This is a genomic window from Mesorhizobium sp. M0011, assembly GCF_040324155.1.
Taxonomy (GTDB): domain Bacteria; phylum Pseudomonadota; class Alphaproteobacteria; order Rhizobiales; family Rhizobiaceae; genus Mesorhizobium.
Genome location: NZ_JAMYVQ010000004.1, coordinates 57,672 through 170,246, shown reverse-complemented (window position 1 = coordinate 170,246; position 112,575 = coordinate 57,672). Strand labels below are relative to the sequence as shown.

Here is a 112,575-nt window from a genome sequence, read left to right as displayed (position 1 = left end):
AGAGCACCGAGGCTCCCACCACGCCACCCCCGATGACGACTGCGCGGTAGTGCGACTTCAAGGCTTCCCCTCCACGGTTGGTCCGAAGGCCGGACTATATACGCACTAGACATAAGTGTCCAGTACCAGCGCGCGCGGCCTTTTTTGCCGGTCTGAGACTGACGGAATGATCTTCCGCCAGGCGCACGTTTCTATCGGCACGTGAAGAAGACCGCCGGCATGCACTGCGCGCTGTCACGCAAGCATCATGTTCGCGCCGTAGACCGCGTTTCGGGGAGGCCTGCGCGGCATCATCGATGTCGCGCCTCTTTCAGTTTTTTCGTCCCGCGGCACATCCGGCACAAGAGGATTATCCATGAAACACCTGTATCGAACCGCGTCGCTCGGCGTCGCGCTGGCCTTGTTCACCGCCTTGACGCCGGCCCTCGCCGACAGCACCGCGACCGTCGGCGGCACGAGCTTTGTCAACAAAGGGCTGGTCGGCGTCGGTCGCATCCCGGCCGCTCAGCGCGACAAGTTCGGCGAGACGTTTGGTTCGGGCTCCGGCATGTCGATCGACACATCAGGCTGGACGCATAAGGCCGCTGGCTACAAAGGTTCGCTCTGGCTGCTGCCGGATCGCGGCTACAATGTCGTCGGTACCACCGACTACCGGCCGCGCCTCAACACCATCGGCATCGAGTTTACCCCGGTGGCACCAGATGCGGCACCTGCTGCCGGCCAGCGGCAGACCGGCGTCAAGGCAACGCTCGCCGACACCATGCTTCTTACCGACGACAAGGGGGCTGATGCCACAGGCCTCGATCCGCTCAACGGCGTGCGCGCGGCAAGCGGCGACATGCCGATCCTGCCGCAAGCCGACAATGGCAAGCTGGCGCTCGACAACGAGGCGATCGTGCGGCTGCCCGATGGTTCGATGTTCATCTCCGACGAATACGGCCCGAACATCTATCGGTTTTCCGCCGACGGGCATCTGCTGTCGGCAACCCAGCCACCGGCCGCCCTCGTGCCGATGCGCCACGGCACGCCGAACTTCGCCTCGGACAATCCGGGACCCGGTGCCGCCGAGCCCGATCCGAAGGATCCCGAAACCGGCCGCCAGAACAACCAAGGCCTCGAAGGCATGGCAATGACGCCAGACGGCAAGTTCCTGATCGCCGTGCTGCAGTCGGCGCCCCGGCAGGACGGCGGCGATTCGCCCGCCACGCGCCAGAACACCCGCGCCCTCGTCTACGACGCATCCGACCTCGGCCATCAAGCTGGCGCATGAGTATGTCGTGCCGCTGCCGGTGTTCAAGGATGCCAAGGGCAAGACCAAGGTCGCCGCGCAGAGCGAGATCGTGGCACTGTCGGATCAGACTTTCCTGATGCTGGCGCGCGACAGCGGCAACGGCCAGGGGCTGAAGGGCGACACCTCGCTTGTGCGCCAGATCTTCGTCGTCGACGTCTCGGCCGCGACCGACATCGCCGGCGGCGCCTTCGACGCCGCTGACAAGCCGGTCGCCCCCAAGGGCGTCGTCGACCCATCGGTGACACCGGCCAAGCTGACGCCATTCATCGACATCAACGACAGTGCCGAGCTCGGCCGCTTCGGCCTGCACAATGGCGCGCCCAACGACCAGGATAACCTGTCCGAGAAGTGGGAGGCGATGTCAGTGGTCAGCGTTCTGGATCCGAAGCTGCCCGACGACTACTTCCTGTTCGTCGCCAACGACAACGACTTCCTCGCCCAGGACGGTTTTCAGGTCGGCGCGCCCTACAAGGCCGAAGACGGCGCCAATGTCGACACCATGTTCCTGGTCTATCAGGTCACGCTGCCGGGTCTGACCAAGAAGTAACCACCACTGCCCGGGCGGGCGCGCTTGGCGCGTCCGCTGGGGCTCGCGGCTGGGCATGAACGGGGCAGCGGCCTTTCAACCGTGCGGCGCGTTCGCAAGGGTGCATCTCGGTACCGCCTGCGATATCATCGTGGACTGGATCCAAATCACCATCCGCCGAGCTGCCCGCCATGGACGAAAAAATGCCCGCGCGCCGGCGCACCGGCGACCTGACCAGCGGCCCGATCCCGCGCACGCTTCTGCTGTTCGCCCTGCCGGTGCTCGGCTCCAACGTGCTGCAGTCGCTCAACGGTTCGATCAACGCCGTCTGGGTCGGCCGTTTCCTCGGCGAATCGGCGCTGACCGCCACCTCCAACGCCAACCTCGTCCTGTTCCTGATCCTCGGCACTGTGTTCGGCATCGGCATGGCGGCCACCATTCTGGTGGCCCAGTCGGTCGGTGCCCGCGACCTGCCCGAGGCGCGCCGCATCGTCGGCACCAGCGCGACGTTCTTCTTCCTCGTCTCGGTTGTCTTCGCGGTCTGCGGCTGGATCTGGGTCGACGCCATTCTCAACACGCTCGGCACACCGGCCGATGCCTTGCCGCTGGCGCGCTCCTATCTGCGCATCATCTTCGTCGCCGTGCCGATGATGAACCTTCTGTCCTTCGTCATGACCGTGCTGCGCGGTGCCGGCGATTCACGCACGCCCTTCTTCTTCATGGCGCTGGCCGTCGTCCTCGACATCGTGCTCAACCCATTGCTCATCCGCGGCATCGGGCCGTTTCCCGAGCTCGGCATCGCGGGCTCCGCCACGTCCACGCTGATCGGCCAGACGGTAAGCGTGATCGCCATCCTGATCGTGCTCTATGTACGCAGGCATCCGCTGCGGCTGGCCGGCGCCAACCTCGCTCTGCTGCGGCCCGATCCCACCTTGCTTCGCATCGTCGTCTTCAAGGGCGTACCGATGGGTCTGCAGATGATTGTCATCTCCGCGGCTGCATTGACAGTGATGGGCATGGTCAACTCCAACGGCTCACAGGTCGCCGCCGCTTACGGCATCGCCGCCCAACTGTGGACCTACATCCAGATGCCGGCGCTCGCCATCGGCGCCGCGGTGTCCTCGATGGCGGCACAAAATGTCGGCGCCGGGCGCTGGGACCGGATCGGCCGCATCGCCGCCTCCGGCGTCGGCTTCAACCTGGTCCTGACCGGCGCGCTGGTTGCCGTGCTGTCGGTTTTCGACCGTTCGGTGCTGAGCCTGTTCCTGAGCAGCGACAGCGCGGCGATCGACATCGCCGTCCACATCAACAATGTCGCCTCGTGGTCGTTCATCCTGTTCGGCATAACCATCGTGCTGTTTGCCACCGTACGAGCCACGGGTGCCGTGATGCCGCCGCTGATCATCCTGGTCATTTCGGTGCTGATCGTGCGCACCGGCTTTGCCTATTTCATGCGTGGCGTGATCGGCGAGGAAGCGCTGTGGTGGAGTTTCCCGGTGGGTTCGATCAGCTCGCTTGTACTGGCCTCTGCCTACTACCGTTTCGGCCGCTGGCGCACCACGCACATGATCGAGAACAGACCGGCAGCCGGCGAGCCGCCGGACACCGGTCTTGGCGTGCCACGCGGACGCGCGCATCTTTCGCCTGAAACACCGAACGGCTGAAGCTAACCCGGTTCCGCTGGACAGCTCCAGGGCTCAACGCCCGTGTTGTTTCAGCTCAAAAGCCAGTGCCACCAACGCAAACGCCACGATCACGCCGGCGAATGCCAGGCTGGCGGCGATGGGACTGGCATAGGTCGAAACGATGCCAATGCCGATGACGGGCAAGGCGTTGCCGACAAAGCAGCAGATGAAGAAGCTGGACACCACTTCGGCGCGACGAGCCTTCGGCGCGATCTCGTTCACTACTTGCAGCCCGCCACGGTAACCAAGCGCCGCCGCAACGCCGCAACAGGCCGTCGCAGCAACCATCAGTGCCATCGAGGCCAGTATCTGCGCCGCCACCACCAACGAGACGCTTGGGATCATCAATGCCAGCGCAGCCAGCATCGCTTTGTTGCTCTTCATGTGCATCAGAACGACAATGCTGATCGCGGTGACGATCGCCAGTTCGAAGAACAGCGCGCCGGCGACGGCGTGGTTGGTCACATGCAGTTGCTGCGCCAGGATGCTCGGCGCCAACGCGGCGTAGAACCCGACCAGCGCCATCGCGCCGAAGCCGGTCACCGCCGGCGCGACGAAGCGCGCACGGATTTCCTCCGGGACGGAAAGTTGCGGCCGCAAGGAAAGCCGCCGCAGGCCGCCCGGCTTCGCCATCGTTTCGCGAGTGCGCCAGACCAGGACCGTTACCACCAAAAGTGCTGCCAGATAGACGATGAAGATCAGCCGCAACGGCCATGGCTCATATTCAGCCAGAAGTCCCGAAATCAGTGCGCCGAAGCCGAGGCCGAGGAAATTGGTGCTGGTGGCGATCACACTGGCGCGCGACTTGTCCGCGCCGGGAAGAAGCTCGGCAATCCACGCGGTTCCGGTCCCCGCGCCGACGCCGATGCCAAGCCCGCTCAGGATGCGAGCGACGTCGAGCGAGACGACGTTTCCGGCAAACAGGAAGACAAGCGCACTGACGATGGCGACAAGCATCGCCGCCAGGCTCGCGGGCCGGCGCCCGACGACATCGGACACCCCGCCGAACATCACCAATGCCGCCAGATTGCCGACGACATACACGGCGTAGATCAGCGTCAGGGTGATTTGTGAAAAGCCGAATTGCTGCTTGTACACGATATAGAGCGGCGTCAGCACCGTGCTGCCGGCAAACAGCACCGCAATCATCGCGGCGACGGTGGGGATTGCAAGAGCCTCGCCACCTGCTCCTTCGTGCGTATGCGCAAAATTGCGAATGGCCATGGCCAACCTCGTCACCAATTTCGGGGATCGAGGACTTAACGCGGTTTCATCCACGACGTTCCAGCCGACAGGGAGGCTCCTGACAGCACCGTGGACATTGCTTGAGCGGGATATCCGCCGGCTGAACAGGCTCTGATCGGGGCCAGCGGCTCCGATCCGTCATCTATCGCTCAACCGGTCGGCCTCACCTGCAGGGGAAGCCGGGCGCGATCTTGCACTTGCCGGGGCGCGGCTTGTGCGGCGGGCGATGGTGCGGAGGACGGTGCGGCCTGTGCTGCCAGTGCGGCCGATGCGGCGGGCGCACGATGATGATCGGCGGGCGAACGATTTGGGAGCGTTCGAGATAACCGGCGCTGGCCCAGCCGCTCACGCCGCCGCCGTGGATTCTACACCAGCCCGGCTGGCAGCCGGTGACATTGACCCTGAAGCCGGCGGGCAGCGTTCCCACCCTGGCGTATCCCGCTCCCGGCCCGCTGCGGACGTTGAGGTTGGTCGAGGTGTGGGCGCTGTAGGCGAAGGCCGCGGCCGACGTCCCGAAGACCGCGGCCAGGATGGTCGCGACCACAAGCAGAAAACGAAATCTCATCAGTCCCCTCCATTCGAATCTCAGCCGTACATCTGCTTCGGCCAAGACTGCCCTGCAAGAGGAGCGGCCAAGCCAAGAAAAGTCAACGGTGGGCGGCCGTAATCGTCCTGACCAGCGGGACTGATGCCGGATTTTCCTTGGACATGGTTGAGGAATTCCCCGGTTGCCATTTATTGGCTCCCCAACATCCGCTAGCGTTTACTCTCTCTTTCGACAATTCATCGCGGGCAAAGGTGGGATCCATGGGCAAAGGCAGGGTCGAGGCATTCACCGATGGTGTCGTGGCCATTATCATCACCATCATGGTGCTTGAGTTGAAAGTGCCGCACGGCGAGGACTTCTCCGCCCTGGTGCCGTTGTGGCCGATCTTCTTCTGCTACGTGCTGTCCTTCATCAATGTCGGCATCTACTGGAACAACCTGCACAACATGTTCCACGCCGTGCAGCGGGTCGACGGGCGCGTGCTGTGGGCCAACCTCAATCTGCTGTTCTGGCTGTCGCTGATGCCGGTGACCACAGCCTTCATGGGCGAGAACCACTTTGCGCCGGTGCCGGTCGCGGTCTATGGCACCGACCTCGCGCTATGCGCCATCGCCTACACCATACTCGCCGCCGCGCTGCATCGCCTGCACGGCAATGATACCGCCTTTGCCAAGGCGCTGGGTACTGACCGCAAGGGGAAGCTCTCGCTGGCTGTCTACATCGCAGCCGTCGTGCTGACCTTCGTCAGCCAGTGGATCGGCGTCGCGCTCTATGTGCTGGTCGCGATGATTTGGCTCGTGCCGGATACGCGCTTTGCGCGGGTGATTGAAAAGTAGCTGTCTTCACGCATTTTCAAGGCAAAGCGCTGCACGTCGTTCCCAGAGTTGCGCTACTTGCGCATCGCTTTCAGTTTTTCCGCCACCGATGCGGCGAGGTCTGCATAGCGCTCCTCCAGCCGTTCCGCGGCCTTGATGATCGAGAAATCATGGCCGAACTTTTCCAGCGCCATGCGCAGCTTCTCGACGAACTCGGCTTGTTTCTCCAGGGCGGAAAAGAGCGTCTTCACCTGCGTTTCGCTGATGTCGGGATTGGCCAGCATCTGCGGCACCTCGCGGCCCATCTGGTCGCCAATGGCGGTCTGTTCCTTCAGGATTGCAACCCAGTCCGTCAATCAGGAAATCTCCGTTTGTCCCCAGGGCTAAAGTTTGTTTTGTCCCCAGGGCAAAATCTCTTTTGCGGAGGCAAAGGGCAACATGCGCAGCCTCGACCGAACTGGTCAACCCGACAAGGCGAGCAGAGGCTTGCACCGACCGGTTCCGGCGCTAAGTTCGGCGCATCGAACAAGGAACCCATCGCCCATGATCACCGACGCCGAGATCCAGACCGCCCTGCCCGCGCTTGCCCCAGGCAATGCCGCCGTGATCACCGGCGCCGCCAGCGGCATCGGTCTGGCGGCCGCCAAGCGGCTTGCACTGATGGGCATGAAGATCGTGCTGGCCGACATTGGCGGCGCGCGGCTTGACGACGCCTCGCGCGCCGTTTCTGCGATTGCCGGCGACGATGCCGTGCTTGCCGTCGCCGCCGACGTTTCGAAGGCGGATGAGGTGGACCGCCTCGCCGAGAGGGCGTTCGGCGCCTTCGACGGCGTGTCGCTGCTGATGAACAATGCCGGCGTCGGCGACAATCCCGGAAAGCCATGGGAAAACCGCGACGCCTGGAAACGGCTGCTGGACATCAACTTCTGGGGCGTCGTGCATGGCGTGGAGGCCTTCGCGCCGCGAATGCTGGCCTCGGCCGGGCCGGGTTTGATCGTCAACACCGGCTCCAAGCAAGGCATCACCACGCCGCCCGGCAACCTTGCCTACAATGTCTCCAAGGCAGGGGTGAAAACCTTCACCGAGGGCCTGGCGCATGCGTTACGCAACGAACCCGGCGCCCATGTCGCTGCCCATCTGCTGATCCCCGGCTTCACCTTTACCAGCCTGACCGAGGGCGCGACGGAAAAACCGGCCGGCGCCTGGACCGGCGAACAGGTTGTGGATTTCATGCTGGAATCCCTGACCAGAGGCGATTTCTACATGCTGTGCCCGGACAATGAGGCGGCCCGCCCGCTGGATGAAAAGCGCATGGCCTGGGCGATCGGCGACATCATCGAAAACCGCCCAGCCCTGTCGCGCTGGCACCCGGACCACAAGGACAGTTTCGCGGCGTTCATGAAAGGCTGATTTTCAGGCCGCCTGCTTTTTCGACCCTCGCTTCCTCGCCACAACCTTCTTCGCCGCCGTGTCGGCGATCTGTTCGTCATGCCGCTTTGCCGCACGCTCGCATTTGGCGCGGATTTCCTCGACTTCGGATTCGGTCAGATGCTCGATGCCTATGAAGTGGTTGTGGCCCTTGCCGACCCGGATCAGTTCGTCGAGCTTGGCCTGGATCGCCGCGCCGTCGCGGTTCTGAGTGTTCTGGATCAGGAAGACCATCAGGAAGGTGATGATGGTCGTGCCCGTGTTGATGACGAGCTGCCAGGTGTCCGAAAAGCCGAAGAACGGACCGCTCACCGCCCAGACGATGACGATCAGGCAACAGAGGGCGAATGTCGGCGGCAGGCCGGCTATGCGGGCGACCCAGTTGGCGACCTTGGTGAAATGCTTTTCCATCTATCGAAATCCTCAACGCTGCGGCGCGATGAGAACAATCAGCGACCGTTTCAGGTTCCCGATGCAAGCAAATACCTCAGGTACAATTGCCTACACGCATAGGGAGAATAGCCTGGAAAACACGCCTTATGGGTTCAATGTCACAATGACCCTGCAGGCGAGAGTGCCTGTTCCTTCCGCTTCACAGCGGTTTAACTCCAGCCCCTTCCGCTGCGCCACCCCCGCATGGCGGAAGGGGTTTCAGTCCGGCGGGCCTTGAAGCGCGTCGCCCGACTCCGTCTCAACGCTACGCACTTGAGCTGGTCAGACGGCGTCGTTTTCCCAGCGATCGAGGAACGCTTCGATCGGCATTGCCTGCATGTCGGGAACCGCTCTGGCCAGCTTTTCGACCGGCCAGTCCCACCAGGCGAGAGCTTCGATCCGCGCCGCGATATCCGGAGCGAAGCGTGGCCGGAGAGCCTTCGTCGGCACGCCGGCGACGATCGCATAGGACGGCACGTCACGCGTCACCACGGCGTTGGCGCCGATGACGGCACCGTTGCCGACGGCGACCCCAGGCATGATCACCGCGCCGTGGCCGATCCAGACATCATGGCCGATGGTCACCACTTTCGCCTGCCGCCGCTCGCGGAAGGCGGCATCGACGCCCAGCCAACGAAAATACTCGTTCGGCCGGTAGCTGAGCTTGTGCTGGGTCAGCCGCTCTATGGGATGCTCCAGCGCATTGATGCGGCTGTTGGCGGCGATAGAGCAGAATTTGCCGATCGTCGTGTAGATCGCTTCGCAGTGGCGTTCAAAATAGGAGAAGTCGCCGACATTCACCTCGCGCAGCACCACCCGCTCGCCGATCGAGGCATAGCGGCCGAGCTTGCACGCCTTCAGTTCCGCGGTCGGATGAATGCGCGGCTCGGAATCCTTCGGCACAAGACTTTCAGTACGGTCCATGCCGGCGGCTTTACCCCCGAGCGATTGGTCCCGCAAGCGGGACCAATCGTCCGAAGGTCGGCAGCCTGTTACGGCTTGCCTTTGCTCCACACCACGTTCTGACCGTAGAGCGGCACGGTGGTGACCGACATTTTGGCCGAGCCGTTCTGCACCTGGCGCGAATGCGAGAGATAGATCAGCGTCTCGTTGGCCTTGTCGTAGATGCGGTTCACCACCTGTTTCTTCCAGATCAGGCTGATGCCTTGCTTGAACACTTCCTCGCCGCCCTCGCTCATGTCGATGTCACCGATGGTGATCGGACCGGTCTGGCGGCAGGAGATCGAGGAATCGGACGGATCCTCGAACCAGTTGCCCTTGTGCAGGCGATCGATGATGCCGCGATCGAAATAGGAGACATGGCAGGTCACGCCCTCCACTTTCGGATCCTTGATCGCCTCGACGATGATGTCGTTGCCGAGCCAGTCGACGCCGACCTTGCCGACTTCCTCGGCGACCGCGGCACCGGCGCCAAGGACAACGCAGGCGGCCAAGGCGCCGCCGATCAGTTTCCGCCCAATCAGTCCGTGCCCAATCAGTCGTCGCCCAACCAGTCGTCGCAAAGTAGCCTCCTGCGGTTCGAGTTGCCGGTCACAGGTGGGGCGAGCAGCCCGGCTTTGCAAGCAGATAGGTCGACACCGCCGCGGTTGCGGCAACGCGGCACTTTGCCTGTGCGAGGCCGAACCGCTAAGACTGTCGCACAGGCGCGGCATTGAGCCGGCGCGGCGATTTCTGCAGACGGACTTTTGATGATGATGCGTTCTATCCTGGTCGGCATTCTCGTCCTGATGGCGGCCGGCATCGGCTGGCTGACCTTCGACTGGTACCGCGGCCACTATGGCGGCGAACCGTTCGGGGCCGCCTTCACCCTGGTCGACCAGAAAGGCACGCCGATCACCGAAGCCGCCTTCAGGGGGCAGCCCAGCGTCGTCTTCTTCGGCTTCACCCATTGCCCCGAGGTCTGCCCGACCACGCTGTTCGAACTGGCCCGCTGGCTGAAGACGCTCGGCGACGACGGCAAGAACCTGCACGCCTATTTCGTCTCGGTCGATCCCGAGCGCGACACGCCGGAAGTGATGAACGCCTATGTCAGCAATTTCTCCGACCGTATCGTCGGCATCACGGGCGCTCCGGACAAGGTCCATGCCATGGCCAAGTCGTTCGGCATCTACTGGAAGAAGGTCGACACCGGCGACGGCGACTACACGATGGACCACACCGCCTCGGTGCTGCTGCTCAACGCCAATGGCGACTTTGCCGGCACCATCGCCTACGGCGAAAGCGCCGATACGGCCATCGCCAAGCTGAAGCGGCTGGCGGCGAAAGGCTGATTACCTTTTCATGACCCAGACGCGCCTTTACTTCACCACCGGAAAGATCGAGTCCGTCAGCATTTTCGCGGCGCTTGAGGCAGCCTTCGAGGAAGAGGGGCTGCCGATCGCCGTCCTGGAGGTCGACGAGGACAAGGACATCCACGAAGTGTCGCTCTATGCCGATGGCGACGTCGATGCGGTCGAGACCCGCTTGAACGAGATCCTTGCCGGCCTTTCCCTATCGAAGCCGATCAAGCGCGAGGCCCTGCCCGACATCGACTGGGTGGCGCATTCGCTGGAAGAGCTGAAGCCGGTGCGTGCCGGCCGTTTCTTCGTCCACGGCGCGCATGACCGCCGCAAGCGCCACAGCGGTGAACTGGCCATCGAGATCGAGGCCGGCCTCGCCTTCGGCACCGGTCACCACGGCACCACAGCCGGCTGCCTGGAAATGCTGGAGAAAGTGGTGCGGCGCGAGCATCCGCGCAATGCGCTCGACCTCGGCACCGGCAGCGCGGTGCTGGCGATCGCCGTCGCCAAGCTGGCGCATATTCCTGTGCTGGCCACCGACATCGATCCGGTGGCGGTGCGGGTGGCTGCCGCCAATGCGCGGCTCAACCACGTCAAGGCACTGGTGGAAACAGCAACAGCACCAGGCTTTCACCATCCGATCTTCGGCAAGCGCGCGCCCTTCGATCTGATCGTCGCCAACATATTGGCGCGGCCGCTGATGCGGCTGGCGCCGCAAATGGCCGATCACATCGCACTTGGCGGCTCGATCGTGCTGTCGGGTATCCTCGAGCGCCAGCGGGACGCCGTCATCTCGGCCTATGTCGGCCAGAATTTTCGCCACGTGCGCACCTTGCACCGCGAAGGCTGGGTGACGATCCATCTGAAGCATTGAGGCATGCAGGCCGGCAACGACCGAGCTTGGACCAAGTTCCGCCGATTGTCAGCCAAGCGATGCTGTAGCAGGTTGCGCGCAGCCGGAATCGATTCCGATTTCCGCGACCGTACGCTACGGTTGCGCTGACCGCAGGAGGCCCACAATGTTCCAGACCTTCGATTCCGCCGGCGACCCGGCCGTCGGCAAACCGCGTGTGGCGTTGCTGCGCCAATGGCTTGAAGCCAACGAGCTGGACGGCTTCATCGTGCCGCGTGCCGACGAGCATCAGGGCGAATATGTCGCCGACCGCTCGGCGCGGCTGAAATGGCTGACTGGCTTCAGCGGCTCGGCCGGTGTCGCCATCGTCCTGCGCGACCGCGCCTTCGTCTTTGTCGACGGGCGCTACACGCTGCAGGTGCGCAGCGAGGTCGATCTCGACGTCTTTTCGATCGAAAGCCTGGTCGACAATCCCCCGGCCGTCTGGCTGAAAGACAATCTTGGCAAGGGCGCACGGCTCGGCTTTGATCCATGGCTGCACACGATCAGCGAGGTCAAGGCGCTGCAGGCTTCGGCCGACAGATCGGGCGCTGTGCTGGTGCCGCTCGACAAGAACCCGATCGACATTATCTGGAAGGATCAGCCCGAGGCGCCGGTGGCTCCCGTCGAGCTTCACCCGATCGGCTTTGCCGGCGAGCTTGCCAAGGACAAGCTGGCGCGGCTGGCGGCGGCGATCGCCAAGGATGGTGCCACCCATGCGGTGCTGACCGACCCCTCCTCCATCGCCTGGGCCTTCAACATCCGTGGCGGCGACGTGCCGCACACGCCGCTGGCGCTCGGCTTCGCCATCCTCGCCGCCGATGGGTCGCACCAGCTTTTCATGGATAAGCGCAAGTTCTCGCGCCAGGTCGCGGCCTACCTCACCCAGCTCGCCGAGCCGCATGAGCCCGGCGAATTCGAAGCGGCGATTGCGGCACTTGCCAAGAGTGGCGCGAAAATCGCGCTCGATCCGGTGCTGGCGGCCGACAGGCTGCGCATGCTGGTCGAGGCCAATGGCGGCGTCGTCGTTGCAGCAGCAGACCCCGCCCGCATCCCGCGCGCCACCAAGAACCAGGCCGAAATCAACGGCTCGCGCGCCGCGCATCGGCGTGACGGTGCCGCCGTGGCGAAGCTTCTGTGCTGGCTGGAGCGGCAAAAACCCGGATCGCTCGACGAGATATCGGTGGTCACCCGGCTGGAGGAACAGCGCCGGCAGACCGGCGAGGAAACGCAGATGCCGCTGCGCGATGTCTCCTTCGACACCATTTCGGGCGCCGGCCCGAACGGCGCCATCATGCATTATCGCGTATCTCGCGCCACCAGCCGCAAGCTGCAAGCCGGCGAGCTGTTCCTGCTCGATTCCGGCGCGCAGTATCAGGACGGCACCACCGACATCACCCGCACCGTGCCGATCGGCCATCCGACGCAGGAGATGCGCGAACGCTTCACCCTGGTGCTGAAAGGCATGATCGGCATTTCCACCTTGCGCTTTCCCGCCGGCACGCGCGGCTCCGAGATCGATGCCGTCGCGCGCATGGCGCTGTGGAAGCACGGTTGCGACTTCGCCCACGGCACCGGCCATGGCGTCGGCTCGTATCTGGCCGTGCATGAAGGGCCGCAGCGTATCGCCCGCACCGGCACCGAAAAGCTGCTCGAAGGCATGATGCTGTCCAACGAGCCGGGCTACTACAAGGAAGGCGCCTACGGCATCCGCATCGAGAACCTGATCCTGGTGACGTCGGCGCAAGAGATCGAGGGCGGCGATATCGCCATGCACGGCTTCGAGACGCTGACGCTGGCGCCGATCGACACAAGACTGGTGCAGTCGGACCTCCTGACGCGCGACGAGTTGCACTGGCTGGACACGTACCATGCGCGCGTGCTGACCGAGATCGGCCCGATGCTCGACGGCGAAACGCTGGCCTGGCTGGAAAAAGCCACCGCGCCGCTGCCGCACGACGCGAAGATTTGAGGTGAGCTTCTTTCTCCCGTTTACGGCAGGACTATCGCGTATGGAATTCTTGAGATGGCTGCCCGGCACGGACCCCCACCCCTAACCCCTCCCCACAAGGGGGAGGGAGACTTCCGTTGGCGCTGACCCAGGAGAATCGCCTGTCTTTTCGGCGCCAAGAAGAATTAAAGGCACGCGGCAGCGTTCCCTCCCCCTTGTGGGGAGGGTTAGGGTGGGGGTTCTTCTTCGCAAGAATCCATACGTGACAGCCCGGCCGTTTACGGGGAGAAGTGCCCGGCAGGGCAATAAAGGCGGCGCTAACGTCCAAACCGATTCGCTCTTAGAATTTTACCCCACGAACTGCCGCGCCAAAATCAGAACGGCCGCGCCCGCCAGAAACATCGCCATCAGCCCACCGCGCAGCGAAACCACGGCGGTGACCACCAGTGCGGCCCACTCCGCCGGCCCGGCATTCAACAGTTCCGGCGCCACCAGCGTCGTCAGCACCGCCGCCGGCACGGCATTGAGGCCGGCCTCGACGCGCGGATGGATGATGTCGAAGCGGGAGATGACCAGATGCCCACCGATGCGCGTCAGATAGGTCGCGATTGCGCCGGCGATGATGATCCAGAAGGTCGTGCTCATGGCCGTGCCTTTACGCCGCTGTGATGGGGAGGCAGGATGACCGCCAGCAGCACACCGGCAACAGCGCCAATCGAGACATGCCAAGGCGAGCCGACCGTCTTGTAGGCGATGATCGAGGCGGCGGCGCTGGCGACGACCACCGGCAGCCACAGCGGCCGCTTGCGAAAGCCCAGCACGAGACCGAGGAAATAGATCGGCAGCAGGAAATCGATGCCGAGCGCATGCGTGTCGGGGATCAGCTTGCCGAACAGCGCGCCAAGCGCGCTTTCGACGATCCAGAACAGATAGACCGGCAGGCCAAGTCCCAGATACCAGGCAAAGCCGACCGTCTGGCCCGATTGCGCCCGCGCTTCGGCTACCGCGAATTGCGGATCGGTGAGGATGAAATAACCAAGTGCCTGCTGGATGACAGGCCAGTGCGCGATGCGCCGGCCGATGCCTGCGGAATAGAGCACGTGGCGGAAATTGACGGCGAAGATCGACAGCACGACCAGCCACGGCGCCACATGCTGGCCGAACAGCTGGATGCCGACCATCTGGCTGGCGCCGCCATAGACCAGCGCGCTCATCAGGAAGGCTTCCAGGACCGAGAAGCCGTTGTCGACAGCGAGCGCGCCGAACAGCACTGCGAACGGCGCCGACGCCACCACGACCGGCATCGACAGCCGCACGCCCTGCCAGAAATTGCTTCTTTCGCTGCTCTCCGAAATTGCGTCCGTCGCCATCAACCACTCCTGATGCATGTCGCCCAAAAGTGCGTAGCAGGGATAACGACATGCACAACAACAAGGGAAGCGCGGTATGTAGGTGGCGCGCCTCGCCGTGTCACACGAATTCGCTTGAGCCAAACGATCAGCGGAAATGATCGCTGGATCGGCTGAGTTAGACGCTTATTCCTTCGGGATCTTGCCCTCGATCGCCCTGCCCCAGTCGAGCAGCGGCTTGGCGCGCAAGGTGAAATCGACGAGTTCATCGACCAGATCAGCCGTATGGATTCCGGCCGGATCGATGACATGCTGGACATAGAAATGCCGGTGGCGGATGGCGGCGACCAGATCGGGATCGCTGATTTCCTCGAAGCCGCGTGGCGTACGCTTCATACGGCCTTCGGTCTCGAGTTCAAGCCGGTTCTTCTTCAACGCCGCCACCAGGGCGCGAAACTTGTCCGGCTTCGTCGCGACGGCTTTGCGCATCGCCAGCAGCAGCGCAGGCTCCGGCTGCCACCAGGCGATGTCGGCAAAGCAGCGCTCAAGCCCGATATGCACGTAGAACACGCCCTGCTCCATCTTGGTGCCGTCGGGCGACAGGATGGCCGACAAATGCCTGTTGTAGGGCCGCTTATCCCTGGCGAAACGCACGTCGCGATTGATCCGGAACAGCGACTTCTTGCGGTCGCCGCGCAGGCCGAGACCTGCCTCCGCGAAGCGCTCGGTCAGCGTCTCGACGAGATCACTGAGTGGATCGCGCAACTCCTGTTCGAAGAGATCGCGATTCTCCAGGAACCACTCGCGGCTCTGGTGGAAATCCAGCGCCTTGAGGAACGGAATGGCTTTGGGGCCGAAGCCGCTGAACGGTCCGGTCATGCCTTGCCGATCCGCACCAGCCAGGCATCCTCGTCGATCACCTCGATGCCGAGTTCGCTGGCGAGCTTCAGCTTGGAGCCGGCACCTGGCCCGGCCACGACAAGATCGGTCTTCGCCGAAACCGAGCCCGCGACCTTGGCGCCGAGGCGCTCCGCCATCGCCTTGGCTTCGGAGCGTGTCATCTTCTCCAGCGAGCCCGTGAACACGACCGTCTTGCCGGCGACCTCGCTGTCGGCCGAGACGTTGACGATATACGGCTTCGGCTTGACTTGGCGGAGCAACGCGTCAAGCACGTCGTCATTGCGCTCATTGCCGAAGAAGTCGCGCAAAGCATCGATCACGGTATCGCCGATGCCGTTGACCGAGGGGAAAACCGTATGTGGATTCTCCGCTGCCGCTGTCTCCTTACCGACGCGGATCAGCTCCTCGATGGTCGAGAAGGTGCGGGCAAGCACGGCGGCCGTCGTTTCACCGATATGGCGGATGCCGAGCGCGAAGATGAAGCGGTCCAGCTCCGGCTCGCGGCGCGAATCGATGGCGGCGAACAGCTTGTCGAGGCCCTCATAGTTGCGATCCTCGACGCTGCGCACATTCTTGCGTGTCTTGCCCGATGCGGCCTCGCGCTGCCTTGCCTGCTCCTCACGGCGCTCGGCCAGCGCCCTGGTGACAGCCGGACGGCGGTCCCTGAGCGTGAAGATATCGGCGGCGGTCTTGATCAATCCCGCATTGAAGAACGTGTCTATGTTTTCCGCGCCGAGCCCTTCGATGTCCAGGGCACCGCGTGACACGAAGTGGCGCAATCCCTCCACCGCCTGCGCCGGGCAGATCAGTTCGCCGGTGCAGCGCCGGCGGGAATCTTCCTTGCCGGTCTTTTCGTTGATCTCGCGCGTCGCCGGCGAGCCGCAGATCGGGCAAGTGTGAGGGAACTCGTAAGGCACCGCATCAGCAGGCCGCTTGTCGATGACGACGCTGACGATCTGCGGAATGACATCGCCTGCCCGCTGGATCACGACCGTATCGCCGATGCGCACATCGATGCCATCTCGGATCGGCTCGCCGGTACTGTCCAGGCCCTTGATGTAGTCCTCATTGTGCAGCGTGACGTTCTCGACCACGACGCCGCCGACAGTGACCGGCGCCAGCCGCGCAACCGGCGCCAGCGTACCGGTACGACCGACCTGGATGTCGATCTTCTGCACGGTCGTCATCGCCTGTTCGGCCGGGAATTTGTGCGCGACCGCCCAGCGCGGTTCGCCCGTGACGAAGCCCCATCGGCGTTGCAATTCCAGCTGGTCGACCTTGTAGACGACACCGTCGATATCGTAGCCGAGCGCCGAGCGCTGCTCCTCGATCCGATGATAATGCGCGATCAACTCCTCGGCCGATTTCGCCCGCACCATCAGCGGACTGATCTTGAACCCCCACTCGGCGAATTTCTGTACCGAATCATATTGGGTCGGAGCGGGATCCGCCGAGGTGTAGCCCCAGGCATAGGCGAAGAATTTGAGGTTGCGGCTGGCGGTGACGGACGGATCCTTCTGGCGCAGCGACCCGGCCGCCGTATTGCGCGGATTGACATAGTCCTGGCCGCCGGCCGCTGCCGAGCGTTGCTTCAGCGCCTCGAATTCCGCATAGCTCATATAAACCTCGCCGCGGATCTCGATGGTTTCGGGCCAGCCCGAGCCTTTCAACTTCGCAGGGATGTCGGCGATAGTCTTCAAATTGGCGGTGATGTCTTCGCCGACGGCGCCGTTGCCACGCGTCGCGCCCTGCACGAACACACCGTTCTCGTAGCGCAGCGAAGCCGACAGCCCGTCGATCTTCGGTTCGGCGGTGAAGGCGATGTCGAGCTCCTTGTCGCGATCGAAGAACCGCCGCCCGCGTTCGATGAAATCCGTGACGTCATCGTCGGTATAGGCTTTGGCAAGGCTGAGCATCGGCACGGCGTGGCGCACCTTGGTAAAGCCTTCCGCGGGTGCTGCACCAACCCTCAGCGATGGCGAGTCCTCGCGAACCAGCGCTGGAAAGCGCTCCTCGATGGCAAGGTTGCGCCGTGCCAGCGCATCATATTCTGCATCGGTGATAACTGGCGCGTCTTCGGTATGGTAGCGCCGATCGTGCTCGGCGATCTCTTCCGCGAGGCGCTTCAGCTCAGCTTCGGCCTCGCTTTCGGTCAGGGCATCGACTGGTTTTTCGGACATGGTTTTGCACCTGGCTGCTGTTGGCCCGGGACAATAGATCAGGATTCGGATGGAAGGGAGCTGAATTCTGACAAAACCACGCCGAAACAGCAGGATGGAGCCATATGCTGACTCTGTTCGTGTGTCGAATTTCACCAGTTAGAGGCACCCCCGATCGGGAAGCAGCGCCATCAGGAAACGGCGGTATTCTCACGCAGCAACCGCTCCGCGGCGGCGCGCGCCTCGTCGGTGATGGTGGCGCCGGCCAGCATGCGTGCGATCTCTTCCTGCCGCGCCGGCCGATCCATTTCGGCAATGCCTGTGGCGACACGGTCGGTGGTGCCGGATTTGGAGATCAGGAAATGCGTCGCCGCGCGCGCCGCCACCTGTGGTGCGTGCGTCACCGACAGCACCTGGACCCGCTTCGACAGCCGCGCCAGCCGCTGGCCGATAGCGTCGGCGACAGCGCCGCCCACACCGGTGTCGATTTCGTCGAACACCAGCGTCGGCGCCGAGCCGCGATCAGCCAGCGCCACCTTCAGCGCCAGAAGGAAGCGCGAAAGCTCCCCGCCGGAGGCCACTTTCATCATCGGCCCGGGCCGCGTGCCTGGATTGGTCCGCACCCAGAATTCGATCTGATCGATCCCCTCTTCCATGCGGCTTTCGACCTCGCTCTTCATTTCCACGATAAAGGCGGCGCGTTCGAGCTTCAGAGCCGGCAATTCCGCCATCACCGCCTTGGTCAGGCCGACCGCCGCCGCATGGCGAAGCGAGGACAGCTGCGCGGCGGCAATGTCATAGGTCTCGCGCGCGGCGGTGGCCTGCTTTTCCAACCCGTGCAGGCGCTCCTCGCCGGCATCGAGATCGGCGAGATCGGCCGACATCGTGTCGCGCAGCTGCGCCAAATCGTCGACGGCGACGCTGTGTTTGCGCGAGGCCGCGCGCAGCGAAAACAGCCGCTCCTCCGCTTTCTCCAGCCGCTGCGGATCATATTCGGTGGCGCGCAATGCTGCCTCGACGCCCGATTGCGCTGCGTCGAGCGACAGCATCGCCTCATCGAGCGATTTGACGACATCGTCGAGCAGGCCGGGCGCCTCCGTCACCTTGCGCTGCAGCCGCCGCAGCAGGCTGGCCAGTTGCGGCAAGGGCGAGGACGGGCCGGATAGCACATCCTGCGCATCATGGATTTCGGAAGCGATCTTCTCCGCTCGCATCATCGACGCCCGCAGTTCGGCGAGATCAGTCTCCTCGCCCGGCTGCGGATCGAGCTTGGTCAGTTCCGCCACCGCAGCGCGCAAATAATCAGCCTCGCGCGCCGCCGCCGCCACCTTGGCGCGGTGTCGCGACAGCTCCTGCTCGCAGGCGCGCCAGTGCCGCCATGCCTCGCCGGTCGAGCGGACGGCGCCGAGATGGCCACCGAAAGCGTCGAGCACCTCGCGGTGCGCTCCGGGATCGACCAGCGCGCGCTCGTCATGCTGGCCGTGGATCTCGACCAGCGCGCGCCCGACATCGCGCATCAGGGTGACGCTTGAAGGCTGATCGTTGACGAAGACGCGGGTGCGGCCGTCCGCCGTCTGCAGGCGGCGCAGGATGATGTCGCCGTCATCCTCGATCGCATTGTCGGCAAGCAGCGTACGCGCCGGATGGTTACGCGGCACGTCGAAGACGGCGATGACCTGCCCCTGCGCCGCGCCATGGCGCACCAGCGAAGCATCGCCGCGCGCTCCGAGCGCCAGCGACAAGGCATCGAGCAGGATGGATTTTCCGGCACCGGTTTCGCCGGTCAGCACCGAAAGACCCGGCTGGAAGTCGATATCCAGCTTCTCGATCAGGACGATATCGCGGATCGACAGTCTGGAAAGCATCAGAACCCAAATCTAGAACGGCACGCGACGGTTTGGAGTCGCAGCGCCGCACTATCTTTTTGTTTGAGCACCGGATCAATCCGAAAAAGCGCACGCTTCGATCCGAGTGCTCCAGGCAGGTTCCACAAAAGTGTCGTGCGGTTTTGCGGCTAGAACCCGCGACAAGCAACAAAACCAGGCAGACGGCGCGTTGGTGAAGCCTGCAACGTCTGCTTGGGATCAGGCGCCGGTGATCATCTTTCCGGCCTTGGATATCCACGACCCGGCATTTTCGCGCGGTGCAAGCCCATTGCTCTGCAAGAGCTTGTATGAATCCTTGTACCATGAACTGTCAGGGTAATTGGTGCCGAGCACGGCGGCGGCGGTCTGCGCCTCCGAAGTCAGGCCCATCGCGTAATAGCTTTCGGTCAGGCGGGCGAGCGCCTCCTCGACATGGCGGGTGTTGGAATAGTTCTCGACCACGGTGCGGAAGCGCTTCACGGCAGCGATGTATTCACGCCGCTCAAGATAGTAGCGGCCGATCTGCATTTCCTTGCCGGCCAACTGGTCGTTGGCGAAGCGGATCTTTTCCTTGGCGTCGTCGACATATTCCGATGTCGGCCAGCGCGTGACCAGATCCTGCATCGTCTGGACGGTCTGACGCGCTTCCTTCTGGTCCTGCGTCACGTCCTTGATCTGACGGTAGTAGCTCAAGCCGATGATGTACTGCGCATAGGCGGCGTCATCGGTCGACGGGTAAAGCGTGAGATAGCGCTTGGCCGAGCCGATCGCCTCATCGTAATTGCCCTGGCGATAGTCGGCGAAAGCGCCCATCACCATCGATTTGCGGGCCCATTCTGAATAGGGATGCTGGCGGTCGACGGCGTCGAACTTCTTGCTCGCCTCCTGCAGGCGCCCGGCATTGAGATTGGCAAGGCCCTGATTGTAGAGAACATCGGCCGGCTCGGTCTGGTCGACATAGGTCGACAGGTCGATATCTTTCTCCGACGACATGCAGGCCGACAGAAAGAGCGATGGAACAACTACTGAAAGCGCCAGGAAAACAGCCCTCTGCGGTGCTTTCAATTGACCAACTCGCTTGAAGAACATGATTGGATCTCGCCCTTTCGGCGCCATTTCAATGCCAGTTGCATGCCATTGTTTCAAAACTGGTCCCCACTTTTGAACGACATGCATTAATCGACGGCAGCAGCCATAAACCATAACCGCCTTGCCCGACAACGCTATCTCCGGCCAATCGCACATTTTTGTGGCGGCCGGACGCAGCTTGGACGTCAATGCAATTTCACTGGCGAGTGGTGCATTCCTGCCACATGCGCTATCGCCCATGGAACCCGAAAAACCCGGGAAATCAGATCATCCAGGGCGCGTAGAGTGGCGCATTGACGGCGTTCATCTCGGCGCTGCGGCCACGCTCGCGGCGTGTCGTCTCGACGATTTCGAATGCCGTGCGGTCCGAGAGCAGACGGCGCAGGGCCGCGGCATTCATCCTGTGGCCGCCGCGATAGGAGCGGAAGCAGCCGATGAAGCGGGCGCCGGCCAGCGCCAGGTCGCCCATGGCGTCCAGCGTTTTATGGCGCACGAATTCGTTGGGATAGCGCAGGCCGCCCATATTGATGACGCGGTTGTCGTCGCCGATGACCAGCGAGTTCTCCAGCGAGGAGCCGAGCGCATAGCCTGCAGCCCACAGCCGCTCGACATCCTTCATGAAGCCGAAGGTGCGGGCGCGCGCGATGTCGCGACGGAAAATATCGGCATTGAGGTCGGAGGCAAACAGCTGACGGCCGATCGCCGGACTTTCGAAGTCGATCTCGATCTCGAAACGGGTCCCGTCATAGGGGCGAAACTCCGCCCACGAGGCGCCGTTCTCGATACGGACCGGCTTGATGACCCTGATATAGCGCCGCTTGACCGAGAGCGTCTCGATACCCGCCCGGTCGATGGCTTCGACGAACGCCATGGCGCTGCCATCGAAGATAGGAACCTCGGAACCATCGATCTCGACAGCGACATTATCGATGCCGAGCCCAAACAGCGCCGCCATGATGTGCTCGACCGTGGCGATATGCTCGCCGGCAGGATCACCAAGCATGGTGCACAGGTCGGTAGCGCCGACTTCCGAAACCAGGGCACGAAACTCGCGGCCCTGCTCCGCACCGTTGAAAAGCTGGAAAACGATGCCGGTGTCGGCATCCACGGGCACGAAGCTGATGGACACTTCCTTGCCGCTGTGGACGCCGGTGCCGGTAAGCGACGCGCGCGTCTTCAATGTCGTCTGATAGTCGTGCAAGACAATCCCCATAAGCCCGTAATGCCTAGGTCCGCTTCTCCAGCCCGAGGGCGCGGCTCTTGTGTGAATCGGCTGGCAGGGTGACTTCCCCCGAAATCCCGGCAAACCGATGATGGTAGGCAGCGAAGATAATGTCCCGTCAGGGAGACTCCAAATCACGGTTTCTTACTCTGTGTAACCGCGAAATGGAATGAACACGAATTGTTAAGTCGTTGAAATCCCATCATTTAAAACGTTAACAGGCAAGCGATTCCTCGCTTGCCTGTTAACAAATGTTACAGTCCGTTTACCAATCAGTTGGCCTGGCGGCGCAGGAACGCCGGAATCTCCAGCTGATCGTCTTCCTGAGTCGTCCTCACCTGCGGCGTCAGACGGCCCTGATCATCGAGCTGGCCACGGCGCGGCGCATACAGCTGCGCATCCTGACTGGCAAGACGGCGTACTTCGGGCGCTGCCTGGCGTAGCTTGGGCTCGCGCGGCTGCGCCGGCTGCAGTCGTGCGGGTTCTTCCTCGCGGCGGGTCAGACCATTGGTCAGGCGCTTCAGCAGGCCCATCGGTCCGCTGTTGTTCTCGTGATCGACCGGGCGGCTCTTGGCATCCACCTCGGCCTTGACGACCGGCGGAAAGTCCTCGACGCGCGGCATACGCTGCGGCGCCATGGCAACCGGCTGCGGCGCTTCGCGCTGCAGCATCTCGCGCGGCTGCGGGGCCGGCTGCATCTGCTGGACCACCGGCTGCGGCATCGGCTGGGCGGGCGGTGCCTGGAAGATCTTGCTCTGCGGGCGGAAATCTTCAGCGTGGGCGACCGGGGCCGGGCGCGCCTGCGCCATGGCCGCGGCATTAGCTTCGGCCAGATGGATGGCTTCCGCGACCGGGTCGACAGCGCGTGGCTCGTATGCCGCCTGCTGGACAGGCGCCGGACGAACCTCCGCGATCTGAGCCGCCGGGCGGTTGGCCGGCTTCGGAGGCGCCGTGCGGATCGAGATCGGCGCGGCGGCGATTTCAGCCGCCGACTTGTCGATGCCGGTGGCAACTACCGAGACGCGAATGACGCCTTCGAGTTCCTCGTCGAAGGTGGCGCCCAGGATGATGTTGGCGTCCTGGTCGACTTCCTCGCGGATACGGGTCGCGGCTTCGTCGACTTCGAACAGCGTCAGGTCGCGGCCGCCGGTGATCGAGATCAGCAGGCCCTTGGCCCCCTTCATCGAGGTCTCGTCGAGCAGCGGGTTGGCGATCGCCGCTTCGGCGGCGGCCATCGCGCGGCCCTCGCCGGAAGCCTCGCCGGTGCCCATCATCGCTTTGCCCATCTCGCGCATGACGGAACGGACGTCGGCGAAGTCGAGATTGATCAGGCCTTCCTTGACCATCAGGTCGGTGATGCAGGCGACACCGGAATAGAGCACCTGGTCGGCCATGGCGAAGGCATCGGCGAAGGTGGTCTTGTCATTGGCCAGCCGGAACAGGTTCTGGTTGGGGATGACGATCAGCGTATCGACGCATTTCTGCAATTCCTCGATGCCGAAATCCGCGGTCTTCATGCGGCGCTGGCCTTCGAAGTGGAACGGCTTGGTGACGACGCCGACGGTGAGGATGCCCTTTTCGCGCGCCGCGCGGGCAACGACGGGAGCAGCACCGGTGCCGGTGCCGCCGCCCATGCCGGCGGTGACGAAGCACATATGGGTGTTGGTCAGGTGATCGAGAATCTCGTCGATGCACTCTTCCGCCGCCGCACGGCCGACTTCCGGCTGCGAGCCGGCGCCGAGGCCCTCGGTGACATGCGCGCCGAGCTGGATCAGGCGGCCGGCCTTCGACATGGTCAGCGCCTGCGCGTCGGTGTTGGCCACCACGAACTCGACACCGCGCAGACCGGCGGTGATCATGTTGTTGACGGCATTGCCGCCGCCGCCGCCGACACCGAACACGGTGATGCGCGGCTTAAGCTCGGTGATGTCCGGCTTCTGCAGATTGATGGTCATTGTCTCCGTCCTTTGCCTTTCACGCCGCTTCGCCGCCGCGGCCGCCTATGGGGCTGTCCCCGTCAATTTTAGAAACTGTCTCTCAACCACTGACTCATGCGATGCAGTTTTCCGCCCGTTCCGGTCATTTTGAGACCGGAAATTCCTTTCGCAGGATGGCTCTCGAAGCTCGCCATCTGCGGATAGATCAGAAGCCCCACCGCGGCCGAGAAGGCCGGCCCCTTCGCCGCTTCCGGCAGGCCGGCCACGCCGAGCGGTCGGCCGATGCGCACATTGCGTCCCAGGATGCGGCGCGCCGCCTCCGGCAGGCCGGCAAGCTGGCTGGCACCGCCGGTAAGAACCACACGCTTGCCCACCGCATTGCCGTAGCCGGACCTGTTGAGCCGGTCGCGCAGCAGTTCGAGCGTCTCGTCGATACGGGCACGCACGATGCGCGTCATCACCGAGCGCGGGATCTGCAAGGGCACGTCGCCATCGTCGCCGATCGGCTGGATCGAGACCAGGTCGCGGTCGTCTGCGCTGCCCGGCAGCGCCGAGCCATGCATCACCTTCAGCCGTTCCGCGGCATCGAGCGAGGTCGACAGCCCCTTGGCCATGTCCAGCGTGACGTGGTTGCCGCCGATGGCGATGGCGTCGCCATGGACGAACTTGCCTTCCGAAAACACCGAAATCGTTGTCGTGCCGCCGCCCATGTCGATGCAGGCCGCACCCATTTCCAGCTCGTCGTCGACCAGGGCCGCCAAACCGCTGGCATAGGGCGTCGCCACCATGCGCTCGACCGACAGATGCGAGCGGTTGATAGAAAGCTCCAGATTGCGCATCGGCGCGGCGTCGCCGGTCAGCACATGCATGTCGACGCCGAGTGCGTCACCGACCATGCCGCGCGGATCGCGCACGCCGCGTTCGGCATCCAGCGAGAAGCCGACGGGAAGCGAATGGATCACCTCGCGCTCGGCCTTCAGCGCCTGCTTGGCGCCAGCACCGAGAACGCGCTTGATGTCGGCCTCGTCGGCCTCATGGCCGCCAAGATTGATGGTGGCGGAGAAGGCTTCGCTCTTGAGCCGGCCGGCCGTCATGTTGACGATCAGAGAATCGACCGTCAGCCCGGCCATGCGCTCGGCCGCGTCGACGGAAAGGCGGATGGCGTGCTCGGCGCGGTCGAGATCGACGATGACACCCGACTTCACGCCTTGCGACTTCTGGTGACCGATGCCGATCACCTGGATCCGGTGCGAGCGGCCGCGCAGCAGCTTGCCGTCATCGCACGGCTTCAGCTTGGCCACCATGCAGCAGACCTTGCTCGAACCGACATCCAGCACCGTCAGGGTGCCGGACCGGCGCGACGCGGCATCGCCAGGACCGCCAAGCCAGTTCATATCTTCGTCTCCGGCTTGCGCTTCAGGCTCTTGGGTTTCTCGTTGAGGGCGGCTTCGCGCTGCGTCGCCGCTTCCGCCGTCAACTGCACGACCAGCCGGTCCGTCAGGCGCATGTCGACGGCGGCGATGTCACGCGACAGCAAGCCGCTGTCATGATCCATCTTCACGAGTTCGGCGAGCGCCTGATCCTCGTCGTCCTCGGGAAGCTTGACGGTGATGCCATTGTCCAGCTTCAGGTCCCAGCGCCGCTCGCCGACGCGGATATAACCTTTGATCCGGCTCGCGAGCTCGGGATATTTTTCGACCTTGGCCAGGAAATCGGGCGCGCTCGCCGGCGCGCCGGTGCCGATCAGCAGCGGCAGAAGCACCTGCTTGCCACCCGAGAACGGCGCGATCATGGCACCATTCCTCTCGATGACCGAAAGCTCGTCGCCCTGCTGCCAGAGCGCGAAAGCCTCGCGCTCCTCGACACGTACTTCCAGCGTGTGCGGGTAGACCTTGCGCACCGCCGCAACCTCGATCCACGGCAGGCCGGAGATCCGTTCGCGCGCTGCCTCGGCATTAAAGCCGATCAGCGACGTCCAGCCATCAAGTTCAAGCCTGTCGAGTATATCGATTTCCGAGGTCTGGCGATTGCCGACCACCTTGACCTGATCGACGGCAAAGCCGGTACGGGCGGTGATGCTCTGCACGATACCGTCGACATGACCACCGAGATAGGCGCCATAGGCACTGCTCGAGAAAATCAGCACGGCCGACATCATGGCCGCGGAAAAGCGCGGCGCCTGGAATTCCCCAACGCCCAGGCGCGCCAGAATGCGCACCGGGCGGCGAAGCATGCGCGGCAGTACGAAATGGTCCAACGACAATGACAGGCCGAACAGCGCCGGCCCGGCCGCGCCCCTCTCCCTACCCTGTCCCCATTTCAACGCAGACACGAAGCGTCCTCCACCATCCAACTTAACAAATCGCCAAACGAGTGCCCGGCATGGGCGGCGATTTCAGGTACCAAAGACGTCGGCGTCATACCCGGCTGGGTGTTGACCTCGAGCCAGACAATCTCGCCGTTTTCGGAATGACGATCGTCATAACGGAAGTCCGAACGGGAAACGCCTCGACAGCCGATCGCTTGGTGAGCCTTGAGCGCCAGTGTTTGTATTTTTTGGTAAATATTCGGTGAAACTTTTGCGGGGCATTCGTGCTTTGATCCCCCGGCGACATATTTTGAATCATAGTCGTAGAAGGAATGGCCGGTCGGGATGATCTCGCAGACCCCCAGCGCCACATCGCCCATCACCGCGCAGGTCAGCTCCCTGCCGTGGATGTAGCGCTCGACCATGACGGTATCGCCATATTTCCACTCCGACGAGCCAAGAACCTGCGGCGGATGCGACTGGCCTTCATGCACGATGACGACACCGAAGCTCGAACCCTCATTGACCGGCTTGACCACATAAGGCGGCTTCATTGGATGCTTGTTCTGGATGGCGAAGCGGCTGGCGACCTTCGATTCGGCGACCACGATGCCGACCGACTTGGCAACCCGCTTGGCCTGCTCCTTGTTCATGGCCAAGGCCGAGGCGAGCACGCCGGAATGGGTGTAGGGAATGCCGAGATACTCAAGGATGCCCTGAATGGTGCCGTCTTCGCCAAAAGGGCCATGCAGCGCATTGAAGGCGACATCGGGCTTGAGCCCAGCAAGCACGGAGCCGACATCGCGCCCGACATCGACACGGGTGACCTGGTAGCCTTCCTTCTCGAGTTCATCGGCACAAGCCTTTCCCGACGAAAGAGACACGGGCCGCTCGGACGAAAAACCACCCAGCAGGACGGCCACATGCTTGTTTTTCATTCCCCGGCATCCCCTCTCTCACGGCGGACCAAAACCAGATTTTCCGCAACATTGAGTCAGAGTCTCCCGGCAGGTTGCCCCCCCCCAGACGGAAAACGCTGAAAACGCGTCGAACGACTCAAATCAGGAAACGCTTTCGAGCAGAGAATCAGAGAGTTGATTCACTGGCAAGTGCTTACGATTCCGAGAGATTCACTTTCTGAGAAAATGGATGCGAAAAGCGTGTCGTTGAGTCTTTGCGGCAACGGTCGCGGACCGTTTCGGCCTCGTTGAAGTTCATGCATCACATGAACTTCAACGCGCGCAAAGGTGCACCTTAAAGGAGCTGCCCGAGAAACTCCTGCACGGCATGCCCCGGCCGGAAATTGCCGATTCGCTTGATTTCCCATTGCAGCCGGATACCGGAATTCTCCAGCACCCGCGTGCGCACCGTCTCGCCGAGATATTCCAGGTCGTAGCCGGTCGCGGTTCCCGTGTTGATCATGAAATTGCAATGCATCGGCGACATCTGGGCGCCGCCGATCATCAGGCCGCGGCAGCCCGCTCTGTCGATCTCCTTCCAGGCCGACGTGCCTTCCGGATTCTTGAAGGTCGAGCCACCGGTCTTCTCGCGGATCGGCTGCACGGTCTCGCGATGGTTCTGCACGGCCTCCATCGCCGCCTTGATCGCCGTTTTGTCCTCGGCAAAGCCTTCGAACACGGCCGAGGTGAAGATCAGCCCTGAGGGCGCCGCCGAATGGCGATAGGCGTATCCCATATCGGCATTGCTCAGCGTCTGCACATTGCCCTTGCGGTCGAGCGCCCGCACTTCGACGACGCGCTCGCGCGTCTCGACACCATTGGCGCCGGCATTCATCCGCAGCGCACCGCCGATTGCACCCGGAATGCCGTGGTAGAAATGAAAGCCGCCAATGCCGGCCTCGAGCGCCACCGCTGCGACGCGCTTGTCGGGGGTCGCAGCTCCCGCCTTGATCCTGATCGGCGAAATCACCTCGGCCTCGCCGAAGCCCTTGGCCGAAAGGCGGATGACAAAGCCCTCGATGCCGCCGTCGCGGACCAAAAGGTTCGAGCCGACGCCAACGACGGTAAGAGGTATTTCTTCAGGAACGGCTTTGAGGAACACCGCAAGATCCTCCTCATCAGCCGGCTGAAACAACGCTTCAGCCAGGCCCCCGGCACGGAACCAGGTGATCTTGTCCATCTCGGCGTTCGGCGTGAGGCGGCCGCGCAGGCCGGCAAGCCGGTCGCCAAGTCTGTCGATCAGGGCCTGGCCGTGCATCATGAGACGGTCCCGCCAAGCTCCTTGGGCAACGCATAGGCCCATTGGGTGATGTTGCCGGCGCCCAGGAAGACGACGAAGTCACCCGGCTTGGCCAGATCACGGATGACGGGCGCGATCGCCGCCGGACCCTCGATGTAGCGCGCGTCGCGATGGCCGCCGGCGCGGATGCGCGACACCAGCGCGTCCGAGCTGACGCCGTCGATCGGCTCTTCGCCGGCCGCGTAGACCGGCGCCACCATCACTGTGTCGGCGTCGTTGAAGCAGGTGGAAAACTCGTTGAACAGATCATGCAGCCGGGTGAAGCGATGCGGCTGGGCAATGGCGATGACGCGACCCTGGGTGGCGCTGCGCGCCGCCTTCAGCACCGCCGAGATCTCGACCGGATGGTGGCCGTAATCGTCGAATATTTCGACGCCGTCCCACGAACCGGTATGGGTGAAGCGGCGCTTGACGCCGGCGAAGGACGACAGGCCCTTCTTGATCGCCTCGGCCGACAGGCCGAGCTCATGCGCGACCGCGATCGCTGCCGTCGCGTTGGAGACGTTGTGGCGGCCGGGCATCGGCAGGCGCAGGCCTGCTATGACAGTCTGGCCGCCTGTCTTGCGGTCGCGGATCACCACGTCGAATTCCGAAATGGCACCTGCCATGCGGTGATTGGTAAAGCGCACGTCGGCCTGCGCATTCTCGCCATAGGTGATGACCCGGCGGTCCTCGATGCGGCTGACCAGCGCCTGCACCTCGGGATGGTCGGTGCACATCACGCCAAAACCGTAGAACGGCACGTTCTCGACAAACTGGCGGAACGCCTCCCGCACCTTGTCGAAGCTGCCATAGTGATCGAGATGCTCGGGATCGATGTTGGTGACGACCGCGATCTCGGCCGGCAGTTTCAGGAAAGTGCCGTCGCTTTCGTCGGCCTCGACCACCATCCATTCGCCGTCGCCCATGCGCGCGTTGGTGCCGTAGGCATTGATGATGCCGCCATTGATGACGGTCGGATCGAGCCCACCGGCATCGAGCAAGGTCGCCACCATCGAGGTCGTGGTCGTCTTGCCATGCGTGCCGCCGATCGCCACCGCCTGGCGAAAGCGCATCAGCTCGGCCAGCATTTCGGCCCGGCGCACGATCGGCAGCAGCTTTTCGCGCGCGGCCTTGAGCTCAGGGTTGGATTTCTTGATCGCCGTCGAGACGACGACAACCTCGGCATCGCCGAGATTCTCGGCCCTATGGCCGACGAAGCATTCGATGCCCTTGTCGCGCAGCCGCTGCACATTGGCGCTTTCGGCCTGATCGGACCCTTGCACCTTGTAGCCGAGATTGTGCAGCACTTCGGCAATGCCGCTCATGCCGATGCCGCCAATGCCGATGAAATGCACAAGGCCGATGGTCTGCGGCATCTTCATGCTTGCGTCCCCTTCCTGAAATCCGAAATGGTTTTTTTGGACGCAATAGCCTCTGTAAGATCAGCGAGCAACCGTGCCGCGTTCGGCCGGCCGGCCGATTTCGCGCCCGCCGCCATCGCCACAAGCCGCTCAGGCTGGTCGATCAGCCCGCCGAGGAGCACTGCGATGCGTTCGGGCGAGAGCGAGGATTGCGGGTGCACTTCGCCGCCGCCGGCAGCGGCAAGGGCCGCCGCGTTCGCCGCCTGGTCGTGGTCGAGCGCGTAGGGGTAAGGCACCAGCAGCGCCGGCCGGCCGATGACGGCGATCTCCGAAACGGTCGAGGCGCCGGAGCGCGAGATCACCAGGTGCGCAGCCGCCATGCGCTGCGCCATGTCGGTGAAGAAGGGTGAGACCTCGGCAGCAACGCCCAGTGCCGCATAGGCCGCCTTGACCCGCGCCACATCATCGGCGCGAGCTTGTTGGGTAATGACCAGCCGCTTGCGCTGAGCATCGGAAAGCAGCGCGATCGCCCCCGGCACGGCATCGGAAAAGAACTGAGCGCCCTGGCTGCCGCCGAACACCAGCAGGCGGAACGGCTGTTCCCCGGTCGATGCCGCATAATTCGTCCTGGCAGCTTCCAGCACGGCCGGCCTGACCGGATTGCCTGTCGTCACCGTCTTGACCCCGGCAGCACTGGTGTCCTGCGGCAGGAAGCCGCCGGCGATGGCATCGACACGGCCGGCCAGCGCCCGGTTGGCGCGCCCCATCACCGCGTTCTGCTCATGGATCAGGGTCGGCACCTTGCGCCGTGTCGCCGCGTAGAGCGGCGGCAAGGTCGGATAGCCGCCAAAGCCGACGACCGCATCCGGCTTGATCCTGGCGATGACGGCGGAAGCCTGGCGCACGCCGCCCCAGATTTTCCAGAAGGCACCAAGCAGGGCAAAGGGGTTTTTCGAGCCCATCGTCGCCGACTGGATCGGATGGACGGCTGCGGCCGGGAAATGGCCGGCGAAACGCTCTGCACGGTCGTCGGTCGCCAGATGCACTGACCAGCCGCGCTCGTTCAGCTCATGCGCCAGCGCTTCGGCCGGGAAAAGATGCCCACCGGTGCCGCCTGCCGCGAGAAGGATGACGCCTCTGGCCATATCACTCCGCCGGCAGGGCGCGTTGCGACAGGCCAAAGCCCATCTGCTTGCGCTTTTCCGGCCGCTTGCGTGTCAGCGCCAGCACCATGCCCATCGAGATGGCGATGGCGATCTGCGAGGAGCCGCCATAGGAGATGAACGGCAGCGTCATACCTTTGGCCGGCACAAGCTGGAGATTGACGCACATGTTGATGACCGCTTGCAGGCCAAACACGGTGACGAGGCCGCCGACCGCATAGCGGGTGAAATCGTCATGCTCCTTCAGCGCCGTGTTGAGGCCGCGCAGCACGATGAAGGCGAAGATCGACATGATGAAGAAGCACATGATCAGCCCGAACTCTTCGCCCGCGACCGAGAAGACGAAGTCGGCATGGCTATCGGGAATGACGCGCTTGACTGTGCCCTCGCCCGGCCCGACACCGAACCAGCCGCCATTGATCAGCGCTTCGCGCCCCATGTCGACCTGGAACGTGTCGCCCTCGCCGGTGAGGAACTTGTCGATGCGCAAGGCAACGTGCGGGAACACCGTATAGGCGGCAAAGACGCCACCGACGCCGGCCGCGCCGAGCGCGACGATCCACAGCCAGGGCAGCCCGGCCATGAAGAACATGATGCCCCAGGTGCCGGTCGTCAGCATGGTCTGGCCGAGGTCCGGTTGCGCCACCAGCAGCGATACGACCAGCACCAGCAGCAGCATGGCAAACAGATTGCCCGGAATGTCAGGCTGGCGCTTGTGCTCGGCGAACAGCCAGGCGCACATGATGACGAAGACCGGCTTCAGGAATTCCGACGGCTGGATCGACAGGCCTGCAAGCGACACCCAGCGGCGCGCACCCTTCACCTCGACGCCGATGTAGAGCACCGCCACCATCAGCACCAGCATCAGGCACAGGATGACCAGCGCCATGCGCCGGATCTGCCTGGAATCGAGGAAGGAAACGGCCAGCATCACGCCGAGCGCCGGCACGGTGAAGATGATCTGCCTGGTGGCAAAGTGGAAACTGTCGAGGCCGATGCGTTCGGCCACCGCCGGGCTGGCAGCGAAGGACAAGACGATGCCAAGCCCCATCAGCGACAGGAACGCCGCCAGGAACCAGCGATCGATCGTCCACCACCAGGTCGCAACCGGACTTTTGTCGAGACGGCTCTGCATTATCGTGCCCCTCCGATGGGTTTCACACCCTCGATAGCATTCGCAGCTTGCCTGAAGGCTTCGCCGCGGACTTCGAAATTCTTGAACTGGTCGAAGCTGGCGCAGGCCGGCGACAGCAGCACCACCGCCTCGCCACTGTCGTCCTTGGCCGCATCATGCGCGGCGTGCTCGACCGCCGCGGCCAGCGTGCCTGAAATCTCGTAGGGAACTGCCTCGCCCAGCGTCGCCGAAAAAACCGGCGCCGCCTCGCCGATAAGATAGGCCTTGGCAATGCGCGGGAAGAAGCCGCGCAAGGGCTCGATGCCGCCTTCCTTGGGCAGGCCGCCTGCGATCCAGTAGATGCGCGGGAAGCTGGACAGCGCCGGCGCCGCAGCATCGGCATTGGTCGCCTTGGAATCGTTGATGAACAGCACATGATCCTTGCGGCCGACCTGCTCCATGCGGTGCGCGAGGCCGGGAAAGCTTTCCAGCCCCGACTGGATCTCGCCAAGCTCCAGCCCGACCTTGAGGCAAGCGGCGACCGCCGCCAGAGCGTTTTGGGCATTGTGCTGGCCGCGCAGCGAACCGATGCCTTCGAGGAAGGCGACACGGCTGTAACGGCCGTGCACCGCTTCCATCAAATTGCTGCCGTCGGCGAAATAGCCATCGGTCAGCGGCAGGCGTTTGGAAATGCGGATGACATGCCGCCCCGCCCGCTCCAGCCGCTCGGCGATCTGCGCGCACCAGGAATCGTCGATGCCGACGATCGCCGTCTCGCTGCCGGCCACCAGCCGTTCCTTGATCGCGGCGTAGTGCTGCATGGTGCCGTGGCGGTCGAGATGGTCGGGCGTCAGGTTGAGCAGGATGCCGGCCGTCGGGTTGATCGAGGGCGCGAGATCGATCTGGTAGGACGAGCATTCGACGACATAGTGCCGATCGGGCTCGGGCGGATCGAGCGTCATCACCGCGCGGCCGATATTGCCGCCCATCTGGGTGTCGCGTCCCGCGGCTTTCAGGATGTGCGCGGTCAGCGCGGTCGTCGTCGACTTGCCGTTGGTGCCGGTGATCGCGATGAAAGGCGCCGTCGGCGCGCTCAGCATCCGCTCGCGGCAGAAAAGCTCGATGTCGCCGATGGTCTCGACGCCTGAGCCGCGCGCCAGCTCCACCGTCCAATGCGGCTTGGGATGCGTCAGCGGCACACCCGGCGACAGCACGAAGGCCGAGAATTTCGCCCAGTCGGCGCCGCGGAGGTCGGCGGTTGCGATGCCGGCAGCCGTGGCCTTGGCCACGCTTTCGGGATTGTCGTCCCAGGCCAGCACGTCCGCGCCGCCCTCGATCAGTGCGCGCGCCGTCGCGATCCCCGAGCCACCGAGCCCGAAGAGCGAAACGCGCTTGCCTGAAAAGGATGCGGCGGGGATCAAGGGGCTTCCTATCTCAGCTTGAGGGTCGACAGGCCGACCAGCGCCAGGATGACGGCGATGATCCAGAAGCGGATCACCACCTGGCTTTCGGTCCAGCCGAGCTTTTCGAAATGATGGTGGATCGGCGCCATCAGGAACACCCGCTTGCCGGTCATCTTGAAGTAGCCGACCTGGATGATGACCGACAGGATTTCCACGACGAACAATCCGCCGACGATGACCAGAACGATCTCGTGCTTGGTGGCGACCGCAACGGTGCCGATCAGGCCGCCCATGGCCAGCGAGCCGGTGTCGCCCATGAAGATCGCCGCAGGCGGCGCATTGAACCAGAGGAAGCCCAGACCAGCGCCGATGACTGCGCCGAGCACGACCGCCAGTTCACCGGTGCCGGGCACGAAATGGATCTGCAGATATTCGGCGAACACGGCGTTGCCGGAGAGATAGGCGATGACACCGAAGGAGGCCGCCGCGATCATGATCGGCACGATCGCCAGTCCGTCCAGACCGTCGGTGAGGTTCACAGCATTGCCGGCGCCGACGATGACGAAGCAGGAGAACGGAATGAAGAACCAGCCGAGATTGACGATGAATTCCTTGGCGAAGGGAAATGTCAGCGACGAAGAGAACGGCGCCTGGCCATTGTGCATGATCACCCAGGCGGCGATGCCGGCAATGACAAATTCAAGCGCAAGGCGTGCCTTGCCGGAAAAGCCGAGATGCGACTGCTTGGTTACCTTGAGATAGTCGTCGTAGAAGCCGATCGAGCCGAAGCCCAGCGTCACCAGCAGCACCACCCAGACATAGATGCTCGACAGGTTCGCCCACAAAAGCGACGAGCCGATGATGCCCGACAGGATCATCAGTCCGCCCATGGTCGGCGTGCCGGCCTTCTTGAAATGCGTCTGAGGTCCGTCGGCGCGGATCGGCTGGCCCTTGCCTTGCCGCAGCCGCAGCGAATTGATGATGGTCGGTCCGAAGATGAAGACGATCAGCGCCGACGTGATCAACGCCCCGCCGGTGCGGAAGGTGATGTAGCGGAAGACATTGAAGACCGAGACCTTGTCCGCAAAATCGACGAGCAGTGTAAACATGCGTTTTCGTCCCCCGACCTAGGTCTGTTTTCTGGCTGTCGATTCAGCCGGGAATTTGCCCAGCAGCGCATCGACCAGTTTTGCAAAACCGATGCCCTTCGACGATTTGATCATCACCACGTCACCCGGCTTGAGCGCGGCAAACAGCACCGGCTTCAGCTCCTCGACACCGGCGCGGTATTCCGTCTTGATCTCAGCTGGCAGCGCTTCGGCCAGTGCCCGCATTTCCGGGCCGCCGAGGAAGACGGTCTGTGTCCCGGTGCCGACGATGAGTTCGGCAAGGGCTGCATGCAGCTTGGCCGAATGGTCGCCGAGTTCGAGCATGTCGCCGAGCACGGCGATGCGGCGGCCCTCGCCGGTGACCGGCGTCGCGTTGAGCAACGCCATGGCGGCAGCCATCGACGCCGGATTTGCGTTGTAGCTCTCGTCGATCAGCGTGATCGGTCCTCCCAGGTGGCCCGAAGTCGAGCCACCGGGATGGCGCAGCACATGGCGCTTGCCGCGCCCGCGCTCGGCCGAGAGATCGGCCAGTGCGAGTGCCACCTTATCAAGATCGGCGCCGACCAGATGCGCCGCACCCAGCACCGCCAGCACGTTCTGCACCATATGGCGGCCGGGCGCGCCGATCCGCGCCGTCACTTCGTGGCCGCCGATCCTGGCGATGATGTCGGAATGATCCGCATGCAGTTCGCATTTGGTGAGCTTGAAGGTAGAGCGCGCATTCTCGCCGAAGCCGTAGACGTGCTCGACACCGGCGGCATGGGCCATCTTGTCGAGCAGCTTGAAGCGCGTATCGTCGCGGTTGAGGACGGCGGCCCCCTCGGGCTCCAGCCCCTCGAAAATCTCGGCCTTGGCCTTGGCGATCTCGTCCAGATTGCGGAAGAAACCTAGGTGGGCCGCCGCGATCATGGTGACGATTGCGACATGCGGCCTCACCATCTTGACCAGCGGACGGATCTCGTCGGGATGGTTCATGCCGATCTCGAACACGGCATAGTCGCAATCATCAGGCATGCGCGCCAAGGTCAGCGGCACGCCCCAGTGATTGTTGAAGGACTGCGCCGAGGCATGCACCTTGCCGGCGGCTTGCAGCACATAGCGCAGCGCTTCCTTGGTGGTGGTCTTGCCGGCCGAACCGGTGACAGCGATGATTTTCGCGCTCGAACGGGCGCGCGACGCAACTCCAAGCTTTTCCAGTGCGACCAGCACGTCCTCGACGACGATGATCGGCGCCGTCAGCCGGCCGAGCGACGGCAGCTTGCCTTCGGCCACCACCAGCACGCCGGCGCCAGCCTTGATGGCGGCGGTTGCGAAGTCATGGCCGTCCATCGCCTCGCCCTTGATAGCGAAGAAGGCGTCGCCCGGTTGCAGGCTGCGGCTGTCGATCGAAATGCCTGAAATGCCGTCCGGCATCGGCCCGAGCGGCCGCCCGTCCATAGCGGCAACCAGCGTCTCGGAGGTCCACAGCAGGCTCATGCCGCACGCTCCGCGAGTGCCGCACGAACTTCCTCATGATCGGAAAAATGCAAGGTCTCGGAGCCGATCGTCTGGCCTTCCTCGTGGCCCTTGCCGGCCACGATCAGCGTGTCGCCGGCATGCAGCATGGCGACCGCCTCGTGGATCGCCTTGCGCCGGTCGCCGATTTCGATGGCGCCGGGTGCCGCTGCGAGGATCGCCGCGCGGATCGTTTCCGGCACTTCCGAACGCGGATTGTCGTCGGTGACGATGACGACGTCCGCAAGCCGCGTCGCGATCTCGCCCATGATCGGTCGCTTGCCGCGGTCGCGGTCGCCGCCGCAGCCGAACACGACGATGACGCGGCCGGTGGTGAACGGGCGCACCGAAGCCAGCACATTTTCCAGCGCGTCGGGTTTATGGGCATAATCGACATAGACGGGTGCGCCATTGGCGGTGGTGCCGACGAGGTCGAGCCGGCCCGGCGCGCCCTTCAGTTTCTCCAATGCCATCAGCGCCTTGGCGACAGGTGTTCCCGTGGAAATGGCAAGGCCCGCCGAAACCAGCGCGTTCGATATCTGGAAATCGCCGGCCAGCGGCAGGTCGACCTCATAGAGCACGCCGTCGGCCTCGACCTCGGCGCGCTGGCGGTGGCGCTCGTGCTCGACCCGCTTCAGCCTGAGGAAATCGCCATGGCGGCCAACCGTCAGCGCCTCGAGCCCGGCGGCCCGCGCCGCCTCGATCGTCGGTGCCGACCATGGATCGTCGGCAAAGATGACGGCCGGCGCACCTTTCGGCAGCAGCGTGTCGAACAGGCGCAATTTGGCGCGGTGATAGTCCTCGATGGTCGGATGATAGTCCATATGGTCGCGACCGAGATTGGTAAAGCCGCCGGCCGCCAGCTTCACGCCGTCGAGGCGGCGCTGGTCGAGCCCATGGCTGGAGGCTTCCATCGAGGCGTGGGTGACGCCGGCATCCGCCAATTCCCGCAGCAATTGATGCAGGGCGACCGGATCGGGTGTCGTCAGCGAGCCATAGTCGTTGCGCCCAGGCGCCACCACGCCGGTGGTGCCGATCGAAGCGGCGGCATAACCGGCCTGCTCCCAGATCTGCCTGGTGAAGGCGGCGACCGAGGTCTTGCCGCTGGTGCCGGTCACCGCGACCATGATCTCAGGCTGCTTGCCGGAATAGCGTGCCGCACTCAGCGCCAGCGCCAGGCGCGGATCGTCGACCGCCAGCACCGGAACCGACAGCCCGGCAATGGTGCTGCCCTTGCCCGCCACGATCGCGGCAGCACCGCGCGAGGCGGCGTCGGCGGCATAAACGGCGCCGTCGGCCTTGGTTCCGGCGAGCGCAAAAAAGACAACGCCCGGTTTTACCTGGCGGGAATCCGAAGAAATCCCTGTAACCTCCAGATCGACGGAAGCTATTCCCTCGACGGGCAGGATACCGGCTAGATCTCTGAGCTTCATCGAGTCCCGTTCACCGCAACAAAATAGCGCGCTGTTGCCGGCGCGCCCTAAGAATCACTGATAGGAAACCAGCGTTGCACCATTTTCATGGCTGAAATCTGGCTTCACGCCAAGCATGGCAGCTGAACGCCTGATGATATTGCCGGCCATGACCCCCGCATTTGCGGCCGCGACATCCGTCATACCAGGCTTTTCCGGGTGCGGGGCATCGGCAATGGTAAACACCAGATACTGCGGATCGTCCATCGGGAAGGCGGCGACGAAAGTGTTGAAATTCAAGTCCTTGGAGTAACGGCCATTGACGACCTTCTCGGCCGTTCCGGTCTTGCCACCAACGCGGTAGCCGGGGACTCTGGCGTTTCTGGCAGAGCCCTTTTCGGCATTGAGCGAATAGAGGTAGCGCATGCCTTCGACGGTCTTTTCGCTCACCACTCTCTTGGCGGTGGCCATCGCTTCCGCCTGCGTCCGCACCAAAAAGGTGGGGTTCATCAGGAAGCCGCCATTCATCAACGCCGCGCAGCCCACAGCCGCTTGCAGCGGCGTCGTCGACACGCCATGGCCGAAGGCGATGGTGAATGAATTGACCTGTTTCCAGACCTTCGGTTCAGTCGGACGGGCAGTCTCCGGCAATTCGGTCTGCATCCTGTCCAGAATGCCAAGGCGGTGCAGGAATTCGCGATGCCCCTCGATGCCGACCATCTCGGCTTCCCTGGCCGACCCGATATTGGACGAATAGAGGAACACCTCCGGCAACGACAGCACACGGTTCTTGCCGTGGAAATCGTGAATGGCCTGATGGCCGACCCGGATTGGATGCGAAGCATCGAAGCGGCTCGCCATCGTCGCCTTGCCGGAATCGAGCGCCATGGCGGATGTGAAGCTCTTGAAGGTCGAGCCCATCTCGTAGAGGCCCGCCGACATGCGATTCAGCCGGTCCTTGTCCTGTGCATTGTAGGGATTGTTCGGATCAAAATCCGGCACGGAAGCCATGGCCACCACTTCGCCGGTCTTGACGTTGAGCACGACGGCGCCGGCCCCCATGGCACGATAGCGCTCAAGGCCGGCGGCGATCTCGTCGCGCACCACATGCTGCACGCGCAGATCGATCGAAAGCTTTACCGGCTTGAGATCCTTGGCAATGGCAAGGCCCGATGCCTGCAAGTCGCTCAAGCCTTGCTCGTCCACATATTTCTCCATTCCGGAGATGCCCTGGTTGTCGATGTTGGTGAGGCCGACAATGTAGGACGAGGTCTCGCCGCTCGGATAGAAGCGGCGCTTTTCGGTGCGGAAGCCGAAACCGGGAATGCCGAGCTGCATGATGTCGGACTGTTGCTTGGGCGTCAGCTGCCGCTGCAGCCAGACGAAACCGGCGCCGCTCTTCAGCTTATGGTAGGTCTGCTCATAGTCGATGTCCGGAAGCACCGTCGACAGCTTCTCGATCGCCTCGTCGGCGTCGACAATGCGGCGCGGTTCTGCAAACAGCGACGCCGTCTTGATATCGGTGGCCAGCACTTCGCCGTTGCGGTCGACGATGTCGGGCCGCGATGCCGTCACCCGGCTCTGCGGACCGCCCGACATATCGGGGGTCTGGAAGCCGAGATAGACCAGCCGCCCTGATATGGTCGAGAAGATGCCGAAGAACACCGCCATCGTCATGACGATGCGCGTCCTGCCCTTGCCGCCGGTCGCCTTGCGGGCGCCCTCGACCACGATCGATCCATCCTCACTCGTCCTGGCGCGACGCTTCAGCAGTTTGCCGATCATTGGGCGATGCCTCCGGTCACGACGGGATCCTTACTGTCCGAAGGCGCTTGGTCGGAATTGTCGGCCATGCCGCCCTGGCGTCCCGACAGGATGTCCTGGATGTCAAGGGATTTGGCCGGCAGGTCGCCGATGCCGCCTATCTGGCGGGCGCTGACCGGCTCGAGTTCGAGCTGCGACTTGTAGAGTTCAGCCAGCTTCTGCAGCCGCGACGGCTGGGTAAGCAGGCTCCAGTCGGCCTTGAGCAGGTCGATCGTGTCCTCCTCATAGCGTATCTGCGCATGGATCTTCTGCACCGCGGCCAATTGTTCCTCGGCCTCGCGCTTGGCCTTGTAGGTAAGGGCCGCGACCGCAACCATGACGGCGATCAGGACAATGTCGCTGGTACGAAACACGTGTTACCTCTCCCCCGGCCGGTCGATACCGGGAAGCTTTGGAAGGCCGAAAATCGAAAAAACACTGCCGCGCGCCGGCGCCTCGGTGCGGATCGCCGCGCGCAGCCTGGCCGAACGGGCGCGCGGATTGGCCGCCACCTCGGCGTCGCCGGCAGTCACGCCGCCGCCCGCCTTGCGGAACGTCGCGGTGCGCGCATGAGCCTCGGGCAGGTGACGTGAGCCGGTCGCAACATCGGCCCGGTCGGCGATGAAGCGCTTGACGATGCGGTCTTCCAGCGAATGGAACGTCACCACGGCGAGCCGACCGCCCGGCTTCAGCGCGCGTTCGGCCGCGAACAGCGCCTTGGCCAGTTCGCCAAGCTCGTCATTGACGAAGATGCGCAGCGCCTGGAAGACGCGCGTCGCCGGATGGATCTTGTCCTTCGGCGCCCGGCCGATATGCGTCTCGATGGCGTCGGCCAGTTCCAGCGTGCGTTCGAACGGGCGCTTTTCGCGGCGCGCCTCGATCATGCGGGCGATGCGTCCGGCATGGCGCTCCTCGCCGAGAAAGCCGAAGATACGGGCAAGGTCGCCCGGCTTGAAGGAATTGACGACATCGGCGGCGCTGAGGCCCGATTGCGCCATGCGCATGTCGAGTGGCCCGTCGGCGCGGAACGAAAACCCGCGCTCGGCCTGGTCGAGCTGCATCGAGGACACGCCGATGTCGAGCACGACGCCCTCGGCGCTCTCGACATGTTCGTCCAGCGTCGAGAACGGCGCCTGCACCAGCCGCAGCCGGCCGCCGGACTGCGCTTCCAGATCGCGCCCGGCATCGATTGCATCCGGATCGCGATCGATCGCCACAACCGAGGCGCCCGTCGCCAGAATGGCCTTGGTGTAGCCGCCGGCACCGAATGTGCCATCGATGATGACGTCGCCCTGCGCCGGCGCCAGTGCTTCGAGCACTTCGCCAAGGAGGACCGGAATGTGGCGGGCCGATCCGCCAACGGCGTGAGGAAGGTCATCGCCGTGGCTCGCCGTCATTCCGGTCGCTCCCCAGGCTTCGTCCCCTGCCGAAGCTGCAAAAGCCGGGCTCGCGCCTGCGCCCCATAGGCGGCAAGCCGTCCCGGCTCCCAGATCTGAAAGAAATTGCCGCGTCCGACAAAGGCCACTTCCGCCGAAATGCCGGTGTGTTCGCGAATGAAATCGCTCATCGTGATGCGGCCGTCCTGGTCGAGTTTCAAGAAGGTGCCATCGCCATGGCAGAAGAACGACATGTCGTCCGCCGTCTGCAGGAAGGGATCCTCGAGCGCAATGCGCTGCTCGTAGCGGTCGAGCAGGTCGAGCCCGCCGACATCCATCGCCGGCAGGTCGAGGCAGCGCAGCGCGTAGAGTTCCGAATAGCCGCGCTTCTGCACGACGGCACGGAAATGCGCGGGAACGGACACCCGTCCCTTCGCATCGATCCTGCTCACCGTGTTTGACAGAAACCGGTCCATTAAACGCTACAGCCGCTTTCGCCGCCGCACCCCTCTCCATCTTGTCGGCCGCCCCGCCGCGGCGCGTTCCCTGCCCCGTATCAGCCTCGTCCACACGGGCAAAGACCGGCAAACGCGCAGCCGCCGCGGCTGCCCGATTGGCGTACGCTTTACCCTGACGCGGAACGAAGGCTTTGATGTCTGGATGGGATATCATGGGGCACTATGGGCGTCAACGGGAATAGGCTTCACAAACACGCGCGCCGCGACCAATGAGAGCAGCCTCGCCGACACGTCTCGTCTTTATGGTCTATTAAGCCTAACGAACCGTTTAGAGCCGCCTGGCCCAACCGGACGCGCCTTGCCGCGCGCCGCTGCCGGGCATAGCGTCTCGCCACATATCGCCGGTCGCAAACAGGGTTGGAAATTCGATGTCTGAAACTGCAAAGTCACGCGCTGCAGCGCTTCCTCATCTGCGTCGCAGCGGGCTTGCCATGGGCGATTCCATTCCCCTGCCCCTGACCATGGCCGCCATTTTTCATGCGCCCGGCGACGCCACCGGTTTTAACCAGTACGGGCGATTCAGCAACCCGACCTGGGACGCGGTCGAACATATGCTGGCTCATCTGGAGGACGCACCTTGCGTCGGGTTCCCTTCAGGAATGGCGGCAATCTCGGCGGCGTTCTTTGCCGTGCTCAAAACTGGCGACCGTATCCTGCTGCCTTCGGACGGCTATCACACGACGCGGGCTTTGGCCGATCGCTTCCTCAAGCCGCTCGGCATCACCTACGACGTCAGGCCGACCTCGACCTTCCTCGATGGTGGCTTCGATGGCTATCGGCTGGCGTTTGTCGAAACCCCTGCCAATCCGGGGCTGGATATCTGCGATATCGCCGCCGTTGCCGATACTGTTCACAAAGCCGGCGCGATCCTTGTCGTCGACAACACGACCATGACACCCTTCGGCCAACGGCCGCTCGACCTTGGCGCCGATATCGTCGTTGCCGCCGACACCAAGGCACCCAATGGCCACTCCGACGTGCTGTTCGGCCATGTGGCCAGCCGCAATGCCGATATCATCGCCGCAGTGACCGGCTGGCGCGAAGTTTCCGGCAGCATTCCCGGACCATTCGAAGCCTGGCTGGTGCACCGCGGCCTGGAGACACTGGATGTGCGCTTCGATCGCATGTGTTCCTCGGCGGAAGTCATCGCGCGGCGGCTGCAGGGCCACCGGGCAATCAGCGGCTTGCGTTATCCCGGACTGGAAGGCGATCCGTCGCACAACCTTGCCCGCGCCCAGATGGAGCGCTTCGGCTTCCTCATCTCGTTCGAGCTCGCCTCGGAGGACAAGGCCGAGGATTTCATCAACAATTGCGCCTTGATGCAGGCCGCGACATCCTTCGGCGGCGTCCACACGTCCGCCGAGCGGCGCTTGAAGCGAGGCGATGCCGTTGCCGCCGGCTTCGTTCGCCTCTCGGTCGGCTGCGAGCCGGTGGACGAGCTCTGGAAGGCGATCGAGGCGTCACTGGACAAGATCGGCGGCTGACGAAACGGCTACGCGCCGACGTCATCGGCCTCGATGTTGCGCTTGCCATGCAGCACGCGGATTATTTCGATCGCATCGTCATCGACCCGGTACAAGGTGAGATAGTCGCCAACGACCAGATGACGGATGCCTGGCGCGATGTCGTCGCGCGGTGCGCCTAAGAAGGGATAGGTGGCAGTTGCCGCCACCGCGCCTCGATGCGATCGAGCAACCGATCGGCCGCAGCCTCGCTGTCGCGTGCAACATGAAGCCAGATCGCGATCAAATCGTCTTCTGCGCGCGCATTCCGGACGATGGGCAGCAGATTCATGCCGCGTCGTCAGATCGCAGGCGTCTCCTCGCTTCAGCCTTGATGTCATCCATTGACGCAAATCGACCAGGCCCGCTGTCGATCCCTTCCTGCACCAGCTTGCGCAATTCCTCGACCGTGTAGCCATGCAGGTCGCGCCGGTCTTTCCACTGTCTGAGCGCGTCGCGGATCACTTCGCTGGCCGATGCATATTCGCCGGCGGCGACTACATCGTCCACCGCCGCCGCCAGTTCCGGCGACAGCGTGATGCTGCGTTTGTCGACCTGTCCCATGAGAGGCTCCCGATGCTATCAGCTGATCCATGGTACGATTTAATCGCACCAGTTTCAAGCAATAGCCGGCCCTCGCTCGCATGGATGGATCGGTGAACAAACTTGAATCAACAGGCGCGCCCGAGGGCGCATCCTGCTGATCTCAAAAGACTTCTCTTCGATATCGCGGGAGAAAAAATTGCCAGCTGGCCTGTAAGCCGGGTTCTGTATGGCCCTCGCCCCTTGCGAGGCGAGAACGTGGCGGCCATTCATCTTGGGCGCATGTTGCCATGCGCCTCACGCAACCTACCCGGACGGTGAGCCGGAAACAGCCCTCGAGAGTTTCCCCTCGCACCGTCCCTATTCGGTCTTGCTCCCGGTGGGGTTTACCGTGCCGCTCCTGTTGCCAGTCGCGCGGTGGGCTCTTACCCCACCCTTTCACCCTTACCCCGAATCCGGCAAGCCGGATCGTGGCGGTTTGCTTTCTGTGGCACTTTCCCTGGGGTCGCCCCCGCCGGCCATTAACCGGCACCGTGTTTCCATGGAGCCCGGACTTTCCTCACCCACGACCTTTCGGCGTTTGCGGGTGCGGCCGCCCAGCCAGCTGGCAGAGCGTATAAAGGGGTTCACGCCCGAAAACGCAAACGAAAAAGCAGACTTATGCGGGCGATCCCAGCGCAGCCATCTGCACCTTCACCTTGCCGCAATAGGCTGCCGACACCGGGTTCATCCGCGTTGCGGCGTGGCCGGCATTGTATTTCAAAATCGTGCCGCAGGTCGTGCCGCCGCCGAGGCTCCGCGCCATGGCAAGATATTTCATCCCGTATTTGATGTTGGTGTCGGGATCGAACAGACCCTTGGCGGAGCCGCTATAGCCCATCATCCGAGCCGTGGCCGGCTTGATCTGCATCAGGCCGATCTCGCCGGCGCCGCCGACGATGTTGGGCCGATAGTTGCTTTCGATCTGGATAACCGCCGAGGCGAGCGATACCGGAACGCCTTCGATCGCCGCATAGCGGGCAACGATTGCGGAATACTGCCCGCTGCTGGCCACCGTGGCCGCCGAGGCTGCCGCGTTCCGGACACCGATCGACGCCGTTGCCGTCATGTCGACGGTTTTTCGGCCACGCTTCGTCTGCTTTCTGGCGGACTTCTTCGGCTTGGACCAGCTTGCTTTTTCCATTTTCGCGGAAGCCCGCTTCGTCGCCTTGGCGTCCTGGCCTGCCTTGCCGCTTCTGGCCTGTGGGGCCTTGCCGCCTTTCGCGGATGCCACGACAGGCCCTTGATCGGCTCGCGGGCTGAGGGGCGCGGCATCTGCGGTACTGAAGGCAAAAGTCATTACACCGGCAGCAAGAGCTGCCGTTAAAACGGTAAATTTCTGCATGTGATCCTGTTCTGTCTGAACCGCGCGAAGATGTTCGCGCAGCAACGCCTAACCAACGTCGGAACAACCCGGGGGCTTGGGGTCCGACATCTACACGTCAGCCGTTTGACGCCCGAATTGGTGTCAAACAAGGCCAGGCAAGTCACTTTGAGTGACAGCTTGTAACTTAAGGATTGGAAAGAATTGCTTGGAAGAGGCTTCCCGGGGGTCAGCGCCTCACGGAAGCAAGCAGCCTTTGCAGCGTCCGCAGCGTCGAGCCGTCGGCAACGCCGTCCACCTTGCGCGGCCGGAAATGACGCTGGAAGGCCTCGACCACCGCCTCGGTCTCCCGGTCGAAAACGCCGGATATTTCAACGCCATAACCGTAGAGCGCCAGCATCGACTGCAACGCTTCGACGTCGCCGCCGGTGTCGCCGGTTGTCAGAGTGGCGCCTCGCCTGACGGGTGCGGCCGCCACGAGATGACCGACACCGGCTTCGAACAGCGTCCGCCACGGAAACCTCTCGCCGGGATCGATCTTGCGCCCCGGCGCAATATCGGAATGCGCGAGTACCCGCTCGGCGGCGATCGAATGCCGACCGGCGATCCCACGGCACAGCCCGATCACCGCATCGATCTGCCGCCGGGGAAAACCGGGATAACCCAGCGAATGCCCCGGATTGACGATCTCGATGCCGACCGAACAGGAATTGATGTCGGCCCGTCCGAACCACGAACTCTTGCCGGCATGCCAGGCGCGGTCGCTTTCCCTGACCATCTGCACGATATGGCCATTCTCGTGGACGAGATAATGCGACGAGACCTCGCTGGCCGGGTCGCAAAGCCAAGCCTCGGCCCCGGCGCCGGTCGCCATACCGGTGTAGTGCAGCACGATCATGTCAGGCCTGGGCGTCTCGCGCCGCGGGCCGAAATTCGGCGATACCCTGACTTCGGCACGTGGCTCGTCGGGCAGAAAGCCGCTCATGCGTGGCGCAGGCCCCGCTCGATCATCTCGTAGGCGGCGTTGATCGCCGCCACCCTGGTGGTCGCGATCTTGATGAATTCCTGAGGCAGGCCGCGCGCGATCAGCCGGTCCGGATGATTGTCGGAAACCAGCTTGCGATAGCGTTTCCTGACCTCTTCGAACGGCTTGCCGCGCTCGATGCCAAGCACGACATAGGGATCCCCGGCGCCGAGATTGACGTGCCGCGCCATGATGGCCTCGTAATGCGCTTCGTCGATGCGGAAAATCTCGGCGATGCGGTGCAGGAAGTGGCCTTCGCGCTCGTGCACCAGCCCGTCGGCCTTGGCGATGTGGAACAGACCGTCGAGTATGTCTTCCAGCATCACGCAATTGGAATGCCCGGAACCGCACATCTGCGCCATCCGCTCGGCATAGGTCTCGAAACCGGCCACGTCGCGTTGGGCGAGATCGAACAGACGCGCCACATTGCGCGTCTCCTTCGGCGGCACTTCGAAGATTTCCTGGAACGCGCGCACCTCGTCCTGGGTGACGATGCCATCGGCCTTGGCCATCTTGGCCGACAGCGCGATCATCGCCACCGAAAAGGCGACACGCCGGCGCAAATCCGTATCGCCGGCGAAAACCGTGCGCACGGCCTCGACCACGTCGGCGACACCCGACGAGGCTGAGGATGAAACGCGGGTGATGAATTCGCCGAGGCGATCCCAAATCGACATGGCCTGCTTCTTAGAGCCACCGCCCGCTCCTATCAAGCCGGGACAGTGCCGCAGGCTTTGCGCGACAAATAGATCGGACTCGAACGCCACGGCGCTCGGACAATATGAGAAAGGCCGGCTCGCGCCGGCCTTTCTCATTCATCACACGAAGTACTGCTTGCTCACTACTGCGCAGGCGCAGGAGCTGGTGTTGCCGGAGCCGGCTCGGCAGGCTTCTCGGGTGTGATGCTCTTCGTGGTCGAATTATCCGTTGCCGGAGGCGTCGCGGCCGGCGGCGTGGCTTCCGGGGTAGCCGGCTTCATCGGTTCCTCGGCGGCCGGCGGATTGGTGCTCTGGGTGGTGGTATTGTCCGTACCGCTGTCACTGCAGGCGGCGACGCCAAGCAAGGCCAAACCGGAAACGGACGCGAGAATGAGCTTTTTCATTTTGTCTCTCCTTCAACACACGCTCACGTTGCCGTGAGCGGTCGAAGGACAAATGCGCCAGACGACCATGAGTTTCGTAACGTTGCGTTTCGGCATGTAACATCGTCTGGTTCATTTGCGATTGCCGCTCGGGCCGTGGCGAACTAACAGCATGTGCCGAACCACCGATCGAACGTAAAAGCGCTAGGGGCTGTCATGACCGAAAAATGGGATTTCTGGATCGACCGCGGCGGCACATTCACCGATATCATCGGCCGAGATCCAGAAGGCGGGCTGCACCCGCGCAAGCTTCTCTCCGAAAATCCCGAAGCCTACAACGATGCTGCCATCCAGGGCATTCGCGACCTTCTTGGCTTGTCGGCCGGCGACACGATCCCGAGCGGCCTGATCGGCGACATCAAGATGGGCACCACGGTTGCCACCAATGCGCTGCTGGAGCGCAAGGGCGACCGCGTGCTTTTGCTCATCACCAAGGGCTTTCGCGATGCGCTGAAGATCGCCTACCAGGCGCGCCCGGACATCTTCGCCAAGGAGATCATCCTTCCCGAACAGCTCTACGAGCGCGTCATCGAAATCAACGAGCGTGTGCGCGCCGATGGCTGCGTCGAACAATTGCTCGACATCGCCGCCTGCCGGCCGGCGATCGAACAGGCCAGGGCCGATGGCATCGATGCGGTCGCCATCGTCTTCATGCACGCCTGGAAATACCCCGACCACGAGAAGGCTGTGGCGAAAGTCTGCCGCAAACTTGGTTTCGCCCAAGTCTCGGTCAGCCATGAGGTCTCCCCACTGATCAAGCTGGTCGGCCGCGGCGACACCGCGGTGGTCGACGCCTATCTGTCGCCAATCCTGTCGCGCTACGTGCAAAGGGTGGCGGGAGAGTTGGGCGCGGCGCCCCTAAACACCCCCCTGGGGGGGGATGGGCCCGAGCCCCCCCCGGTTTTTAATATTTTATAGGGGGGCCGCCCCCCCCCCCGCCATGTTCCAGGGCAAAGACGCACTGCTGTCGGGGCCCGCCGGTGGCGTCGTCGGCATGGTCGAGACAGCCAGGCTCGCCGGCTTCGAAAAAGTCATCGGCTTCGACATGGGCGGCACCTCTACCGATGTCGCCCACTATGACAGCGAATACGAACGCGCCTTCGACACCGAGGTCGCCGGCGTGCGCATCCGCGCGCCGATGATGCGCATCCACACCGTCGCCGCCGGCGGCGGCTCGATTCTGCATTACGAGGCCGGCCGTTTTCGCGCCGGACCTGACTCGGCTGGCGCCAATCCCGGCCCGGCAGCCTACCGGCGCGGCGGCCCGCTCGCCGTCACCGACGCCAATGTCATGCTTGGCAAGCTGCAGCCCGATTTCTTTCCGGCTATATTCGGACCCGGCCAGGACGAGCCGCTCGACGTCGAGACGGTGCGGGCAAAATTCTCGGCACTCGCCGCCGAGATCGGCGATGGCCGGTCGCCCGAGACCGTCGCCGAAGGGTTCGTCACCATCGCCGTGGAGAACATGGCCAATGCCGTCAAGAAGATCTCCGTCCAGCGCGGCTACGACGTCACCGAATATCTTTTGAACTGTTTTGGCGGCGCGGGCGGCCAGCACGCTTGCCTGGTCGCCGACGCGCTCGGCATGGAGGCGGTGCTGATCCATCCCTTCTCTGGCCTGCTGTCGGCCTATGGCATCGGCCTGTCCTCGGTCTTTGCCTCGCGCCAGCAGGCGCTGCTAAAGCCGCTTGCCGAAGAGTCCAGAACAGAGATCGGCAGCCTCATTGCCATCTTGAGAGAAGCCGTCATCGCCGAACTCGCGGCGCAAGGCATCGGCGAGGATACGGTCGCCACGAAGCCGGTGCTGCACATTCGCTATGACGGCACCGACACGACACTGCCGGTGAATTTCGAGGCGGATTCGATTTTCCAGGCCAGGCGCGATTTTGAAATCGCCCACAAGGCGCAGTTCGGTTTCGTTTATGACGACAAGCCGATGATCGTCGAGACCGTCGGCGTCGAAGGCGCGGACACCGGCGGCACCGGGCGCGACGAAACTGAATCGCGAACCGAAGACCTTGCCGTAAGCCCTTCGCAAACCCGCGAAATCTTCACCGAAGGAGAGTGGCGCACTTCACCCATCTTCCGCCGCGAGGCGCTGAAGCCGGGAAACAGGGTTGCGGGACCTGCCTTGATTATCGAGCCGAACCAGACAATCGTCATCGAGCCGGGCTGGCAGGCCGAAATCACCGCCAGGAACCATGTGCTCCTGCGCCGTGTCGAGAAAAAGCGCCGGCAGGCAGCGCTCGGCACCGAGGCCGATCCGGTCATGCTGGAGGTCTTCAACAACCTCTTCATGTCGATCGCCGAGCAGATGGGCGTGACGCTGCAGAACACCGCCTATTCGGTCAACATCAAGGAACGGCTGGATTTCTCCTGTGCCGTCTTCGATCGCACTGGCGCGCTGGTCGCCAATGCGCCGCATATGCCGGTGCATCTGGGCTCGATGGACCGCTCGGTCGAAACCATCATCCGGCTGAATTCCGGCGACATCCACCCCGGCGACGTCTTTGCCCTCAATGCGCCCTACAATGGCGGCACGCATCTGCCCGACATCACCGTGGTGACGCCGGTGTTCGACGACGCCCAACGCGAAATCCTGTTCTGGGCCGCCTCGCGCGGCCATCATGCCGATATCGGCGGCACGGCACCCGGCTCGATGACGCCGCTCGCCACCACGGTCGACGAGGAAGGCGTGCTGTTCGACAATTTCCGCATCGTCGATCGTGGAAAATTCCGCGAGAAGGAGCTGGAAACGCTGCTCACCGACCACCGCTACCCGGCCCGCAATCCGCACCAGAACATCGCCGATCTCAAAGCGCAGATCGCCGCCAACGAGAAGGGCGTCGCGGAACTGCGCAAGATGGTCGCGCATTTCGGCCTCGATGTCGTCGAGGCCTATATGGGCCATGTCCAGGACAATGCGGCTGAAAGCGTGCGCCGCGTGCTGGAGCGGCTGCCCGACAGTTCGCAGTACGAATACCCGACCGACACCGGCCAAATCATCAAGGTGAAGATCACTGTCGACCGGCAAAAGCGCGAGGCGACCGTTGACTTCACCGGCACATCACCGGTCATGAAGAACAATTTCAACGCGCCGGAACCGGTCGCCCGAGCGGCCGTGCTCTATGCTTTCCGCGTCATGGTCGAGGACATGATCCCGATGAATGCCGGCTGCCTGCGGCCCATCAACATCATCATTCCCGATGGCTGCATGCTGAAACCCGCCTACCCCGCCGCCGTCGTCGCCGGCAATGTCGAGACCTCGCAGCATGTCACCAACGCGCTGTTCGGCGCCATGGGCGCCATGGCCAACGCGCAAGGCACGATGAACAACCTGACCTTCGGCAACAAGACCTACCAATACTACGAGACGATCTGTTCCGGCTCGCCGGCCGGCCAGATGAACTCGGGCCGCGGCTTTGCCGGCACCTCCGGCGTCCACACCCACATGACCAATTCGCGCCTCACCGACCCGGAAGTGCTGGAATTGCGCTTTCCCGTGCTGCTCGAGGATTTCCACATTCGGGAAAACTCCGGCGGCAAGGGCAAATGGAGCGCCGGCGACGGCACAAAACGCACCATCCGCTTCCTCGAAAAGATGGAATGCGCGATCCTCTCCTCGCACCGCAACCGCCCGCCGCAAGGGCTGGACGGCGGCGGCGACGGCGAGGTCGGCTCGACCAAGATCCGCCGCAACGACGGCACGGTCGACGTGCTGAAAGCCTGCGATCAGACCGTGCTGCAGGCCGGCGACGCCGTCATACTGACGACGCCGACGCCGGGCGGATTTGGCAAGCCGTAAGGAGGCATCAACAGGCTGTCACCGGCCTGTCATGACCCTGGGTTACCCGCTTGCGGCAAAGCAAATGGGGAATCATCTTGCCATGACGGACGTTTCCGCAGATCTGGTTTTTCGCCGCGGCAAGGAAGTTGGAAAGGCCGTCTACCAGAACCGCCCGCTGTCGAAGGCCGGCATTTCGGAGCGGCTGTTCGCCTTCCTGTTTTCCGGCCTCGTCTATCCGCAGATCTGGGAAGACCCCGATGTCGACATGGAGGCGATGCAGCTTGGCCAGGGCCACCGCGTCGTCACCATCGCCTCCGGCGGCTGCAACATCCTGGCCTACCTCACGCGCTCGCCGGCCCGGGTCGACGCCGTCGACCTCAACACCGCGCACATCGCGCTGAACCGCATGAAGCTGGAGGCGGTGCGCCATTTGCCATCGCAGAGCGACCTGTTCCGCTTCTTCGGCGCCGCCGACACCAGCCACAATTCGAAAGCGTATGACCGTTTCATCGCGCCGCATCTCGATCCGGTCAGCCGTCACTACTGGGAGCGCCGCAACTGGCGCGGCCGCCGTCGCATCACTGTGTTCGACCGCAATTTCTACCAGACCGGCCTGCTCGGCCTGTTCATCGCCATGGGCCACCGCACGGCAAAATTCTTCGGCGTCGACCCTGCCGGCATCATGCAGGCCAAGAACATCGGCGAGCAGCGCCGCTTCTTCAACGAGGAGTTGGCGCCGGTCTTCGACAAGAAGCTTTTGAAATGGGCGACGTCGCGCAAGGCCTCTCTGTTCGGCCTCGGCATTCCGCCGGCGCAGTACGATTCGCTGATCACTTCTGGCGACGGCACCATGGCCAGCGTGCTGAAAGCCCGGCTGGAAAAGCTCGCTTGCGATTTTCCGCTGGAGAACAACTACTTCGCCTGGCAGGCCTTCGCCCGGCGCTATCCGAACCCCGGCGAGGCCGCCCTGCCCGCCTATCTCGAAAAACAGAACTACGAGACCATTCGCGGCAATGTCGACCGCGTCGCCATCCACCATGCCAATCTGATCGAGTTCCTCGCCGGCAATGACGCAGGCTCCGTCGACCGCTTCGTCCTGCTCGACGCTCAGGACTGGATGACCGATGACCAGCTCAACGCGCTGTGGGCGGAAATCACCCGTACGGCTTCGGCCGGCGCCCGCGTGATCTTCCGCACCGCCGCCGAACCCAGCCTGTTGCCGGGCCGCGTCTCCAGCTCGCTGCTCGACCAGTGGACCTACCAGGATGAGGCTTCGCGCGAATTCTCGGTCCGCGACCGTTCGGCCATCTATGGCGGCTTCCATCTCTATGTGAAGCGTGCGGCATGAGCACGACCGAGCTGCCGGCCGACCATGCCGAATTGATGGACGGCGTCTACCGCTGGCAGCGCCACATCTACGACCTGACCCGCAAATACTACCTGCTTGGCCGCGACCGGCTGATCGCAGGGCTCGATGTGCCCGCCGGCGGCACCGTGCTGGAACTCGGCTGCGGCACCGGCCGCAACATCATCCTGGCCGCGCGTCGCTACCCCGACGCCGGCTTCTTCGGCCTCGATATTTCAGCCGAAATGCTGGAGACGGCCAGCGCCGCGATTGCCCGCGAGGGCCTGGTCGATCGTGTCACGCTCGCCCAGGGCGACGCCACGGGATTCGATGCCAAGGCGCTGTTCGGGCGCAACGGCTTCGATCGCGTCTTCGTGTCCTATTCGCTGTCGATGATCCCCGGCTGGGAAAAAACTGTGTCGGCAGCGCTGGCCGCGCTGTTACCGAACGGTTCGCTGCACATCGTCGATTTCGGCCAGCAGGAAGGCCTGCCCGGCTGGTTCCGGACCTTGCTGCGCAATTGGTTGAAAAAATTCCACGTAGCGCCGCGTGAATCCTTGCGCGAGGTTCTGGAATCGCAATCCCAGCGAACCGGCGCAAGCTTCCGTTTCCGCACGCTTTATCGCGGCTATGCCTGGCTGGCGGTTATCAAGATAGCCCTCTGATTATTGCTATCGGAAGGGCAAGGTGCTCCAATTCTTCATGAGGTGGGGCAGCTTTGAGGTGAGAACATGTTGATGACCACACGCAAGCCGGCAACGGTTGGCGAAATTCTCACGGAAGAATTCATGCAGCCGCTTGGCCTGACGCAAGCGGCTTTGGCCGAGGCGATGGGGGTCCAGCGCAAACATGTGAACGAATTGTGCAACGACCGCCGCAACGTGACGGCGGCGACCGCGCTCATTCTGGCACGGGTGTTCGGCAACAGCCCGGATTTCTGGTTGAACGTCCAGCGCCGCAGCGATCTCTGGCAGGTCATGAACTCGCCCGACGAGCGGGCGCGGGTTGACCGTGCCAAGCCTTTGGCCACTGCTGCATAGCAAGAATTGCGGCGCCTGGTCTAATGCAGCGCCTTCACCAGCGCTCCGACCATCGTCTGCGGCCGGTAGCCGAGCTTGGCCGGCGTCAGCCCTAGCCGCACCACCACCAACTGCTCCGAGGGGATGATGGCGACCGTCTGCCCGTCATGGCCTTCCATCCAATACGTGTCCTTGGGCAGGCCTGCCGCGACGCCGGCGCCGGGGTTTTCCTCATCGCCCGGGGCCTCGATCCACAACTGACCCTTGCCGTAGACTTTCGAGGCGGATGCCGGCTCGCGCATCCAGTCGACGAAACCGGTTGGCAGGATCTGGTTGCCGTTCCACACCCCGCTTTGCAGCAGGAACTGGCCGAAGCGCGCCCAGTCATGGGCAGTCGCGTAGAGATAGGACGAGCCGACGAAGGTGCCTTGCTCGTCGGTCTCGAGCACCGCGCTGTGCATGCCGAGCGGCTCGAACAGCGCCGTGCGCGGCCATGTCAGCGCCTTGGCCTTGTCGCCGATCGCGTCCTGCCAGAGGCGCGACAGCATCACCGCCGTGCCGCTCGAATAGGAAAACTGTTTGCCGACCTCTGCAGCCAGCGGCTTGGATTCGGCGAAGCCCGCCATGTCAGGTTCGAGATAGAGCATGCGCGTGACGTCGGCGACGTCGCCATAATCCTCGTTGAACTCCAGCCCGCTCGACATCGCCATCATGTCGGCGAGGCGGATGGCAGTGCGGCCGTCCGCCTTCCACGGCGCAAACAGGTTTTTGTCGTCGAAAGCCATCTTGCCGTCCTTGACCAGCGTGCCGACGATGGCGGCGTTCACCGTCTTGGTCATCGACCAGCCGAGCAGCGGCGTCTTGGCGGAAAAGCCATCGCCGTAGCGCTCGCCGACGACGCGGCCATTCTTGACCACCACCACCGCGCGCATGCCGGTGCCGGCCAGCGCCGCATCGTCCAGCAGCTTGGCAATCACCGGATCCTGTGATGCCTCGACGCGCTCGCCTTGCGGCCACAGGTCGCCCATGGTGGCCGCCGACGGCTCCGCTTGGATCGCGGTCCGCCGCGCCTTGCCTACATCGCCGTCCGGAACCGAAGCGCAGCCCAGCCCGTCACGGGCGACGGCGATGCTCTTGCCGAGGAAGCCGAACAGGCCCGCCGACACCGTTCCCCTGTTCTTGTCCACCGAAACCCGCATTAGCCGCAGCAGGGGATGCCCGGGCGCCTGCACGTCGACGGCAAGCACCTCATTGGGATCGCGGCCGGCAATGAAGACGTTCGAACAGACGATCTTGGCCGAGTAGCCCGAGCCGACCCTGATCAACTCCGGCGGCGCGATATAAAGCCAGGCAAAAAGGGCGGCGATCGCCAGAACGATCAGGCCAAGCAGCCATTTGACGATCTTGACCACGATCCGCATTTATTTCCTCCGGGCCCTGCGCGACCCTTATGTCATCGATTTGCCGCCATTGCTTCCGCAAATCACAATGCTTGTCGAGCGCCATCAACGGATTATCAACCATGATCGGCGATCACAGGATATGCTGAGCGATGCTGTGGGGCGATCGCTCGGAGGGGGCCCGATCACAAAACCGGCCATCAGTGTATAGACCCATCAGCGACCGGCTGAATCCGGCTCGGGAATTGCGATGCGCCGTCTTGCGGGCCTCATCATGCTGACGCTGCTTGGCGCCTGCTCGACCGTGGACGATCTCTCGCCGCTGTCGCCGTCCGCGTCGAGCAGCCCGACGGTTGCCGTGCGCGCGCCGCGCTTTGCCGATTCCAAGCCGCATGAATGGGAAAGCGGAGCGCCATGGAACTATGCCGTTCACGGCACCGACGTCTCCAAATACCAGACCTCGGTCGACTGGCCGGCGGCCAAGGCCAGCGGCATCTCCTTCGCCTTCATCAAGGCGACCGAGGGCGGCGATCGCTTCGATGAGTATTTCAACGAGCATTGGACCCGCACGAAAGCTGCCAGCGTTCCGCGAGCCGCCTATCACTTCTACTATTTCTGCACCCCGGCTGCCGTGCAGGCGCGCTGGTTCATCCGCAACGTCCCCGTCGACCGCTCGGCGCTGCCGCCGGTCCTCGACATGGAATGGAACCCGCAATCGCCGACCTGCAGGCTGCGTCCCGACGCTGCCACGGTGCGCGCGGAGATGACCACCTTCCTTGAAATCGTCGAACGGCACTACGGCAAGAAGCCGATCATCTACACCTCGATCGACTTCTTCGACGATAACGAGCTGTCGAGCTTTCGCGGCTATCCCTATTGGCTGCGCTCCGTCGCCGGCCATCCGCGTGAGAAATACGGCAGCCACCCCTTCACCTTCTGGCAATACACGGGAACCGGCATCGTTCCGGGCGTAAGCGGCAAGTCCGACATCAACGTCTTCAACGGCAGTGAAGCCGCCTGGAACAAGTGGCTGCGGCAGAACACCCGTTGACACCGGGCCTGCCGCCTGCTTTTCGACACAGCCAGCGGTGAAAAGTGCAACCGCCAGTAATTCAGGGCGTTGGGCTTCCGGGGAGCACAACAACTGCCCGCTATTCGTTTCGAGAGGAAGCTGATGCGACTGCGTTCCAAAGTCCTCGCGGCTGCGCTGACCCTGTGCGCCACGGCCTTGCCGGCGATGGCGCAGGAATGCGGCGGCGACTTCGAATCCTGGAAGCAGGGCGTCGCTGCGGAAGCCAAGGCGGCTGGCGTAGGTACAGCGGGTCTCGACGCCCTTGGAGCGGCAACCTTCGACGACAAGGTGTTGGCACGCGACCGCGCCCAGGGCGTCTTCACCCAAACCTTTGTCGAGTTTTCCAACCGCATGATCTCGGCCTATCGCCTGAAGCAAGGTGCGGCAAACCTGAAGAAATACGCCGACGTCTTCGCCCGCGCCGACCAGCAGTTCGGCGTCCAGGCGCCGATCATCGCCGCTTTCTGGGCGCTGGAGACCGATTTCGGCGCCGTGCAGGGCGACTTCCACACGCTGAGCGCCCTGGTGACGCTTTCCCATGATTGCCGCCGGCCGCAGCTCTTCCGGCAGCAGCTGGTGCCGCTTCTGGAGCTGATCGATCGCGGCGTGCTGCCGGCCGATGTCAGGGGCGCCTGGGCCGGCGAGATCGGCCAGACGCAGATCCTGCCCTCCGACTATCTGGCACGCGGCGTCGACGGCGACGGCGACGGCAAGATCGACCTGCGCGGCAGCGTGCCCGATGTGATCATGACCACCGCCAACAAAGTGCTGTCGCGCGGCTGGAAACGCGACCAGCCCTGGATCCAGGAAGTCCGCGCGCCCGAAGACATGCCGTGGGACCAGACCGGCCGCACCAACAAGCTGCCGCTGTCGCAGTGGGCGCAATGGGGCGTCACCTACCCTAGCGGCGCGCCGCTGGTCGACAACGGCCTGAAAGCAGGCCTGGCGCTGCCGATGGGCCGCAAGGGGCCTGCCTTCCTCACCTACGACAATTTCGACGTCTATCTCGAATGGAACCAGTCCTTCACCTATGCGCTGACGGCAGCCAACCTTGCCGCACGACTCGCAGGCGCGCCGCCGCTCGACCCGCGCAATCCCGAAACCGGCCTCAACAACGAGCAGATGAAGGCGTTGCAGACCAAGCTGGAAGCCAGGGGCTACGATGTCGGCACTGTCGACGGCATTTTGGGTACCAACACCCGCGAGGCGATCCGCAAGGAGCAGATGCGGCTAGGCCTGCCGGTGGATGGCTGGCCGACGCCGGAGCTATTGGGGAAATTTTAGGGCAGTAGGCAGTAGGCAGTAGGCAGTAGGCAGTAGGCAGTAGAAAATTACTCCGAAAGCCGTGCCTGCCACCCCTATTCCCTATTCCCTATTCCCTATTCCCTATTCCCTAATCCGCCATCGTCTCCAGACTCGCAAACCCCTGCGGCGCGTCGCCCTCGTCGAACGGCGTCGTCACCTCGACGAAGGTGTCGGGGTAAAACCCGTTGAATCGGGTCCTCAGCGACAGCGAATAGGCGCCGATATGGCCGATCTCGATCCAGTCGCCGGTATCGACCGTTTCCGGCAGCCAGAATGGCCGCGACAGGATGTCGACGGAATCGCAGGTCGCGCCGCAGACCTTGAACGGCACGATGTTCTTCTCCTCGCCATTGCGCGAGCGGATCGCAGGATCGGGAATGAAGCGGGCCGGCAGCGTGATCTTGCCGGTCCATGAATCCGACAGCGACGCCCAGATGCCGTCATTGATGTAAAGCCGCTTGCCCTTGCGCAGCAGCACCCGCACGATCAGCGACAGGCAGCGCGCCACGATCACCCTGCCCGGCTCGGCCACCAGCGGCATCTGGTCGAACTGATACTCTTTCAGATCGCCCGAAAGCCGCGACATGATCTGGCCGAGCGACGGCATCTCGATCTGCTTGCGGTTGGGATCGTGGCCGTATTCGGCGGGGAAACCGCCGCCGACGTCGAGCCCTGCAATATCGAAGGTCAGCCGGTTGCGCACCCAATCGGCGGAAGCCAGCGCCCGCTCATAGGTGTCGGGATCCTCGATCTGACTGCCGACATGGAAACACAGACCAACCTTGTAGCCGGTGCGGTTGAGCCGCTCGGCCAGTTCGACCGCATAGGCCGGCCCGGCGCCGAACTTCTTCGACAATTCGTAGGCGGCATGCCCCTTGGTCTGCACCCGCACGAACACGCTGATCGAGCCCGGATCGATGTCGAGCGCCCGCACCACTCGCGTCAGCTTGGTGATCTCGTCCTCGTGATCCAGCGAAATGACGCGGATGGCGTATTTCTCCAGCGCCAGCTTGATGTCCGACTGCGCCTTGACCGGATGCATGTAGAGCATCTCGGCATCCGGAGAGACCGCGCGCACGGCGGCGAACTCGCCCGGCGAAGCGACGTCGAAAGCCTTGACACCGGCTTCGACCAGGGTCTTCAGCACGATCTGCTCGCCATTGGTCTTGACCGCATAGGCGGTCTTGCCGGGGAACATGCCCATGAACTGCCTGGCATCCGCCATCAGCACTTGCGGGCGGAAGCAATAGACCGGATCGTCCGGACGAAGCGCCAGTGCCGCCTCGCGGGCATTTTCGAATCGCTGCATCGACGAATCCTTGACCTAGCCTGCGCACAATTAATCCAAGCTAGCGGCTAATGAAAACAATTCTGTGTCTCGTGCGGCTGACGCAGCGGCGCTAGGTCTTTGCCAGCAACGTTTGCCAGCGATCAGGTTTCGGGTGGCCCTTGTCACTGGCGCCGATATGGCTTCTGCCTGAGTGACTGGCATTCAGGCAGTCTGGGAGGGCGACTCACATGGCAATGGCCGCGACATCCGCACCACGCGGGCCGATGGTGCTCAAGGATTGGGGGCAACTCCTGCTGCTCGGCGCGATCTGGGGCGGCTCGTTCTTCTTTGCGCGCATCGCGGTGGCGGAACTCCCCCCGCTGGTGCTGGTGCTGTTTCGCGTCGCCATCGCCGCCATTGCGCTGCAGATCTATCTCGGTCTGCGCGGTCCGTCCTTCCGCCTCGCGCTTCCGCATGCAGGCCTGTTCTTCCTGCTGGCGCTCACCAACAATGTCGTGCCCTTCTCGCTGATCTTCGTCGGCCAGACGGAGCTTGGCGCCGGCGTCGCCTCGGTGCTCAACGCGACGACGCCGTTCTGGACGCTGATCCTCGCGAACGCGCTGACATCCGACGAAAAGCTCTCCTGGAACAAGCTCGCCGGCATTGCGCTCGGCATCGCCGGTACGGCCGTCATGATCGGCCCCGGCCTGCTTACCGGGCTCGGCGGCCCGGTCTGGGCCAAGTTCGCCCTGATCGGTGCTTCGCTGTCCTATGGTATTGCGCTGATGGTCGCCCGCCGCTTCAAGGGCGTGCCCTCACCGGTCATCGCCACCGGACAGTTGACGGCGTCGACCATCATCATGATCCCGATCGTGCTCTTCACCTACGGTCCATCCGGCCTGTTCTCGGCCTCGCCCCCGGTCTGGGCGGCGGTGCTGGCGCTGGCGCTTCTGTCCACCGCCTTCGCCTACATCCTCTATTTCAACCTCGTCGCCTCGGCCGGCGCGACCAACGCCTCGCTGGTCACGCTTGTCGTGCCGGCCAGCGCCATGCTGCTCGGCTTCCTGTTCCTTGGCGAGCGGCTGGAGCTGTTCGAAATCGGCGGCGTGGTGCTGATCGCGCTCGGCCTCGTCACCATCGACGGGCGGTTGTTCGGCCGACGTTAGAGCGCCGCGCGTCCACTGGACGCGCAAAGAATGCTCTAACCGCCTAATTGCCCCCGCATCGCGAAAGCCGAATTCGGCTTTCGCGGGGGTAGCGCTGCCATGACACAGCAGCGACACGAGCGGGCCACATTTTATTCACAGGTCTGAAGCCGGTTTTTGCCTAGGAGTTTCAAAGCCTAACGGCAAAAGACATGTCGCGGATTTCACAATCACGTCGCAATGCAGCACATTTTCCGCTTGCCTGTGGCACAAATGAACCTAGACTCCATGACATAGCTCTTTAAGAGGAGGCTATGTCATGGGACTTACGAGGCCTATCAACGCATTGATGATCTGTGCTGCGTTCGCCTTTATCGGAGCCCTTATTATGGGCTTCCTTCCCTGACCGCCAAAGCGGGGAAGACCAGCACTCAAATAGTCCAACCAATTCAAAAGGCCGGGTTTTTCCCGGCCTTTTGTTTGAACCCGACCTCAAGCCGCGGCTGATCCGGCCGCCGCCGCCTCGTGCGAGCGGATGCCGATCATATGGCAGATGGCAAAGACCAGATCGGCGCGGTTCATGGTGTAGAAGTGGAAATCGCCGACACCGCGCTCGACCAGATCCATCACCTGTTCGGCTGCCACCGCCGACGCCACCAGCGCATGCGTCTGCGGGTCCCGGTCAAGGCCTTCGAAACGCTCCGCCAGCCAGCCGGGCACATGCGCGCCCGCCCTGGCGGAAAAGTTCGCGACCTGCCTGAAACTGTGAACCGGCTGGATTCCCGGCACGATCGGGATGTAGATGCCGGCGCGGCGGACGCGCTCGACATAGCGCTCGTAGAGATCATTGTCGAAGAAGAACTGGGTGATGGCGCGCGTCGCGCCATTGTCGACCTTGCGCTTCAGCATCTCGATGTCGGTGGCGAAATCGGGACTTTGCGGATGCTTTTCCGGATAAGCCGCGACGGAGATGTCGAAGTCCGCGATTGCCTTGAGCCCGGCGACCAGCTCCGCGCCGTTCTCGTAGCCACCGGGATGCGGCCGATACGGTTCGCCGACGCCGGAGGCCGGGTCGCCGCGCAGCGCCACGAACCGGTTGATGCCGATCGACCTGTAATCCTGGATGACCGCGTCGACCTCGTCGCGTGTTGCACCGACGCAGGTCAGATGCGCCGCTGCAGGAATACCGGTTTCCGTCAGGATGCGCTTTACAGTGCGCGCGGTACGCTCCCGCGTCGAGCCGCCGGCGCCGTAGGTCACCGAGACGAATTTCGGCTTCAGCGGCTCCAACTTTGTTACCGTCTCCCACAGCCTCGCTTCCATCTCGTCCGTCTTCGGCGGGAAGAATTCGAAGGAAACCCTGACCCTGTCGCCAATGTCGGGGCGGCGGGAAAAGCGGAACTGGTTCATGCGATTTCCCCTATCGAGTTCGCTTTGGCCTGCCTTGTGTCGTTGGAAGGATCGGCAATCAGCAGGCGCCGGTCGCGGCCAAGCCAGAGTTTTACGGTGAGCCTGGCCTCGTTGCCGCCGCGCGGCTCGAATTCCTGACTGTCTTCAAGATCGAGGCCGGCTTCCGAAAACCAGTCGGCGATCTGCCGGTCGGAAAAACCGAGCCGCATATGCGCGTGCTCCTCGCGCAGGAATTCCAGCGCATGCGGCGCGAAATCGACGATGACCAGGCGTCCGGCCGGACGCAAAAGCCGCGCCGCCTCGTGGATGGCGCGGGCGGGATCGTCGAGATAGTGCAGCACCTGATGGATGGTGACGAGATCGAAGGCATCGCGCTCGACCGGCGGTGCGAAGATGTCGCCCTGCCGAACCTGTGCGTTCGAAACCCCGGCCTTGTCGAGATTGGCGCGCGCCACGGTCAGCATCTCGCGCGACATGTCGATGCCGACACCGCGCCGATAAAGCGGCGAGAAGATTTCAAGCAGCCGCCCGGTGCCGGTGCCGAGATCCAGCATCGACTGGAACGGCCGCTTGCCCACCAGCTTCAACATTGCGGCTTCGACGGCGCGGTCCGGCACATGCAGCGAGCGGATATGGTCCCAGCTTGCCGCATTCACCGAAAAATACGCGACCGCGCGGTCCTGCCGCTTGCGCTTGACCGAGGCCAGACGCTCAAGATCGCGCTCGACCTGCGGATCGGCGCCGCGAATGCCGGAAACCAGTCCCATGACGAAGTCACGCGCTGAATCCGCATCCGACAGACGGAAGAAGGCCCAGGACCCTTCCTGGTAGCGGCCGATCAGCCCGGCCTCCAGCAAGAGCTTCAGGTGACGCGAAACGCGCGGCTGCGACTGGCCGAGAATTTCGGTAAGATCGGAAACCGTGAGGTCGCCGCGCGACAGAAGTGCCAGTATGCGCAATCGGCTGGATTCGGCCGCCGCCTTCAATGTATCAACCATGGTGTCGAGCGAGACATGCATCAGCGTATTCTCTTTGAAAAGATATAAACATATGTTTATGTCGGTTTTCAAAACCTTGCAAGCGCTATGTCGCTTCCGGACCAGAAAATGCCGCTCGTGTGGCGTTTTAAGAGACACGGGCCATGACTGAAACGCGTGAGATGTTCGAGGCGCGCGAAGGGGAGCAGAGGTTGGAAAACGATCCGGCCCTGATGCCGCCTGATGGCGGCATCGTCTTCATCGGCCGCATTGCCTCGCCGTGGACGACGCGCGAAACCTGCCCGAAGAACATGCGCGTCGCGCGCGAGACCGGACAGAAGGCGGTGCTGACCATCGACGCGCCCTACCGAAGGGGCCTGCAGGGGCTGGAGCGCGCCAGCCACGTCATCATCCTATCCTGGCTGCATCATGCGCCGCGGACTCTGATTGTGCAGAAACCGCGCCATGCCGTTGAAGCGAAAGGTGTATTTGCGCTGCGCTCCCCTGCCCGCCCGAACCCCATCGGGCTGCACATCGCCAGGCTGATTGCCGTCAACATCGAAACCGGCCGCATCGATCTCGACGCCATCGACGTGCTCGACGGCACGCCGGTCATCGACCTAAAACCCTATTTCGCCTCGACCGACGCCATATCAGAGGCGACCATCGAAGGGCGCGACGAGCCCAATGGGATCCGGCGATGACAGCGCCGACCGGCCGCCGCCGCGCCATCGCCAAGGCGCTGACCGCACTTCTGCCGCTGGCGCCCTATGCCGATATGGAGAAGATCCGCACCGACGCCGGCGCGGTTCACATGAAGACCCTGCCGCCGGGCATCGCCGTATGGCTGGCGACCATTGCCCATATCCGCCACATGCACACCGATTACGAAAAACTGCTCAGCGAAGGCTATGACCGCGACTCGGCGCGTTTCTTCGTCATCGAGCAGACCAACATCGTGCTCACCCGCTGGCGCGCAACCCGCCTGCTCGACGCCGACGACGAGGAGGAATGACCACGGCTACTTCCGCTTTAGCACTGCGACCGCATTATAAGGCTGGCCGTCGGCCTGGCCGACCCAAGTCCAGGACAGATTTCCCTTGAAAAACCTGACGGTGATGTTGCCGCCGTCGATGCACTTATCCTGCCCGTAAGTGATGCTCTCGTGGTATTCCGCCGATGTGTCGTCCCTTGATGTCTGCGACAGGGATCCGCCGCAGCCGAGCGACGGATAGTCGATCGACGCACCGCCATCATTGATCGTCATGGCGATCGCCCAATCAGCTCCGGCATCGCCGGCCGGGCTCTGGTGGCCGCTGCCGAGCCAGGTGCCGCTCAGCGTCGGCACATTCACCGCGCAAGGCACGTTCTGGAAGATCGACGTCAATTCGCTGCCGGTTTTCTCGCAGCGATAGGTCTGGCCGCTCTGGCACAATTCCTCGCCTTCGCGTGCGCACTGGGCGCTGGCTTGGCCCGCGGCGGCGAACATCATCATTGCCGCTGTGACGGCCCCAAACCTGCCCATTTTCCCCTCCCGTTCAGACCCGGAACGATAGGGCAATCGCGATCGAATGTATCGGCCAGATCGTCATGGAGGCCGAACAGCGCCGGGCGGGTGGCTCTATGCCTTCTGCCCAGCGCCGCTAGCCTCTCGCCTGCTTGACAGGAGGCCTCGATGAGCCGGACGATGGCAACACAGGACGAGAAGCAACTGCCCCTGGTTGGCGACCGCCATGTCGACCCGCACTCCTACCCCGAGGGCGTCGCTTTCCTCGACGACCAATACCTGCCTATGTCGCAAGCCAAGGTCTCGGTGCTGGACTGGGGTTTTCTGCATTCCGATGCCACTTACGACACCGTGCATGTCTGGAACGGTCGCTTCTTCCGCCTCGACCTGCATCTCGACCGCTTCTTCGGCGGGCTGGACAAGCTGCGCATGACCATCCCCTTCGATCGCGACGGCGTGACCGAAATCCTGCACAATTGTGTGGCGCTATCCGGTCATCGCGCCGCCTATGTCGAAATGCTGTGCACGCGCGGCGCCTCGCCGACCTTCAGCCGCGACCCGCGCCAGGCGGTCAACCGCTTCATGGCGTTCGCCGTGCCTTTCGGCTCGGTCGCCAATGCCGAGCAATTGCAGCGCGGCCTGCGTGTCGCCATCAGCGACAAGGTGCGCATTCCACCGGCCTCGATCGACCCAGCGATCAAGAACTACCACTGGCTCGATCTGGTGCGCGGCCTCTACGATGCCTATGATCGCGGCGCCGAGACTGCGTTGCTTCTGGACTTCAACGGCAATGTCGCCGAAGGCCCGGGCTTCAACGTCTTCTGCGTCAAGGATGGCAAACTGTCGACGCCTTCCATCGGTGTGCTGCCCGGCATCACCCGCCGCACTGTCTTTGATCTGTGCGCCGAAGAAGGTCTTGCAGCCACCGCCACCGATGTCAGCGTTGCCGCATTGCACGAGGCAGACGAGGTTTTCATCACCTCGACCGCAGGCGGCATCATGCCGGTGACGGAGATCGACGGTGTTCGGATCGCCGACGGCAAGGTCGGCGCGATCACCAGCCGCCTGATGGCGCGCTACTGGCAAAAGCACGATGACGCGGCCTGGTCGTCCCAGGTGAATTATCCCTGATAATTCAGGCGTCTTTTCAAAACATTCCCGTCGGCTCTGGAAAATCAGAGGATCGACCGTATATGCCCGAAAGCGGAGAAGCCTCCGCTTTCACCCAAAAATCACGCCCGCAGGGGCAAGGACTCCAAGATCATGACAAACAAGGTTTGGTTCATCACCGGATCGTCGAAGGGCTTTGGCCGCGTCTGGGCCGAGGCGGCACTCGCGCGTGGCGACAGCGTCGCGGCGACTGCCCGCGACGCCGGCACGCTCGCCGATCTCGTCCAGAAATACGGCGACAGGATTGCCGCGATAAAGCTCGACGTCACAGACAAGAAAGCCGTCGATGCCGCTGTCGCCGAAGCGCACAAGCGTTTTGGCCGGCTCGACGTCGTCATCAACAATGCCGGCTACGGCCATTTCGGCGCCATCGAGGAGGTCAGCGAACAGGAAGCCCGCGACCAGATCGAAACCAATGTCTTCGGCGCGCTGTGGGTCACTCAGGCCGCACTGCCGATCATGCGGGCACAGCATTTCGGCCACATCATCCAGATCTCGTCGATCGGCGGCGTCAATGCCTTTGCCTCGCTCGGCCTCTACCACGCCTCGAAATGGGCGCTGGAGGCCTTCAGCCAGTCGCTGAGCATCGAGGTCGCGGAATTCGGCATCCATGTGACGCTGGTCGAACCCGGCGGTTTCTCCACCGACTGGGCCGGCCCGTCGGCCAAGGTGTCCCAACCGATCGAGGCCTATGCACCGGCCCGTGCCAAGATGGCGGAGCGCCGCGCCAATTCGGTCGCCGGCGATCCAGAGGCCACCGGGCCGGCCATGCTGGCCATTGTCGATGCCGCCGAGCCGCCGCTCAGGGTATTCTTCGGCGACGGCGGCCTGCCGATGATCAAACAGGAATACGCCAACCGCATCGCCACCTGGGAGAAGTGGGACGACGTCTCCATCATGGCGCAAGGCGCCAAGAAGAACCGCAAGGGCTGAAGTCCAGCACTCTTGCTACGCCGCTCCATGGGCGGCGTAGCTCGCCCTCAGGCTTTATAGATCCACTGTTCCGGCACGCGCACCGAAATCTCTTCGCCGGTCTTGACCGTTCCCGGCTTCTCGACCCAGGCGACGACGCCGCGCAGCCGCTTCGCCATTTTTGGGAACAGTAGCGCGCCGGCTTCTACGTCGACCATTCCGGCATTCTCGGCGATCGACCGGCCGGCGATGCGGCAAGGGCCGTTCTGCGCGTCCACCTTGATGGTCACGCCGCCCTTGAAGAACAGCAGCGTCCCGGCCGGCAGCATGGAGAGGTTGGGCACCCCTTCGATCACAAGATTGGCGCCGATCCATTCCGGCTTGATTTCGGTGAGATCCATCCGTTCGGCGACGATGGCGAGTTCATCCGCTGCAATGATCGATATCTGCCGTTCGTTGCGTATTTCCGTGCCGCGCGGATACCAGGGCTCGCGCCCGCCCGAGCGCCGTGTCGGTCCGGCATGGAAATCGCCTGAAATGCCGTCGAAACCCAGCCGCAATTCGTCCACCGGGCGGGTCTGAAAATGATCCGCCGGCGCCACGTAAAGCGCTGCCGCCCTGGCGGCAAGCTTTCGCGCGGGGATGATTTCGGTCGGCTTTTCAGCCTCGGGGAAGAGATCCAACATGGCGTTCTTTCCTTTCGTCATCCAGCGAAGTAGCCGGGCGGACTTCGAGGCGTCCAGTCGAAAGTACTGATTGTCCGATCAACACCATCGATATGATGGCGATCACGCATTTCTTACCTGTCATCGATGTGATGGCGCATTACCGACGTGCCGTTCATGGTGACGTCCAGACAATTCACGGAGGCCGATCATGCGACCCGTGACGGCAATCACGTTGCTTTGGTTGGATGGTGATCTGGTCCGCCGCCATATGGTCCGCCCCTGCCCAGCAGCGCGCCGGATTCAAGGGCGGAGGCCCGGTATCGAGGTCTCGCATCGCTCATCATCGGCATCGTGACGAAGGCAAGACTGGAAGAGAGTTTCCTGCACGACGAGTTGGGCAGCGCCTATGACGACTATATCAGACGGGTGCCGATGCTGGTGCCGTTCGCACCGGTCTGACACGAATAGCTCTCTACAGCATCCTGAGAAGCGCGCCGCCTATCGAATACCCCGCGCCAAAGGCGCAGATCAGGCCGAAATCGCCGGGCTTCATGTCGGCGTGGTTCTCCGACAGCGCGACGATGGCGCCGGCGCCCGCCGTGTTGCCCAGCCGCTCCAGCACCATCGGCGCCCGGTCGTGGTCGACCTCGTGGCCGAACGATAGTTTCAGGATCATGGCATTCATCCGCGCATTGGCCTGATGCAGCCAGAAGCGCCTGATCGCCTGCGGCGTCAGCCCGTGCTCGGCGAGGAATTCGACGATGAATTTTTGCCCGGCGACAGTGACTTCCTTGAACACCTTGTTGCCGACCTGCTTGATCAGATTGCCTTCCAGATTGATCATGTAAGGATCTTCCTGGGCGGTGCGGGTGTGATAGCCCAGATTGGTGCGGATGTTGTTCGACATCTGCGTCCAGACGCGCGTGTCGAGCACCTCGAAGCGCCCCGGCCGCTTGTCGCCCTTGGCCAGGCCTTCGACCACCATCGACACCGAAGCGTCGCCGAAGATGAAATGCGTCTGCCGGTCGCGGAAATTGAGATGCCCGGTGATGATCTCCGGCGTCGTCACCAGGATGCGTTTGTGCGCGCCCGACCGCACCAGGTTGACGGCGACGTGCAAGGCGGCCGCGGCCGAGGAACAGCCAAGCCCCATGTCGAAGCCGGCGCCCTTGGTGCCCAACGCCTCCTGCATTTCGATGGCGATTGCCGGATAGGGCCGCTGGTGATGCGAGGCCGAGCAGATCACCAGGTCGATATCCGACGGCTGCAGCCCGGCGTGGTCGAGCGCCTTCTTCGCCGAGGCGATGCCGAACTCCGCCTCCAGCGACAGCGCGTCGTCGGGCCGCGCCGGAATGCGCGGCGCCATCCGGGTCGGATCGAGAATGCCCTCGCGCTCGATGACATGGCGGGTGCGCACGCCCGAGGCGTGGACGATGAAGTCGCTGTCCGATTTCGGCAGCGGCGGCTCGCCAGTATCCTGGCGGCGCGCATTTTCCGTGTCGACCCAGGCATTGAAGCTGGCGACCAGTTCTTCATTGGTGATTGTGGGTTCGGGGATTTCAACGCCGATGCCGCTGATGATGACGCGATGCATGTCCAGTCCGTCCCATCCGCAGGCGCTGCGGCTTCATGTGGGCGCCGGAATGCTCCGGCGCAACAGTTTTCTCACCGAGGCGGTTTACGCCGGCTTAAACCAAAGATCTGGGCCGACTTAAGCCGATCCTTGACATGGCCACAGGCAAAGCCAAGCGGCCCTAAGACGCCGCGCAACACGGATAATCAAGCTCGTTTTGCGACAATGAAAATGCGCGGAAAGCGCAAGAGCACCTTGCCATCAGCCGTCTTCGGATAGGCCTTGGCGATCTTGGCCGTGTAACATTCGAGGAACAGCGTCCGCTCATCGGCACCCAGCGGATCGAGGAACGGTTTCAGGCCCGTCGACTTCACCCATTCGACGATCGCCTGCGCATCGGCAAGCGGGTGGTTGTAGATGGTGTGCCAGATATCCAGCCGATCGCTGAGCGGCGACAGAAGATCATAATAGAACGACACCGGCGGCAACGGCCCGCGTGCCGCGCCCTTGAGCTTTTCGGCAAACGGCATTTCGGCGGCGGTTTCACGCATCAGGCGGTGCGAGTCCTCGCCCATATTGTCGGGCATCTGGATGGCCAGCGCGCCGCCTGGCGCAAGAAAACCCATCAGCCGCTGGAACACAGCGGGATGCTCGGGCAGCCACTGGAACACCGCATTGGCGAAGATCACGTCGACCGGCTCCGCCGGCTGCCATCTGGAAGCATCGGCGAGATCAAAGGTAACCTCGGGCAGGCGCGCCCGCGCCTTCTCGATCATGTCGGGCGAAGTGTCGAAGCCGCTCACCTGCGCATCCGGCCAGCGCTCGACGAGCAGCTCGGTCGAGTTGCCCGGCCCGCAGCCGATGTCGACGACCCGGCGCGGGAAGTCCACCGGCACCTGTGCCACCAGGTCTCGCGCGGGCCGCGTGCGCTCGTCCTCGAATTTCAGATATTGGGCGGCGGACCAATCAGCCATGTGAACTCCTCACGTCTTCTTGAGAATTCGCCGCCCGGAAAACCCCTTACCGCGTCAGCCTCTTGTAGGTCATGCGGTGCGGGTTGACGGCATCCGGCCCGAGGCGGCGGATCTTGTCCTGCTCGTAATCCTCGAAATTGCCTTCGAACCACTCGACATGGCTGTCGCCCTCGAAGGCGAGGATGTGCGTCGCCAGGCGATCGAGGAACATGCGATCGTGCGAGATGATGACGGCGCAGCCGCCGAAGTTTTCCAGCGCGTCTTCGAGTGCCGCCAGCGTTTCGGTGTCGAGATCGTTGGTCGGTTCGTCGAGCAGCAGCACATTGCCGCCGGTCTTCAGCATCTTGGCCAGATGCACGCGGTTGCGCTGGCCGCCGGACAGATTGCCGACCTTCTGCTGCTGGTCGCCGCCACGGAAGTTGAACGACGCGCAATAGGCACGCGTGTTGGCCTCGAATTTGCCGAGCTTGACCACTTCTGCGCCGCCGGAAATCTCTTCCCATACCGTCTTTGACGGATCGAGCGCATCGCGGCTCTGGTCGACATAGCCGAGCTTCACCGTTTCGCCGACGCGCACTGAGCCCGCATCCGGCTTTTCCTGGCCGGTGATCATGCGAAACAGCGTCGTCTTGCCGGCGCCGTTCGGGCCGATGACGCCGACGATGCCGCCGGGCGGCAGCTTGAATTCCAGGCCGTCGATCAAAAGCGTGTCGCCAAAGCCCTTCGACAGGCCTTCCGCCTCGATCACCACATTGCCGAGCCGCTCGCCATGCGGGATGACGATCTGCGTATCGCTCGGACGCCGCTTGTCGGCTGCATCCAAAAGATCCTGGAACGCCTGGATACGCGCCTTGGACTTCGTCTGGCGGGCCTTCGGGCTCGACTGGATCCATTCGCGCTCGCGGCCGATGGCGCGCTGGCGGGCATCGTCCTCGCGGCCTTCCTGCTTGAGCCGCTTGGCCTTGGCTTCGAGGTATTTGGTGTAGTTGCCCTCATAGGGAATGCCGCGGCCGCGATCGAGTTCGAGGATCCAGCCGGTGACGTTGTCGAGGAAGTAGCGATCGTGGGTGATGATCATCACGGCGCCCGGATAGGCACGCAAATGCTTTTCCAGCCACGCCGTGGTTTCGGCGTCGAGATGGTTGGTCGGTTCGTCGAGCAGCAAAAGGTCGGGCTGGCGCAGCAAGAGCTGGCAGAGCGCGACGCGGCGCCGCTCGCCGCCCGAAAGCTTGGTGACTTCCGAATCCTTGGGCGGGCAGCCCAGCGCTTCCATCGCCATCTCGACCTGCTGTTCGAGATCCCACAGGTTGAGCCGGTCCATCTCGTCCTGAAGCTTGGCCGACTCGTCGGCCGTCTCGTCGGAGTAGTTCATCATCAATTCGTTATAGCGTTCGATGATCGCGGTCTTGGCGGCAACGCCTTCCATGATGTTTTCGAACACGGTCTTGTCCGGATCGAGCGCCGGCTCCTGCGCCAGGTAGCCGACGGTTGCGCCTTCGGCCAGCCAGGCTTCGCCGTTCCACTCCTTGTCGAGCCCGGCCATGATCTTGAGGATCGTCGACTTGCCCGAACCGTTGGGGCCGAGGATGCCGATCTTGGCGTCGGGATAGAAGGAGAGATGGACATTCTCGAGCACCTTCTTGGTGCCATAGGCCTTGTTGAGGCCGGCCATGTGATAGATGAACTGGCGTGCCACGCGCGCTTTCCCTGAAAAAACTGACTGGCCCAGAAAACTGACTGGATCTGTCGAATTGAGTGGAGGTTGGCCGCTATGTAGGCGATGCGGCGGCGAACGGCAATCGCTTTTGCCATATCTGCCCGGTCACACGCGGAAGTGTCCGCCAACCGCCGAAGTTTTCCACCAGCACGAAGCGTGCTGAAATCTCCGGTTAACTCTTCGGCGTCAAAACAGGATCGGAGTGGAATCGCTCGCTATTCGCGATTTCGAGAAAGAGATCGGGTCGACGGCATTGCTGAACAGTTTCCTGCTCCTTGCCGAAGCGGTCGTCTACTTCAGCGTCATGGTGACGCTTTTCCGCTTCCGGAGGCGCATCGGCCTCGGCGTGTTCATCTGCGCGCTCGGTGTCATGCACTTCCTCGAGACCTACCTCGCCAGCGTTTTTTACGTCGCCTTGCCGTTCGGCATGGTCTCGCCTGGCTCGGCGGTGCTGTTTTCCGGCAAGCTGGTGATGCTTTTGCTGCTCTATATGAAAGAGGACGCTGCAACTGTGCGTCAGCCGATCTACGGCCTGCTGCTTGGCAATGCGCTGATGATCGGGCTGGTGCTGCTGCTGCGCCTGCACGTCATCGCGGCACTTCCCGACGGCAGGCTTCCAGACATCGGCTTCATCGACCAGATGGGCTGGCTGATGGTGTGGGGCACGACGCTGCTGTTCGTCGATGCCATCCTGATCATCCTGCTTTATGAAAAGCTCGGGCGTTATCTGCGCAAGGCGCCGTTCGCGCGCATCCTGATTTCGGTCGCTTGCGTGCTGACCTTCGACCAGGCCGGGTTTTTCACCGCCCTGCATTTCGTTGCCGGCGCGCCGATAGCCGTCTTTTTCGGCGGCTGGTTCGCCAAGATGGCGGCGGCGGTGACGTTCAGCACCATGCTCGTCGCCTATCTCAAATGGTTCGAGGAGCGCCAAGTCACCGCGCCGCGCGGATTGACCGATATCTTCGATACGCTGACCTATCGCGAACGCTACGAAGCGCTGGTCGAACATGTCGGACGGGACGGCCTGACCGGCCTGCTGCACCGCGGGCGCTTCGACGCCGACGGGGAAGCCGCCGTCCAGACCAGCCTGCGCACCGCCAGGCCGCTCAGCCTGCTGATCATCGATGTCGACCATTTCAAATCGATCAATGACCGTTTCGGCCATGCCGAAGGCGACAAGGTGTTGAAAGCCGTTGCCGCGCTGCTGCGCGAGGTCGCCAGTCCCGAGGACCAGGTGTTCCGCATCGGCGGTGAGGAATTCGCCATCCTCAGTTCTCGTCCGCACTCGGTTACCAGGCTGTTTGGCGAAAGCATTCGCCATGCGATCAAGGCTTCAGCGGCTACCAGTCGATTCGAATTCACCGTCAGCGCCGGCGTTTCCAGCGTCAGCGAAACCACGCGCTGCCTTGCCGACCTGTTCGCGCTTGCTGACCAGCGTCTCTACAAGGCGAAGTCGACCGGCCGCGATCGCGTCGTCGGCGAGCCGGGCGGCCAAGAAGCCGACACGGCCGCTGCGCGGACCAAATCCGCACAGATCTAGTTCGTTAAGAATTCCTCTGCCGTCGAAAGCCCGTCACGGTCGAAACCGCCATCAGCGCGATCGCCAGCCATTTCAGCACCGTGATGATCGGCCCGGCCTGGATATCGTAGGCAATGAACAGCAGGATGCCTGGCACCAGCAGGCCGCACATGACCAGCATGATGCGGTTGATCTGCCAGGACACTTTTGACGCCAACGCCTCGTCGCCGAGTGCTGGAACCAGCACCGCCCGCACCGTCTTGCCGCCCACCAGCATGGCCGAAAGGTGCATCGAGATCGGCAGACCGAGCCCGATGATCAGGAAAGCGCAAGCGGCCAGCAGGAGCGAAAACTTCAGCGCGCTGGTTTCCGCCGCTATGGGAAACAGCAGCGTCGCCAGCGGCAGGAAGACACCGAAAATGCCGATCGCCGCGATCGTGATGAAGATCGCCGCATTGACGATCGTGAACAGCTGGTAGGTGCCGACGCCGATCGGTTCGGAGAGCGTCCGCATGCGTGCCCACTCGGCGTCGGTATACGAAAGCCCGGCCATTCCATGCGGGCATCGTTTATCGAGACCATGCCCTTGGCCCAGAAAGCCAGCCGCGCCAGCGCGCTGCTCGTCATGCCATCCATTGCCGCCCCCGCCAGAATGATGCGCTCGCAGCATAGCACCAGGGCGCGGCAGCGCGACAGTCCGGTATCTCTGTTGAGCGTTACTGGAAGCCGATCGCGTCGACATTGCCTGTCGGGCAGCCGGCCTTGTTGGTCGGCACCGAAGCCAGCAGCAGATCCTTAAGCGAGCTGTTGGGCCCGATCGGACCCGCGAGGCCGAGCGTCAGTTCGCCGATCAGCCGCCTGCCGCTCGACGGATCGATGACGCAGGAAACGCGCACGCGATCCCCTGCTCCCGCCCCGAAGGCAGTGTCGAAAGCGCCGCGGATCTGGTCCGCCGTCAGCTTGCCGCCGATGTTCTTGGCAAAGAGTTCGCGCACCGGCGAGCTGTTCACCGCGCGCATCAGGTTGAGCGCATCGGAGAAATAGTCCTGCTGGCTCTTGCCGTAGCAGGTGCCGTGCTTGATCCATTCATGCCGATCGAGGTGGGAGGCCGTGCCAGGCATCACCTGATCGAGTTCCGTGCGGGTGTTGGCGTCAAGATTGACCGGCGGCAGGTCTTTCCAGTGGGCCGGATTGTCGTTGGCCTTGTCGCTCGCCGTCGCCTGGCAATAGAAATTGCCGTTCGGCTGCGGCCAGAGACCGTGCAAGGTGAAATGCGTGGCGTCGAAATCACCAGCACTCTGCGCCCTGCATTCGGTCTTGTTCGACTTTGTCTCGCAAAACGCCGGCTGCCAGCTCAGCGCGAAGACGTATTCGGGTTTCCCCGATGCCGCCGGCTTGCCTTGCCCGTCAGGTGCGGCCGGCACGGTCGCCGCGCTGCTGCCGGAAACGTGGCCGCAGCTGACCTTCACCCAGCGGCGCTCCGGATCGGCGCCCGGCACCAGGATGAGATAATGCGTCGGCGTGTCCTTGTTGCCGGCAAGCAGCTGATAGCTCTGCCCGGCATCGGTCGAGACATTGCCGGGGTTCTTGCCGTTCTTGATGGCTTGCGTTGCCGGGCAGGCAGCGTCGGCCACAAAGGAGCCGCTCATCTTGACGTCGGCACGCGCGGCACCGGCCAGCGACGCGGCCAGCATGGCCAATCCGAAAACGACACCAATGCGCATGGAAAATCCTCGGCTGGACAAGTGGGCGACAGACTGAAGCTGTCTCCATGTCAGAATTGCGATATTTTGCTGGCCAAACGCAAGAAACATCGTCGCGAAAAGCGGGTTTGCTGGATTGACGCATAATGTGGGCCGGCGCAAACAAAGCCAACGACGATAAAGCAAGGGCGGGACCGAGCGGCATGTCATTCAGCCAGCAGCGCGTGGTTGCCTCGCCGACCGGTGCCGATCTCCATCTTTTCGTCAGGCAGGCCGATGGCCGGGCACGCGCCGTCGTCCAGATCAATCATGGCCTGGCCGAGCACGCAGCGCGCTATGCCCGCTTTGCCGATTTTCTTGGCTCCCGCGGCTTCCACGTCTATGTCCACGATCATCGCGGCCATGGCGCGACCAAGGCCCCCGACGCGCCGCTCGGCAGGTTCGCCGCCAGCGACGGCCCGGCCAAGGTGATAGCCGACGTCGGCGCCATCCATGATCTTATCGCCCGCGAACAGCCAAACAGACCGGTCATCCTGTTTGGTCATTCGATGGGAGCGTCGGTCGCGCTGAACTACCTGTTACGCCACTCGCCGCGCGTTCATGCCGCCGCTATCTGGAACGGCAATTTCTCCCAAGGCCTGCTCGGACAGGTGGCGCTGGGCATCCTTGCCTGGGAACGGATGCGGCTCGGCTCCGACGTGCCATCGCGTCTGCTGCCGAAGCTCACCTTCCAGGCCTGGGGCAAGGCGGTGCCCAATCACCGCACATTGTTCGACTGGCTGTCGCGCGACGAGGCGGAAGTGGCGAAATACATCGCCGATCCGCTCTGCGGCTGGGATGCCTCGGTGTCGATGTGGCGCGATGTGGTCTCGATGGCGCTGAACGGCGGCAAGGATGCCGGCTTTGCCGGCATCCGGCGCGACCTGCCCGTCAGCATCGTCGGCGGCGAAAGGGATCCGGCTTCCGACTATGGCAAAGGGATCACGCATCTTGCCAGCCGCATGCGCGCGATGGGCTTTTCGAATCTGGTTTCAAAGGTTTACGCCGGCACCCGCCACGAAAGCCTGAACGAGGTGAATCGCGACATCATCATGGATGATTTCGCCATTTGGGCCGACGAAGTCCTCAAAGCGTGACGGATTGGCCCATTGCAAGAGCCGTGACAGCCGTTGCAGGGCTTGATAGAGGCTCTGCTTTCGCAGCAATCACGGTGATTGCGACAACCACGGTGATCCATGGCTGAGCCCCCGCTGAAAGGCGTCCGCGTCGTCGAACTCGCCCGCATCCTTGCCGGGCCATGGGCCGGGCAATTGCTTGCCGATCTCGGCGCCGATGTCATCAAGGTCGAAAGCCCCGATGGCGGTGACGACACCCGCAAATGGGGCCCGCCCTTCGTCATGGGCAAGGACGGCGAGAACCTGTCGGCCGCCTATTACCACTCCTGCAATCGCGGCAAGCGCTCGGTCGCCATCGATTTCTCGGCGCCGGAAGGCGCGGAGACCGTGCGCCGACTGGTCGCCACCTCGGACGTGCTGATCGAGAACTTCAAGCTCGGCGGTCTGAAGAAATACGGCCTCGACTATGACAGCCTGCGCAAGATCAACCCGCGCCTCGTCTATTGCTCGATCACCGGCTTCGGCCAGGACGGACCCTATGCGCCGCGCGCCGGCTACGACTTCATCATCCAGGCCATGGCCGGCATGATGTCGATCACCGGCGAGGTCGGCCGCGAGCCGCAAAAAGCGGGCGTCGCCATCTCCGACATCTTCACCGGCCTCTATTCGGTCATCGCCATCCAGGCAGCATTGCGCCATGCCGAACAAACCGGCGAAGGCCAGCACGTCGACATGGCGCTCTTCGACACCCAGATCTCGGCGCTCGGCAACCAGAATTTGAACTATCTCGTCTCCGGCAAATCGCCGGTGCAGATGGGCAATGCGCATATGAACATCGCCCCCTACGAGGTGGTGCCGGTCCGGGATGGGCACATCATCCTGGCGGTCGGCAATGACGGCCAGTTCGCCAAATTCTGCGCCGCTGTCGGACTGGGCGACCTGCCTGCCAATCCCGATTTCGCCACCAACCCCGCCCGGGTCGCCAACCGGGTGAAATTGCATGAGCGCATGATCGAGGCGCTGAAGGTTTTTGACCGCGATCCGCTACTGGCCAAGCTGGAAGCGGCCAGCGTGCCGGCGAGCCCGATCAACACGATCGGCCAGATGTTTGCCGATCCGCAGACGATCGCGCGCGGCATGCGGCTCGATCTCGACGACGGCCATGGCAATCTTCTGCCTTCGGTGCGTGCGCCGATGGTGATGTCGGGCACGCCGCTGGTCTATGAGCGCCCCTCGCCGCGCCTGGGCGAGCACACGCAAGAAATCCTTGCCGAACTGGAGAAGTCTGGACAATGAAGACCGGCGGACAACTCATCGTCGACGCGCTCGAAGCCAACGGCACCGACCGCATCTATTGTGTGCCGGGTGAATCCTATCTGGCGGTGCTCGACGCGCTGCACGATTCTGCGATCCGCACCATCGTCTGCCGCCAGGAAGGCGGTGCCGCGATGATGGCCGATTGCCACGGCCGCCTGACCGGGAAGCCCGGCATCTGCTTCGTCACCCGCGGCCCCGGCGCCACCAACGCCTCGGCCGGCATCCACATCGCCATGCAGGATTCTATACCCGTCATCCTGTTCATCGGCCAGGTCGCCAGCCACGCCAAGGAGCGTGAAGCGTTCCAAGAGGTCGATTATAAGAGGTTCTTCGGCGATATCGCCAAATGGGTGGTCGAGATCGACGACGCCTCGCGCATCCCCGAATTCGTCACCCGCGCCTTCGCGGTGGCGACATCGGGCCGGCCCGGCCCGGTGGTGATCTCGCTGCCCGAAGACATGCTGACCAGCATCGTCGAAGCACCTATCGCCTTGCCGCACACGCCGGTTGAGACACGGCCGGGCGAAGCGGAGCTCGATGCGCTGGAAAAGCTGCTGGCTAAGGCCAAGCGGCCGTTCGTCATCCTCGGCGGCACGCGCTGGGACGCCGAGGCGGTGGCGCAAATGCGCACGGTCGCCGAGGCGTGGTCGCTGCCGGTCGGTTGTTCCTTCCGCCGGCAGATGCTGTTCGATCATCTACATCCGAACTATGCCGGCGATGTCGGCATCGGCATCAACCCCAAGCTGGCCACAGCGATCAAGCAGGCCGATCTCGTGCTCCTGATCGGCGGCCGCATGGGCGAAATGCCGTCCTCGGACTACACGCTGCTGAAAAGCCCCTACCCCGACCAGACACTGGTCCATGTCCATGCCGACGCTGGCGAGCTCGGCCGCGTCTACAGGCCGACACTGGCGATCAACGCCTCGCCTTCTGCCTTCATCGACGCTTTCGCCAAGCGCAAGCCGGCCTCGGAGCCGACCTGGGCAGCCGAGACACCAAAGCTGCATGCCGCCTATCTCGACTGGTCGACGCCACCTGAAGGCGGCCCCGGCTCGGTCCAGATGGGCCCGATCATGAACTACCTCGAAAAGATGCTGCCCGACGACGCCATTCTCACCAATGGCGCCGGCAATTACGCGACCTGGGTGCATCGCTTCCACCGCTTCCGCCGCTTCGCCACTCAAGGTGCGCCGACATCGGGCTCGATGGGCTATGGCACGCCTGCGGCCGTCGCTGCCAAAGAGCTGTTTCCGGAGCGCACCGTGGTCGCTTTTGCCGGCGACGGCTGCTTCCTGATGAACGGGCAGGAATTCGCCACCGCCGTGCAGTATGACCTGCCTATCATTGTGGTCGTCGTCAACAACGGCATCTACGGCACCATCCGCATGCATCAGGAGCGCGAATATCCCGGCCGCGTCGTCGCCACCGATCTTAAGAACCCCGACTTCGCGGCTCTCGCCCGCGCCTATGGCGGCCATGGCGAAACGGTCGACAAGACCGCCGATTTCGCCCCGGCCTTCGAACGTGCCCGCGCCAGCGGCAAGCCGGCGATCGTGGAAATCCGCCTCGACCCCGAAGCGATCACGCCGACCAAGACGATGACGCAGATACGCGACAAGGCGTAATCCAAACAAAAAAAGAGGCGGTCGCCCGCCCCTTTTCGTCATGCGGCTTGCGCTATTTCGCGGCCTCGATCTGTCCGCGGATTTCGCCGTCCTTGTTGGCCGCAGTGTGTACGTTGACATAGTCCTTGCCGGCCATCAGGTCGGCGGCCTGCGCGTCGGTCAGCACAGCCGATCCCTTGATCGGGCTCTTGAGCTTGCCCTTGAACGGGATCGCCACCTCGGCGTTTTCGCCCATCGCAGCCGGGCCGTGAATGTGTCCCGCGGTCGCCGGCCCGCTGAGGCCGGAATATTTGACGTTCCAGCTGAGTTTCTTCGTGGCCGTGTCGAAGGTAAGAGCTGCGGTGCCCTTGCCTTTTGTGGTCACCGGCGGGTTCTGCTGGGCGCCGTCGAGCGTCGCTTTCAGCTTCACCGTCTCGGCCAGGGCCGGCGCTGCCGTAAGGAAGGACGCTGAGATGGCCAGTGCCGAAAGCATCGGCGCCAAGGATTGGATACGCATGAGGATCTCCGTTTGCTGATGACATCCAGCCACGGCTCCCCGGCGCGCGGATGTATCGGCACAACGCTTATAAGAGCGAATGGCTGCGCGCGAGTAACACTTACGTGCAAACTAATGGACCGCGCGACACCCCGGATACGGGGAGCGTCAGACCGCCGCCAGCGCCTGCGTCAGGTCGGCGATCAGATCGTCCGGGTGCTCCACGCCGATCGACAGCCTGACCGTGGTCTCCAGCACGCCGATGCGCTCGCGCACCTCGAAGGGTATGCCCGAATGCGTCATGGCCGCGGGGTGGCTGGCCAAGGATTCCGTTCCGCCCAGGCTCACCGCCAGCTTGAAGATCTGCAAATTGTTGAGAAAGGCGAAAGCCGCCTTCTCTCTGCCCTTGATATCGAAGGAGAAGGTCGAGCCGGCACCAGTGCATTGCGCCCTGTAGGTGCGGCCAGCCGGCGTTTCCTCGCCCAGGAACGGCAGGTAATGCACCTTCTCGACCTTGGCATGGTCGCGCAGGAATTCGGCGACCAGCCGCGCATTGTCGTTGGCCCGCTCCATGCGGATCGACAGCGTCTCCAGCGAGCGGCCGAGCATCCAGCAGGAATGCGGGTCGAGCTGCGTGCCGATCGCGCCGCGCAGCGCCTTGATCGGCTTGGTGACCGCCTTGCCGCCCATGGCGGCGCCCGCGATCAGGTCGGAATGGCCGCCGACATATTTGGTCAGCGAATAGACGGACACGTCGGAGCCATGTTCGATCGGCCGCTGGAACACCGGGCCGAGCAGCGTGTTGTCGCAGACGACGATCGGCGTCGACCCCTGGCTCGCGCCGATCTCGTCGGCGATCTTCCGCATCAGCGCGATGTCGACCAGGCTGTTGGTCGGATTTGACGGCGTCTCGATCAGGATGACCGACACGCGGCCCTTCGCGACGGCGGCGTCGGAGGCCGTGCGCACCGCCGTCTCGTCGACGCCGTCCGCAAAACCGACAGCACCGATGCCGAAACTGGAGAGCGTGCGCGTCAAAAGCGTCTCGGTGCCGCCGTAAAGCGGCTGCGAATGAAGGATGACGTCGCCCGGCCTGATATAGGCGAGCAGTGTCGTGGCGATCGCCGACATGCCTGATGAAAACAGGATGCAGGCATCCGTCCCTTCATAGATTGCCAGACGGTCCTCGACGATCTCGCTGTTGGGATGGTTAAAGCGCGAATAGACCAGGCCGGACGCCGTGCCGCTCGGCGGCTCCTTGCGGCCGGAGGTGTAATCGAAGAAGTCGCGTCCTTCTTCCGCCGACTTGAACACGAAGGTCGAGGTCAGGAACACCGGCGGCTTGACCGCGCCCTCCGAAAGCTGCGGATCGAAGCCATAGCTCAGCATCAGCGTCTCCGGGTGGAGCTTGTGGTTGCCGATATGGGTTTTCGACGGGCGTGGCGCGGTCATGATCTTTCCTGCCTTTTTCGAGTGATATCGCGCGGCAATTTATGCGATCCTCATCCGCCAGTCCTTGCTATTTTCAAGCTGATATGACTGCACTCCCGCAACGAATTGCTGAATGGGCGCAAAAATGCAGCAGAAGATAGCCGATGATTTCGACCGCAAGATCCTGCGCGAACTGCAGGCAGACGCCCGCATCACCAACAACGAGCTTGCCGAGCGGATCGGCCTGTCGCCGTCGCCCTGCCTGAGGCGGGTGCGGCGGCTGGAGGAAACCGGAATTATCAGGGGCTACACCACGCTGGTCGATCCCTCAGCCTTCGGCTGGAACATGGTCGCCATCGCCACCATCCGGCTCAGCCGCCAGAACGAGGACGAGATCGTCATGTTCGAGGACGCGATACGCGGCTGGGAAGAGGTGCTGGAATGCCACCTCGTCACCGGTTCGCGCGACTATGTGCTGAAGGTGGTGACGGGAAGCCTTGAGCAGTATGAGCGCTTCATCAAGGAAAAGATCGCGCGGCTGAAATGCGTCGCCTCGATCGAAACCAGTTTCGTCATGAACACCATAAAGGAACGGCGCCTCTGACATTTCTGCCGGAGGCGCCGCGTTCTGGATAGATGTGTTGCCGACCAGGCTTACTTCACGGCCTTGTCGGTGATGGCAGTGGTGTAGGCGCCGGTCGGCTCCTTGGTGATGATCTTCTGGTCGAGCAGCGCCTTGGCGGTGCGCTCGTAGGTCGCCGGGTCGAGCTTGCCGTCGGCATTGTCGATCAGCTTTGCGACTTCGCTCATCATGCGCTTCTGGTGGTTCTCGTCCTGGCCGCCGCCGTCCATGACGATGCCTGCGGCTTCGTCATTGTTGTCGATGGCGTATTTCCAGCCCTTCATCGAGGCGCGCACGAAACGCACCATCTTGTCTTCGAAGGCCGGGTCCTTGAGCTTGTCTTCGGACGCATAGAGCCCGTCCTCGAGCAGGTCGTTGCCCATGGCCGAGTAGTTGAACACGGTCAGCTGTTCGGGCTTGTAGCCGGCGTCGATCAACTGCCAGTACTCGTTGTAAGTCATGACCGAGATACAATCCGCCTGCTTCTGGATCAGCGGCTGCACGTCGAAGCTCTGCTTCAAGACGGTGACGCCGTCCGGGCCGCCGTCGGTCTTGAGGCCGAGCTTGTTCATCCAGGCGTAGAACGGATACTCGTTGCCGAAGAACCAGACGCCGAGCGTGTGGCCCTTGAAGTCGGCTTCGGTCTTGATCGGGCCGTCCTTCGGGCAGACCAGTTCCATGCCGGCCTTCTTGAACGGCTGGGCGATGTTGACCAGCGGCACACCCTTTTCGCGGGCAGCCAGCGCACCGCCCATCCAGTCGACGATGACATCGGCGCCGCCGCCGGCGATCACCTGCTCGGGCGCGATATCGGGACCGCCCGGCTTGATGTCGACGTCGAGACCTTCGGCCTCATAGAAACCCTTGGCCTTGGCGACATAGTAGCCGGCAAACTGGGCCTGCGTGACCCATTTCAGCTGCAACGTCACCTTGTCGGCGGCCATTGCCTGGAACGCGGCGAGCGACATCGCGCCGGCCAGAACGGGAATAATCAGTCTTTTCATTTTTTTACCCTCTGAAGTTAGTGCCCTAAACCCACCGCCCCTATCCACCACGGACAGAGGGATGCCAAAACGTGACGGCTCTTTCGACAAGAGCGACCACGCCATAAAAGACCGAACCCGCAAGTGCTGCAACTGCGATTTCGGCCCAGACCATGTCGATGTTCATCCGCCCGACCTCGGTCGAGATGCGGAAGCCCATGCCGACGACAGGCGTGCCGAAGAACTCGGCGACGATGGCGCCGATCAGCGCCAGCGTCGAGTTGATCTTCAGCGCGTTGAAGATGAAGGGAGCTGCTGCCGGCAGCCTGAGCTTCAGCAGGGTTTGCCAGTAGCCCGACGCATAGGTGCGCATCAGGTCGCGCTCCATGTGGCCGGAGGCGGCAAGGCCGGCGACCGTGTTCACCAGCATCGGGAAGAAGGTCATGATGATGACCACCGCCGCCTTGGACTGCCAGTCGAAGCCGAACCACATCACCATGATCGGTGCCACGCCGATGATCGGCAGCGCCGAGACCATATTCCCGATCGGCAAGAGCCCGCGCCGCAGGAACGGCACACGGTCGGCGAGCACGGCGGTGATGAAGCCGGCGCCGCTGCCCACCACATAGCCGAAGATCACTGCCTTGAAGATGGTCTGCCTGATATCGGCGCCGAGCACCGGCAGCGAACCGGCAATGCGTGCGCCGATGGCGCTTGGCGGCGGCAGCAGGATGAAGGGTATGCCGGCCCCGCGCGTCACCGCTTCCCAGATGATCAGTATCCAGGCGCCGAAGATGGCGGGGATGATCAGGCGCAGCGCGGTGCGAGCCCATTTGGCGAAAGGACGCAACGACGACAGCACCGCCACGCAGCGCCAGCCAAGCAGCCATGCGGCCGTGAGCAGCAGGAAATACGGCGCCCGCGCCAGACCTTCGAAGCCGGCGACGCCGCCAATCAGCAGCCAGGCGACCAGATGCGCGCCGATGAAAAGCACAACGGCTTCGACGATGGACGGTATTCTGGCCATCGAGATCAAAGCGGCGACAAGTAGCACGCCAAAGATCAGCCAGTTCGTCGCCGCATAGGGATATATCAACGTCCCTGCGGGCTGCGCCAGCGGATCCACTTTCGGCGCGGCGATCGCGCCGAGCGCCACAGCGATCAGGCACAGCACGATCGCCAGCACCGCTTGCCAGGAGGGTTTCAGCCAGTTCATGCCGGCCTCCCGCCCATGGCGCGGTCGACGATACGCCCGGCAATGCCGACAACCATGACCAGAAGTGCCGCCACCACGGACCCAGCAACCAGCGCCGACCAGATGTCGATGGACTGGCTGTAATAGGCGCCGGCGAGCAACTTGGCGCCGATGCCGGCGACCGCGCCCGTCGGCAATTCGCCGACGATGGCGCCGACCAGGCTTGCCGCCACCGCCACCTTCATCGAGGTGAACAGGAACGGCACCGAGGCCGGCACGCGCAATTTCCAGAAAGTTTGCACACGACTGGCATTGTAGGTGTGCATCAGGTCGAGATGCATGATCTCGGGCGAGCGCAGCCCCTTCACCATGCCGACAGTCACCGGGAAGAACGACAGATAGGTGGAGATCATCGCCTTCGGGATCAGGCCGCTGATGCCGATCGCCCCCAGCACGACGATGATCATCGGCGCCACTGCCAGGATAGGAATGGTCTGCGAGGCGATGATCCACGGCATCAGGCTGCGGTCGAGCGTTGCCACATGGACAATGCCGACCGCAATGATGATGCCGAGCGCCGTGCCGAAGGCAAAGCCGAGCAGTGTCGACGACAGCGTCACCCAGGCATTGTAGACGAGGCTGCGGTTCGAAGTGATGGGCCGCAGGAAGGTGTTCTCGAAGAAATTCACCGCCACCTGATGCGGCGCCGGCAATGTCGGCTTCGGCTGCGACAACGTCTTGCCGATGAGTTCGCTGAACGTGGAGGTCTCATTGGCACGGCGGTCGAGATCGCGCTGGAACGGTGTGTTGAGGATGACAGCGAAGACATACCAGAGCACGACCACCCCAGCGAGGATCGAGGTGACGGGGATGAGTTTGTCGCGGAAGGTGTCCATCTAGCGGCCCTCGCCCGCGAGGCGTGCGCTCTGCGTAACGCGGGCGGCCCACCACGCCTTCCTCATCCTAGGGCGAAGCAAGGAGCGAAGCGACGCGGCGCAGACCCTAGGATCCATGCCGTTACCTCTGTGCTCCGCAACGGTGCGGAACAAGGCTCCCTGTGCCTCGCCCTGCTTGGCCGATATTCTGAACCGTTTTTGCCCTTCGGCGCACGTCGCGGCATGGATCCTAGGGTCTGCGCAGGCCGCTTCGCGCCTGCTCCGCCCTAGGATGACGAAGGTCTGGTGGGGCGCTCCCTCTTCGCACTCCGCTTCGCGGCGCCCTAGGATGACGAAGGCGTGGGTGGCCGCTCGCTTGCCAGGGCGCTCAATCATCATAGCTGTGCCCTGCCCGCAGCCCGTCACGCACGCGCGCTGCGATCGCCAGAAACTCCGGCGTCTCGCGGATGTCGAGCGGCCGCTCTCTCGGCAGCGTCGATTCGATGATGTCGCTGACGCGGCCCGGCCGCGGTGACATGACGACGATGCGCGTCGACAGATAGACGGCCTCCGGAATGGAGTGGGTGACGAAGCAGATGGTCTTGTTGGTGCGTCCCCACAATTCCAGCAATTGCTCGTTGAGATGGTCGCGCACGATCTCGTCAAGGGCGCCGAACGGCTCGTCCATCAGCAGCAGGTCGGCATCAAAGGCCAGCGCACGGGCAATCGAGGCGCGCTGCTGCATGCCGCCCGAGAGCTGCCAGGGATATTTCTTTTCGAAGCCAGAGAGGTTGACGAGCTCGAGCGTGCGCTTGATACGCTCGCCTTGCTCCGCCTTGGACAGACCCATGATCTCCAGCGGCAGCCCGACATTGCGCTCGATCGTCCGCCACGGAAACAGCGCGGCGGCTTGGAAAACATAGCCATAGGCGCGTTTCTCGCGCGCCTGTTCTGCTGTCATGCCGTTGACCGAAATCGTCCCCGAGGTCGGCTTCTCCAAATCGGCGATGACGCGCAGCAGCGTGGTCTTGCCGCAGCCCGAAGGCCCGATGAAGGAGACGAACTCCCCTTTGCCGATGGTGAGATCGACATTGGACAGCGCCTGCACCGGCCCGTCATTGGTCTGGAAGGTCAGTCCGAGTTTGCTTGCCGCGACGACGGCTGGCGAAGTCCCCGTCATCGGCTGCCGCCTGCCTGTTTCCGTCCCTGCGGCGGCTGGAATCCGATTGCTTTTATCGCGATGTTGTTTTCCACTCGCCCTGTCCCATTGGTCTTGTCCCACTCGATCGACGCCCGGAGTTTCCCCGATGTCGCCCAAACCCACTTGTCATCTTATCCGCCCTGAAAGCACTTATGAAGGCAAGCAGGGATTGACCTATTTCGCCGGCATTACCGCCGAAACCGTCGGCGCCTCCGGCATCTGCATGCACATGCTCACCATCCCGCCCGGCGCGCGCGCCAAGGCGCATATGCATGAGAGCCACGAGACGGCGATCTATGTGCTCTCCGGCGAAGTCCACACTTGGTACGGCGACCGGCTCGAGCATCATATCGTCACCAAGGCCGGCGACCTTTTCTATATTCCCGCCGGCGTGCCGCATCTGCCGGCCAATCTGAGCAGCGCCCCGTCTTCGGCCGTCATTGCGCGCACCGATCCCAACGAACAGGAAAGCGTCGTCCTGCTGCCGGAACTGGATGCGCTGGTCGCGTGAGGCCAGCATCGACGGAATGGCCGCCATCGGCACCGTCACGAACATAATTGCAGCGGCCCCATTTCCTCAAGGCCGGGGATGGTGACGAAGAAACCATCCTCTCCCTTGTTGGTGACCATGACGGTTTCGATTGTCGTTCCCGCCTCGCCTTCCGCCGAACAGGTCGCGCCAAGCGATTGCGCGCCCAGCACCGATGTCAATTGCTGTGTGAACCGGCAGCCGCTGCCATAGGTCTCGACGCCTTCGGCGGTCAGCACGATATAGGCATCGCTCTCCTGATAACCGGCTTTGACGCCGGCGCAGCCGACATCATTGCCCCAGGAGCCGGCCAGTAGGCCGTCCGCTGCTGCCGGACCTGAGGCAGTTGCCATCAGGACCAACGAAATGAGCGCGGCCGAACGCGCCAAGCTCAAACCCCGGTCGCCGGGATGCCGGTGCGTTCCACCTTGCGCGGCGCGGAGATTTCCTTCCACGTCGACAGCGCCCGGTTGACCGCCGCATTCGGCTCGCGGCCGACGAATTCTCCATGCCCGGGCTTGGCCTTGATCTCGGCCTCCTGGATCGACAGTTCGCCACGCGAGAACACGAACCGCGGCAGACCGGTCACCTCGAACCCTTCGAACACGTTGTAGTCGATGACGGACTGCTGCTGCTTAGAAGTGATCTTCTTCTTTCGCTTGGGATCCCAGACGACGATGTCGGCATCCGCGCCTTCGACGATGGCGCCCTTTTTCGGATACATGTTGAGGATCTTGGCGATGTTAGTCGAGGTCACCGCGACGAACTCGTTCATCGTCAGCCGGCCAGTGTTGACGCCTGTGGTCCACAGCACCGGCATGCGGTCTTCGAGCCCGCCGGTGCCGTTCGGGATCTTGGTGAAATCTCCGACGCCGTTGCGCTTCTGCTTGGTGGTGAAAGCGCAATGGTCGGTCGCCACCACCTGCAGCGAGCCCGCCTGCAGGCCCGCCCACAGCGAATCCTGGTGCAATTTGTTGCGGAAGGGCGGGCTCATCACGCGGCGCGCCGCATGATCCCAGTCTTTGTCGAAATACTCGCTCTCGTCCAGCGTCAGGTGCTGGATCAGCGGTTCGCCGAACACCCGCATGCCCTTCTGCCTCGCCCGGCGGATCGCCTCGTGGCTCTGCTCGCAGGAGACATGCACGACATAGAGCGGCACGCCGGCCATGTCGGCGATCATGATGGCGCGGTTGGTCGCCTCGCCTTCCACTTCGGGTGGCCGTGAATAGGCGTGGCCCTCGGGGCCGTTGTTGCCGGCAGCCAGCAACTTCTGCGACAGGGCGGCAACGACGTCGCCATTCTCGGCATGCACCAGCGGCAGCGCGCCGAGATCGGCGCAGCGCTGGAACGACGCATACATCTCGTCGTCATCGACCATCAGCGCGCCCTTGTAGGCCATGAAATGCTTGAACGAGGTGATGCCCTTGTCGACGACAGTGGCCATCTCGTCGAACACCTGCTTGCCCCACCAGGTGATCGCCATGTGGAAGGAATAGTCGCAGGACGCCTTCGAGGTCTTGTTGTCCCACATCTGCAAGGCTTCGAGCAGCGACTGCTGCGGCGCCGGCAGGCAGAAATCGACCACCATCGTCGTGCCGCCGGAGAGCGCCGCGCGCGTGCCGGATTCGAAATCATCGGCCGAATAGGTGCCCATGAACGGCATTTCAAGATGGGTGTGCGGGTCGATGCCGCCCGGCATGATATAGCAGCCGGTGGCATCGAACTCGTGGTCGCCATGCAGGCCCGAACCGATGGCCACGATCTTGCCGTGCTGCATCAGCACATCGGCCTTCCAGGTGCGGTCGGCAGTGACGATGGTGCCGTTTCGGATGACTTTGGTCATTGGTTGTTCCCTTGTTCTTGCCGCGCTTCTTACGAGCGTCTCGGTAGTGTTTCAGATCGGTTCAGGACCGAAGCGGCGGCGCTACATGACTCCAACTTCTCCCAATATCTCCTCGATGCAACCATCGAAAGAGTTCGCCAGATCTCCGGTCGAAAACCGCAATACACGATAGCCCTGTCGGCCAAACCATGCGTCGCGTGTCCGATCCTTCTCCATTTGCTCCGGCGTGAAGTGATGCTCTCCATCCACCTCGATAACGAGGTTCTTCTCATGCAGAACAAAGTCAGCAACGTAAGGGCCGATCGGTGCCTGCTTTCTGGCGTGTAAACCGTATAGGCGACGGAACTCCTTCAACTCGGACCAGAGCTTCCGCTCGCCTTCCGTCATGTTCCGACGCAGGACCCTGGCACGTTCGATAGCAGCAGGATCAATTCCGGTCGGTGCCAAGAGTACCCCCCACCCTCAATCGCTCCCCGCAAGGGAGGGAGACTTGGCGTCGCGCTATCACAGCCGACGTTCAAAGCCTTTGAAAGAATGCATAAAAAGGATTCTTGCGAAGGTGGACCCCCACCCTAACCCTCCCCACAAGGGGGAGGGAACGCTGCCGCGAGCCCAAACTTTCCTCTCGGTGTGGAAACGTAGACAATTTGCCAAGATTAGCACCAACGGAAGTCCCCCTCCCCCTTGTGGGGAGGGGCTAGGGGTGGGGGTACAGCGCCGACCTCTCACCCGACGATCTCCGCCGTCTCCACCACCGCGTGGAACAAAACGTCGGCACCCGCCGAAGCCCATTCCTTGCTGATCTCCTCTGCCTCGTTGTGGCTGAGGCCATCGACGCAAGGGCACATCACCATGGCGGTGGGCGCGACGCGGTTGATCCAGCAGGCGTCGTGGCCGGCGCCGGAGACGATGTTGCGGTGGGAATAGCCGAGGCGTTCGGCGGCATCACGGATCGCCTTGACGCAGCCGGCATCAAAGGTCACCGGATCGAAAGCACCGACCTGTTCGATCTCGTAGCGAATGTCGAGTGCATCGCAGATCGTGTCGATGCCTTCGCGGATGCGGCCGTCCATCGCGTCCAGCACTTCCTTTTCCGGCGAGCGGATATCGACGGTGAAGACGGTGCGCCCGGCGATGATGTTGCGCGAATTGGGATAGACCTCCATGTGGCCGACCGCGCCGACGGCATCGGGCTGGTAGTCCATGGCGATCTCGTGCACCAGTTCGATCACCCGCGCCATGCCGAGCCCGGCATTGCGGCGCTTGGGCATCGGCGTCGAGCCGGTGTGGGCTTCCTTGCCGGTCAGCGTCACCTGCAGCCATTTAAGGCCCTGGCCATGGGTGACGACACCAATGTCGATATCTTCGTCCTCGAGGATCGGACCCTGTTCGATATGCAGTTCGAAGAAGGCGTGGATCTTACGGTCGCCGACCTTCTCGCTGCCCTTCCAGCCGATGCGCTCGAGTTCCTCGCCGAATTTCTTGCCCTGTTTGTCGACATGCCCGTACACATCGGCCTGGTCGAGCACGCCGGCGAACACGCCGGACGCCATCATCGCCGGCGCGAAGCGCGAGCCCTCCTCGTTCGTCCAGTTGGTGACGACGATCGGATGTTTGGTCTTGATGCCGAGATCGTTGAGAGAGCGCACCACTTCAAGCCCACCCAGCACGCCGAGCACGCCGTCATACTTGCCGCCGGTCGGCTGCGTATCGAGATGGCTGCCGACATAGACCGGCGGCAGGCTGGGATCGGTGCCTTCGCGGCGGGCAAACATCGTGCCCATCTCATCGACGCCCATTTCGAGCCCGGCCGCATCGCACCAGCGCTTGAACAGATGCCGCCCTTCGCCGTCTTCGTCGGTCACGGTCTGACGATTGTTGCCGCCGGCAATGCCGGGGCCAATCTTCGCCATCTCCATGATGGAATCCCACAAACGGTCTGAATTGATTCGCAGATTCTCGCCGGGTGCGGCCATCTTGAGTTCCCATCTACACCAGGGTTCTTGTCGCCCCTTGAGTGATTTACAGCTTGACCGTATGGTCAGCTTTTAAACTACACAACCTGACCAAGCGGTCAACTAGAATCTTGGGGTAGACATGGCAGAACCCACCCGCCCCATGCGGCGACAGGAGATCCGACGAGAGAATGAAAAAACCATTCTCGTCGCTGCCGAGAAGGTGTTTGCGGAGGCAGGGTTCGGGGGCGCCACGATGCAGTTGATCGCGGATCTGGCGGGACTGCCGAAGGCAAATCTCCACTACTATTTCGCCACCAAGGAAGAGCTTTACCGGTCGGTCGTTCAAAACATCTTTGAAATCTGGCTACAGGCGGCCAATTGCTTCGACGCGGCGCGCGGACCCATAGACGGCATCAGTGCCTATATCGACGCCAAGATGGAAATATCACGCCGCCATCCTGACGGCTCGAAGGTCTGGGCCTCTGAAGTGATGCACGGTGCGCCGGTGCTTCAGGACTATATGGAATCGACGCTGCGCGAATGGACGGACGGCCGCGTCGAGATCATCAGGCGCTGGATCGAGGAAGCCAAGATGGACCCGGTGGATCCGCGCCATCTGCTCTATATGCTTTGGGCTACGACCCAGCACTACGCCGATTTCGGTCACCAGATCGAGACGCTCAATGGCGGCAAGCCGCTGTCCGACCGGCAATGGCGGGAAGCCAAGGAAAATATCAAGCGGGTGATCCTGACCGGGATCGGCGCGTTGCCCGCCTGACTGTAACCGTTCGTTGCAGCAAAAGATCAGGTCGGCGCGCTGCCGCGCCGACCCCACCCGACCGCTTCGCGGCGACCCTCCCTCGAGGGCAGGGATATCGTGTCAGTCCGTCAATCGATGGACCTCAGCACTTCGCGCACATGGTCGATCAATTCGTTGATCTGGCCCTTGGTGATGATCAGCGGCGGCGACAGCGCGATGATGTCGCCGGTGGTGCGGATCAGCGCGCCGCGCTCGAACGCCTTGACGAAGGCCGAGAAGGCCCGCTTGGTCGGCTGTCCGGCGATCGGCGCCAGCTCGATCGCACCGATCAGGCCGATGTTCCTGATATCGATGACGTTCGGCTCGCCCTTCAGCGAATGCAGCGCGTCTTCCCAGTACGGCGCCAGCTCCTCGCCACGGGTCAGCAGGCCCTCTTCCTTGTAGGTGTCGAGCGTGCCGAGTGCGGCCGCGCAGGCGATCGGGTTGCCCGAATAGGTGTAGCCGTGGAAGAACTCGATCATGTGCTCGGGGCCGGTCATGAAGGCGTCGTGGATCTCCTTCTTCACGAACACAGCGCCCATCGGGATGACGCCGTTGGAGACGCCCTTGGCGGTGGTCATGATGTCGGGCGTGACACCGAAATAGTCGGCGGCGAACGGCGTGCCGAGACGGCCGAAACCGGTGATGACCTCATCGAAGATCAACAGGATGCCATGCTTGGTGCAGATCTCGCGTAGCCTCTGAAGATAACCCTTCGGCGGCAGGATGACGCCGGTGGAGCCGGCGACCGGCTCCACGATGACGGCGGCGATGGTGGAAGCGTCATGCAGGGCTACGATACGCTCCAGCTCGTTGGCGAGTTCCGCGCCATACTCCGGCACGCCCTTGGTGAAGGCGTTCTTTTCCGGCAGATGCGTGTGCGGCATATGGTCGACGCCGCCGAGCAGCGTGCCGAACATCTTGCGGTTGGTGACGATGCCGCCGACCGAGATGCCGCCGAAATTGACGCCGTGATAGCCGCGCTCGCGGCCGATCAGCCGGGTGCGCGAGCCCTCGCCCTTCACACGGTGGTAGGCGATGGCCATCTTGAGCGCAGTCTCGACCGATTCCGATCCGGAATTGGTGAAGAAGACATGGTCCATGCCTTTGGGCGCGAGGTCGACCAAGCGGTTGGCCAGTTCGAAGACGATCGGATGGCCCATCTGGAAGGCGGGCGCATAGTCGAGCTCGGCGGCCTGCTGTTGGATCGCTTCGGTGATCTTCGGCCGGCAATGGCCGGCATTGACGCACCACAGGCCGGCGGTGCCGTCGAGCACCTTGCGGCCGTCGCTGGTCGTGTAGTGCATGTCCTTGGCGGACACCATCATGCGCGGCGCCTGCTTGAACTGCCGGTTTGCCGTGAACGGCATCCAGAATGCGCTGAGATCGTTCGGCGTGACTTTCAGCCGGTTGGACATGACCAGGACTTCCCCTTGTAAACTGTTTCGCTGCGTCCAACGCTTGGTCTTTGCCGCGTTTTCATGCTACGCAAATTTTTGACCGATTGGACAAACGTTAGCACCGCCCAGTCGGCGGTCAAGGATTACTAGCGGAAATGCGGCACCTGAAGTGCGTTCCACAGGCTAGGGAAAAACTGGTCCAGAGAATTGGTCCAGATGACCTTGAACGCGAGGTTTGGCAACACGAGGGCTTGCAACGGTGACCATCGCCACGGACGCCCCTCGCCGCACCCGCATCCAGCAGGAAAAGCGCGAACTCATCCTGGAGGCGGCGCTTGAGGTCTTCTCGACCAACGGCTTTCGCGGCTCGACCATCGACCAGATCGCCGAAGCCGCCGGCATGTCGAAGCCGAACCTGCTCTATTATTTCCGCCGCAAGGAAGACATCCACGAAACGCTGATGCAGCGCCTGCTCGACACCTGGCTGGCGCCGCTGCGCGAACTCGACGACATTGGCGATCCCCTCACCGAACTGCGCAGCTACATCAGGCGCAAGCTGGAGATGGCGCGGGATTTTCCGCGCGAGAGCCGGCTGTTCGCCAACGAGATCCTGCAAGGCGCGCCGCGCATCATGCCGCTGCTGGCCGGCGAACTGAAAACGCTGGTCGACGAGAAGGCCGCCGTCATCAAGGGCTGGATGCGCGCCGGCAAGATCGCCAAGACCGACCCGTGGCACCTGATCTTCTCGATCTGGGCGACGACGCAGCATTATGCCGATTTCGACGTCCAGGTCCGCGCCGTGCTCGGACCGAACCGCGGCGGCGACGGCCGCTTCGAGGATGCGGCCCGCTTCCTGGAACAACTGTTTCTTGATGGGCTTAAGCCGAAGACCTGACGCTTCAGGCGCTGCGCCGCTCGGCCGGCAGCGCGTCCAGCAATGCCTGCAGCTTGGCGATCGAATTCTGCTCGGCGAGCGGCGTGTAGACGATCAGCTTCATGTCCGAGCCGTCGCCGATCGACAGGCTCATATGCTCGAAGGTCATGGCGCCCGCGCTCGGATGCCGGACATGTTTCACCCCCGACAACCGGTGCGCGACGTCGCGCTGCGGCCACCAGGCACGAAATTCGGGGCTCGAACGCGTCATCAACTCGATCAGCCGCTCGAAATCCGGATCGCCGACATAGCGGGCGCTCGCCGCCCGAAACGAGGCCAGCACGGTGCGCGCCAGTTGCTCCCAGTCGACCAGCAGGCGCCGGTGGTGCGGGCTCGTGAACACCATGTGGACGATGTTGCGGGCATCCCCTTCCAGCAAGCCATAGTCGCCGAACACCGCCACCGCCGCCGGGTTCCAGGCCAGCACGTCCCAGCGCCGCCCGACCACATAGGCCGGCTGCAGCACCAGGCTCTGCAGCATGTGCAGCAAGGGGCCATCGACCTTTTCCGGCGCCACGGCACGGCGCTCAGGCTGCTGGCGGTTAGCGAGGATGAACAGATGCTGTTTTTCGGCCGCGTCGAGGCGCAGTGCTTCGGCAAGTGCCGTCAGCACCTCGACCGAGGGCCTGACCTCCCGCCCCTGCTCCAGCCATGTGTACCAAGTCGTGCCGACACCGGCGATCATCGCCACCTCCTCGCGCCGCAAGCCGGGCGTACGCCGCCTGAGACCGGCGGCGATGCCGGTGGCCGAGGGCGTCAGCCTTTCGCGGCGCGAGCGCAGGAAGGCGCCGAGTTCGCGCCGGCGGCTGTCTTCAGCCGAATGTGTGGGGGCCGCGTGGGGTTGGGACTCCATGCGCGTATTATAGCAGTATTGATGCCAGGATAAAGTTTGAACTGTTTGGCCCGCGCCAACTGCCCCATCTTCCGTTCAGAGCAACAGAACGGAGGCTCTGAACATGGAACTCAAAGACAAGACAATCCTCATCACCGGCTCGACCGATGGCGTCGGCCGCGTCGTGGCGCAACGGCTCGGCGCCGCGGGCGCCCGTGTGCTGGTGCATGGCCGCGATGCAACGCGCGGCCAGGCTGTTGTCACCGAGATCGAAGCCGCCGGCGGCAAGGCCGAGCTTCTGGTCGCCGACCTCTCTTCCCTGGCCGAAGTGCGCCGCCTAGCCGAGGCGGTGCGCGCCAGGACGGACCGGCTCGACATCCTCATCAACAATGCCGGCATCGGCACGGCAGGCCAGGGCGCCAAAAGGCAGGTCAGCGCCGACGGCTATGAGCTGCGCTTCGCCGTCAATTATCTCGCCGGTTTCCTGCTCACCAGCGAGCTTTTGCCATTGCTGAAAGCGAGCACGCCGGCCCGCATCGTCAATGTCGCCTCGGCGGGGCAGCAGGCGATCGATTTCAGCGATGTCATGCTGATCCGCTCGTATGACGGCGTGCGTGCCTATTGCCAGAGCAAGCTGGCGCAAATCCTGTTCACCGTCGATTTGGCCGAGCAGTTGAAAGGCACCGGCGTCACCGTCAACGCGCTGCACCCCGCGAGTTACATGAATACCACCATGGTCCGGCAGGCTGGTGTGACGCCGTGGAGTTCGGTCGAGACCGGTGCCGAGGCCATCCTCAACCTCGCCGCCTCACCCGCGCTCGACGGAAAAAGCGGCCTCTATTTCGACGGCCTGCGGGAATCCCGTGCCGACGCCCAGGCTTATGACTCCAAGGCAAGGCAACAGTTGCGAGCCTTGAGCCTCGATCTCATCGGCACGGCCTCCCCCACATCGAAGGAAGACCATTGATGACCAAGACAATCCAACATGCCGTCGTGATCGGCGGCTCGTCCGGCATCGGCCTGGCGACGGCGCGAAAACTGCTTGGCCCGGGCATGAAGGTGACCATCACCGGGCGCAACGAGGACAAACTGAAGAGCGCTTGGAAAAGCCTTGGCAGCGCTGCCGAGAAGGCTGCTTTCGACGCCGCGAAGCCGGATGAGGTCCGCCAGTTCTTCGAGAGCCTCGGTCCTTTCGACCATCTGGTGCTGGCGGCCAGCGGCGGCAAGGGCCTCGGCCCCTTCCCGACGCTTGACCTGAGCGACATCGGCAGTGGCGTCGATGAGAAAGTCCGGCCGCAGCTGTCCTGCCTGCAGGCGGCCCTGCCGACGCTGAACAAGGCCGGCTCGGTGACCTTCGTCTCGGCGGTCTCGGCGCAACTCGCGACGCCCGGCGTTGCCGGCATCGCCGCCATCAACGGCATGCTGTTGACCGTGGTGCCGATTCTGGCGGTGGAACTGAAGCCGCTGCGCGTCAATGTCGTGGCGCCAGGCGTCATCGACACGCCATGGTGGGATTTTCTGGCCGAGGAGCAAAAGCAAACGATCTTTGCCGACTATGCCGGCAAGACCCCGGTCGGCCGCGTCGGCCGGGCCGAAGACGTGGCCGACGCAATCGCCTTCCTCGTCTCCAACGGCTTCATGACCGGCCAGGTGCTGACCTGCGATGGCGGCCTGCGATTTGCGGCATAGGAACAGCGATCGGGCTCCGGCGGGACCCTTAATTGGCCTTCTTTGGAACACGGTCGTTCTCGTCCGCAGGCCTGTCGCCTGTCGGTTTTGCCGAAACAGGCTTTTCCGGCACATGGGAATAGTCAGATGTATCCGCCCCATACATCTTGTTGTCGATCGCTTCTTGCCAGCTGAAATCCGCGTCGGACGGTGAAACGTGGGCAATCTCATGGCGGGAGGAGCGAGAGTGCAGCCAGTTCGGAGTGATCTCTCGGACCAATTGTGCAAAGCGTCCCATCGAAACCGTTCCTTTCCTTGTCTTTCCAGGAGGCGCGATCGCGGTTGCGTCGGCCGGACCTAAAGTTGACCTCTCAGCCAGGCCAGCGTCTCGGCGACGCCGGCAAGCCCGTACCGCGCTGTGGTATGCGCCGGTGGCTTGACCCGGATCGATATGCCGCCGGCATCATTGATCGTTTCGAAGCCGTTTTCGTCCGACGTGTCGTCGCCCAGGAAGACCGGGCGGCGGCCTGCGAATGGCGCAATCTCCATGAAACGCCGGATCGCGGCGCCCTTGGCGGCCTCCAGCGGCAGCAATTCCACGCCGGCATTGCCGGCAACCACCCGGTAGCCCTTTGGCAGCGTGGCCAGCGCCTGCTCGACAAGCTGCGTCGCACGCGGAAGCAGATGGGGGGCGGCGCGCGTGTGGATGGCCAGCACCCGTCCTTTGCGCTCGATATAAGCCCCACGACCGAGCTCGGCCTCGATCTCGTCGGCAAGCGCAGAAATATCCGCCGGCTCGTCCGCTACTTCGACGTCGTCGTTCGGCAGGAGCCGGTGCTCCAATCCATACAGCCCGGCGGCGCGCAGTTTCAGAGGCTGAAACAGATGGTCGACAGCCGCAACGGAGCGGCCTGTTATGAAGGCCAATGCCCCGTCCAGCTTGCGGTCCAGGCCTTGCAGCAAGGAGCGAAGCTCGTCGCTGACCGAGACGGCGTCCGGGTGTTCGGCATGTTCCAGCAGGGTGCCGTCGATGTCGAGGAACAACGCCCATTCGCCGGTCAGCACAGTCTGCGGTTTCGGCATGACGGCCTGCGGCTTTTGCGGGCTTTCGCTGATCATCTTTTGCAGGACCTCGTTCATGACATGACTACCCGCTTGCGCTCGAACATGGACACGACATTGTCGACGCTAGGCAGCCGGTCACCGACACCGGTTACCCGGTCGAGGTCACCGCGCTTGCGCAAGCGCGCTGCATCCAGAAGCATGCTGCCGGCCCAGCGATAGACATTGTTGTTGCGGATCGTCTCGCGCATGGGCCGCATGCGCTCGCGCTGTTCGTCTGAAGTCATGATCAGCGCCTGCAACAGCGCTTCGCTCATCATGGCGGCGTCGTAAGGGTTGACGATCAGCGCCTCCAGCAATTCGCGCGAGGCGCCGGCGAAGGTGCTGAGCATCAAGACGCCCTGTTCGTCGTCGCGCGCCGCGACGAATTCCTTGGCGACCAGGTTCATGCCGTCATGCAGGCTGGTGACCATGCATATGTCGGCGGCGCGATAAATCTCGTAGACTTGTTCCTGTGAGTGATGCTCGGCCACCATGACCACCGGCCTGTAACCCTCGCTGCCATAGCGTTGGTTGAGCTCCTGGGCATAGCGGTGGCATTCGTCGTGGAGCAGCTTGTAAGCCGGCAGCGTGCCGCGGCTGGGGGCCGCGACCTGCAGGAAAACCAGCTTTCCGATCCATTCAGGGTATCGCTTGAACAATTCGTCCAGCGCCTGAAATCGATCCAGAATGCCCTTCGTGTAGTCGAGACGCTCGACGCCCACGGCCAGCTTCACATCCGCCTTCAGTCCGAACCTATTGCGCAGGCGGGCCCGGCAGTCATCGACGTCAGGCAATTTTGCCAACAGGTCGGCCGGCCATTCTATCGAGATGGGATAGGCGTGCACCAGCGTCGTCTGGCCACCGTAGGAGATCGCCGCATCGGCCCGCTCGATGCGGCTTTCCAGGAAGCGATCGACGCTTTCGGTGAAATTGTTGGCGTGGAACTGGGTGTGGAAGCCGATGATCGAACTGCCGAGCAGCCCCTCGAGGATGCGTTCACGCCAGGGACAGATGCTGTACACTTCCGAATTCGGCCACGGGATATGCCAGAAAGTGATGACGATCGCCTCCGGCAGGCGCTCGCGGATCATGCGCGGCAGCAGCGCGAAGTGGTAATCCTGGACCAGCACGATAGGCCGCTCGTTGCGCGCTTCGGCAACCACCGTATCGGCAAACTTCCGGTTAACGGCTTCATAGGCAGCCCAGTCGGAGGCGCGAAAAATCGGTCGGGTGAAGGCGATGTGGCAAAGCGGCCAGAGCCCCTCATTGGCGAAACCGAGATAATAACCCTGATGTTCTTCCTCCGTCAGCCAGACCCGGCGCAGCGTATAGGACGGATGGCCGGGAGGCACCTGTACCCGGTCGTGGTCATCGACGGTGAGGCGGTCCGCCGTTCCGCCGCCATAGGCGATCCAGGTGCCGCCACAGGCGCGGGTGATCGGCTCGAGCGCGGACACCAGCCCGCTGGCCGGCACCAGCAATTCGACGCCATCATCCCTGATGTTGTGGATATAGGGTTCCCGGTTGGACACCACGATCACCTGCGCATCGGGCAGATCGTCGGCGAGGATCTTGCGCAATGTCTCGGGCGACCACGTCACCAGCGCCGCATCGGCCGATTGGCCGTTCTTTTCGAACTCACGTATCACCTTGCGCGCCGCCTCCGCGGCCACGTCTTCGCCCGCTGTATGGGCAACCGCCGGAGGGTGACTGCGGCGCTGCCGCGATAGGGAGAGGAATACGGCAAGAGCGGAAAAACCGAGGCTCGCGAAGATCAGAACCCAGAGCAGTTCCGCACCGTAGTTTGTCATTGAATGTCAACTCACCCGGCCGTCGGCGACCGTTTGTTCGTGTTTCCCGTTTGAAAAGGTCCGCCGACCACGTGGTCGGCGTTCGGACCTGTATTTTTGCAACGCACAAAGCTCGGATCGGTTCCGCCAATTTTGTTCGGATCATGTCCTTACGATGAGCGGCACCAGCCCTTCATGGCGGTCGGCAACGAAAGCGACGACCCGGTCGCCGACGCGCTGGAACGTGAGATCGACCACCCGGTCGCCGACGCCCAGGTGCCGCAGTGTCAGCGTGTCGATGCCGATCGGCAGCCTGGGACGGCTAACGCGAATCTCACCATCCCAGCCGTCGATCTCCAAGCCAAGGCAGGCCTGCATCAGCATGAAGGCGGAGCCCGCCGACCACGCCTGCGGCAGGCAGGCGACAGGATAGGCGATGGGTGCTTCGCCCGGCGCACGTGTAAAACCGCAGAACAGTTCGGGCAGCCGCATGTTGAAATGGACTGCGGATTCGAATGTGCCGCTCATCAGGCGAACCACGCTTTCGCGCTCGCCATAGCGCGCCAGGCCGGCACCGCACAGGGCGGTGTCGTGCGGCCAGATCGAGCCATTGTGGTACGACATCGGATTGAAGAACACGGCATCGTCGGCGAGCGTCCGCAGTCCCCAGCCGGAATGGAAGGAGGCGGAAAGCAGCTGGTCGGCGACCATCTGGGCCCGGGCCGGCTCAGGCAATCCGACAAAAAGCAGATGCCCGGCATTCGAGGTCCGCACCTTGCAGGGCTCGCCCGCACCGTCGATCGCGAGGGCATAGAAGCCGAGATCGTCAAGCCAGAAATCGCGTTCCACGGCGACCCGCATCGCCTCGGCGCGACCATCCCAATGGTCGGCCCTGTCGTCCTCCCCACGGCGGCGGGCAAGCTTGGCCAGCCCCCGGAAAGCGGCAAAGACATAGCCTTGCACTTCGACCAGGGCGATCGGACCCTTGGGAATGCGGCCATCGGCATGGAAGACCGAATCGAAACTGTCCTTCCATCCCTGGTTGGCGAGGCCGGACTCGGCCGCTCGCTGGTAAGTGACGAATCCGGTCTCCCGGCCCGCCTCCTCCGTCCATTCGGCCGCAGCGCACAGCGATGGCCACAAGCCGTCGATGAACGCCATGTCACCGGTACGATCGGCGTAGGCACAAGCAAGATAGATGTAGAGCGGTGTCGTATCGACGCCACCGTAGTAGCGGCCGAAGGGGAGCTCCCGCAGCGCCACCATTTCGCCCTTGCGGGTCTCGTGCATGATCTTGCCCGGCTGCGAATCGCTGAACGGCGATGTCTCGGTCGCCTGGTGCTGGGCCAGAAAGGCCAACACGCCCCGCGCCAGGCCCGGATTGAGCCACAGCATCTGCAGTGCCGAGATGACACCGTCACGACCGAACGCCGTCGAGAACCAGGGAATGCCGGCATAGGGATAGGGGCCGGTCGCCAGTTCGGTGGTCAGCAGCGCGACATCGGCGCGGGCGCGCTCGACCCAGTCGTTGAAGACACGGCCCGAGCTGCGCACCGTCGCGCCATGGCGACGTTTGGCCCGCATGCCAAAGCGGGCGCGGGCGGCAGCGGCGCGAAACCGGTCGCGGTCGGGCTTATCGGCCACCTCGGGACCGACCTCGACATAAAGCACCTTCCTGCTGCGCTTGGTCACGGCGATCAGGAAATCGGCACGGGTGGCTGTCAGTTGGTCCGGCGCCTGCGAGAACGATATCGCAGAGAGGCGGGCCAGGCCGTCGAGCCCGTCATAGCGCAGCAGGACGGACGTCGCGTCTGTTTCGGCGGCATGGGCCAGCCCGCGCTTCAGCCGTGTCGAGCCGCGCACTTCGAACATGTCGCGGAAATCGGCGGAATAGTGCAGGGAAACGCTGATCGTCGAGTGTTCCCGGCTGTAATTGGAAAGGGTGATGCGTTCGAACAGCCTGTCCTGCCAAAGCAGCCTGACGCGTTCGATGTGAATGGCTCCCTGCGGGATGTCGCGTCCACCGGCGCTCTGTATCGGCAGATTGGTCAAATTGGTGGTGAACAGCACATTGTCCTGGCTGAGCGAGGCGCCGAGCAGCGATGTCTGCCTGCCGCCGACGGTCAGCCGGAACTCGGAAAGAACCCGTGTGTCGTCGCGAAAGAAACCGTCGCCGGCTCCGCGTATGTCGCCATAGGCGTCGGCAACCGCGAAGCAATCGCCCTGCTTGAGGGCAAACAACCGATGCGGCTCGCGAGGGGCGGTGGCGTCGAGCGATGCAAGCGCAACCGCGGGATCGAGCTGGCGCTCATCGAGTTGGGCCATTCGTCAAAGATCCCTGTTGTTTCGTTGTCGTGGCTCGAGCACGTCGTTGCTCAAGACGCCTTCGCCGCGCTCGGGACGCCGATCAGGCCCGCATAGGCGGCCAGATAATCGCCAGCCATTCTTCGAGCGGAGAACCGCTTTTCGAAAACGGCCCTCACCTTTCGCCTGTCGAGTTGCAGCAAGTCGGGCACCGCGGCGACCGCGCCGTCCACCGTGTCAGCGATGAAACCGGTGACGCCTTGATCGATGATTTCGGGCAGCGCGCCGCAATTCCAGCCGATGACCGGCGTGCCGCAGGCCATGGCCTCGATGGTGACAAGGCCGAACGGCTCCGGCCAGTCGATCGGGAACAGCAGGCCGGCCGCCTTGCCGAGAAATTCCGCCTTCTGGTCCTCCTCGATCTCGCCGACATAGACGATGCGATCGCCGTCGATCAACGGTTCGACCACCTCGTGGAAATAGGCGCGGTCGTCGTCGCCGATCTTTGCCGCGAGCTTGAGCTTGAGGCCTGAGCGCATAGCGATCTCGATGGCGCGATCCGGGCGCTTGTCGCGTGAGAACCGGCCGAGGAAGGCAAGGTAGGGTTCTTCCGCCGTCGTCTCAAAAGTCGGTTCGTAGAGAGTGGTCGGCAATCCGTGATGGATCGTCGCCAACCAGTTGGCGTTGGCAAAGCCCGCCTTCTGGCTGTGCGAAATGGAAATCAGGGGAAAACGAGGGAACCGTTCATAGGCCGGCGCAAGGTCGACATAATCCAGCCTGCCATGCGGCGTCGTCACCGTGCGGTCGGCGAGATCCTCGAAGAAGGAAAAGTGCAGGAAATGGCTGAGATGGAAGTGGATGACATCGAACTCCGACGCCCGGTCCCTCACCTGCGAAAGCATCGACAGATGCGCCGCGATCTCGGATTTAAGCGGACGCGGATCGAGGCGCAGCGCGCGTTCCCGGCTGGGTACCAGCGTCGCGGAAGTCTGGCTGTCGCCACTGGCGAACAGCGTCACCTCATGGCCCAGATCGACCAGCGCTTCGGTCAGATACGAGACGATGCGCTCGGTGCCGCCATAGAGCCTTGGCGGCACCGATTCATAAAGCGGCGCGACATGGGCGATTTTCATATTCCATCCTGGATGCTGGGCATGCAGGTGTGAAATGCGTCAACGGCTCGATTGGTTCCGATTTTATGATCGAGCCGTCGGCACCAGAGGCCGCAGTCGGCATGGAACTGTGCGTCAAACAGATTGCGCGATCAGGGTCAGAAAGCCACCGCTCAGGGCGACATTGCCGACGAAGCCATTGATGCGGGACGCACGGTCCGGCCCCTGATGGTCCCAGAAATTGTGGAACATCGGCGTGGCGACGATGAGGAACAGCAGCAGCACCGCGGCCGCGACTGCAGTCCAGAAGCCGGCGATCACCAGCACGCCGGCGGTGATCTGAAGCACGATGCCGAGCCACAGCGCCAACCGCGCCTGCGGCACGCCGCGCGCGGCCATCAGCTGGGTCAGGAAGGCCGCGTTCTGGATGTTGCGCAGGCCGGCGAAGACGAAGGCGCCGCCGAGCAACAGGCGAGCGAAAAACAACAAGGTCGAAGGCAAATCGGCAGGCATCAAACGCTCCCTTTGAAAGTGGAGCGCCGCCTTTCGACGGCGCTCCCAACATAACCGGACAATCAGGCGGCCTTGGCCGCCGGCACTGGGTGAATGGCCTGGAACGGGATGCACAGCCGGTTCCAGGTGTTGATCATGCCGAGCGCAACGGAAAGCTTGACCAGTTCCTCTTCCGAGAAATGCTCGAGCGTCTTTGCATAGAGTTCGTCCGGCACGCCATTGCTGGCGATCAAGGTGACGGCTTCGGTCCAGGCCAGGGCAGCGCGTTCGCGCAGGGAAAACAGCGGCGATTCCTTCCAGGCTGAAACCAGATAGAGCCGCTGCTCGGTCTCGCCGTCGCGCCTCGCCTCGCGGCTGTGCATCTCGACGCAGAACGAGCAGCCATTGATCTGCGATGCCCTGAGCTTGATCAGGTGCAGCAGGCTCACCTCGAGCCCGCATTCGTCCACCGCCTTGTTGAGCGCCGACACAGCCTTCATGATCTCCGGCGCCTTGGCGAAAAATTGCAGCCTCTGTTTCATCTTCCTGTCCTTTCAAATCTGCTTTGGGTTTGGGTCTACGGGGTTAACTGGATTTCTGCGGCCGCTGGTGGCGCTCGACGAAGGCGCAGCTCGCAGCAAGCGACCTGGGATCGCCTTCTGCCGCATAGGTGGCCACGATATCGGACAGCTTGGTCTCGGCGAGCGCGGCGCGATAGGCACGCTCGGCCTTCAGCATCGCGGCGTTGATGCCGCAGGGTTTGACATAGGCCGAAGCATCGAGCTTCACCGGACCGCGCTGGCGGATCTCGCCGCAACGGAAAGCCGGCTCGCGCCCTTCGATGGCCAGCACGATGTCGAGCAGCGTGATGCGCTCGGCCGGCCGCGCCAGCCGATAGCCACCGGCAGGCCCGGGCACCGATTCCAGGATGCGCGCCGCGCTCAGCATGTTGAGATGCTTCAGCAGATAGCTAGGCGACAGGCCAAAGGACTCGGCCAGAGCGGCGCCAGGCATGGTGCTGTTCCCCTCCACACTGGCCAGCGTGGCAGCGCAATGGATAGCTGCCTCAACGCCCTCGCCCAGCTTCATTGGATCGGCTCCTTTATCATGGATATATACTATCGTGGATAATTATTATCTGCAATAGGAAAATTAAAAACGGCGCTCGAAAGCGCCGCTCTTTTGTTGGGGTAAGTCCCTATTCCGCAGCCACCTTGGCCATCGGATTGTTCGGGTGCGTCGTCCAGTTGGCATAGACCGGCGATACCGGCCTGCCGGTGCGCTGGTCCATCACGCCTGCCGCCAGCGGTTCCATGGTGATGCAGTTCTCGACCGGGCAGACATTAACGCACAGATTGCAGCCGACGCATTCGGCCTCGATCACCTCGAAGTGCCTGACGCCGTCGACCATGCTGGTGATCGCCTGGTGCGAAGTGTCCTCGCAGGCGATGTGGCAGCGGCCGCATTTGATGCAGGCATCCTGGTCGATACGCGCCTTGGCGACGTAGTTCAGGTTGAGATACTGCCAATCGGTGACATTGGGCGTGGCGCGGCCGACGATGTCGTTGAGCGAGGCGTGCCCCTTCTCGTCCATCCAGTTTTCGAGGCCCGCGATCATTTCCTGCACGATCTTGAAGCCATAGGTCATTGCCGCCGTGCAGACCTGCACATTGCCGGCGCCGAGCGCCATGAATTCGGCAGCATCGCGCCAGGTGGTGATGCCGCCGATACCGGAGATCGGCAGGCCGCGGGTTTCGGGATCGCGCGCGATCTCGGCCACCATGTTCATGGCGATCGGCTTCACCGCCGGGCCGCAATAGCCGCCATGCGAGCCCTTGCCGTCGATTGTCGGCTGCGGCGCGAAGCTGTCGAGGTCGACACCGGTGATTGAATTGATGGTGTTGATCAGCGACACCGCGTCAGTGCCGCCGGCATGTGCCGCCCGTGCGGGCTTGCGCACATCGGTGATGTTGGGCGTCAGCTTGGTGATGACGGGCATGCGGGTGTTCTGCTTGCACCAGCGCACCACCATTTCGATATATTCCGGCACCTGGCCGACGGCGGCACCCATGCCGCGTTCCGACATGCCGTGCGGGCAGCCGAAATTGAGCTCGATGCCGTCGGCCTCCGTCTCCTCGACCACCGGCAGGATCGCCTTCCAGGCCTCCTCGACGCATGGCACCATCAGCGAGACGACGATGGCGCGGTCGGGCCAGTCCTTCTTGACCTGCTTGATCTCGCGCAAATTGACCTGCAGGTCGCGGTCGGTGATCAGCTCGATGTTGTTGAGGCCGAGCAGGCGGCGGTCGGCGCCCCAGATCGCGCCGTAGCGCGGGCCGTTGACGTTGACCACCGGTGGGCCTTCCTCGCCCAGCGTCTTCCACACCACGCCGCCCCAGCCGGCCTTGAAGGCGCGGATGACGTTGTAGGCCTTGTCGGTCGGCGGCGCCGAGGCCAGCCAGAACGGATTTGGCGATTTGATGCCGACGAAATTGTTTCTGATATCTGCCATGCTCATGCCCTCCCGTTCGAGGTCAGTGCCCGATTGATGCTCTCCGCAGCGTCGCGGCCTTGCGCGACCGCGGAGACGGTGAGGTCGTCGCCACCGAAGATGCAGTCGCCACCGGCCCAGACCCTGTCGAGCGACGTGCGCCCTTCCGCATCGACCTTGATGCGGCCGGCTTCAAGATCGATCGACGCACCGCTGCCATTAAGGGCGACCGGCACAAAACTCTGACCAATCGCCTTGAACACCTGGTCGGCAACGAGCGTCAGTGTCTCGCCGGTGCCGGCAAGCCTGTCGCCGTTCAGCGCCGTGTATTCGAGTTCGACGGCGGTGACCTTGCCGCCTTCGGCGATCACCCGCTTCGGCTGCAGCCAGTGGCGGATGCTGACGCCGTTGGCTGCCGCCAGATCCTGTTCGAATTCGGAAGCGTTCATGTGCTCCTGGCCGCGCCGGTAACAGATCGTCACCTCCTCGGCGCCGAGCAGCTTCGACTGTACGGCCGCGTCGATGGCCGTCATGCCACCACCGATGACGACGACGCGGCGGCCAACCGGCAGGCCGGAAAGGTCGCTGGCCTGGCGCAGTTCGGCAATGAACTCGACCGCGTTGATGACGCCGTCGGCCTCCTCGCCATCGGCACGCAGCGCGTTGACGCCGCCAAGGCCCATGCCGAGAAACACCGCATCGTAATTGCGGATCAGGTCCGACAGCTGGTAGTCGCGGCCGAGCGCCTTGCCGTTCTGGATGTCGATACCGCCGATCGCGGTCACGTAGTCGACTTCGGCTTGGGCGAAATCGTCGACACTCTTGTAGGCGGCGATGCCGTATTCGTTGAGGCCACCGGCCTTCGCGCGCGCCTCCAGGATGGTCACGTCATGGCCGTGGCGGGCGAGCCGGTGCGCGGCCGCAAGGCCGGCCGGCCCGGCGCCGACCACGGCGACAGTCTTGCCGGTCGGCTCGGCGCGCGGGTAGAACTGCTTGTTCTCGCTCATGGCGACGTCGGTGGCATAGCGCTGCAGGCGGCCGATCTGCACCGGCTTGCCTTCCGCCACCTCGCGCACGCAGACTTCCTCGCACAGCGTCTCGGTCGGGCAGACGCGGGCGCACATGCCGCCCAATATGTTCTGATCGAAGATGGTCTTGGCCGAACCGATCGGATTGCCGGTCGAGATCTGGCGGATGAACAGCGGAATGTCGATCGAGGTCGGGCATGCGTTCATGCACGGCGCGTCGTAGCAGAAATAGCAACGATCGGATTCGACCAGCGCCTCGTGGTGATCGAGCGGCGGATGCAGGTCGGAAAAATTGTCCGCATACTGGTCGGCCGAGAGCCTGCCGCCCGCAATGCCTTCCCTGAATTGGCCTTCTGGCATCGTCAGTTCCCCATGTTTTCTTTTGAGGAAGGCTAGCACGTTTTATTTTTTTATCAATTGGTCAATTTTCGGCACAAGCCCCTGAAAAGGCTCGACAATAACATGATTTTTTTAGTCATGTTATTGGCAATTACGGCTGCGTTTGCAGCGTGAGCGAATGGCCGGACTCAAGTCCATGGCCATGGATAGCCCGGACCTCGTCCGCGACCAGTTGCTGCAATCGCCACAGATTGCGGTCGTGGATGCCGAACGCTTCAAGGTGGCTGACCGTGTTGTAGAGATACTCGGCGCCGGATCCGATATGCCCGCAGGCTCTGGCCAGCACGCTCGCCACTCTGTCCAACGGCTGGTTCAGCGACGTTCCCCTGCCCTTCACGCCGACCCAGAAGCCGAGCGCGCGCAGCGTGCCTTGCGGCGTATGCACCCGCAGCCAGCGGACCGTCTCGATGCTTTCGTGGTCGCTGATCTCGCGCCGCAGCAACCTTTCGATCTGCGCCGGTTTCTCGCCCTCCGGCAAGCGATAGATCACCCCGTTGCAGCGTCCGCCCCGTTCGAGCGCCATCATCAATCCCGGCTGCTCGGCGCTGCCGCGCCACCGCGCCATGTCGAGGCAGAAGGACCTGTGCCAGCCAAAAGCCGTGGCGAGCTGTTGCTCGACCGACTCGAATTCCGGCTTCCAGATCAGCGACCCATAGGCGAACACCCATAGCGGTCCGTCATCGGCTTCATTGGACAGCCGCAAGGCAAGGTCTCGAAAGTCCTCGTCGTTCATGTCTGTCCAACTCGGATCCGGGCCGGGATCGGCCTCTTCCCGATGGCACAGTGCGACAAGCTCGGGCGTGAGCGACATCAAGCGCATGGACGACAACCCCTCATGACCGCAGAGAAATCGAAAACCAGCGCGCGTGCAACCAGGGAACGCTTGGCACGCATGCCCATTGTTGTCCGGGCGATGTCGGATTTCCGTCGTGAGGATCGTCCTATGGTGGACGACGATCGATGCATGAAAGGTGAGGAGACCGAAAATGCCAAAAACCCCGATGCCCTTCTTCTGGTACGAACTGATGACATCAGATCTCGACGCCGCCGAGGCGTTCTACACCCAAGTGGTCGGCTGGACGGCGCAGCCCTTCGACACAGCCCCCGGCATGCCGCGCTATATCGTGATGAATGTCGGCGAACGTGGCGTCGGCGGCCTGATGACCTTGCCCGAGGATGCCGCCAAGATGGGCATGCCGCCGGCCTGGCTTGGCTATATCCACACCAGGGATGTCGACGCCGCCACGGCATCGCTGGAGAAAGCCGGCGGCACCGTTCACCGGCGGCCCGACGACATTCCGGGCGTCGGCCGCTTTGCCGTCGTCGCCGATCCGCAAGGCGCGACCTTCATGTTCCTGCAGCCGAACGGCCCGGACCAGCCTGTCGTGCCGGCCGGCACGCCGGGCCACATCGGCTGGCACGAGCTTTATACGAGCGACTGGAAAGCCGCGTTCGATTTCTATTCCGAGCAATTCGGCTGGGTCGACGCCGGCGATTTCGACATGGGCCCGATGGGCACTTACCAGACTTTTACGGCTGGCCCCGAATCCGGCGGCGGCATCATGAACAAGCCGGAGCAGATCCCGGTGCCGGTCTGGCAATTCTACTTCAACGTTGCGGCCATCGACGCGGCGGCAAAACGGGTCACTGACAATGGCGGCAAGATCCTGATGGGCCCGATGGAGGTCCCCGGCGGCAGTTGGATCGTCCAATGCCAGGACCCGCAAGACGCGCACTTCGCCTTGATGGCGCCAGTCCGCTGACCGCGATCGAACACCGCTGAAACAAAGCGCGGGTTTTCATCAGACCACCCGATGAAGGCCTCTACCCCCTGGCGCCGTTACCCCCTGACTGGCGCCGTCTCATTCCGGCGCCAGCACCGCAACCTTCAACTCAGCTTTTTTCGCGCCGCTGAACTGGACGGTGGCCGGGCCGGGCGCAAGCTTGAAGCGCACGCTCTTGCGGATGCCAGGGCATGTTTTCACGCCGCTATAGCCCGCCGACTTGATGGCCTGGCCATCCTGGATGACATCGATCCAGGCCTCCCCCGAGAGACTGATCTGGATGGCTCCCTCGGATGGCACTTCCACGCTGGCGACGGCCCCAAACGTGTCTGATGCCGGCGCACGTTCGGGCGCCACCGCAAAACCGGCTTTCTCTACCGGCACCAGCGCCAGATCCGCAGCCGCACCAACCGCCAGCGCCGCTCCGGACGGCGTTGCCGGTGCCGCGGCAAACAGGGTCTGCTCCCGCGTCACCGGCCATTTGAAGGCCTCACAGCCGGCGTCCTCGGCCATGGCGAAGCTGGTGCCTGCGACGATCGCGAACAGGCTGATGACGACTTTTTTCATGGCAAGACCCCCGCACATTCAGATTGTTGTACACGCATTAATACAACCATAGAGGTATTAATGCAACCCTGGCGAGAAACATTTGAAGGGAATTGGGAACATTCCCAATCACTGATTGTTGATGGCAAACCAGGGGAAATGAATGGTCCAATGCCGGGCGATAAACTATGGCCGATCCCGGAAGCTAAAGGGAGTTTTAGATGAAGCTTTTCGACGGCCTTGCCAAATATCAGCCGCAGGCACTCGGCATTCTGCGCATCGTGACCGCGCTGCAGTTCATCGAACACGGCACCCAGAAACTGTTCAATTTCCCGATCAGCGACCACGCCGGTGCTTTGAGCGGGCTGTCACTCACCGCCGGCATCCTCGAATTCGCCGGCGGCATCCTGCTGGCGCTGGGCCTGTTCACCCGGCCGGTCGCGTTCCTTCTGGCCGGCGAAATGGCGATCGCCTATTTCATGGCGCACGCGCCGCGCGACTTCTTCCCGGTCAACAATGGCGGCGATTCGGCGATCTCGTTCTGCTTCATCTTCCTCTATCTGGTGTTTGCGGGCGCCGGCGCCTTCGCGCTGGACAACCGCCGCAGCGCCTGACGCCCAGAAGAAGGGGCGTGCCTAGTGCATGTCGCCCAAAAGTGCCCAGCGGTTTTGGGACAACGACATGCACAAAACAGGAATCTGAAGCGCATCAGCGAAGCCGAAGCGCTTCAGGCACGCATCCGTTCGAAATTGGCGTCGAAAAGCGGCACCGCCTGAATGCGCGCCGCATGGCGCTTGCCCAGCAGCTCGATTTCGAAGCCGTCGCTCTCATCGGCGATCTCCTTCGGCACATAGCCGATGGCGACGGATTTCTTCGAATGATGCGCATAGCCGCCCGACGTCACCCAGCCGCGCACCGCACCATCGAACCAGATCGGCTCGTCGCCAATGACATCGGCATCGTCGGCATCGACGATAAAGGCGCGCAGGCGCAATTTGCCGCCCAGCTTGCGCTCGGCCAGCGCCGCGGCCTTGCCGATGAAATCGGCGTCCTTGCCGTAAGCAACGAAGCGGTCGAGCCCCGCTTCCAGCGGTCCGTAGATCGGCCGGTACTCGCGCCCCCATGAGCCGTAATTCTTGTCCAGCCGCAGCGCATTGAGGGCGCGCGAGCCGAACAGGCCGATGCCGAATTCCTCGCCCGCCGCCATCAGCGCTTGATAGGCGGCGCGCTGGTATTCCGGCGCCACCCAGATTTCGTAGCCGAGGTCGCCGGTATAGCTCACACGGCCGACCAGGCACGGCGCCATGCCGATATCCATCCGGCCAATGGCCATGAAGGAAAATGCCGCATTGGAGACATCCGAACGCGTGGCCTTTGCCAGCACATCCCGCGCCTTCGGGCCGGCGATCGACAGGCCGGTGAGCTTCGCGCCCAGCGCCTCGATGCGGACCGAGCCATCGTCTGGCAGGTGCTGCTCGAACCAGCGCATGTGGTATTGCTCGGCGATGCCGGAGCCGGCGAGGAACCAGCCGTCCTCCCCCAGATTGGCCAGCGTGAAGTCGCCGATCAGCCTGCCGTCCTGCTTCAGCATCGGCGCCAGCGTCATGCGGCCGGGTTTCGGCAGTTTGCAGGCAAGCATCCGGTCGAGCCAGGCGGCCGCCCCCTCACCCGTCACCTTGTATTTGGCGAAGCTCGAAATCTCGGACAGGCCGACACCGTCACGAACCGTCGCGACCTCCTTGGCGACCTGCGTGAAGTCGCTCGAGCGGCGCCACGAGAATTCGTCCTTGACGCCTTCCGGCGCGTACCACAGCGGCACTTCCAGCCCATAGGCAACGCCCCATTGCGCACCCGCAGCAGACAGCAGATCATAGATCGGCGTCGTCTTCAGCGGCCGCCCGGCGGGCAGCTCCTCATTGGGGAAGCGGATCGAAAAGCGCCTGGAATAATTCTCGCGCACCTTGGCGTTGGTGTAGGCCATCGTCGCCCAGTCGCCGTAGCGCGCGACATCCATCGCCCAGATATCGGCGCCGGGATCGCCCTCGATCATCCAGTTCGACAAAGCAAGGCCGACGCCGCCGCCTTGCGAAAAACCGGCCATGACGCCGCAGGCGACCCAGAAGCCCGGCAGCCCGCGCACCGGCCCGACCAGCGGGTTGCCGTCCGGCGCGAAGGTGAAGGGGCCGTTGATGATCTGCTTGATGCCGGTGTTCTGGAAGGCCGGGAAATGGCGGAAGCCGACCTCCAGCGACGGCGCGATGCGGTCGATGTCCGGCGCCAGCAGTTCATGGCCGAAATTCCATGGCGTCTGGTATTCGGACCACGGCTTGTTGGCCTTCTCATAGGTGCCCATCAGCATGCCGCCGCGCTCCTGGCGCAGGTAAAGCTCGCCATCGAAGTCGACCGCGTGGATGATCTCGGTGCCGGTCTTGGCGTTCCAGGCGGCGACCTCCGGCATATCCTCGGTGATCAGGTACATGTGCTCCATGGCCAGCACCGGCAGTTCGAGACCAACCATGCGGCCGACCTCGCGCGCCCACAGGCCGCCGGCATTGACGACATGCTCGGCCACCACCTCGCCCTTGTTGGTGATGACCCGCCACAGCCCGTCGGGACGCCGCACGATGTCCTCGACCTTGGTGAAACGCTCCACTTCCGCCCCAAGTTTCCGCGCGGCCTTGGCATAGGCATGGGTGACGCCCGAGGGGTCGAGATGGCCGTCCTCCTTGTTCCTGACGGCGCCGACGAACTGCCTGGGGTCGAGAAGCGGCATCAGTTCGGCCGCCTCGTTGGGCGAGATCTCCTCCAGCTCGATGCCGAGATAGCGGCCCTTGGCGACGACGCCGCGCAGCCAGTCCAGCCGCGCCTCGGTTGCCGCCAGAAGCACGCCACCGGTCAGATGCACGCCGGTCGCCTGCCCGGAAAGCTCCTCGATCTCCTTGTAGAGGTTGATGGTGTATTTCTGCAGCTTGGCGACGTTAGGGTCGCCATTAATGGTGTGCATGCCGCCGGCCGCGTGCCAGGTCGAGCCGGACGTCAATTCGTCGCGCTCCAGCAGGACAACATCGGTCCAGCCGTGGCGGGCGAGATGGAACAGCACGGAGCACCCGACGACGCCACCGCCAATGACCACGACCTTTGCATGCGATTTCATGAGTTTTGCTCTGTTATCAGTGAGTTGGATGGGTGAGTGGATTCAAGCTGGGAACGATCACGGCTCGCCCTGCCCGATCGCTTCCTTCCGCCTGGCCATGTAAGCCTCCAGCGCCTCGCGCACGGCGATATCCATCACCGGCTCGACATAGTCTTCCAGCGCCTTCTTCCACAGCCGCGTCGCGCGCGCCGTCGCGTCGAGCCCGCCAGCCTCCTGCCACGCCTCGTAATTCTGCCAGTTGGACAGCATCGGCTGGTAGAAGGCGGTGGCGTAGCGCTCCAGCGTGTGCGGTTCGCCGAAGAAATGGCCGCCGGTCGGCACCGCGCCCAACGCCTCGACGGCGAGCTCGGCCTCATTGACCTCGATCGGGCGCAAGAACTCCATCATGTGCTGGATCATCTCGACATCGATGATGAATTTTTCGAACGACGCCGTCAGCCCGCCCTCCTGCCAGCCGGCGGCGTGGTAGACGAGGTTGCCGTGGCCGAGCACCGCGCCCCACAGCGCCATCAGCGTCTCATAGGCGCCCTGCGCATCGGCAGCGTTGGAAGCCGAGCCCGGCGTCGTGCGGTACGGAAGCCCGTAGCGCCGCGCCAGTTGCCCCGACGCAATGTTGGCCTTGGTGTTCTCAGGCGTGCCGAAGGCCGGCGCGCCGGACTTCATGTCGACATTGGAGGTGAAGGCGCCATACATGACCGGCGCGCCTGGACGGACAAGCTGCGTCAGCACGACGCCGAACAGCGCCTCGGCGTTCTGCTGCGCCAGCGCGCCAGCCAGCGTCACCGGGCTCATCGCCCCCATCAGCGTGAACGGCGTCACCGCCACCGACTGGCCGAACTCGGCCATGGTCATCAGTCCTTCGGCCATCATCTCGTCGAAGCGGCGCGGCGAGTTGACCGAGATGATCGTGGTGATGCCGGGATCGTCGCGCATCTGATCGAGCGTCAGCCCGCGCGAAATCGCCATCATCTCGATGCCGTCAAGCGCCCTGCCCCTCCCGATCGCCGAGACATGGAAACTCTTGTCGGTCAGCGTCAGATTGGTGAAATAGGTGTCGAGATGGCGGGAATTGGCCGGCAGTTCCACCGGTGCGCAGACCTGGTTGCCCAGCATGTGGATGCAGTTGAAATGCTGCGCCAACCGGGTCAGATCCGCATAGTCGCGCAAATTGCCGGCGCGGCGGCCGCGCTCCATATCGTGCACATTGGGCGGCCCGGCAACGAGCGTGAAATTGATGGTGTTGCCGCCCAGATGAACCGCGTTGGCCGGGTTGCGCGGCGTCAACACATAGCTGGGTTGCGTGGTCTTCAGCACGTCTTCGATCAGACCGCGATCGATGCGGACATTCGCCGAGGCATGATCGACCCTGGCGCCGGCCTTCTCGAACAGCGACAGCGCCCGCGGGCTCATCACCTCGATGCCGAAATTTTCCAATATGTGCATCGACGCCTGATGGATCTGCTCGATCTGGTCGGGCGACAGCATGGCCATTGGCGGATAGGGATTTGTCACCCGCCTGAGCGGCAGTTGCGGGATGGCCGATGGCCCTCTGTTGCTGGTGCGCTCGGCGCCGCGTTTGCGTCTTGGTTCGTTCATGCCCGGCATCAGAGCTCCGGCAGCCCGGGCAAGCTGTCAGAAATACGCCGTTTGCGGGCGTGATTTTAGCCACGGCGGCATTTCTGCAATGTCTGTTTAGAAAAAGCGGCGAAGTGCGTCGGATTATCGATACTGGATTTCCTTGAGAGACTGCGCCGGCGAAGCGTTAACGAGCGCTGCAAGATTCCCTTTATGATTTCGGCCTATTGCTCTGCCGATGCGTAGCTCGAGTTTTAGTAAAATTGGTGCGGTTTGCGTGCTGCTGGCGCTTTCGGCCTGCGCCACGCCGCCCAGCCACATCAACAATGTCTGTGCCGTCTTCGACCAGAATGACGGCTGGTTCGACAACTGGCAGTCGGCCGCCGAGCGCGCCCAGCAGAAATACGGCATCCCTGTTCCCGTGCTGATGGCGACGGTGCGCAAGGAATCCGGTTTCAAGAGCAATGCACGGCCGCCGCGCACCAAGCTGCTCGGCTTCATTCCGTGGAAGCATGTCTCGTCGGCCACCGGCTTCTCGCAGGCGCTGGACGGCACCTGGTCGCAATATCAGCGCGAGACCGGCAACTGGGCGGCACGGCGGACGAAATTCGCCGACGCCGTCGACTTTGTCGGCTGGTACCATTCCAAGACATCCGACACGTACGGCGTCGCCCGCAACGATACCTACAATCTCTACCTGGCCTACTATCTCGGCTGGACCGCCTATGGCCGCGGCAACCGGGGCGATGCCGGCGTCCAGGGCTATGCCCGGGCCACCGACAAGATGGCGCGGGACTATGCGCAGCAACTGAGTGAGTGCGGCAACTGACTTTGCCGGAGCATTACGCAGCCAAGTGAAATCACTTGGCGCTGCGGAAAAGTGATGTCGCCCCTCGAGCAGAAAAGATCTCAGCGATTCATTTGCTTGGGATCAGATGAAGAATTGCCTTCCCTGATTTTACCGCCGTCGTCGATAGCTTTCGGTCGAACGTCGCCAACTCGCCGTCATGCGA

Annotated in this window: 105 protein-coding genes, 1 other RNA gene and 2 pseudogenes (2 of these 108 running past the window's edge); 32 read left to right on the top strand and 76 right to left on the bottom strand. The window is 63.2% G+C overall.

Annotation, left to right across the window (positions count from 1 at the left end; translation table 11 throughout):
- Positions 1-61 carry the 5' end (the start) of a GcvT family protein gene (locus NKK51_RS06360; protein WP_352442253.1) on the bottom strand. It extends 2,351 nt beyond the left edge of the window, so the window shows 61 of its 2,412 coding nt (coding positions 1-61); its start codon is at positions 59-61; the stop codon falls past the left edge of the window.
- Between the two features lie 294 nt (positions 62-355).
- Between NKK51_RS06360 and NKK51_RS06355 the strand changes: the two are divergent.
- A pseudogene (locus tag NKK51_RS06355) lies at positions 356-1,838 on the top strand (esterase-like activity of phytase family protein).
- 170 nt (positions 1,839-2,008) lie between these two features.
- Positions 2,009-3,481: an MATE family efflux transporter gene (locus NKK51_RS06350; RefSeq protein ID WP_502902447.1), complete on the top strand. Its 1,473-nt coding sequence runs from the start codon at positions 2,009-2,011 to the stop codon at positions 3,479-3,481.
- 33 nt (positions 3,482-3,514) lie between these two features.
- Here the strand turns inward: NKK51_RS06350 and NKK51_RS06345 are convergent, their stop codons facing one another.
- The 3 genes from NKK51_RS06345 to NKK51_RS06335 form a co-directional block, all read right to left on the bottom strand.
- Positions 3,515-4,726, bottom strand: coding sequence for an MFS transporter (locus tag NKK51_RS06345; RefSeq protein WP_352551817.1), 1,212 nt, complete (start codon positions 4,724-4,726; stop codon positions 3,515-3,517).
- 184 nt (positions 4,727-4,910) lie between these two features.
- Positions 4,911-5,312 (bottom strand): SH3 domain-containing protein, encoded by a 402-nt coding sequence (locus NKK51_RS06340; RefSeq protein ID WP_023813119.1) that lies wholly within the window; start codon positions 5,310-5,312, stop codon positions 4,911-4,913.
- 20 nt (positions 5,313-5,332) lie between these two features.
- Positions 5,333-5,482 (bottom strand): hypothetical protein, encoded by a 150-nt coding sequence (locus NKK51_RS06335; protein ID WP_352551815.1) that lies wholly within the window; start codon positions 5,480-5,482, stop codon positions 5,333-5,335.
- Between the two features lie 72 nt (positions 5,483-5,554).
- Between NKK51_RS06335 and NKK51_RS06330 the strand changes: the two genes are divergently transcribed.
- On the top strand, positions 5,555-6,130 hold the full coding sequence (locus NKK51_RS06330) for a TMEM175 family protein (protein WP_127293041.1): 576 nt from the start codon (positions 5,555-5,557) through the stop codon (positions 6,128-6,130).
- Positions 6,131-6,183: 53 nt separating this feature from the next.
- Here the strand turns inward: NKK51_RS06330 and NKK51_RS06325 are convergent, their stop codons facing one another.
- On the bottom strand, positions 6,184-6,465 hold the full coding sequence (locus tag NKK51_RS06325) for a hypothetical protein (RefSeq protein WP_023813121.1): 282 nt from the start codon (positions 6,463-6,465) through the stop codon (positions 6,184-6,186).
- A gap of 187 nt (positions 6,466-6,652) precedes the next feature.
- Between NKK51_RS06325 and NKK51_RS06320 the strand changes: the two genes are divergently transcribed.
- Positions 6,653-7,519 carry an SDR family NAD(P)-dependent oxidoreductase gene (locus NKK51_RS06320; protein WP_352551813.1) on the top strand — a complete coding sequence of 289 codons (867 nt, stop codon included), beginning with the start codon at positions 6,653-6,655 and terminating at the stop codon, positions 7,517-7,519.
- A gap of 3 nt (positions 7,520-7,522) precedes the next feature.
- On the opposite strand, the gene NKK51_RS06315 is transcribed toward NKK51_RS06320, so the two are convergent.
- The 3 genes from NKK51_RS06315 to NKK51_RS06305 form a co-directional block, all read right to left on the bottom strand.
- Complete coding sequence (locus tag NKK51_RS06315; RefSeq protein WP_023813123.1) at positions 7,523-7,948, bottom strand: low affinity iron permease family protein; 426 nt, start codon at positions 7,946-7,948, stop codon at positions 7,523-7,525.
- Between the two features lie 303 nt (positions 7,949-8,251).
- The gene (locus NKK51_RS06310) at positions 8,252-8,893 is read right to left on the bottom strand and encodes a DapH/DapD/GlmU-related protein (RefSeq protein WP_352551811.1); all 642 of its coding nucleotides are present in this window, start codon (positions 8,891-8,893) and stop codon (positions 8,252-8,254) included.
- A 68-nt stretch (positions 8,894-8,961) separates the two neighbouring features.
- The gene (locus tag NKK51_RS06305; protein WP_352551976.1) at positions 8,962-9,453 is read right to left on the bottom strand and encodes a CreA family protein; all 492 of its coding nucleotides are present in this window, start codon (positions 9,451-9,453) and stop codon (positions 8,962-8,964) included.
- A 228-nt stretch (positions 9,454-9,681) separates the two neighbouring features.
- Here NKK51_RS06305 and NKK51_RS06300 point away from each other — a divergent pair, with 228 nt between their 5' ends.
- From NKK51_RS06300 to NKK51_RS06290, 3 genes are all read left to right on the top strand, one after another.
- Positions 9,682-10,260 carry an SCO family protein gene (locus NKK51_RS06300; RefSeq protein ID WP_352551974.1) on the top strand — a complete coding sequence of 193 codons (579 nt, stop codon included), beginning with the start codon at positions 9,682-9,684 and terminating at the stop codon, positions 10,258-10,260.
- 10 nt (positions 10,261-10,270) lie between these two features.
- On the top strand, positions 10,271-11,143 hold the full coding sequence (locus NKK51_RS06295; protein ID WP_352551809.1) for a 50S ribosomal protein L11 methyltransferase: 873 nt from the start codon (positions 10,271-10,273) through the stop codon (positions 11,141-11,143).
- A 145-nt stretch (positions 11,144-11,288) separates the two neighbouring features.
- Positions 11,289-13,133, top strand: coding sequence for an aminopeptidase P family protein (locus tag NKK51_RS06290; RefSeq protein ID WP_352551807.1), 1,845 nt, complete (start codon positions 11,289-11,291; stop codon positions 13,131-13,133).
- Between the two features lie 327 nt (positions 13,134-13,460).
- Here NKK51_RS06290 and NKK51_RS06285 read toward each other — a convergent pair whose 3' ends face one another.
- The 23 genes from NKK51_RS06285 to mraZ all read right to left on the bottom strand — a co-directional run bounded on the left by NKK51_RS06285 (position 13,461) and on the right by mraZ (position 40,893).
- Entirely contained in the window at positions 13,461-13,757 is a 297-nt protein-coding gene (locus NKK51_RS06285; protein WP_352551805.1) for an AzlD family protein, read from the bottom strand.
- Positions 13,754-14,482: an AzlC family ABC transporter permease gene (locus NKK51_RS06280; protein ID WP_352551803.1), complete on the bottom strand. Its 729-nt coding sequence runs from the start codon at positions 14,480-14,482 to the stop codon at positions 13,754-13,756. The genes NKK51_RS06285 and NKK51_RS06280 overlap by 4 nt, the downstream gene beginning before the upstream one ends.
- 165 nt (positions 14,483-14,647) lie before the next feature.
- Positions 14,648-15,340: a DUF2461 domain-containing protein gene (locus NKK51_RS06275; protein WP_128303501.1), complete on the bottom strand. Its 693-nt coding sequence runs from the start codon at positions 15,338-15,340 to the stop codon at positions 14,648-14,650.
- Positions 15,337-17,541 (bottom strand): NAD-dependent DNA ligase LigA, encoded by a 2,205-nt coding sequence (gene ligA, locus NKK51_RS06270; RefSeq protein WP_352551800.1) that lies wholly within the window; start codon positions 17,539-17,541, stop codon positions 15,337-15,339. Before ligA ends, NKK51_RS06275 begins: the two co-directional genes overlap by 4 nt.
- 170 nt (positions 17,542-17,711) lie before the next feature.
- Positions 17,712-19,385, bottom strand: a complete 1,674-nt coding sequence (recN, locus tag NKK51_RS06265) for a DNA repair protein RecN (RefSeq protein ID WP_352442242.1) — start codon at positions 19,383-19,385, stop codon at positions 17,712-17,714.
- A 219-nt stretch (positions 19,386-19,604) separates the two neighbouring features.
- Positions 19,605-20,474 carry an outer membrane protein assembly factor BamD gene (locus NKK51_RS06260; protein ID WP_023813133.1) on the bottom strand — a complete coding sequence of 290 codons (870 nt, stop codon included), beginning with the start codon at positions 20,472-20,474 and terminating at the stop codon, positions 19,605-19,607.
- A 262-nt stretch (positions 20,475-20,736) separates the two neighbouring features.
- A complete protein-coding gene (lpxC, locus tag NKK51_RS06255) occupies positions 20,737-21,687 on the bottom strand; it encodes a UDP-3-O-acyl-N-acetylglucosamine deacetylase (RefSeq protein ID WP_352551798.1) in 951 nt (316 codons plus the stop codon).
- A gap of 281 nt (positions 21,688-21,968) precedes the next feature.
- The gene (gene ftsZ, locus NKK51_RS06250) at positions 21,969-23,651 is read right to left on the bottom strand and encodes a cell division protein FtsZ (RefSeq protein WP_352551797.1); all 1,683 of its coding nucleotides are present in this window, start codon (positions 23,649-23,651) and stop codon (positions 21,969-21,971) included.
- Between the two features lie 68 nt (positions 23,652-23,719).
- Positions 23,720-25,027 carry a cell division protein FtsA gene (gene ftsA / locus NKK51_RS06245; RefSeq protein WP_023813136.1) on the bottom strand — a complete coding sequence of 436 codons (1,308 nt, stop codon included), beginning with the start codon at positions 25,025-25,027 and terminating at the stop codon, positions 23,720-23,722.
- Complete coding sequence (locus tag NKK51_RS06240; protein WP_023813137.1) at positions 25,024-25,965, bottom strand: cell division protein FtsQ/DivIB; 942 nt, start codon at positions 25,963-25,965, stop codon at positions 25,024-25,026. The genes ftsA and NKK51_RS06240 overlap by 4 nt, the downstream gene beginning before the upstream one ends.
- Positions 25,953-26,879, bottom strand: coding sequence for a D-alanine--D-alanine ligase (locus NKK51_RS06235; RefSeq protein ID WP_352551794.1), 927 nt, complete (start codon positions 26,877-26,879; stop codon positions 25,953-25,955). The genes NKK51_RS06240 and NKK51_RS06235 overlap by 13 nt, the downstream gene beginning before the upstream one ends.
- Positions 26,880-27,195: 316 nt before the next feature.
- Positions 27,196-28,161 carry a UDP-N-acetylmuramate dehydrogenase gene (murB, locus tag NKK51_RS06230; protein ID WP_352551793.1) on the bottom strand — a complete coding sequence of 322 codons (966 nt, stop codon included), beginning with the start codon at positions 28,159-28,161 and terminating at the stop codon, positions 27,196-27,198.
- Positions 28,158-29,564: a UDP-N-acetylmuramate--L-alanine ligase gene (murC, locus tag NKK51_RS06225; protein WP_023813140.1), complete on the bottom strand. Its 1,407-nt coding sequence runs from the start codon at positions 29,562-29,564 to the stop codon at positions 28,158-28,160. Before murC ends, murB begins: the two co-directional genes overlap by 4 nt.
- Positions 29,561-30,688: an undecaprenyldiphospho-muramoylpentapeptide beta-N-acetylglucosaminyltransferase gene (gene murG / locus NKK51_RS06220; protein WP_352551791.1), complete on the bottom strand. Its 1,128-nt coding sequence runs from the start codon at positions 30,686-30,688 to the stop codon at positions 29,561-29,563. The genes murC and murG overlap by 4 nt, the downstream gene beginning before the upstream one ends.
- Position 30,689: 1 nt before the next feature.
- A complete protein-coding gene (gene ftsW / locus NKK51_RS06215) occupies positions 30,690-31,841 on the bottom strand; it encodes a putative lipid II flippase FtsW (RefSeq protein WP_352551789.1) in 1,152 nt (383 codons plus the stop codon).
- Positions 31,841-33,241, bottom strand: a complete 1,401-nt coding sequence (murD, locus tag NKK51_RS06210) for a UDP-N-acetylmuramoyl-L-alanine--D-glutamate ligase (RefSeq protein ID WP_352551787.1) — start codon at positions 33,239-33,241, stop codon at positions 31,841-31,843. Before murD ends, ftsW begins: the two co-directional genes overlap by 1 nt.
- A gap of 8 nt (positions 33,242-33,249) precedes the next feature.
- A complete protein-coding gene (gene mraY, locus NKK51_RS06205) occupies positions 33,250-34,332 on the bottom strand; it encodes a phospho-N-acetylmuramoyl-pentapeptide-transferase (protein ID WP_013530954.1) in 1,083 nt (360 codons plus the stop codon).
- A gap of 18 nt (positions 34,333-34,350) precedes the next feature.
- Positions 34,351-35,808 (bottom strand): UDP-N-acetylmuramoylalanyl-D-glutamyl-2,6-diaminopimelate--D-alanyl-D-alanine ligase, encoded by a 1,458-nt coding sequence (locus NKK51_RS06200; RefSeq protein ID WP_352551785.1) that lies wholly within the window; start codon positions 35,806-35,808, stop codon positions 34,351-34,353.
- A complete protein-coding gene (locus tag NKK51_RS06195) occupies positions 35,805-37,259 on the bottom strand; it encodes a UDP-N-acetylmuramoyl-L-alanyl-D-glutamate--2,6-diaminopimelate ligase (protein WP_352551784.1) in 1,455 nt (484 codons plus the stop codon). The genes NKK51_RS06200 and NKK51_RS06195 overlap by 4 nt, the downstream gene beginning before the upstream one ends.
- A 54-nt stretch (positions 37,260-37,313) precedes the next feature.
- The gene (locus NKK51_RS06190; RefSeq protein ID WP_023813146.1) at positions 37,314-39,023 is read right to left on the bottom strand and encodes a peptidoglycan D,D-transpeptidase FtsI family protein; all 1,710 of its coding nucleotides are present in this window, start codon (positions 39,021-39,023) and stop codon (positions 37,314-37,316) included.
- On the bottom strand, positions 39,020-39,415 hold the full coding sequence (ftsL, locus tag NKK51_RS06185) for a cell division protein FtsL (RefSeq protein WP_127271473.1): 396 nt from the start codon (positions 39,413-39,415) through the stop codon (positions 39,020-39,022). The genes NKK51_RS06190 and ftsL overlap by 4 nt, the downstream gene beginning before the upstream one ends.
- Before the next feature lie 3 nt (positions 39,416-39,418).
- Positions 39,419-40,438, bottom strand: a complete 1,020-nt coding sequence (gene rsmH / locus NKK51_RS06180; protein WP_352551782.1) for a 16S rRNA (cytosine(1402)-N(4))-methyltransferase RsmH — start codon at positions 40,436-40,438, stop codon at positions 39,419-39,421.
- Positions 40,435-40,893, bottom strand: a complete 459-nt coding sequence (mraZ, locus tag NKK51_RS06175) for a division/cell wall cluster transcriptional repressor MraZ (RefSeq protein ID WP_056582893.1) — start codon at positions 40,891-40,893, stop codon at positions 40,435-40,437. Before mraZ ends, rsmH begins: the two co-directional genes overlap by 4 nt.
- A gap of 410 nt (positions 40,894-41,303) precedes the next feature.
- Between mraZ and NKK51_RS06170 the strand changes: the two genes are divergently transcribed.
- On the top strand, positions 41,304-42,419 hold the full coding sequence (locus NKK51_RS06170; protein ID WP_352551780.1) for a cystathionine gamma-lyase: 1,116 nt from the start codon (positions 41,304-41,306) through the stop codon (positions 42,417-42,419).
- A gap of 8 nt (positions 42,420-42,427) precedes the next feature.
- On the opposite strand, the gene NKK51_RS06165 is transcribed toward NKK51_RS06170, so the two are convergent.
- The 7 genes from NKK51_RS06165 to NKK51_RS06135 form a co-directional block, all read right to left on the bottom strand.
- Complete coding sequence (locus NKK51_RS06165) at positions 42,428-42,607, bottom strand: type II toxin-antitoxin system RelE/ParE family toxin (protein WP_352442232.1); 180 nt, start codon at positions 42,605-42,607, stop codon at positions 42,428-42,430.
- 118 nt (positions 42,608-42,725) lie between these two features.
- Positions 42,726-43,001, bottom strand: a complete 276-nt coding sequence (locus NKK51_RS06160) for a type II toxin-antitoxin system ParD family antitoxin (RefSeq protein WP_023813151.1) — start codon at positions 42,999-43,001, stop codon at positions 42,726-42,728.
- A 177-nt stretch (positions 43,002-43,178) separates the two neighbouring features.
- An RNA gene (gene rnpB / locus NKK51_RS06155) (RNase P RNA component class A) lies at positions 43,179-43,588 on the bottom strand.
- 50 nt (positions 43,589-43,638) lie between these two features.
- On the bottom strand, positions 43,639-44,364 hold the full coding sequence (locus NKK51_RS06150) for a lytic transglycosylase domain-containing protein (RefSeq protein WP_352551778.1): 726 nt from the start codon (positions 44,362-44,364) through the stop codon (positions 43,639-43,641).
- Positions 44,365-44,572: 208 nt separating this feature from the next.
- A complete protein-coding gene (locus tag NKK51_RS06145; RefSeq protein WP_352551777.1) occupies positions 44,573-45,328 on the bottom strand; it encodes an N-acetylmuramoyl-L-alanine amidase in 756 nt (251 codons plus the stop codon).
- Positions 45,325-46,044, bottom strand: a complete 720-nt coding sequence (locus NKK51_RS06140; RefSeq protein WP_352551775.1) for a TerB family tellurite resistance protein — start codon at positions 46,042-46,044, stop codon at positions 45,325-45,327. The genes NKK51_RS06145 and NKK51_RS06140 overlap by 4 nt, the downstream gene beginning before the upstream one ends.
- A 164-nt stretch (positions 46,045-46,208) precedes the next feature.
- Positions 46,209-46,469, bottom strand: coding sequence for a hypothetical protein (locus NKK51_RS06135; RefSeq protein ID WP_013530943.1), 261 nt, complete (start codon positions 46,467-46,469; stop codon positions 46,209-46,211).
- Positions 46,470-46,664: 195 nt separating this feature from the next.
- Here NKK51_RS06135 and NKK51_RS06130 point away from each other — a divergent pair.
- The 4 genes and pseudogenes from NKK51_RS06130 (at position 46,665) to NKK51_RS06115 (ending at position 52,680) form a co-directional block, all read left to right on the top strand.
- Positions 46,665-50,313, top strand: a pseudogene (locus NKK51_RS06130) (hydantoinase B/oxoprolinase family protein).
- A gap of 31 nt (positions 50,314-50,344) precedes the next feature.
- Complete coding sequence (locus NKK51_RS06125) at positions 50,345-51,643, top strand: BtaA family protein (protein WP_352551773.1); 1,299 nt, start codon at positions 50,345-50,347, stop codon at positions 51,641-51,643.
- Positions 51,640-52,305: a class I SAM-dependent methyltransferase gene (locus NKK51_RS06120; protein ID WP_352551771.1), complete on the top strand. Its 666-nt coding sequence runs from the start codon at positions 51,640-51,642 to the stop codon at positions 52,303-52,305. The genes NKK51_RS06125 and NKK51_RS06120 overlap by 4 nt, the downstream gene beginning before the upstream one ends.
- 66 nt (positions 52,306-52,371) lie before the next feature.
- Entirely contained in the window at positions 52,372-52,680 is a 309-nt protein-coding gene (locus NKK51_RS06115) for a HigA family addiction module antitoxin (protein WP_127321777.1), read from the top strand.
- A 20-nt stretch (positions 52,681-52,700) separates the two neighbouring features.
- Here NKK51_RS06115 and NKK51_RS06110 read toward each other — a convergent pair whose 3' ends face one another.
- Positions 52,701-54,080, bottom strand: a complete 1,380-nt coding sequence (locus NKK51_RS06110; protein WP_352551769.1) for a serine hydrolase domain-containing protein — start codon at positions 54,078-54,080, stop codon at positions 52,701-52,703.
- Between the two features lie 229 nt (positions 54,081-54,309).
- Between NKK51_RS06110 and NKK51_RS06105 the strand changes: the two genes are divergently transcribed.
- Together NKK51_RS06105 and NKK51_RS06100 are read left to right on the top strand one after the other, a co-directional pair.
- Entirely contained in the window at positions 54,310-55,110 is an 801-nt protein-coding gene (locus tag NKK51_RS06105) for a glycoside hydrolase family 25 protein (protein ID WP_352551767.1), read from the top strand.
- Positions 55,111-55,233: 123 nt separating this feature from the next.
- Positions 55,234-56,415 (top strand): lytic murein transglycosylase, encoded by a 1,182-nt coding sequence (locus NKK51_RS06100; protein ID WP_128303477.1) that lies wholly within the window; start codon positions 55,234-55,236, stop codon positions 56,413-56,415.
- 109 nt (positions 56,416-56,524) lie between these two features.
- Here NKK51_RS06100 and NKK51_RS06095 read toward each other — a convergent pair whose 3' ends face one another.
- Positions 56,525-57,745 carry an alanine racemase gene (locus NKK51_RS06095; RefSeq protein ID WP_013530936.1) on the bottom strand — a complete coding sequence of 407 codons (1,221 nt, stop codon included), beginning with the start codon at positions 57,743-57,745 and terminating at the stop codon, positions 56,525-56,527.
- Between the two features lie 209 nt (positions 57,746-57,954).
- On the opposite strand from NKK51_RS06095, the gene NKK51_RS06090 reads away from it, so the two are divergent.
- Positions 57,955-58,872, top strand: a complete 918-nt coding sequence (locus NKK51_RS06090; RefSeq protein WP_352551765.1) for a DMT family transporter — start codon at positions 57,955-57,957, stop codon at positions 58,870-58,872.
- Positions 58,873-59,343: 471 nt separating this feature from the next.
- Here the strand turns inward: NKK51_RS06090 and metF are convergent, their stop codons facing one another.
- Entirely contained in the window at positions 59,344-60,261 is a 918-nt protein-coding gene (metF, locus tag NKK51_RS06085; RefSeq protein ID WP_352551764.1) for a methylenetetrahydrofolate reductase [NAD(P)H], read from the bottom strand.
- The gene (locus NKK51_RS06080; RefSeq protein ID WP_128303474.1) at positions 60,258-61,280 is read right to left on the bottom strand and encodes an ArsR/SmtB family transcription factor; all 1,023 of its coding nucleotides are present in this window, start codon (positions 61,278-61,280) and stop codon (positions 60,258-60,260) included. The genes metF and NKK51_RS06080 overlap by 4 nt, the downstream gene beginning before the upstream one ends.
- 122 nt (positions 61,281-61,402) lie before the next feature.
- On the opposite strand from NKK51_RS06080, the gene tsaA reads away from it, so the two are divergent.
- Positions 61,403-61,942 carry a tRNA (N6-threonylcarbamoyladenosine(37)-N6)-methyltransferase TrmO gene (gene tsaA, locus NKK51_RS06075; protein WP_128303473.1) on the top strand — a complete coding sequence of 180 codons (540 nt, stop codon included), beginning with the start codon at positions 61,403-61,405 and terminating at the stop codon, positions 61,940-61,942.
- Positions 61,939-62,253, top strand: coding sequence for a DUF2293 domain-containing protein (locus tag NKK51_RS06070; protein WP_127260329.1), 315 nt, complete (start codon positions 61,939-61,941; stop codon positions 62,251-62,253). Before tsaA ends, NKK51_RS06070 begins: the two co-directional genes overlap by 4 nt.
- 6 nt (positions 62,254-62,259) lie before the next feature.
- Here NKK51_RS06070 and NKK51_RS06065 read toward each other — a convergent pair whose 3' ends face one another.
- Positions 62,260-62,763: a hypothetical protein gene (locus NKK51_RS06065; protein ID WP_352551762.1), complete on the bottom strand. Its 504-nt coding sequence runs from the start codon at positions 62,761-62,763 to the stop codon at positions 62,260-62,262.
- A gap of 150 nt (positions 62,764-62,913) precedes the next feature.
- Here NKK51_RS06065 and NKK51_RS06060 point away from each other — a divergent pair, with 150 nt between their 5' ends.
- Both NKK51_RS06060 and NKK51_RS06055 read left to right on the top strand, forming a co-directional pair.
- A complete protein-coding gene (locus tag NKK51_RS06060) occupies positions 62,914-63,876 on the top strand; it encodes a D-amino acid aminotransferase (RefSeq protein ID WP_352551761.1) in 963 nt (320 codons plus the stop codon).
- A 132-nt stretch (positions 63,877-64,008) separates the two neighbouring features.
- Positions 64,009-64,848, top strand: coding sequence for an SDR family oxidoreductase (locus NKK51_RS06055; protein ID WP_352551759.1), 840 nt, complete (start codon positions 64,009-64,011; stop codon positions 64,846-64,848).
- A gap of 47 nt (positions 64,849-64,895) precedes the next feature.
- Here NKK51_RS06055 and NKK51_RS06050 read toward each other — a convergent pair whose 3' ends face one another.
- The 4 genes from NKK51_RS06050 to ettA form a co-directional block, all read right to left on the bottom strand.
- On the bottom strand, positions 64,896-65,513 hold the full coding sequence (locus tag NKK51_RS06050) for an MOSC domain-containing protein (protein ID WP_352551757.1): 618 nt from the start codon (positions 65,511-65,513) through the stop codon (positions 64,896-64,898).
- Between the two features lie 454 nt (positions 65,514-65,967).
- Positions 65,968-67,089, bottom strand: coding sequence for a beta-ketoacyl-ACP synthase III (locus NKK51_RS06045; protein ID WP_023813172.1), 1,122 nt, complete (start codon positions 67,087-67,089; stop codon positions 65,968-65,970).
- A 185-nt stretch (positions 67,090-67,274) separates the two neighbouring features.
- On the bottom strand, positions 67,275-68,042 hold the full coding sequence (gene tam, locus NKK51_RS06040) for a trans-aconitate 2-methyltransferase (RefSeq protein WP_352551755.1): 768 nt from the start codon (positions 68,040-68,042) through the stop codon (positions 67,275-67,277).
- A gap of 46 nt (positions 68,043-68,088) precedes the next feature.
- Complete coding sequence (gene ettA / locus NKK51_RS06035; RefSeq protein ID WP_013530923.1) at positions 68,089-69,738, bottom strand: energy-dependent translational throttle protein EttA; 1,650 nt, start codon at positions 69,736-69,738, stop codon at positions 68,089-68,091.
- Between the two features lie 274 nt (positions 69,739-70,012).
- Here ettA and NKK51_RS06030 point away from each other — a divergent pair, with 274 nt between their 5' ends.
- Entirely contained in the window at positions 70,013-71,299 is a 1,287-nt protein-coding gene (locus NKK51_RS06030; RefSeq protein ID WP_352551972.1) for a GGDEF domain-containing protein, read from the top strand.
- A gap of 4 nt (positions 71,300-71,303) precedes the next feature.
- Here the strand turns inward: NKK51_RS06030 and NKK51_RS06025 are convergent, their stop codons facing one another.
- Both NKK51_RS06025 and NKK51_RS06020 read right to left on the bottom strand, forming a co-directional pair.
- Complete coding sequence (locus tag NKK51_RS06025) at positions 71,304-71,831, bottom strand: hypothetical protein (RefSeq protein ID WP_352551753.1); 528 nt, start codon at positions 71,829-71,831, stop codon at positions 71,304-71,306.
- A 163-nt stretch (positions 71,832-71,994) separates the two neighbouring features.
- On the bottom strand, positions 71,995-73,002 hold the full coding sequence (locus tag NKK51_RS06020) for a ribonuclease T2 family protein (protein ID WP_023813176.1): 1,008 nt from the start codon (positions 73,000-73,002) through the stop codon (positions 71,995-71,997).
- Positions 73,003-73,184: 182 nt separating this feature from the next.
- Between NKK51_RS06020 and NKK51_RS06015 the strand changes: the two genes are divergently transcribed.
- The 3 genes from NKK51_RS06015 to NKK51_RS06005 all read left to right on the top strand — a co-directional run bounded on the left by NKK51_RS06015 (position 73,185) and on the right by NKK51_RS06005 (position 77,038).
- Positions 73,185-74,117 (top strand): alpha/beta fold hydrolase, encoded by a 933-nt coding sequence (locus NKK51_RS06015; protein ID WP_352551751.1) that lies wholly within the window; start codon positions 73,185-73,187, stop codon positions 74,115-74,117.
- A 99-nt stretch (positions 74,118-74,216) separates the two neighbouring features.
- Entirely contained in the window at positions 74,217-75,392 is a 1,176-nt protein-coding gene (locus NKK51_RS06010) for a CaiB/BaiF CoA transferase family protein (RefSeq protein ID WP_352551749.1), read from the top strand.
- A complete protein-coding gene (locus NKK51_RS06005) occupies positions 75,389-77,038 on the top strand; it encodes a thiamine pyrophosphate-binding protein (protein WP_352551747.1) in 1,650 nt (549 codons plus the stop codon). The genes NKK51_RS06010 and NKK51_RS06005 overlap by 4 nt, the downstream gene beginning before the upstream one ends.
- A 52-nt stretch (positions 77,039-77,090) precedes the next feature.
- On the opposite strand, the gene NKK51_RS06000 is transcribed toward NKK51_RS06005, so the two are convergent.
- Both NKK51_RS06000 and NKK51_RS05995 read right to left on the bottom strand, forming a co-directional pair.
- Positions 77,091-77,534: a CHRD domain-containing protein gene (locus NKK51_RS06000; protein ID WP_352551745.1), complete on the bottom strand. Its 444-nt coding sequence runs from the start codon at positions 77,532-77,534 to the stop codon at positions 77,091-77,093.
- A 147-nt stretch (positions 77,535-77,681) separates the two neighbouring features.
- On the bottom strand, positions 77,682-78,965 hold the full coding sequence (locus NKK51_RS05995; protein ID WP_352551743.1) for a cystathionine gamma-synthase family protein: 1,284 nt from the start codon (positions 78,963-78,965) through the stop codon (positions 77,682-77,684).
- Positions 78,966-79,089: 124 nt separating this feature from the next.
- On the opposite strand from NKK51_RS05995, the gene NKK51_RS05990 reads away from it, so the two are divergent.
- Positions 79,090-79,548, top strand: coding sequence for an Lrp/AsnC family transcriptional regulator (locus tag NKK51_RS05990; protein ID WP_352551741.1), 459 nt, complete (start codon positions 79,090-79,092; stop codon positions 79,546-79,548).
- Between the two features lie 50 nt (positions 79,549-79,598).
- Here the strand turns inward: NKK51_RS05990 and NKK51_RS05985 are convergent, their stop codons facing one another.
- The 4 genes from NKK51_RS05985 to NKK51_RS05970 form a co-directional block, all read right to left on the bottom strand.
- Positions 79,599-80,570, bottom strand: a complete 972-nt coding sequence (locus tag NKK51_RS05985) for an ABC transporter substrate-binding protein (protein ID WP_013894623.1) — start codon at positions 80,568-80,570, stop codon at positions 79,599-79,601.
- A 40-nt stretch (positions 80,571-80,610) separates the two neighbouring features.
- Entirely contained in the window at positions 80,611-81,765 is a 1,155-nt protein-coding gene (locus NKK51_RS05980; protein ID WP_352551739.1) for an ABC transporter permease, read from the bottom strand.
- Entirely contained in the window at positions 81,762-82,640 is an 879-nt protein-coding gene (locus tag NKK51_RS05975) for an ABC transporter permease (protein WP_352551738.1), read from the bottom strand. The genes NKK51_RS05980 and NKK51_RS05975 overlap by 4 nt, the downstream gene beginning before the upstream one ends.
- Before the next feature lie 367 nt (positions 82,641-83,007).
- Positions 83,008-83,799 carry an ABC transporter ATP-binding protein gene (locus NKK51_RS05970; RefSeq protein WP_127272369.1) on the bottom strand — a complete coding sequence of 264 codons (792 nt, stop codon included), beginning with the start codon at positions 83,797-83,799 and terminating at the stop codon, positions 83,008-83,010.
- Between the two features lie 127 nt (positions 83,800-83,926).
- On the opposite strand from NKK51_RS05970, the gene NKK51_RS05965 reads away from it, so the two are divergent.
- Positions 83,927-84,331, top strand: a complete 405-nt coding sequence (locus NKK51_RS05965; protein ID WP_127296050.1) for a cupin domain-containing protein — start codon at positions 83,927-83,929, stop codon at positions 84,329-84,331.
- A gap of 35 nt (positions 84,332-84,366) precedes the next feature.
- Here the strand turns inward: NKK51_RS05965 and NKK51_RS05960 are convergent, their stop codons facing one another.
- The 4 genes from NKK51_RS05960 to NKK51_RS05945 form a co-directional block, all read right to left on the bottom strand.
- Complete coding sequence (locus tag NKK51_RS05960; protein WP_245273279.1) at positions 84,367-84,702, bottom strand: hypothetical protein; 336 nt, start codon at positions 84,700-84,702, stop codon at positions 84,367-84,369.
- Positions 84,703-84,740: 38 nt separating this feature from the next.
- Complete coding sequence (gene hydA, locus NKK51_RS05955; protein WP_023813189.1) at positions 84,741-86,192, bottom strand: dihydropyrimidinase; 1,452 nt, start codon at positions 86,190-86,192, stop codon at positions 84,741-84,743.
- Between the two features lie 81 nt (positions 86,193-86,273).
- Positions 86,274-86,639 (bottom strand): endonuclease domain-containing protein, encoded by a 366-nt coding sequence (locus NKK51_RS05950; protein WP_127296053.1) that lies wholly within the window; start codon positions 86,637-86,639, stop codon positions 86,274-86,276.
- Between the two features lie 278 nt (positions 86,640-86,917).
- Positions 86,918-88,168, bottom strand: coding sequence for a Zn-dependent hydrolase (locus NKK51_RS05945; protein WP_352551735.1), 1,251 nt, complete (start codon positions 88,166-88,168; stop codon positions 86,918-86,920).
- Between the two features lie 121 nt (positions 88,169-88,289).
- Here NKK51_RS05945 and NKK51_RS05940 point away from each other — a divergent pair, with 121 nt between their 5' ends.
- The gene (locus NKK51_RS05940) at positions 88,290-88,928 is read left to right on the top strand and encodes a TetR/AcrR family transcriptional regulator (RefSeq protein ID WP_013530908.1); all 639 of its coding nucleotides are present in this window, start codon (positions 88,290-88,292) and stop codon (positions 88,926-88,928) included.
- A gap of 110 nt (positions 88,929-89,038) precedes the next feature.
- On the opposite strand, the gene aptA is transcribed toward NKK51_RS05940, so the two are convergent.
- Complete coding sequence (gene aptA / locus NKK51_RS05935; protein WP_023813191.1) at positions 89,039-90,367, bottom strand: omega-aminotransferase AptA; 1,329 nt, start codon at positions 90,365-90,367, stop codon at positions 89,039-89,041.
- 241 nt (positions 90,368-90,608) lie between these two features.
- Between aptA and NKK51_RS05930 the strand changes: the two genes are divergently transcribed.
- Entirely contained in the window at positions 90,609-91,244 is a 636-nt protein-coding gene (locus NKK51_RS05930; RefSeq protein ID WP_352551734.1) for a TetR family transcriptional regulator C-terminal domain-containing protein, read from the top strand.
- Positions 91,245-91,248: 4 nt separating this feature from the next.
- Here the strand turns inward: NKK51_RS05930 and NKK51_RS05925 are convergent, their stop codons facing one another.
- On the bottom strand, positions 91,249-92,136 hold the full coding sequence (locus NKK51_RS05925) for a helix-turn-helix transcriptional regulator (protein ID WP_352551732.1): 888 nt from the start codon (positions 92,134-92,136) through the stop codon (positions 91,249-91,251).
- A gap of 103 nt (positions 92,137-92,239) precedes the next feature.
- Between NKK51_RS05925 and NKK51_RS05920 the strand changes: the two genes are divergently transcribed.
- Both NKK51_RS05920 and NKK51_RS05915 read left to right on the top strand, forming a co-directional pair.
- On the top strand, positions 92,240-93,082 hold the full coding sequence (locus NKK51_RS05920; RefSeq protein WP_352551730.1) for an SDR family oxidoreductase: 843 nt from the start codon (positions 92,240-92,242) through the stop codon (positions 93,080-93,082).
- A complete protein-coding gene (locus tag NKK51_RS05915) occupies positions 93,082-93,804 on the top strand; it encodes an SDR family oxidoreductase (RefSeq protein WP_352551729.1) in 723 nt (240 codons plus the stop codon). Before NKK51_RS05920 ends, NKK51_RS05915 begins: the two co-directional genes overlap by 1 nt.
- Positions 93,805-93,832: 28 nt before the next feature.
- Here NKK51_RS05915 and NKK51_RS05910 read toward each other — a convergent pair whose 3' ends face one another.
- From NKK51_RS05910 to NKK51_RS05860, 11 genes are all read right to left on the bottom strand, one after another.
- The gene (locus NKK51_RS05910) at positions 93,833-94,081 is read right to left on the bottom strand and encodes a hypothetical protein (RefSeq protein WP_352551727.1); all 249 of its coding nucleotides are present in this window, start codon (positions 94,079-94,081) and stop codon (positions 93,833-93,835) included.
- A gap of 59 nt (positions 94,082-94,140) precedes the next feature.
- Positions 94,141-94,902 (bottom strand): trehalose-phosphatase, encoded by a 762-nt coding sequence (otsB, locus tag NKK51_RS05905; RefSeq protein ID WP_502902448.1) that lies wholly within the window; start codon positions 94,900-94,902, stop codon positions 94,141-94,143.
- Positions 94,903-94,919: 17 nt separating this feature from the next.
- Complete coding sequence (locus NKK51_RS05900) at positions 94,920-96,698, bottom strand: alpha,alpha-trehalose-phosphate synthase (UDP-forming) (protein WP_352551726.1); 1,779 nt, start codon at positions 96,696-96,698, stop codon at positions 94,920-94,922.
- Between the two features lie 141 nt (positions 96,699-96,839).
- On the bottom strand, positions 96,840-99,002 hold the full coding sequence (locus NKK51_RS05895) for an amylo-alpha-1,6-glucosidase (protein ID WP_352551725.1): 2,163 nt from the start codon (positions 99,000-99,002) through the stop codon (positions 96,840-96,842).
- A gap of 50 nt (positions 99,003-99,052) precedes the next feature.
- Entirely contained in the window at positions 99,053-100,114 is a 1,062-nt protein-coding gene (locus tag NKK51_RS05890) for a glycosyltransferase family 4 protein (RefSeq protein WP_352551723.1), read from the bottom strand.
- A 114-nt stretch (positions 100,115-100,228) separates the two neighbouring features.
- Positions 100,229-100,606 carry a DoxX family protein gene (locus NKK51_RS05885; RefSeq protein WP_352551721.1) on the bottom strand — a complete coding sequence of 126 codons (378 nt, stop codon included), beginning with the start codon at positions 100,604-100,606 and terminating at the stop codon, positions 100,229-100,231.
- A gap of 62 nt (positions 100,607-100,668) precedes the next feature.
- Positions 100,669-101,127, bottom strand: a complete 459-nt coding sequence (locus tag NKK51_RS05880; RefSeq protein WP_023813202.1) for a carboxymuconolactone decarboxylase family protein — start codon at positions 101,125-101,127, stop codon at positions 100,669-100,671.
- Between the two features lie 43 nt (positions 101,128-101,170).
- Positions 101,171-101,674 (bottom strand): RrF2 family transcriptional regulator, encoded by a 504-nt coding sequence (locus tag NKK51_RS05875; protein WP_023813203.1) that lies wholly within the window; start codon positions 101,672-101,674, stop codon positions 101,171-101,173.
- Positions 101,675-101,783: 109 nt separating this feature from the next.
- A complete protein-coding gene (preA, locus tag NKK51_RS05870; RefSeq protein ID WP_027035003.1) occupies positions 101,784-103,097 on the bottom strand; it encodes an NAD-dependent dihydropyrimidine dehydrogenase subunit PreA in 1,314 nt (437 codons plus the stop codon).
- A 2-nt stretch (positions 103,098-103,099) separates the two neighbouring features.
- Entirely contained in the window at positions 103,100-104,464 is a 1,365-nt protein-coding gene (locus NKK51_RS05865) for an NAD(P)-dependent oxidoreductase (RefSeq protein ID WP_352551720.1), read from the bottom strand.
- 130 nt (positions 104,465-104,594) lie between these two features.
- Positions 104,595-105,323: a gamma-glutamylcyclotransferase gene (locus NKK51_RS05860; RefSeq protein ID WP_352551719.1), complete on the bottom strand. Its 729-nt coding sequence runs from the start codon at positions 105,321-105,323 to the stop codon at positions 104,595-104,597.
- A 166-nt stretch (positions 105,324-105,489) separates the two neighbouring features.
- Here NKK51_RS05860 and NKK51_RS05855 point away from each other — a divergent pair, with 166 nt between their 5' ends.
- Positions 105,490-106,266, top strand: coding sequence for a VOC family protein (locus NKK51_RS05855; RefSeq protein ID WP_352551717.1), 777 nt, complete (start codon positions 105,490-105,492; stop codon positions 106,264-106,266).
- A gap of 99 nt (positions 106,267-106,365) precedes the next feature.
- Here NKK51_RS05855 and NKK51_RS05850 read toward each other — a convergent pair whose 3' ends face one another.
- A complete protein-coding gene (locus NKK51_RS05850) occupies positions 106,366-106,854 on the bottom strand; it encodes a hypothetical protein (RefSeq protein WP_206638022.1) in 489 nt (162 codons plus the stop codon).
- A gap of 200 nt (positions 106,855-107,054) precedes the next feature.
- Between NKK51_RS05850 and NKK51_RS05845 the strand changes: the two genes are divergently transcribed.
- Positions 107,055-107,447 (top strand): DoxX family protein, encoded by a 393-nt coding sequence (locus NKK51_RS05845; RefSeq protein WP_352551715.1) that lies wholly within the window; start codon positions 107,055-107,057, stop codon positions 107,445-107,447.
- A gap of 113 nt (positions 107,448-107,560) precedes the next feature.
- On the opposite strand, the gene NKK51_RS05840 is transcribed toward NKK51_RS05845, so the two are convergent.
- The gene (locus tag NKK51_RS05840) at positions 107,561-109,987 is read right to left on the bottom strand and encodes a GcvT family protein (protein ID WP_352551713.1); all 2,427 of its coding nucleotides are present in this window, start codon (positions 109,985-109,987) and stop codon (positions 107,561-107,563) included.
- 57 nt (positions 109,988-110,044) lie between these two features.
- Positions 110,045-111,583: a trimethylamine methyltransferase family protein gene (locus tag NKK51_RS05835; protein ID WP_352551712.1), complete on the bottom strand. Its 1,539-nt coding sequence runs from the start codon at positions 111,581-111,583 to the stop codon at positions 110,045-110,047.
- Between the two features lie 217 nt (positions 111,584-111,800).
- Between NKK51_RS05835 and NKK51_RS05830 the strand changes: the two genes are divergently transcribed.
- A complete protein-coding gene (locus NKK51_RS05830) occupies positions 111,801-112,391 on the top strand; it encodes a transglycosylase SLT domain-containing protein (protein WP_352551710.1) in 591 nt (196 codons plus the stop codon).
- An 88-nt stretch (positions 112,392-112,479) separates the two neighbouring features.
- On the opposite strand, the gene NKK51_RS05825 is transcribed toward NKK51_RS05830, so the two are convergent.
- A protein-coding gene (locus NKK51_RS05825; RefSeq protein ID WP_023813212.1) for a TA system VapC family ribonuclease toxin crosses the window boundary here: on the bottom strand, positions 112,480-112,575 show its 3' end. It continues 342 nt past the right edge of the window; only the last 96 of its 438 coding nucleotides appear in the window; its start codon lies beyond the right edge, outside the window — the gene reads right to left on this strand; it ends in the stop codon at positions 112,480-112,482.

What these genes read in the sequence shown, in the direction of transcription:
- NKK51_RS06350 (WP_502902447.1), top strand. Translation starts at nt 2,009, where the DNA reads ATGGACGAAAAAATGCCCGCGCGCCGGCGCACCGGCGACCTGACCAGC.
- NKK51_RS06345 (WP_352551817.1), bottom strand. Translation starts at nt 4,726, where the DNA reads ATGGCCATTCGCAATTTTGCGCATACGCACGAAGGAGCAGGTGGCGAG.
- NKK51_RS06340 (WP_023813119.1), bottom strand. Translation starts at nt 5,312, where the DNA reads ATGAGATTTCGTTTTCTGCTTGTGGTCGCGACCATCCTGGCCGCGGTC.
- NKK51_RS06335 (WP_352551815.1), bottom strand. Translation starts at nt 5,482, where the DNA reads ATGGCAACCGGGGAATTCCTCAACCATGTCCAAGGAAAATCCGGCATC.
- NKK51_RS06330 (WP_127293041.1), top strand. Translation starts at nt 5,555, where the DNA reads ATGGGCAAAGGCAGGGTCGAGGCATTCACCGATGGTGTCGTGGCCATT.
- NKK51_RS06320 (WP_352551813.1), top strand. Translation starts at nt 6,653, where the DNA reads ATGATCACCGACGCCGAGATCCAGACCGCCCTGCCCGCGCTTGCCCCA.
- NKK51_RS06315 (WP_023813123.1), bottom strand. Translation starts at nt 7,948, where the DNA reads ATGGAAAAGCATTTCACCAAGGTCGCCAACTGGGTCGCCCGCATAGCC.
- NKK51_RS06310 (WP_352551811.1), bottom strand. Translation starts at nt 8,893, where the DNA reads ATGGACCGTACTGAAAGTCTTGTGCCGAAGGATTCCGAGCCGCGCATT.
- NKK51_RS06300 (WP_352551974.1), top strand. Translation starts at nt 9,682, where the DNA reads ATGATGCGTTCTATCCTGGTCGGCATTCTCGTCCTGATGGCGGCCGGC.
- NKK51_RS06295 (WP_352551809.1), top strand. Translation starts at nt 10,271, where the DNA reads ATGACCCAGACGCGCCTTTACTTCACCACCGGAAAGATCGAGTCCGTC.
- NKK51_RS06290 (WP_352551807.1), top strand. Translation starts at nt 11,289, where the DNA reads ATGTTCCAGACCTTCGATTCCGCCGGCGACCCGGCCGTCGGCAAACCG.
- NKK51_RS06285 (WP_352551805.1), bottom strand. Translation starts at nt 13,757, where the DNA reads ATGAGCACGACCTTCTGGATCATCATCGCCGGCGCAATCGCGACCTAT.
- NKK51_RS06280 (WP_352551803.1), bottom strand. Translation starts at nt 14,482, where the DNA reads ATGGCGACGGACGCAATTTCGGAGAGCAGCGAAAGAAGCAATTTCTGG.
- NKK51_RS06275 (WP_128303501.1), bottom strand. Translation starts at nt 15,340, where the DNA reads ATGACCGGACCGTTCAGCGGCTTCGGCCCCAAAGCCATTCCGTTCCTC.
- ligA (WP_352551800.1), bottom strand. Translation starts at nt 17,541, where the DNA reads ATGTCCGAAAAACCAGTCGATGCCCTGACCGAAAGCGAGGCCGAAGCT.
- recN (WP_352442242.1), bottom strand. Translation starts at nt 19,385, where the DNA reads ATGCTTTCCAGACTGTCGATCCGCGATATCGTCCTGATCGAGAAGCTG.
- NKK51_RS06260 (WP_023813133.1), bottom strand. Translation starts at nt 20,474, where the DNA reads ATGTTCTTCAAGCGAGTTGGTCAATTGAAAGCACCGCAGAGGGCTGTT.
- lpxC (WP_352551798.1), bottom strand. Translation starts at nt 21,687, where the DNA reads ATGGGGATTGTCTTGCACGACTATCAGACGACATTGAAGACGCGCGCG.
- ftsZ (WP_352551797.1), bottom strand. Translation starts at nt 23,651, where the DNA reads ATGACCATCAATCTGCAGAAGCCGGACATCACCGAGCTTAAGCCGCGC.
- ftsA (WP_023813136.1), bottom strand. Translation starts at nt 25,027, where the DNA reads ATGAACTGGCTTGGCGGTCCTGGCGATGCCGCGTCGCGCCGGTCCGGC.
- NKK51_RS06235 (WP_352551794.1), bottom strand. Translation starts at nt 26,879, where the DNA reads ATGAAAAACAAGCATGTGGCCGTCCTGCTGGGTGGTTTTTCGTCCGAG.
- murB (WP_352551793.1), bottom strand. Translation starts at nt 28,161, where the DNA reads ATGATGCACGGCCAGGCCCTGATCGACAGACTTGGCGACCGGCTTGCC.
- murC (WP_023813140.1), bottom strand. Translation starts at nt 29,564, where the DNA reads ATGAAGATGCCGCAGACCATCGGCCTTGTGCATTTCATCGGCATTGGC.
- murG (WP_352551791.1), bottom strand. Translation starts at nt 30,688, where the DNA reads ATGGCCAGAGGCGTCATCCTTCTCGCGGCAGGCGGCACCGGTGGGCAT.
- ftsW (WP_352551789.1), bottom strand. Translation starts at nt 31,841, where the DNA reads ATGCAGAGCCGTCTCGACAAAAGTCCGGTTGCGACCTGGTGGTGGACG.
- mraY (WP_013530954.1), bottom strand. Translation starts at nt 34,332, where the DNA reads ATGTTTACACTGCTCGTCGATTTTGCGGACAAGGTCTCGGTCTTCAAT.
- NKK51_RS06200 (WP_352551785.1), bottom strand. Translation starts at nt 35,808, where the DNA reads ATGAGCCTGCTGTGGACCTCCGAGACGCTGGTTGCCGCTATGGACGGG.
- NKK51_RS06195 (WP_352551784.1), bottom strand. Translation starts at nt 37,259, where the DNA reads ATGAAGCTCAGAGATCTAGCCGGTATCCTGCCCGTCGAGGGAATAGCT.
- NKK51_RS06190 (WP_023813146.1), bottom strand. Translation starts at nt 39,023, where the DNA reads ATGATCGGCAAACTGCTGAAGCGTCGCGCCAGGACGAGTGAGGATGGA.
- rsmH (WP_352551782.1), bottom strand. Translation starts at nt 40,438, where the DNA reads ATGACGGCGAGCCACGGCGATGACCTTCCTCACGCCGTTGGCGGATCG.
- mraZ (WP_056582893.1), bottom strand. Translation starts at nt 40,893, where the DNA reads ATGGACCGGTTTCTGTCAAACACGGTGAGCAGGATCGATGCGAAGGGA.
- NKK51_RS06170 (WP_352551780.1), top strand. Translation starts at nt 41,304, where the DNA reads ATGTCTGAAACTGCAAAGTCACGCGCTGCAGCGCTTCCTCATCTGCGT.
- NKK51_RS06160 (WP_023813151.1), bottom strand. Translation starts at nt 43,001, where the DNA reads ATGGGACAGGTCGACAAACGCAGCATCACGCTGTCGCCGGAACTGGCG.
- NKK51_RS06150 (WP_352551778.1), bottom strand. Translation starts at nt 44,364, where the DNA reads ATGCAGAAATTTACCGTTTTAACGGCAGCTCTTGCTGCCGGTGTAATG.
- NKK51_RS06145 (WP_352551777.1), bottom strand. Translation starts at nt 45,328, where the DNA reads ATGAGCGGCTTTCTGCCCGACGAGCCACGTGCCGAAGTCAGGGTATCG.
- NKK51_RS06140 (WP_352551775.1), bottom strand. Translation starts at nt 46,044, where the DNA reads ATGTCGATTTGGGATCGCCTCGGCGAATTCATCACCCGCGTTTCATCC.
- NKK51_RS06135 (WP_013530943.1), bottom strand. Translation starts at nt 46,469, where the DNA reads ATGAAAAAGCTCATTCTCGCGTCCGTTTCCGGTTTGGCCTTGCTTGGC.
- NKK51_RS06125 (WP_352551773.1), top strand. Translation starts at nt 50,345, where the DNA reads ATGACCCTGGGTTACCCGCTTGCGGCAAAGCAAATGGGGAATCATCTT.
- NKK51_RS06120 (WP_352551771.1), top strand. Translation starts at nt 51,640, where the DNA reads ATGAGCACGACCGAGCTGCCGGCCGACCATGCCGAATTGATGGACGGC.
- NKK51_RS06115 (WP_127321777.1), top strand. Translation starts at nt 52,372, where the DNA reads ATGTTGATGACCACACGCAAGCCGGCAACGGTTGGCGAAATTCTCACG.
- NKK51_RS06110 (WP_352551769.1), bottom strand. Translation starts at nt 54,080, where the DNA reads ATGCGGATCGTGGTCAAGATCGTCAAATGGCTGCTTGGCCTGATCGTT.
- NKK51_RS06105 (WP_352551767.1), top strand. Translation starts at nt 54,310, where the DNA reads ATGCGCCGTCTTGCGGGCCTCATCATGCTGACGCTGCTTGGCGCCTGC.
- NKK51_RS06100 (WP_128303477.1), top strand. Translation starts at nt 55,234, where the DNA reads ATGCGACTGCGTTCCAAAGTCCTCGCGGCTGCGCTGACCCTGTGCGCC.
- NKK51_RS06095 (WP_013530936.1), bottom strand. Translation starts at nt 57,745, where the DNA reads ATGCAGCGATTCGAAAATGCCCGCGAGGCGGCACTGGCGCTTCGTCCG.
- NKK51_RS06090 (WP_352551765.1), top strand. Translation starts at nt 57,955, where the DNA reads ATGGCAATGGCCGCGACATCCGCACCACGCGGGCCGATGGTGCTCAAG.
- metF (WP_352551764.1), bottom strand. Translation starts at nt 60,261, where the DNA reads ATGAACCAGTTCCGCTTTTCCCGCCGCCCCGACATTGGCGACAGGGTC.
- NKK51_RS06080 (WP_128303474.1), bottom strand. Translation starts at nt 61,280, where the DNA reads ATGCATGTCTCGCTCGACACCATGGTTGATACATTGAAGGCGGCGGCC.
- tsaA (WP_128303473.1), top strand. Translation starts at nt 61,403, where the DNA reads ATGACTGAAACGCGTGAGATGTTCGAGGCGCGCGAAGGGGAGCAGAGG.
- NKK51_RS06070 (WP_127260329.1), top strand. Translation starts at nt 61,939, where the DNA reads ATGACAGCGCCGACCGGCCGCCGCCGCGCCATCGCCAAGGCGCTGACC.
- NKK51_RS06065 (WP_352551762.1), bottom strand. Translation starts at nt 62,763, where the DNA reads ATGGGCAGGTTTGGGGCCGTCACAGCGGCAATGATGATGTTCGCCGCC.
- NKK51_RS06060 (WP_352551761.1), top strand. Translation starts at nt 62,914, where the DNA reads ATGAGCCGGACGATGGCAACACAGGACGAGAAGCAACTGCCCCTGGTT.
- NKK51_RS06055 (WP_352551759.1), top strand. Translation starts at nt 64,009, where the DNA reads ATGACAAACAAGGTTTGGTTCATCACCGGATCGTCGAAGGGCTTTGGC.
- NKK51_RS06050 (WP_352551757.1), bottom strand. Translation starts at nt 65,513, where the DNA reads ATGTTGGATCTCTTCCCCGAGGCTGAAAAGCCGACCGAAATCATCCCC.
- NKK51_RS06045 (WP_023813172.1), bottom strand. Translation starts at nt 67,089, where the DNA reads ATGCATCGCGTCATCATCAGCGGCATCGGCGTTGAAATCCCCGAACCC.
- tam (WP_352551755.1), bottom strand. Translation starts at nt 68,042, where the DNA reads ATGGCTGATTGGTCCGCCGCCCAATATCTGAAATTCGAGGACGAGCGC.
- NKK51_RS06025 (WP_352551753.1), bottom strand. Translation starts at nt 71,831, where the DNA reads ATGGCCGGGCTTTCGTATACCGACGCCGAGTGGGCACGCATGCGGACG.
- NKK51_RS06020 (WP_023813176.1), bottom strand. Translation starts at nt 73,002, where the DNA reads ATGCGCATTGGTGTCGTTTTCGGATTGGCCATGCTGGCCGCGTCGCTG.
- NKK51_RS06015 (WP_352551751.1), top strand. Translation starts at nt 73,185, where the DNA reads ATGTCATTCAGCCAGCAGCGCGTGGTTGCCTCGCCGACCGGTGCCGAT.
- NKK51_RS06010 (WP_352551749.1), top strand. Translation starts at nt 74,217, where the DNA reads ATGGCTGAGCCCCCGCTGAAAGGCGTCCGCGTCGTCGAACTCGCCCGC.
- NKK51_RS06005 (WP_352551747.1), top strand. Translation starts at nt 75,389, where the DNA reads ATGAAGACCGGCGGACAACTCATCGTCGACGCGCTCGAAGCCAACGGC.
- NKK51_RS06000 (WP_352551745.1), bottom strand. Translation starts at nt 77,534, where the DNA reads ATGCGTATCCAATCCTTGGCGCCGATGCTTTCGGCACTGGCCATCTCA.
- NKK51_RS05995 (WP_352551743.1), bottom strand. Translation starts at nt 78,965, where the DNA reads ATGACCGCGCCACGCCCGTCGAAAACCCATATCGGCAACCACAAGCTC.
- NKK51_RS05990 (WP_352551741.1), top strand. Translation starts at nt 79,090, where the DNA reads ATGCAGCAGAAGATAGCCGATGATTTCGACCGCAAGATCCTGCGCGAA.
- NKK51_RS05985 (WP_013894623.1), bottom strand. Translation starts at nt 80,570, where the DNA reads ATGAAAAGACTGATTATTCCCGTTCTGGCCGGCGCGATGTCGCTCGCC.
- NKK51_RS05980 (WP_352551739.1), bottom strand. Translation starts at nt 81,765, where the DNA reads ATGAACTGGCTGAAACCCTCCTGGCAAGCGGTGCTGGCGATCGTGCTG.
- NKK51_RS05975 (WP_352551738.1), bottom strand. Translation starts at nt 82,640, where the DNA reads ATGGACACCTTCCGCGACAAACTCATCCCCGTCACCTCGATCCTCGCT.
- NKK51_RS05970 (WP_127272369.1), bottom strand. Translation starts at nt 83,799, where the DNA reads ATGACGGGGACTTCGCCAGCCGTCGTCGCGGCAAGCAAACTCGGACTG.
- NKK51_RS05965 (WP_127296050.1), top strand. Translation starts at nt 83,927, where the DNA reads ATGTCGCCCAAACCCACTTGTCATCTTATCCGCCCTGAAAGCACTTAT.
- NKK51_RS05960 (WP_245273279.1), bottom strand. Translation starts at nt 84,702, where the DNA reads ATGGCAACTGCCTCAGGTCCGGCAGCAGCGGACGGCCTACTGGCCGGC.
- hydA (WP_023813189.1), bottom strand. Translation starts at nt 86,192, where the DNA reads ATGACCAAAGTCATCCGAAACGGCACCATCGTCACTGCCGACCGCACC.
- NKK51_RS05945 (WP_352551735.1), bottom strand. Translation starts at nt 88,168, where the DNA reads ATGGCCGCACCCGGCGAGAATCTGCGAATCAATTCAGACCGTTTGTGG.
- NKK51_RS05940 (WP_013530908.1), top strand. Translation starts at nt 88,290, where the DNA reads ATGGCAGAACCCACCCGCCCCATGCGGCGACAGGAGATCCGACGAGAG.
- aptA (WP_023813191.1), bottom strand. Translation starts at nt 90,367, where the DNA reads ATGTCCAACCGGCTGAAAGTCACGCCGAACGATCTCAGCGCATTCTGG.
- NKK51_RS05925 (WP_352551732.1), bottom strand. Translation starts at nt 92,136, where the DNA reads ATGGAGTCCCAACCCCACGCGGCCCCCACACATTCGGCTGAAGACAGC.
- NKK51_RS05920 (WP_352551730.1), top strand. Translation starts at nt 92,240, where the DNA reads ATGGAACTCAAAGACAAGACAATCCTCATCACCGGCTCGACCGATGGC.
- NKK51_RS05915 (WP_352551729.1), top strand. Translation starts at nt 93,082, where the DNA reads ATGACCAAGACAATCCAACATGCCGTCGTGATCGGCGGCTCGTCCGGC.
- NKK51_RS05910 (WP_352551727.1), bottom strand. Translation starts at nt 94,081, where the DNA reads ATGGGACGCTTTGCACAATTGGTCCGAGAGATCACTCCGAACTGGCTG.
- otsB (WP_502902448.1), bottom strand. Translation starts at nt 94,902, where the DNA reads ATGATCAGCGAAAGCCCGCAAAAGCCGCAGGCCGTCATGCCGAAACCG.
- NKK51_RS05900 (WP_352551726.1), bottom strand. Translation starts at nt 96,698, where the DNA reads ATGACAAACTACGGTGCGGAACTGCTCTGGGTTCTGATCTTCGCGAGC.
- NKK51_RS05895 (WP_352551725.1), bottom strand. Translation starts at nt 99,002, where the DNA reads ATGGCCCAACTCGATGAGCGCCAGCTCGATCCCGCGGTTGCGCTTGCA.
- NKK51_RS05890 (WP_352551723.1), bottom strand. Translation starts at nt 100,114, where the DNA reads ATGAAAATCGCCCATGTCGCGCCGCTTTATGAATCGGTGCCGCCAAGG.
- NKK51_RS05885 (WP_352551721.1), bottom strand. Translation starts at nt 100,606, where the DNA reads ATGCCTGCCGATTTGCCTTCGACCTTGTTGTTTTTCGCTCGCCTGTTG.
- NKK51_RS05880 (WP_023813202.1), bottom strand. Translation starts at nt 101,127, where the DNA reads ATGAAACAGAGGCTGCAATTTTTCGCCAAGGCGCCGGAGATCATGAAG.
- NKK51_RS05875 (WP_023813203.1), bottom strand. Translation starts at nt 101,674, where the DNA reads ATGAAGCTGGGCGAGGGCGTTGAGGCAGCTATCCATTGCGCTGCCACG.
- preA (WP_027035003.1), bottom strand. Translation starts at nt 103,097, where the DNA reads ATGGCAGATATCAGAAACAATTTCGTCGGCATCAAATCGCCAAATCCG.
- NKK51_RS05865 (WP_352551720.1), bottom strand. Translation starts at nt 104,464, where the DNA reads ATGCCAGAAGGCCAATTCAGGGAAGGCATTGCGGGCGGCAGGCTCTCG.
- NKK51_RS05860 (WP_352551719.1), bottom strand. Translation starts at nt 105,323, where the DNA reads ATGCGCTTGATGTCGCTCACGCCCGAGCTTGTCGCACTGTGCCATCGG.
- NKK51_RS05855 (WP_352551717.1), top strand. Translation starts at nt 105,490, where the DNA reads ATGCCAAAAACCCCGATGCCCTTCTTCTGGTACGAACTGATGACATCA.
- NKK51_RS05850 (WP_206638022.1), bottom strand. Translation starts at nt 106,854, where the DNA reads ATGAAAAAAGTCGTCATCAGCCTGTTCGCGATCGTCGCAGGCACCAGC.
- NKK51_RS05845 (WP_352551715.1), top strand. Translation starts at nt 107,055, where the DNA reads ATGAAGCTTTTCGACGGCCTTGCCAAATATCAGCCGCAGGCACTCGGC.
- NKK51_RS05840 (WP_352551713.1), bottom strand. Translation starts at nt 109,987, where the DNA reads ATGAAATCGCATGCAAAGGTCGTGGTCATTGGCGGTGGCGTCGTCGGG.
- NKK51_RS05835 (WP_352551712.1), bottom strand. Translation starts at nt 111,583, where the DNA reads ATGAACGAACCAAGACGCAAACGCGGCGCCGAGCGCACCAGCAACAGA.
- NKK51_RS05830 (WP_352551710.1), top strand. Translation starts at nt 111,801, where the DNA reads ATGCGTAGCTCGAGTTTTAGTAAAATTGGTGCGGTTTGCGTGCTGCTG.